Annotated in this window: 86 protein-coding genes, 1 tRNA gene and 1 pseudogene (1 of these 88 cut by a window edge); 71 read left to right on the top strand and 17 right to left on the bottom strand. The window is 58.5% G+C overall.

What is annotated here, in order from left to right; genetic code table 11:
* Positions 1–264, top strand: the final stretch of a protein-coding gene (locus ACFO3S_RS04535; protein ID WP_378092742.1) for an ABC transporter substrate-binding protein. 789 nt of this gene lie to the left of the window's left edge; 264 of the gene's 1053 nt are visible here — the last part of the coding sequence; its start codon lies off the left edge, out of view; it ends in the stop codon at positions 262–264.
* A 92-nt stretch (positions 265–356) separates the two neighbouring features.
* Here ACFO3S_RS04535 and ACFO3S_RS04530 read toward each other — a convergent pair whose 3' ends face one another.
* Positions 357–989 carry a transposase gene (locus tag ACFO3S_RS04530; RefSeq protein WP_378093162.1) on the bottom strand — a complete coding sequence of 211 codons (633 nt, stop codon included), beginning with the start codon at positions 987–989 and terminating at the stop codon, positions 357–359.
* A gap of 261 nt (positions 990–1250) precedes the next feature.
* On the opposite strand from ACFO3S_RS04530, the gene ACFO3S_RS04525 reads away from it, so the two are divergent.
* The 7 genes from ACFO3S_RS04525 (at position 1251) to ACFO3S_RS04495 (ending at position 11272) form a co-directional block, all read left to right on the top strand.
* On the top strand, positions 1251–1469 hold the full coding sequence (locus ACFO3S_RS04525) for a hypothetical protein (protein ID WP_378092740.1): 219 nt from the start codon (positions 1251–1253) through the stop codon (positions 1467–1469).
* Between the two features lie 995 nt (positions 1470–2464).
* Entirely contained in the window at positions 2465–4258 is a 1794-nt protein-coding gene (locus ACFO3S_RS04520; RefSeq protein ID WP_378092738.1) for a sensor histidine kinase, read from the top strand.
* Between the two features lie 3 nt (positions 4259–4261).
* Positions 4262–5887: a response regulator gene (locus ACFO3S_RS04515; RefSeq protein ID WP_378092736.1), complete on the top strand. Its 1626-nt coding sequence runs from the start codon at positions 4262–4264 to the stop codon at positions 5885–5887.
* 97 nt (positions 5888–5984) lie between these two features.
* The gene (locus ACFO3S_RS04510) at positions 5985–7325 is read left to right on the top strand and encodes an ABC transporter substrate-binding protein (protein ID WP_378092734.1); all 1341 of its coding nucleotides are present in this window, start codon (positions 5985–5987) and stop codon (positions 7323–7325) included.
* 140 nt (positions 7326–7465) lie between these two features.
* Complete coding sequence (locus tag ACFO3S_RS04505; RefSeq protein ID WP_378092732.1) at positions 7466–8359, top strand: carbohydrate ABC transporter permease; 894 nt, start codon at positions 7466–7468, stop codon at positions 8357–8359.
* 34 nt (positions 8360–8393) lie between these two features.
* Entirely contained in the window at positions 8394–9233 is an 840-nt protein-coding gene (locus ACFO3S_RS04500; RefSeq protein WP_378092730.1) for a carbohydrate ABC transporter permease, read from the top strand.
* Positions 9230–11272 carry a hypothetical protein gene (locus ACFO3S_RS04495; RefSeq protein ID WP_378092727.1) on the top strand — a complete coding sequence of 681 codons (2043 nt, stop codon included), beginning with the start codon at positions 9230–9232 and terminating at the stop codon, positions 11270–11272. The genes ACFO3S_RS04500 and ACFO3S_RS04495 overlap by 4 nt, the downstream gene beginning before the upstream one ends.
* Positions 11273–11479: 207 nt before the next feature.
* On the opposite strand, the gene ACFO3S_RS04490 is transcribed toward ACFO3S_RS04495, so the two are convergent.
* A complete protein-coding gene (locus ACFO3S_RS04490) occupies positions 11480–12625 on the bottom strand; it encodes a virulence factor (protein ID WP_378092725.1) in 1146 nt (381 codons plus the stop codon).
* A gap of 402 nt (positions 12626–13027) precedes the next feature.
* Between ACFO3S_RS04490 and ACFO3S_RS04485 the strand changes: the two genes are divergently transcribed.
* The 6 genes from ACFO3S_RS04485 (at position 13028) to ACFO3S_RS04460 (ending at position 19601) form a co-directional block, all read left to right on the top strand.
* Positions 13028–13987: a D-2-hydroxyacid dehydrogenase gene (locus ACFO3S_RS04485; RefSeq protein WP_378092723.1), complete on the top strand. Its 960-nt coding sequence runs from the start codon at positions 13028–13030 to the stop codon at positions 13985–13987.
* A 90-nt stretch (positions 13988–14077) separates the two neighbouring features.
* Entirely contained in the window at positions 14078–15049 is a 972-nt protein-coding gene (locus ACFO3S_RS04480) for an MBL fold metallo-hydrolase (RefSeq protein WP_378092721.1), read from the top strand.
* On the top strand, positions 15046–16677 hold the full coding sequence (locus tag ACFO3S_RS04475) for an ABC-F family ATP-binding cassette domain-containing protein (RefSeq protein ID WP_378092719.1): 1632 nt from the start codon (positions 15046–15048) through the stop codon (positions 16675–16677). The genes ACFO3S_RS04480 and ACFO3S_RS04475 overlap by 4 nt, the downstream gene beginning before the upstream one ends.
* 144 nt (positions 16678–16821) lie before the next feature.
* Positions 16822–17256, top strand: a complete 435-nt coding sequence (locus tag ACFO3S_RS04470) for an SRPBCC family protein (protein ID WP_378092717.1) — start codon at positions 16822–16824, stop codon at positions 17254–17256.
* A gap of 114 nt (positions 17257–17370) precedes the next feature.
* Positions 17371–18246: a cation diffusion facilitator family transporter gene (locus ACFO3S_RS04465; RefSeq protein ID WP_378092715.1), complete on the top strand. Its 876-nt coding sequence runs from the start codon at positions 17371–17373 to the stop codon at positions 18244–18246.
* Positions 18247–18614: 368 nt separating this feature from the next.
* Positions 18615–19601 carry a C40 family peptidase gene (locus tag ACFO3S_RS04460; RefSeq protein WP_378092712.1) on the top strand — a complete coding sequence of 329 codons (987 nt, stop codon included), beginning with the start codon at positions 18615–18617 and terminating at the stop codon, positions 19599–19601.
* A 197-nt stretch (positions 19602–19798) separates the two neighbouring features.
* On the opposite strand, the gene ACFO3S_RS04455 is transcribed toward ACFO3S_RS04460, so the two are convergent.
* Positions 19799–20914: an MGDG synthase family glycosyltransferase gene (locus tag ACFO3S_RS04455; RefSeq protein WP_378092710.1), complete on the bottom strand. Its 1116-nt coding sequence runs from the start codon at positions 20912–20914 to the stop codon at positions 19799–19801.
* 103 nt (positions 20915–21017) lie between these two features.
* Between ACFO3S_RS04455 and kapB the strand changes: the two genes are divergently transcribed.
* Positions 21018–21398: a kinase-associated lipoprotein KapB gene (gene kapB, locus ACFO3S_RS04450; protein WP_378092708.1), complete on the top strand. Its 381-nt coding sequence runs from the start codon at positions 21018–21020 to the stop codon at positions 21396–21398.
* A gap of 172 nt (positions 21399–21570) precedes the next feature.
* Positions 21571–23832 (top strand): hypothetical protein, encoded by a 2262-nt coding sequence (locus tag ACFO3S_RS04445; protein ID WP_378092706.1) that lies wholly within the window; start codon positions 21571–21573, stop codon positions 23830–23832.
* Between the two features lie 101 nt (positions 23833–23933).
* Here ACFO3S_RS04445 and ACFO3S_RS04440 read toward each other — a convergent pair whose 3' ends face one another.
* A complete protein-coding gene (locus ACFO3S_RS04440; protein WP_378092704.1) occupies positions 23934–25208 on the bottom strand; it encodes a stalk domain-containing protein in 1275 nt (424 codons plus the stop codon).
* 288 nt (positions 25209–25496) lie between these two features.
* Between ACFO3S_RS04440 and gltB the strand changes: the two genes are divergently transcribed.
* Both gltB and ACFO3S_RS04430 read left to right on the top strand, forming a co-directional pair.
* On the top strand, positions 25497–30101 hold the full coding sequence (gene gltB / locus ACFO3S_RS04435; protein ID WP_378092702.1) for a glutamate synthase large subunit: 4605 nt from the start codon (positions 25497–25499) through the stop codon (positions 30099–30101).
* 235 nt (positions 30102–30336) lie between these two features.
* Positions 30337–30492: a hypothetical protein gene (locus ACFO3S_RS04430; protein ID WP_378092700.1), complete on the top strand. Its 156-nt coding sequence runs from the start codon at positions 30337–30339 to the stop codon at positions 30490–30492.
* A gap of 82 nt (positions 30493–30574) precedes the next feature.
* On the opposite strand, the gene ACFO3S_RS04425 is transcribed toward ACFO3S_RS04430, so the two are convergent.
* On the bottom strand, positions 30575–30949 hold the full coding sequence (locus ACFO3S_RS04425) for a helix-turn-helix domain-containing protein (RefSeq protein ID WP_378092698.1): 375 nt from the start codon (positions 30947–30949) through the stop codon (positions 30575–30577).
* A 236-nt stretch (positions 30950–31185) separates the two neighbouring features.
* Here ACFO3S_RS04425 and ACFO3S_RS04420 point away from each other — a divergent pair, with 236 nt between their 5' ends.
* The 22 genes and pseudogenes from ACFO3S_RS04420 (at position 31186) to ACFO3S_RS04315 (ending at position 54102) form a co-directional block, all read left to right on the top strand.
* Entirely contained in the window at positions 31186–31647 is a 462-nt protein-coding gene (locus ACFO3S_RS04420) for a hypothetical protein (RefSeq protein WP_378092696.1), read from the top strand.
* Between the two features lie 21 nt (positions 31648–31668).
* Positions 31669–32742 (top strand): LCP family glycopolymer transferase, encoded by a 1074-nt coding sequence (locus tag ACFO3S_RS04415; RefSeq protein WP_378092694.1) that lies wholly within the window; start codon positions 31669–31671, stop codon positions 32740–32742.
* A 21-nt stretch (positions 32743–32763) separates the two neighbouring features.
* Positions 32764–32943, top strand: coding sequence for a hypothetical protein (locus tag ACFO3S_RS04410; protein WP_378092691.1), 180 nt, complete (start codon positions 32764–32766; stop codon positions 32941–32943).
* A gap of 82 nt (positions 32944–33025) precedes the next feature.
* Positions 33026–33952 carry an ABC transporter ATP-binding protein gene (locus tag ACFO3S_RS04405; protein ID WP_378092688.1) on the top strand — a complete coding sequence of 309 codons (927 nt, stop codon included), beginning with the start codon at positions 33026–33028 and terminating at the stop codon, positions 33950–33952.
* Complete coding sequence (locus ACFO3S_RS04400; RefSeq protein WP_378092686.1) at positions 33945–34730, top strand: ABC transporter permease; 786 nt, start codon at positions 33945–33947, stop codon at positions 34728–34730. Before ACFO3S_RS04405 ends, ACFO3S_RS04400 begins: the two co-directional genes overlap by 8 nt.
* Positions 34731–34859: 129 nt before the next feature.
* Positions 34860–35648 (top strand): tyrosine-protein phosphatase, encoded by a 789-nt coding sequence (locus ACFO3S_RS04395; protein WP_378092683.1) that lies wholly within the window; start codon positions 34860–34862, stop codon positions 35646–35648.
* Between the two features lie 259 nt (positions 35649–35907).
* Complete coding sequence (locus tag ACFO3S_RS04390) at positions 35908–36663, top strand: YveK family protein (protein WP_378092681.1); 756 nt, start codon at positions 35908–35910, stop codon at positions 36661–36663.
* The gene (locus tag ACFO3S_RS04385; protein ID WP_378092678.1) at positions 36644–37315 is read left to right on the top strand and encodes a CpsD/CapB family tyrosine-protein kinase; all 672 of its coding nucleotides are present in this window, start codon (positions 36644–36646) and stop codon (positions 37313–37315) included. Before ACFO3S_RS04390 ends, ACFO3S_RS04385 begins: the two co-directional genes overlap by 20 nt.
* A gap of 218 nt (positions 37316–37533) precedes the next feature.
* A complete protein-coding gene (galU, locus tag ACFO3S_RS04380) occupies positions 37534–38421 on the top strand; it encodes a UTP--glucose-1-phosphate uridylyltransferase GalU (protein WP_378092676.1) in 888 nt (295 codons plus the stop codon).
* Between the two features lie 7 nt (positions 38422–38428).
* Positions 38429–39118: a sugar transferase gene (locus tag ACFO3S_RS04375; protein WP_378092674.1), complete on the top strand. Its 690-nt coding sequence runs from the start codon at positions 38429–38431 to the stop codon at positions 39116–39118.
* A gap of 15 nt (positions 39119–39133) precedes the next feature.
* Complete coding sequence (locus tag ACFO3S_RS04370) at positions 39134–40267, top strand: glycosyltransferase family 4 protein (RefSeq protein ID WP_378092672.1); 1134 nt, start codon at positions 39134–39136, stop codon at positions 40265–40267.
* 12 nt (positions 40268–40279) lie between these two features.
* The gene (locus ACFO3S_RS04365; protein WP_378092670.1) at positions 40280–42256 is read left to right on the top strand and encodes a WecB/TagA/CpsF family glycosyltransferase; all 1977 of its coding nucleotides are present in this window, start codon (positions 40280–40282) and stop codon (positions 42254–42256) included.
* A 27-nt stretch (positions 42257–42283) separates the two neighbouring features.
* Entirely contained in the window at positions 42284–43546 is a 1263-nt protein-coding gene (locus ACFO3S_RS04360; RefSeq protein WP_378092668.1) for a hypothetical protein, read from the top strand.
* Entirely contained in the window at positions 43543–44583 is a 1041-nt protein-coding gene (locus ACFO3S_RS04355) for a sugar phosphate nucleotidyltransferase (protein WP_378092666.1), read from the top strand. Before ACFO3S_RS04360 ends, ACFO3S_RS04355 begins: the two co-directional genes overlap by 4 nt.
* Position 44584: 1 nt before the next feature.
* On the top strand, positions 44585–46012 hold the full coding sequence (locus tag ACFO3S_RS04350; RefSeq protein ID WP_378092664.1) for an oligosaccharide flippase family protein: 1428 nt from the start codon (positions 44585–44587) through the stop codon (positions 46010–46012).
* A gap of 32 nt (positions 46013–46044) precedes the next feature.
* Positions 46045–47025, top strand: coding sequence for an NAD-dependent epimerase/dehydratase family protein (locus ACFO3S_RS04345; RefSeq protein WP_378092662.1), 981 nt, complete (start codon positions 46045–46047; stop codon positions 47023–47025).
* Positions 47026–47108: 83 nt separating this feature from the next.
* A pseudogene (gene galE / locus ACFO3S_RS04340) lies at positions 47109–48113 on the top strand (UDP-glucose 4-epimerase GalE); the annotation flags it as partial.
* Between the two features lie 31 nt (positions 48114–48144).
* Positions 48145–49341, top strand: a complete 1197-nt coding sequence (locus ACFO3S_RS04335; protein ID WP_378092660.1) for a glycosyltransferase — start codon at positions 48145–48147, stop codon at positions 49339–49341.
* The gene (locus tag ACFO3S_RS04330; protein ID WP_378092658.1) at positions 49323–50414 is read left to right on the top strand and encodes a GNAT family N-acetyltransferase; all 1092 of its coding nucleotides are present in this window, start codon (positions 49323–49325) and stop codon (positions 50412–50414) included. Before ACFO3S_RS04335 ends, ACFO3S_RS04330 begins: the two co-directional genes overlap by 19 nt.
* The gene (locus ACFO3S_RS04325) at positions 50411–51607 is read left to right on the top strand and encodes a GNAT family N-acetyltransferase (RefSeq protein ID WP_378092656.1); all 1197 of its coding nucleotides are present in this window, start codon (positions 50411–50413) and stop codon (positions 51605–51607) included. The genes ACFO3S_RS04330 and ACFO3S_RS04325 overlap by 4 nt, the downstream gene beginning before the upstream one ends.
* Positions 51543–53219: a glucosamine inositolphosphorylceramide transferase family protein gene (locus tag ACFO3S_RS04320; RefSeq protein ID WP_378092654.1), complete on the top strand. Its 1677-nt coding sequence runs from the start codon at positions 51543–51545 to the stop codon at positions 53217–53219. Before ACFO3S_RS04325 ends, ACFO3S_RS04320 begins: the two co-directional genes overlap by 65 nt.
* Positions 53209–54102 (top strand): glycosyltransferase family 8 protein, encoded by an 894-nt coding sequence (locus tag ACFO3S_RS04315; protein ID WP_378092652.1) that lies wholly within the window; start codon positions 53209–53211, stop codon positions 54100–54102. The genes ACFO3S_RS04320 and ACFO3S_RS04315 overlap by 11 nt, the downstream gene beginning before the upstream one ends.
* Before the next feature lie 63 nt (positions 54103–54165).
* Here the strand turns inward: ACFO3S_RS04315 and ACFO3S_RS04310 are convergent, their stop codons facing one another.
* Both ACFO3S_RS04310 and ACFO3S_RS04305 read right to left on the bottom strand, forming a co-directional pair.
* Positions 54166–54603, bottom strand: a complete 438-nt coding sequence (locus tag ACFO3S_RS04310; RefSeq protein ID WP_378092650.1) for a bactofilin family protein — start codon at positions 54601–54603, stop codon at positions 54166–54168.
* A 3-nt stretch (positions 54604–54606) separates the two neighbouring features.
* Positions 54607–55578 carry a M23 family metallopeptidase gene (locus ACFO3S_RS04305; RefSeq protein ID WP_378092648.1) on the bottom strand — a complete coding sequence of 324 codons (972 nt, stop codon included), beginning with the start codon at positions 55576–55578 and terminating at the stop codon, positions 54607–54609.
* 109 nt (positions 55579–55687) lie between these two features.
* Here ACFO3S_RS04305 and cls point away from each other — a divergent pair, with 109 nt between their 5' ends.
* The gene (gene cls / locus ACFO3S_RS04300) at positions 55688–57127 is read left to right on the top strand and encodes a cardiolipin synthase (protein ID WP_378092646.1); all 1440 of its coding nucleotides are present in this window, start codon (positions 55688–55690) and stop codon (positions 57125–57127) included.
* Positions 57128–57132: 5 nt separating this feature from the next.
* Here cls and ligD read toward each other — a convergent pair whose 3' ends face one another.
* Genes ligD through ku form a run of 3 tightly spaced genes read right to left on the bottom strand, consistent with a single transcriptional unit; the run spans position 57133 to position 59876 of the window.
* Positions 57133–58023 (bottom strand): non-homologous end-joining DNA ligase, encoded by an 891-nt coding sequence (gene ligD / locus ACFO3S_RS04295; protein WP_378092643.1) that lies wholly within the window; start codon positions 58021–58023, stop codon positions 57133–57135.
* Between the two features lie 5 nt (positions 58024–58028).
* On the bottom strand, positions 58029–59012 hold the full coding sequence (locus ACFO3S_RS04290; protein ID WP_378092641.1) for an ATP-dependent DNA ligase: 984 nt from the start codon (positions 59010–59012) through the stop codon (positions 58029–58031).
* 3 nt (positions 59013–59015) lie between these two features.
* Complete coding sequence (ku, locus tag ACFO3S_RS04285; protein ID WP_378092639.1) at positions 59016–59876, bottom strand: non-homologous end joining protein Ku; 861 nt, start codon at positions 59874–59876, stop codon at positions 59016–59018.
* Between the two features lie 118 nt (positions 59877–59994).
* Here ku and ACFO3S_RS04280 point away from each other — a divergent pair, with 118 nt between their 5' ends.
* The 3 genes from ACFO3S_RS04280 (at position 59995) to ACFO3S_RS04270 (ending at position 61111) form a co-directional block, all read left to right on the top strand.
* On the top strand, positions 59995–60159 hold the full coding sequence (locus tag ACFO3S_RS04280) for a hypothetical protein (protein WP_378092637.1): 165 nt from the start codon (positions 59995–59997) through the stop codon (positions 60157–60159).
* Positions 60160–60162: 3 nt separating this feature from the next.
* Positions 60163–60351 (top strand): H-type small acid-soluble spore protein, encoded by a 189-nt coding sequence (locus ACFO3S_RS04275; protein WP_378092634.1) that lies wholly within the window; start codon positions 60163–60165, stop codon positions 60349–60351.
* Between the two features lie 196 nt (positions 60352–60547).
* Positions 60548–61111, top strand: coding sequence for an FAD-dependent oxidoreductase (locus ACFO3S_RS04270; RefSeq protein WP_378092632.1), 564 nt, complete (start codon positions 60548–60550; stop codon positions 61109–61111).
* Positions 61112–61269: 158 nt separating this feature from the next.
* Here the strand turns inward: ACFO3S_RS04270 and ACFO3S_RS04265 are convergent, their stop codons facing one another.
* Entirely contained in the window at positions 61270–62370 is a 1101-nt protein-coding gene (locus ACFO3S_RS04265) for a BTAD domain-containing putative transcriptional regulator (protein ID WP_378092630.1), read from the bottom strand.
* Between the two features lie 3 nt (positions 62371–62373).
* The gene (locus ACFO3S_RS04260; protein ID WP_378092627.1) at positions 62374–65505 is read right to left on the bottom strand and encodes an ATP-binding protein; all 3132 of its coding nucleotides are present in this window, start codon (positions 65503–65505) and stop codon (positions 62374–62376) included.
* A 1479-nt stretch (positions 65506–66984) separates the two neighbouring features.
* Between ACFO3S_RS04260 and ACFO3S_RS04255 the strand changes: the two genes are divergently transcribed.
* The gene (locus tag ACFO3S_RS04255) at positions 66985–71406 is read left to right on the top strand and encodes an S-layer homology domain-containing protein (protein ID WP_378092625.1); all 4422 of its coding nucleotides are present in this window, start codon (positions 66985–66987) and stop codon (positions 71404–71406) included.
* 233 nt (positions 71407–71639) lie between these two features.
* Here ACFO3S_RS04255 and ACFO3S_RS04250 read toward each other — a convergent pair whose 3' ends face one another.
* Positions 71640–72383, bottom strand: a complete 744-nt coding sequence (locus tag ACFO3S_RS04250) for a CAP domain-containing protein (protein WP_378092623.1) — start codon at positions 72381–72383, stop codon at positions 71640–71642.
* 283 nt (positions 72384–72666) lie between these two features.
* Between ACFO3S_RS04250 and thiL the strand changes: the two genes are divergently transcribed.
* From thiL to gluQRS, 7 genes are all read left to right on the top strand, one after another.
* On the top strand, positions 72667–73719 hold the full coding sequence (gene thiL, locus ACFO3S_RS04245; protein ID WP_378092621.1) for a thiamine-phosphate kinase: 1053 nt from the start codon (positions 72667–72669) through the stop codon (positions 73717–73719).
* Positions 73720–73722: 3 nt separating this feature from the next.
* Positions 73723–74241 (top strand): tRNA (adenosine(37)-N6)-threonylcarbamoyltransferase complex ATPase subunit type 1 TsaE, encoded by a 519-nt coding sequence (gene tsaE, locus ACFO3S_RS04240; RefSeq protein WP_378093160.1) that lies wholly within the window; start codon positions 73723–73725, stop codon positions 74239–74241.
* A complete protein-coding gene (gene tsaB, locus ACFO3S_RS04235; protein ID WP_378092619.1) occupies positions 74238–75035 on the top strand; it encodes a tRNA (adenosine(37)-N6)-threonylcarbamoyltransferase complex dimerization subunit type 1 TsaB in 798 nt (265 codons plus the stop codon). The genes tsaE and tsaB overlap by 4 nt, the downstream gene beginning before the upstream one ends.
* Positions 75036–75039: 4 nt before the next feature.
* Complete coding sequence (gene rimI, locus ACFO3S_RS04230; protein ID WP_378092617.1) at positions 75040–75534, top strand: ribosomal protein S18-alanine N-acetyltransferase; 495 nt, start codon at positions 75040–75042, stop codon at positions 75532–75534.
* The gene (gene tsaD / locus ACFO3S_RS04225; protein ID WP_378092615.1) at positions 75531–76580 is read left to right on the top strand and encodes a tRNA (adenosine(37)-N6)-threonylcarbamoyltransferase complex transferase subunit TsaD; all 1050 of its coding nucleotides are present in this window, start codon (positions 75531–75533) and stop codon (positions 76578–76580) included. The genes rimI and tsaD overlap by 4 nt, the downstream gene beginning before the upstream one ends.
* Positions 76581–77075: 495 nt before the next feature.
* A tRNA-Asp gene (locus tag ACFO3S_RS04220) sits at positions 77076–77152 on the top strand.
* A gap of 78 nt (positions 77153–77230) precedes the next feature.
* Positions 77231–78190: a tRNA glutamyl-Q(34) synthetase GluQRS gene (gene gluQRS, locus ACFO3S_RS04215; protein WP_378092613.1), complete on the top strand. Its 960-nt coding sequence runs from the start codon at positions 77231–77233 to the stop codon at positions 78188–78190.
* Between the two features lie 458 nt (positions 78191–78648).
* On the opposite strand, the gene ACFO3S_RS04210 is transcribed toward gluQRS, so the two are convergent.
* Positions 78649–80571 carry an ABC-F family ATP-binding cassette domain-containing protein gene (locus tag ACFO3S_RS04210; RefSeq protein ID WP_378092610.1) on the bottom strand — a complete coding sequence of 641 codons (1923 nt, stop codon included), beginning with the start codon at positions 80569–80571 and terminating at the stop codon, positions 78649–78651.
* Positions 80572–80726: 155 nt separating this feature from the next.
* Here ACFO3S_RS04210 and ACFO3S_RS04205 point away from each other — a divergent pair, with 155 nt between their 5' ends.
* The 16 genes from ACFO3S_RS04205 to ACFO3S_RS04130 all read left to right on the top strand — a co-directional run bounded on the left by ACFO3S_RS04205 (position 80727) and on the right by ACFO3S_RS04130 (position 97578).
* Positions 80727–81410, top strand: a complete 684-nt coding sequence (locus ACFO3S_RS04205) for a 5-formyltetrahydrofolate cyclo-ligase (protein WP_378092607.1) — start codon at positions 80727–80729, stop codon at positions 81408–81410.
* Complete coding sequence (moaC, locus tag ACFO3S_RS04200; RefSeq protein WP_378092605.1) at positions 81394–81879, top strand: cyclic pyranopterin monophosphate synthase MoaC; 486 nt, start codon at positions 81394–81396, stop codon at positions 81877–81879. Before ACFO3S_RS04205 ends, moaC begins: the two co-directional genes overlap by 17 nt.
* 40 nt (positions 81880–81919) lie before the next feature.
* Positions 81920–82414 carry a MogA/MoaB family molybdenum cofactor biosynthesis protein gene (locus ACFO3S_RS04195; protein WP_378092603.1) on the top strand — a complete coding sequence of 165 codons (495 nt, stop codon included), beginning with the start codon at positions 81920–81922 and terminating at the stop codon, positions 82412–82414.
* The gene (locus ACFO3S_RS04190) at positions 82411–83460 is read left to right on the top strand and encodes a molybdopterin-binding protein (RefSeq protein WP_378092601.1); all 1050 of its coding nucleotides are present in this window, start codon (positions 82411–82413) and stop codon (positions 83458–83460) included. Before ACFO3S_RS04195 ends, ACFO3S_RS04190 begins: the two co-directional genes overlap by 4 nt.
* Positions 83461–83501: 41 nt before the next feature.
* Positions 83502–83732 carry a twin-arginine translocase TatA/TatE family subunit gene (tatA, locus tag ACFO3S_RS04185; protein WP_378092599.1) on the top strand — a complete coding sequence of 77 codons (231 nt, stop codon included), beginning with the start codon at positions 83502–83504 and terminating at the stop codon, positions 83730–83732.
* A 97-nt stretch (positions 83733–83829) separates the two neighbouring features.
* A complete protein-coding gene (gene tatC, locus ACFO3S_RS04180) occupies positions 83830–84612 on the top strand; it encodes a twin-arginine translocase subunit TatC (protein WP_378092597.1) in 783 nt (260 codons plus the stop codon).
* A gap of 157 nt (positions 84613–84769) precedes the next feature.
* Positions 84770–86041 carry a methyl-accepting chemotaxis protein gene (locus tag ACFO3S_RS04175; RefSeq protein ID WP_378092595.1) on the top strand — a complete coding sequence of 424 codons (1272 nt, stop codon included), beginning with the start codon at positions 84770–84772 and terminating at the stop codon, positions 86039–86041.
* Between the two features lie 212 nt (positions 86042–86253).
* Complete coding sequence (gene groES / locus ACFO3S_RS04170; protein ID WP_378092593.1) at positions 86254–86538, top strand: co-chaperone GroES; 285 nt, start codon at positions 86254–86256, stop codon at positions 86536–86538.
* A gap of 29 nt (positions 86539–86567) precedes the next feature.
* Positions 86568–88196: a chaperonin GroEL gene (gene groL / locus ACFO3S_RS04165; protein ID WP_378092591.1), complete on the top strand. Its 1629-nt coding sequence runs from the start codon at positions 86568–86570 to the stop codon at positions 88194–88196.
* 462 nt (positions 88197–88658) lie between these two features.
* Positions 88659–90908, top strand: a complete 2250-nt coding sequence (locus tag ACFO3S_RS04160) for a helix-turn-helix domain-containing protein (RefSeq protein ID WP_378092589.1) — start codon at positions 88659–88661, stop codon at positions 90906–90908.
* A gap of 285 nt (positions 90909–91193) precedes the next feature.
* Positions 91194–92687 (top strand): glycoside hydrolase family 88 protein, encoded by a 1494-nt coding sequence (locus tag ACFO3S_RS04155; RefSeq protein WP_378092587.1) that lies wholly within the window; start codon positions 91194–91196, stop codon positions 92685–92687.
* Positions 92641–93621: an ABC transporter permease gene (locus ACFO3S_RS04150; RefSeq protein ID WP_378092585.1), complete on the top strand. Its 981-nt coding sequence runs from the start codon at positions 92641–92643 to the stop codon at positions 93619–93621. The genes ACFO3S_RS04155 and ACFO3S_RS04150 overlap by 47 nt, the downstream gene beginning before the upstream one ends.
* 12 nt (positions 93622–93633) lie before the next feature.
* Positions 93634–94509, top strand: coding sequence for a carbohydrate ABC transporter permease (locus tag ACFO3S_RS04145; RefSeq protein ID WP_378092583.1), 876 nt, complete (start codon positions 93634–93636; stop codon positions 94507–94509).
* A 50-nt stretch (positions 94510–94559) separates the two neighbouring features.
* Positions 94560–96113, top strand: coding sequence for an extracellular solute-binding protein (locus ACFO3S_RS04140; protein WP_378092581.1), 1554 nt, complete (start codon positions 94560–94562; stop codon positions 96111–96113).
* A complete protein-coding gene (locus ACFO3S_RS04135) occupies positions 96110–97207 on the top strand; it encodes an amidohydrolase family protein (protein ID WP_378092579.1) in 1098 nt (365 codons plus the stop codon). The genes ACFO3S_RS04140 and ACFO3S_RS04135 overlap by 4 nt, the downstream gene beginning before the upstream one ends.
* A complete protein-coding gene (locus ACFO3S_RS04130; protein WP_378092576.1) occupies positions 97204–97578 on the top strand; it encodes a Rieske (2Fe-2S) protein in 375 nt (124 codons plus the stop codon). Before ACFO3S_RS04135 ends, ACFO3S_RS04130 begins: the two co-directional genes overlap by 4 nt.
* 110 nt (positions 97579–97688) lie before the next feature.
* On the opposite strand, the gene ACFO3S_RS04125 is transcribed toward ACFO3S_RS04130, so the two are convergent.
* Together ACFO3S_RS04125 and ACFO3S_RS04120 are read right to left on the bottom strand one after the other, a co-directional pair.
* Complete coding sequence (locus tag ACFO3S_RS04125) at positions 97689–100274, bottom strand: LuxR C-terminal-related transcriptional regulator (protein ID WP_378092573.1); 2586 nt, start codon at positions 100272–100274, stop codon at positions 97689–97691.
* A gap of 303 nt (positions 100275–100577) precedes the next feature.
* A complete protein-coding gene (locus tag ACFO3S_RS04120; RefSeq protein ID WP_378092571.1) occupies positions 100578–101111 on the bottom strand; it encodes a hypothetical protein in 534 nt (177 codons plus the stop codon).
* A gap of 216 nt (positions 101112–101327) precedes the next feature.
* Here ACFO3S_RS04120 and ACFO3S_RS04115 point away from each other — a divergent pair, with 216 nt between their 5' ends.
* From ACFO3S_RS04115 to ACFO3S_RS04105, 3 genes are all read left to right on the top strand, one after another.
* Entirely contained in the window at positions 101328–101999 is a 672-nt protein-coding gene (locus ACFO3S_RS04115) for a response regulator (protein WP_378092569.1), read from the top strand.
* Between the two features lie 189 nt (positions 102000–102188).
* A complete protein-coding gene (locus ACFO3S_RS04110; RefSeq protein WP_378092567.1) occupies positions 102189–105608 on the top strand; it encodes a glycoside hydrolase family 44 protein in 3420 nt (1139 codons plus the stop codon).
* A gap of 23 nt (positions 105609–105631) precedes the next feature.
* Positions 105632–110980: an S-layer homology domain-containing protein gene (locus ACFO3S_RS04105; RefSeq protein ID WP_378092565.1), complete on the top strand. Its 5349-nt coding sequence runs from the start codon at positions 105632–105634 to the stop codon at positions 110978–110980.
* A gap of 181 nt (positions 110981–111161) precedes the next feature.
* Here ACFO3S_RS04105 and ACFO3S_RS04100 read toward each other — a convergent pair whose 3' ends face one another.
* Entirely contained in the window at positions 111162–115253 is a 4092-nt protein-coding gene (locus tag ACFO3S_RS04100) for an S-layer homology domain-containing protein (protein WP_378092562.1), read from the bottom strand.
* Positions 115254–115343: the final 90 nt, after the last annotated feature.

Raw genomic sequence — 115343 nt, 5'->3', positions numbered from 1 at the left:
ATCGAGGCGATCGAAGAGTTCGGCTTGCGGCCGGGAGAAGATATCGTTATTCTCTCAGTGGACGGCACCCGAAAGGCCCTGGAGATGCTGGCAGCAGGCAAAATCAACGTCGTCGTCGAATGCAATCCGCTGCTGGGGCCGAATCTGATGCAAGCCGTAAAAGAGCTGATGGCCGGACGCACGCTTCCCAAGAGAATCGTGACGCCGGAAAGCGTGTTCACTCAGGCGATCGCGGAGAAGGCAGCGGCGGGCCGGAAATATTGAGCGAAATATGGAGGAGAAGATCCGTCTGCGCACGGTGGATCATGATGAATCATTTTAAGAGCAGCTCCTGTTTATTGGCAAGGGACTGCTCTTTATGCTGCACGGCTCTTCCGCTCTCGAAGCATCCCGTACTCGTTTAGCGTGTAAATCGTCGTGCAGGAGGCAAGGATCAAGCTGGAGAGCGCCTCGACGAAGTGGTGCGAGTAGTTGCTGCGGAAGCGGTATTCGTAATAGTAGTATCGCAGGTTCGTTCGATGCACGCGCCGGCCGTAATACTTGCGAATGAAGGCGCGAGCCTTGCGAAACATCATCAGCATGGCCTTCCGCACGATCGGCTGCTGGGCCGAGCGCTTCTCTCGGCTCCAGAAATCGAGCAGGGGCGTAGGCTCGGATTTGTGCATGGCGAGGCGAATCTTGCGAAGCAACCTTTCGGCCGTACGCTGCTGGATCCGGAGCGTCTGAGCGAGCTTGCGGGCGGAGCAGCGATGGCCCGAAGCGACCCAGTAGAGCGCGACCATCCAGTAGCGCAGAGGCAGCTTCGTGCGATGCATCAACGTATTGGACGTAATGGAGGTTTGGGTCTTGCAGTTGGCGCATTCGTACACGTTCCGCGTTTTGATCAAGCAGTACCGCATCTCTCCGCACTTGGTGCAAATAAAGCCCCGCGGCCAACGAAGGGAAAACAAGTAATCGCGACAGGACTGCTCATCGGGAAAAAGAGCCATGAACTTGCGAATGGACGCCACAAAATCCCCTCCATCTCCACCCAGGATTACGAACAGTTGTTCTGTTTCCATAATACCAAACATTTGTTCCTGTTTCAACCTATTTCTGCACAAATTTTGGGATTTCCGTTATTGGGATTTCCGCGATTTTTTTCGATCATTCCTGATTTTCCCGTTCCCGTAGGAGTGTCGGTGTATCTCAAATTCGGCTTACCTGAGTGAATGGCGGATGGGGGAGGAAAGGGACGGAGGAGAAGGGGAGTGAGAATGGAAATGGGAATGGGAATGGGGATGGAACTGGAGCTGGAGATGGAGATGGAGCTGGAGATGGAGGGAGAAAGGTGGCGGGGAGCGAGGGGAGATATTCGGGATAGGGTCATTCGTTTTTCCCAGCCCAAGGAGTGGTCGGCGTATCTCGAATTCGGCATACCTGAGCCAATGACAGATAGGGGAAGAGGGCGGCATCGGATAGCGCAATGAGTCGGCGCACGAGCAGACCAAACGCGCTGGAAGCTGCCCCAAACGGCTTTTCCAATGCGGCTGTACTTTACTGAGACTTCGGTTTCAACGAGCAACGTTGCCTTTCTAGAGGCCCAGTCGCCCCGATCGATCTGGAGTGTCAAATAGAGGCTAAAGCTGATAAAAACGGGTATCACGGAATACTGAGATCGAAAAAAATGAATATCGATTTTGCGGGGATTCGAAACGGAACTGCTTATAATGAGGAAAAGCGAAACAAGGATGTTCAATTGCAAGCTGAACGAATATACGGCGGGGAGCTAAACAAGAGAATCTGCTGATAGCTCAGGCAAGGCAAAAATGAGATAGATACGGAGAAGGGACCGGGACATTGGTTAATAGGATAATCTGCACATCGCTCAGGGAGCGAGCAAGAGAGAGAGGCAGGGTGTCGGGAAGGCGGTGGAACCGGAGAGATCTGCTGATAGCTCAGGTAAGGTAAAAATGAGATAGATACGGAGAAGGGACTGGGACATTGGATAATAGGATGATCTGCACATCGCTCAGGGAGCGAGCAAGATAGATAGATAGATAGATAGGGTGTCGGGAAGGCGGTGGAACCGGAGAGATCTGCTGATAGCTCAGGTAAGGTAAAAATGAGATAGATACGGAGAAGGGACCGGGATATTGCATAATAGGATCTGCGACGAAAAGCTGATCGTATATCACCACTGAATCATCGGAGATCCCGGGCCGGGCAGCCGATGATGTGCTTCGACCGCACGCAGGTCGGCGAAGGCGAGTCGAGCCGATCGTTATGACGAATCGGTGGTAATCGGCGTCGAAGCGACCCCGAACATTTTGGATGTTCCGACCCGATAAAAAAGCATTCCCTCTTCCGCCGATTGCGTGATAAAGTGGGAGTGAACGCCGCCGCAAGCGCTGTCAAGCCGCAGATCAGGCCCCCTTCGGGCTAAGCCGGGAGGGGGTTCTTCTTTATACGGAAGGGGAGCCCAATGTTCTACTCGCTCAGAACCCGGTTATCCGCCACGTCTATCCTCGTATTTATCGTTCCTTTCATTACGATGGTCGCCGTTTTCGCGCAAGTGTCCAATATGGTGATCGGCACGTCCATCGAGGAGTCGACCTCCCAGACGATGGACCAGTACGCTTCGTTCGTCAATACGCTGACGACGCAGGTCGAGGATGTCGCCAACCAGGTGCTCAGCAACGAAGTGACGCAGATGTGGATAACGGCGCAGCTCGACAAGAGCCTCCCCCAGGAGAAGCGGATAACGGCCGACGCCGAGCTTCGCAAATTTCTCTCCTCCATCGCATTGAACCATTCCTCCATTTCCTCGATTACCCTTTTTAACGAGAACGGAACGGCCGTCGGCATTCGCGACAAAGCCTTTAACGACGATCCGTCCTTCCTGGACGGCGATTGGTATACGACTTTCAAGCGGGAAGGCGTCCGCTGGGTCCCCGCCCATCTCGATCCGTACCAGCCCAATTATTTGGAGAAAGTCAGCATGAACAGCCTGCTCTACAATCTCGTGCAGCTCAGCTCGTTCCGCAATATCGGGGCGCTAAAGCTGAACGTGGAAACGACCAAAATTCAGACGCCGCTGGACAAAATCAAATTCGGCGAAACGGGTCGCGTCTACCTGGTCGACATGGACGGGCGTCCGGTGCTGGAGCAGCGCATCGACGAAGGGATGTCGGGCTTTTTGCAGGAAATGGCGGCCATCGCCAAAGACAAGCATTCCGGAGGGAAGCTGACGGTAAGGCAGAACGGAGAAACCCACCGGGTGCTTTACCGCAAAATCAAAAGCGCCAACTGGGCGCTCGTCGGAGAGGTCAAGGAATCGGAGCTGTTCGAGAAAATGAAGCGGGTGCAGCAGACGATGCTGGCCGTTGGGGCGGTGCTGCTGCTCTTGACGATCGTCGCCGCGTTCTGGCTGTCGTCAGGCATCGCCCGGCCGCTGACCCGTCTGGCGAGCTCAATGCGGCTCGTGGAACGGGGCGACTTCGGACGGGTGGAGGACGAGGCGCTCGCGCGCATGCCGATTCCGCGCAACGAGGTCGGGTACGTCGTAAAGGTGTTTCGCAACATGGTCCAGCGGCTGAGGTTTCTGATCGAGACGGAGTTCCAGGCCGACATGCGGCGCAAGGACGCGGAGTACAAAGCGCTGCTCATGCAGATCAATCCCCACTTCCTTTATAACACGCTGGAGGCGATCGGCAGCTTGTCCGTGCAGAAGCGGAGCGAGGAGGTCGTCGACGTGACGGAATGGCTGGGGCAGATGCTGCGGTATTCGCTGCGGGCGGACAGCGACGTCGTGAGTCTGAAGGACGAGATGCAGTACATCCGGGATTACGTGTCGATTATGAAGGTGCGATTCGGAGACCGCATCCGCGTCGATATCAAGCATTCTCCGGAGCTTGGGAATGCGCCGATCGTCAAGTTTATTTTGCAGCCGCTCGTCAAGAACGCGATCAAGTTCAGCCAGGAAAACCCCGACGGCGCCATGGTCAAAGTCGAGACGAGAAGGGCCGGGAACGCGATCGAGATCGAAGTGTCCGACAACGGGACGGGCATGTCGGAGGAACTGATCGCGGAGCTGCGCGAGGAGATGGCCCGCGGGCGGATGACGGACGTGCTGAGCGCGCGCGGAAGGCGAATCGGGCTGCGCAACGTGCTGGCGAGATGTTATCTGCATTACGGCGACGGATTCGCCGCGCGAATCGAATCCTCGTCCCGATCGGGCACGCGGATCGTGCTGAGACTGCCGGCGAAGGAGGAATAAAGGATGTATCGCGTATTGCTGGTCGACGACGAACTGGAGATTCGCACCGGGCTGAAGCTGAAGATCGATTGGCCGGCGCTCGGCTATGCCGTAGAAGGAGAGGCGCAGGACGGGCGCGAGGCGCTGGCGCTCCTGGAGGCGGGGCGCTACGATCTGATTCTGACCGACATTCGCATGCCCGTCATGAGCGGCCTGGAGCTGCTGAAGCAGTGCGCGGAAAACTATCCGCAGACCAAAGCGGTCGTATTGTCGGGGTACGACGATTTCCATTTCGTCAAGGCGGCGCTCCAGTGCGGAGCGAAGGACTATTTGCTTAAGCCCGTCGTGAGAAGCGAGCTGACGTCGCTGCTCGTCAGGCTTCGCGAGGAGATGGAGGACGAGCGGGCGGCGCTCGCTTCCGAGGACTCGGTCCGGCTCGCGCTGTCCGAAAGCCGTTCGGTTTTGCGGGAGCAGCTGCTGCTGGAGTGGATCGGCAACGACGACGAGAGTCGCGTTCCCGCGCTGAAGAACGAAACGAAACGACTTGCGATGGACGGCTGGCTGAACGACGGGACTGTCCTGCAGATCGTCAGCGCGGAGTATCGTCTCCCGGAAGGGAGGCTGGGCGGACGGGTCGAAGGGAGCGGCTTGTTCCGCCTCGCCTTCCGCATGCTCTGCCGCGAGACGCTGGAGGCGTTCGAATGGTCCGATTCGGCGTTCGCGTTCTGTCACCGCGGCTATTCTCAGATGGCGCATGCGATCGTCTCCTCCCCGGACGAGGAGGAGGCGGGCCGTCGCATGGAGGCGCTGGGCAGGCTGCTGCAGGTCAACGTGAACCGTTATCTGAAGGTCGAAGCCGTCATCGGAGTGGGCGAGGCTTTTCGGGGAACGGCCGGACTGCGCCAAGGGTTTCTGTCGGCGCTGCTGGCCTGGAGCGAAAGCCGTCCCGGAGCCGTCTCCCAGATCGTAACCGCCGGAGCGGGGCGCGAGGATCGCGGAGACTGGCTCCCCGAAGCGGAGAAAAGGCTCGTCTCGGCGCTGGACAACGCCGATGCCGAAGCGTTCGCGAGCACGGTAGAAGTGGTGATCGCGGCGGGCGGCCATCCGATGCGGGACGTCGTGTTCTTCGTTCTGCGCGTCGTTCTGCTCGCCGATCAGGTTGCCCGCCGCCACCGCCTCGTTATTCCGGAGGCCAAGGAATGGCTGCTTCCGGACGCGGCTTGGCGCCACGGAACCGGCGCGGAGGCGATCTCCTATCTGAACGGGATCGCCGCCCGCGTCATCGAAGGCATTCGCGCCTCGCGCACGACCGGCGGCGCGTCGGCGGTCGAAGCCGTGCGCGATTATATCGATCGCTCGTACATGAACGAGATCGGCCTGACGCAGCTTGCCGACCGCTTTCACCTTAACCCGACTTACTTGTCGGAGCTGTTCAAGAAAACGACCGGCTCGACGTTCAGCGATTATGTGACACAGGTGCGGCTCGGCAAGGCGGCCGAGCTGCTCGCCGATCCGCAGATGCGTCTGGCCGACATCGCGGAGCTGGTCGGGTTCGCCAACGCGAGTTACCTGAGCAGCGTGTTCAAGAAGCATTACGGCGTCAGCCCGAACGAATACCGCCAGCATATCGCTATCCCTGCGGACCGATGATTTTATACGCCGACATCCGAAGCGGACGAATTCCGCCGCCGCCCTGCCGGATGCTAGCCTGTAGATGCAGCACAAATAACCGAAGGGTGAGGGTCCAATGAGAAAAAGTACGCTCCTGCTTCTATCCGTCATGCTGGCATTCGGGCTGGCCGCCTGTTCCTCGAATTCGGGTTCTTCGGGTTCCCCGAGCGCTCCCGCGGATTCGGACGCAGCGTCGAACGCTCCGGGAGACGAGAAGGTCGCGCTCACGTTCTGGAGGCACGACTACGCCCCGGAAGCGGCCGCGTTCGACAAGCTGATCGCTTCGTTCGAGGAGGCGCACCCGAACATCAAAATCGACTTCCAGATGATCCCGAACGACCAGTACGAGACGAAGATCCGCACGGCACTCGCCGGCGGCAACCCGCCCGACATCATGGCGCTGGACGCGCCGACGCTGGCTTCCTACGCCAATTCGGGGGCGATTATCCCGCTCGAGGATTATTTCGCCAAAGACGGCAATAAGGACGACCTGCTGAAGCCGGTCATCGAAGGCCTGACCTTCGATGGAAAAATGTACGCGGCGCCCAACAACGAAGGCACGATCGTCATGTTCTACAACAAGAAAATGTTCGAGGAGAAGGGCATTCCGCTTCCTTCCAAGAACGTCGACGAGGCGTGGACTTGGGACCAGGTGCTGGACGCCGCCCGCAAGCTGAACGACCCGGCCAGGGGAGTCTACGGCTGGAACCCGACGCCATGGGGCTTCGTCGGTCACGAGGGCGCGCCTTATTCGGAGATGGCGTTCCTCTGGCAGGCCGGCGCAGAGATTCTGAGTCCGGACGGCACGACGGCGAAGGGGTATCTGGATTCTCCCGAGGCGAAGAGGGCGATGGAATTCTGGAAGGCGCTGTTCAACACGGAGAAGGTATCGCCGAAGGAGCTGCCGCAGGACGCCTTCTGGAGCGGCAAGGTCGCGATCCACGTCGACGGTCCGTTCGCTTTCTCCTATCAGGAACAAAATTTTCCGGACTTCAAGCTGGGCGAGGATTACGACGTGGCTCCTCTGTGGAAGGACCAGCGCATGATCGGCACGACAGGAAGCTGGGGCATGGCGATCACGTCCAAGTCCGAGCATCCGGACGAGGCCTGGAAGTTTGTAAATTGGGTGACCGGAGTCGAGGGGGCGAAGGTATGGTATCAGGAAACGAAAAACTTGCCCGCCCGCCAATCGACGTTCGACGCGTTCGCCGAGCTGAACGAATACCCGATGAATATTTATGCTGAGCAGCTGTCCAAGTATGGGCATCCCCGTCCGGTTACGCCGGCCTATCCGGCGATCAGCGAGGCGATCCGCCTGCTGTTCGAGGACGTTGGTCTCGGCAACGGCGACGTCGACGAAGCGCTGGCCCGCGCCGTCAAGAAGGTCGAGGACGGCCTGGCGATGCATAGGCAGTAACCGGACGCGGTCCGGGGAGCCGGCGCCGCCCCGAAAATTCATATCGGCTAAAGGCAGGGGGAGTAGGGTCTCCAACATCCTTACTCCCCTTTGCCGTTCCGCCGAACGGTGGTCATCGCATCATGAAGGAGGGATCGAAGATGAGAAAGTCGGGATTCGCCGCGTACGACAAGCAAGAGTCTCGCGCGGCTCTGCTCTTTATCGTGCCGGCGTTCGTTCTGCTGGCCGTGTTTATTTTCTATCCGATGTTCCGGGCGCTGCTTATCAGCTTCCAGAACTTTAACCTGATTTCGGCGCAATCTTCATTCGCGGGCTGGTCCAACTACGTCAAGCTTTTCTCGGACGGAGACTTCGGCGCAAGCCTGCGGCATTCTTTTTATTTCACCCTGGTCGTGCTGCCGGTGCAGACGGCCGTCTCGCTGGGGCTCGCTCTGCTTGTGCAGCGCAAATCCCGGGGAATCGGCTTGTTCCGCACCGTCTATTTTCTGCCCGTCGTCGTCTCCTTCGCGATCGCGTCCACAATATTCCGTCTGATCTATAACAAGGATTACGGAATGCTGAACGTTATCCTGAAGGGACTCGGCTTGCCTGCGCTGGACTTTCTGTCCAATCCGGACATCTCGATGCTCGGCGTTATCGTCCTGTGCATCTGGAGGGCGATGGGCTTCGTCATGGTCATTTTCCTGGCGGGGCTGAACAACATTCCCGAATCGCTGTACGAGGCGGCGCACGTGGACGGAGCCGGAGCGGCGCAAAGATTTTTCCGCATCACCCTGCCGCTGCTGCAACGAACGATGGCGTTCGTGGTTATCATTACGACGATGGACGCGCTGAAGATTTTCATTCCGATTTATATTACGACAAGCGGCGGGCCGGCCGGCTCGACGAGCACCGTCGTTCATTTCATCTACGAGACGGCGTTTAAACAGATGAATATGGGCTACGCCGCAGCGGCCGCTTTCCTGTTCTTCTTTCTCGTGCTGCTGATCTCTGTCGCGCAGCTCAGACTGTTCCGAACGGACGTCGAATATTAACGCCGGCATCCGGCAAAGCAGGGAGGTTATCCGAATGAAGAGGACCGTACTCGTCTCCGCGAGACTGGCCGTGCTGATTGCGATCGCGGTCGTCGCTCTGTTCCCCATCTACTGGATGGTGATGAGCTCGTTCCGCACGCACGAAGAGATTTTCAAATATGCGACGTTAAGTCCCGAGCTGTTCCTGCCCGTCGAGTGGACGCTGCAGAACTACAGGGACATTTTCCTGGATCCGAGCAAGCCCTTTGGCAGATACATGCTGAATACGCTGCTGGTGGCCGGCGTCGTGACGACGCTGGGGTTGGCCGTGAACGCGATGTCCGCCTTCGCCTTCGCGAAGCTGAGTTTCCCGTTCAAGAAGCTGCTGTTGACGATTTTCTTGTCGTCGCTCGTCATACCGTACGAAGTCATCATGGTCCCGCAATATTTGCTGATGCGCGATCTGAATTGGATCAACTCGTACGCGGCTCTGATCGTCCCGCAGATCGTATGGGTGTTCGGCATCTTCATGCTGATCCAGTTTTTCTCCGACATTCCTCGGGACATTCTGGAAGCCGCGCGGATAGACGGAGCGGGCTGGACGCGAATTTTCGCCAAAATTGTGCTGCCGACGGCCGTTCCGGCGCTCATTACGCTGGGCTTGATGACGTTCCTGAACCAGTGGGACTCCTTTCTCTGGCCGCTGGTCGTCATTAACGAGGACAAGAAGCAGGTTATTCAGGTGGCGATCTCCTCGTTCCAGTCTCTGCGCAACATCTCGTGGGGGAAAATTTTGGCGGCGACGACGATCAGCTCGGTGCCGATTCTCGTCGTGTTCCTGTTTCTGCAAAAATATTACGTGCAGGGCATTACGATGTCCGGAGTAAAGGGGTGAGCTTGATGCTTCCGATCGGATTAAGCGAGAAAATCGGGCTTCGCTGGCATATGGACGGGCAGTGGAGAGAGATCTCTCCGAGAGTCGCCCGTTACGAGGGGAGCGGAGCGGTCTGGGCGGCGGACGCCGGCGGAGCCGAGATCGAGGTGACGCTGGCGTGGGAACGAGACGGCGAGCCGGACGCTCGAAGGGTGGCCGCCGTCGAAGTGACGATCGCTCCGCCGTCAGGCAGGGAAGGCGTCTTGTCGTTCTCCGGCGCTCAGGTGATCTTCGTTAACGAGTCGGGGATGGCGTGCGTCTGGAAGCCTCACCTGGCGCCGCTGGAAGGAATGATCGTCGGGGACAAGGCGTTTCGTTCCCCGGCGATCGTGTTCGAGGACGAGCGGAGGATGACCGCGCTCGTGCCCGATCTGACCGACATCGCGGCCGGAAGGAAGGTTCCCCGCGTGATGGATTATACGCTGGAGGATCGCTGCCTGATGTACGGGCTGTGCGAATATGAAGAGACGGGACATGTGTATCACGAGCTGACGCCTCGAAGGATCGAGCATGCCGGCAAGCTCTCCTTCCGCTTCTATCTGGTCGAGTGGGCAAAAACGGCCGGGCAGCGGCAACGGGATTTTCGCGGGGTCGAGCGGTTTCTGTGGGAGCGGTTCGGGAGCGAAAATATGCCGGTGGCGGGCAGCGGGGAGCTGCCGCGGTCGCTGGAGCGCTATGCGGATTACGCCTACGGCTGGGCGCTGGACCGATGGCGGGAAGTCGCCTGGCAGCAGTTCCGCATGCCGGACGGCACGGAGGTCGGCGGCGTCGTCTTCATCGTCTGCGCGCGCCAGAAGCCGGGAAAGGGCCGCGAAGAGGAGTGGCGCGAGCCGAAGAGTCTGTGGAACCAGGCCTGGTTCTGCGGCCTGCGCTCCGCGTACGGCTATGCGCTCCGCGGCCGGGAGACCGGTCGGGCGGATTGGGTGGAGAAGGCCGAGCTGGCGCTGAACTTCGCGCTATCGGCGCCGCAGACGAACGGGCTTTTCCCGGGGTACTACCAGGCGGGCGAGGACGGGCGCTGGGAGACGGGGCGCTGGTATATGTCCGGTCCTCGCCGTCCCGCCGGACACGAGGCCCATGTCCACCTGCTGGACGCCTCCTGGACGTGCTGGTGGCTGTTGAAGTGGCACCGCGACGTTCGCGAGGACGAGCGGATTCTGACGTTCGTCCTCCGATATGCGGAGAGGCTCCTGGAGCTGCAAGGAGAAGACGGCGCATTCCCGGCCTGGGTCAAAGCGGACGGATCCGGCGTGTCTCCATACTTGACCGAGAGTCCGGAGACATCGGCGCACGTCATGCTGCTCGGCTTGCTGCACCGGCTTCGGCCGGACGGCCGATACTTGACGGCGGCTCTCCGCGCGGCCGGCTTCGTAGCGAGGCGGATCGTGCCGGAAGGGCGCTGGGAGGACTTCGAGACGTACTGGTCGTGCTCCAAGCAGTGGGAGGGCAAGCAGTACGGAGAGAGGGACGTCCGCAGCGGCTTGTACAATCAATGCAGCTTCGGCATCTACTGGACGGCCGAGGCGTTCAAGGAAGCGTACGAGCTGACCGGGGACGAGGAATGGCTGGACCTGGGCGAGCAGACGCTTGCCGAGGCGTCGTTGTATCAGCAAATCTGGCAGGCGCCGTTCTTCCCGGTGCCGACGGTCGGCGGATTTGGCGTGATGACGAGCGATGACGAATGGAACGACGCGCGGCAGAGCTTGTTCGCTTTAACCTATCTGAACTATTACCGGCTGACCGGCAAGACGAGCTATCTGGCTCGCGCCGAGTGGGCGATGCGGGCTTCGTTCTATATGATGTACTGTCCCGAGAACGCCAAGGCGAAGGAAATCTACGAACGCGTTCACCCGCATTTCGACGAGCGGGATTACGGGTTTCATATGGAGAATTTCAATCATCACGACGGGACGCCGGTCGACGGGCTCGGGGAGTTTACGATCTTCGACTGGGGCTGCGGAGCCGCTGCGACTTCTCTGGCGGAGTTCAGGCGGAGATAAAAAAAGGGGGCTTGCGGCAACCGGGCCGCAAGCCTCAAGTGTTATATATTTCAAAGGGGGGTCATGTATTTATCTTAACCGCGAAACATGAACGGAGCATGAAAATAACATTACGTTCATGTTACAAAATATTGCGGTACCGTAAACGAGCGCGAACGCCGCCGGGCACAGCCGGGTTCGCCGGCCGGTGCTTTCTCTCCCGGCAAGTTACTCGCCGCTGCGCTCTTGCTCGCGCATTCGCGTCATCTGCTGCCAGACGGAGCCGGCGGCTTCTTCGCCCCGTTCGATGCGAGCCACCGCCATCTCGGCTTGCAGGCGCACCTCGAATTCCGACTCGGCGGCCGTCGCTCGCCGAAGCGCCTCCAGCGCCGTCTCGTCGCCGGCCTCGTACAGAAATCTTGCCGCCCGCCAGCGAACGAGCTTGTTAGAGTCCTCCAGCGCTTCGATCATCGGCGCGATCGCCACCGGGTCGCCGATATCGGACAGCGTGTCGCCCGCCGTCCGGCGAACGGAGCCTGAGGAGTCCTTTAGCGCTTCGAACAGAAGCGGGAACGCCTCCGGCGTGCGCAGGTCGCCGAGATAGACGACCGCCAGCCGCCGCACCGACATCTGGCTGTCCCGAAGGGCGCGAGCGACGACCGGCAGATCTTCGGGCGTCGGCTTCAGCCGCTCCAGCGCCGCGTAGCGCTCGCGCCAGTCCTGCGACTCGAGCGCCTTCATCACTTCCTCGCCGTTGAGCGGTGCGGGCGGCTTCGGCGGGGGCGCTTCCGGTCCGGCCGCCCGGGCTTGCTCGATCAAGTCGCGCAGCCGCGCATCGGGGTACGCCGCGTCCAGCTCCCGGCTCACCTCCTCCAGCACTTCCTGCGGCTCGCCGTAACGAACGCCCAGATCCTCGAGCATGCGCTCGCGGATCATCGTCGCGCCGGCCGCCTCCGTCACCGCGGCAGCAAACCGCTCCGGCATCGCGGCCCGGAACTCCTGGCCTCCGCTGCGCACCCGGAGCTGAATCGGGATGCCGCGGTACAGCTGTACGCGGACATGGGCTTCGCCGAAGCCGGCCGCGTCGGCTGCTCCCGACAGCGAACCGTCGGCCGCGACGCCGAAAGCGGCCTTCACGCCGTCCAGAATCGCCGCCCAATCCGCATTCGCCCCCTTGCGGTCGACCGCCAGAAAATCCGCCGTCTGAAACACGCTCTTCACCCCTGGAATGTCCAGCAGCTTGGCGATCAGAGGCGGCGGGGCCGTTTTGGAATCGCGGTTATAATTCAATTGAACGCCGGGATCGAGCCGAACATCCACGTTAAGCTTCATCGTATTCGGACTCGGGGTCGGCTCGATGGACAACAGTTTCATGGAATACCCCTCGCTTTCCTTAAGTCTATCTCCACAATACCTCAAACGCGCGCAAAATGCCAAAAGCGGCGGCGGCCCCGGATCGCTACAGCTGTCCGGTCGTCCCATGCACAGCCAAGCTGGCCGAAGCGACGAAATACCGTAAAGATGGGCTTGCCGATACTTGCCGATCCATTGTTTGCCGCGGGTTAACCTCTTCTTCATGCAGCCGTTCTTCATGTAGCCGTTCTTCGTGCAGCTGCTCTTCGCGCAGTTGTCCTTCGCGCGGCTGCCCATTGCAGCCGTTAAAAACTCGCTGTTCTTCAATCATGATATAATAGGCGCAACGAAGCGAGGGCGCTAGTCCGAGGCGGGCGGAACGCCGCGAGTAGCGCCCTGCCGCACGATGAAGGGGGTATAAGCATGAAGATCGTCGTATTGGACGGGTATTTGCTTAATCCGGGGGATTTAAGCTGGTCGGAGCTGCAATGTCGGGGAGAGGTCGTCGTTTATGACCGAACGCCGCCCGAACGGATCGCGGAAAGAGCCGAAGGCGCCGAGATCGTGCTGACGAACAAGACGCCGCTGGGAGAGAGCGAGATCGAACGGCTGCCGAAGCTGAAGTATATCGGCGTCATCGCCACCGGATACGACAACGTTGACGTTCGTGCCGCGAGCAGCCGGGGGATTGTCGTAACGAACGTTCCTGCTTACAGCTCGGCTTCCGTCGCGCAGCTCGTGTTCGCGCTGCTGCTGGAGCTGTGCCATCGGACGGGCCTGCACAGCGAGGCCGTCCATGGAGGCGAGTGGTCGAGATCGGCCGACTTCAGCTTCTGGCGGACGCCGCTTGTCGAATTGGAAGGGCGGACGATGGGCGTCGTCGGATTGGGAGATATCGGCCGGCGGGTGGCGAAGCTGGCTTCGGCGTTCGGTATGAGCGTGTTGGCGGCTTCACGGACGAGAAAGGAGCTGCCGCCCGAGCTGGCGGGCGTCGAGCAGGTCGGATTGGAGGAGGCGTTCGCCCGCGCGGACATCCTCAGCCTGCACTGCCCGTTAACCGAAGCGACCAGGGGCATGATCAATCGGAAGAGCCTGAGCGCGATGAAAAGCTCGGCGTTCCTCATTAATACGGGAAGGGGCGGCCTCGTTGCCGAGGAAGAGCTGGCCGAAGCTCTGCGCGCCGGAACGATAGCGGGAGCGGCGCTCGACGTCCTGTCCCAGGAGCCGCCGCCGGCCGATCATCCGCTGCTTGGCGCGCCCAATTGCATCATTACGCCGCATATCGGCTGGGCCACGCGCGAAGCGAGGTCGGCTCTCATGCGCGGCATCGTGCGCAACGTCGACCGTTATTTGGCCGGCGAGCCTGAGAATATTGTGAAATAGGTCGAACCGATTTCATTTTTTCCCTCCGCCCTTGGTACATTGCGGCGATTCCTGCTATAGTATACATGAGCATATCATCGGAGGGATTACATGCTTAGAAGACGCTTCGGCAACTTGGATTCCGTCGGTGCGGGCAAAGCATCGCTGGATCAATTCGACCGTTGGCGTGAGAATCGGATTCGTAAACTGCGCGACAAGAAGGGATACGAGAGGTGCGTCCCCAGCGTGGAGCCGGACCTGAGGTTTCTACAGCATAATCGGCGCGAGCCGTCGGTGACCTGGATCGGCCACTCGACCTTCCTGATTCAGATGGCGGGATTGAATATTGTGACCGATCCCGTATGGGCACGCAGAATGGCGTTCCAGAAGAGGCTGGCTCCGCCCGGCATCGAATTGCCGGACATGCCTTCCGTAGACGTCGTGCTGATCTCTCACGCTCACTACGATCATCTGCACGTTTCCTCGCTCAGAAGGCTGAGAGGGCCGAAAAAAATGATCGTGCCGGCCGGCCTGCGCAGGAAACTTCTGATGAAAGGTTTTTTGCAAGCCCAGGAGCTGCATTGGTGGGAGGATACAGCCTTCCACGGAGTGAAGTTCACGTTCGTTCCCGCCCAGCATTGGACCCGCCGCAATCCCTGGGATATGAATACGTCCCATTGGGGAGGATGGGTGCTGGAGATCGATCACGGCCCGACGATCTATTTCGCCGGGGACAGCGGGTATTTCCGCGGCTTCAGCGAGATCGGACGGAAGTTCGACATCGATATCGCGCTGCTGCCGATCGGAGCTTACGATCCCGAATGGTTCATGTCTTCGCAGCACGTGAGCCCGGAAGAAGCGCTGCAGGCGTTCCTGGATCTGAAGGCGAAGTACTTCGTGCCGATGCATTACGGCGCGTTCAAGCTCTCGGACGACACGCCGGAGGAGGCGCTGCGGCGTTTGGAGGAAGAGCGGGCCAGGCGCGAGATTCCGCGGGAGCGGCTGCTGCTGCTGCATCACGGCGAGACGCTGCGATTCGAAAGCATAAATCCAGAACAAGAAAAGGATGGATCAGACTCATGATTACCGTATCCGGCGTTAGCCTGCGTTTCGGCAAGCGCCCCCTGTTCGAAGACGTCAATATCAAATTCACCCCGGGCAACTGCTACGGCCTGATCGGAGCGAACGGAGCGGGCAAGTCCACGTTCCTCAAGATTCTGTCCGGAGAAGTCGAGCCTTCCTCGGGCGAGGTGCATATCACCCCGGGCGAGCGTCTGGCCGTTCTCAAGCAAAACCACTTCGAGTACGACGAGTTCAACGTGCTGGAAACGGTGATCATGGGCCATGAGCGCCTGTATAAGGTCATGAAAGAGAAAGACGCTATTTATATGAAGGAAGACTTCTCCGACGAGGACGGAATGCGGGCGGGGGAGCTCGAGGCCGAGTTCGCGGAGATGAACGGCTGGGAGGCGGAGAGCGAAGCGGCCGGCATGCTGAACGGTCTCGGCATCACGACCGATCTGCACGACAAGAAGATGGCGGAGCTGAGCGGCAACGAGAAGGTGCGCGTCCTGCTGGCGCAGGCGCTGTTCGGGAGCCCGAACATTCTGCTGCTTGACGAACCTACCAACCACTTGGATCTGGAGTCGATCAATTGGCTGGAAGATTTCCTTTCCCGATACGAGGGCACCGTTATCGTCGTATCCCACGACCGGCATTTTCTGAACCAGGTATGTACGCACATCGCGGACATCGACTTCGGCAAAATCCAGCTGTACGTCGGCAACTACGACTTCTGGTACGAATCCAGCCAATTGGCGCTGAAGCTCGTTCGCGACCAGAACAAGAAGAAGGAAGACAAGATCAAGGAGCTGCAGGAATTTATCCAGCGCTTCTCGGCGAACAAGTCCAAGGCGAAGCAGGCGACGAGCCGCCGCAAGCTGCTGGACAAGATCTCGCTCGAGGACATCCGTCCGTCGAACCGGAAGTATCCGTTCATCAACTTCAAGCCGGAGCGCGAGGTCGGCAAGCAGGTCGTGACGGTCGAGAACCTGACCGCTTCCCTCGAAGGCGAGAAGGTGCTGAACAACGTCAACATCGTCGTCAACAAAGGCGACAAAATCGCGCTCGTCGGCCCTTACGGCCACGCGAAGACGCTGCTGTTCCAAATTCTCGTCGGAGAGAAGGAGCCGGACGAAGGCACGGTGACCTGGGGCGTTACGGCGGCGAAGGCTTATTTTCCGAAGGAGAACTCGGAGTATTTCGACGGCGTGGACCTGAACCTGGTCGATTGGCTGCGCCAGTACACGAAGGACCCCGACGAATCGTTTATTCGCGGCTTCCTCGGCCGGATGCTGTTCTCGGGCGACGAAGCGCTTAAGAAGGCATCGGTGCTGTCCGGGGGCGAGAAGGTTCGCTGCATGCTGTCCCGGATGATGCTGACGAACGGCAACGTGCTGCTGCTCGACGAGCCGACGAACCACTTGGACCTCGAATCCATCACGGCGCTCAACAACGGGCTGATCGACTTCGACGGGCCGATCATTTTCACCTCTCACGACCATCAGTTCGTGCAGACGATCGCCAACCGGATCATCGAGATTACGCCGAACGGCGTCATCGACCGCCTGATGACTTTCGATGAATACTTGGAGCATCCGGAAGTCCAGGAGCTTCGCGCCAAGCTGATTCCGGAGGAAGACAGAAAATAATCCGAAGACGCTTGCCGGTTAGCCGGCAGGCGTTTTTTCTACGCCCAGCATGGAAATAACGCAATCCAAGAGAAACGCTGTACGTCGTAATCGCTTATCCTGTTCCTGTTACATTCGATATCGTTTAATAAGGGAGGTACGCCAATGGCGAGCATCGAGCACTTGCAGAAGATCAAAGCGTCTGCGCATCAAGTTTATGAAGCCTTGACGACCGGAGAAGGACTCTCGGAAGTGTGGACGAAGGAGCTTAAGGTGGAGGCGGCCGTCGGCGCCATCCAAGAATTTCATTTTGGCGCTAACGATTGCGCCAGGATGAAAGTCGTCAATCTGGTCCCAGGCCGAAGGATCGAGTGGGAGTGCGTGGACGCCAACGCTGAACCGGAGTGGATCGGGACGACGATCACGTTCGAATTAAGAGAGTCCGGCGGAGGGACCGTCATCGACTTCAGCCATGCGAAGTGGAAGGAAGCAACGGAATGTTATCGTTATTGCAACTACAATTGGGCCATGTTTTTGCTCAGCTTGAAGCAGTATTGCGAAACCGGAAAAGGCACGCCCTATCAGGAAAGAACTTTGTAAAACGGCCGATTCTCTCGCGGTTGTTCTCTAGACGCGGGGAGGTTTCAACCCGCGAGACAAGGGGAACACTGTTGCGATGAAAGGAAAAGATTGTCCGATGCAGGAGGGGCGGAGGTGGACGTATACGGCGACATTCGCAAAGGCGAGACAGGGGCGTGGGTCAGCATTGCGGCCTATCTCGTGCTGTCGGCCTTGAAGCTGGCGGCGGGCTGGCTGTTCCGCTCCGAGGCGCTGACGGCCGACGGATTCAACAACGTGACCGACATCGTCGCATCCATCGCCGTGCTGATCGGCCTTCGCATCTCCCGGCGGCCTCCGGACGCCAACCACCCGTACGGCCATCTGAGGGCGGAGACGATCGCGGCTCTGATCGCCTCGTTCATTATGGCGACGGTCGGTCTGCAGGTCGGTCAGGCAGCGGTCCTCAAGCTGTGGCGCGGTCAATTCGAGGTGCCCGATTGGAACGCGGGCTGGGTGGCGCTGGCTGCGGCGGCGGTGATGCTGGGGGTGTACGGGTATAACGCCCGGCTGGCGAAGCGCATTCGCAGCCAGGCGCTGATGGCGGCGGCCAAGGACAATCTCTCGGACGCGCTCGTCAGCGTCGGAGCCGCTGCAGGCATATTCGGGGCGGCGCTCGGGATCGCCTGGCTGGACGCCGTCGCCGCAATCGCCGTGGCGCTGTTGATTATGCGGACGGCCTGGGCGATTTTCTGGTCGGCGACGCACGACTTGACCGACGGCTTCGATGCCAAGCAGCTAAGAACGCTAAGAGGCGTCGTCGAGCGGACGGAAGGCGTTCGCGGCATTAAGGATATCCGGGCCCGCATTCACGGCAGCACCGTTCTCGTCGACGTCATCGTGACGGTCGACCCGACGCTGTCGGTCGTCGACAGTCATCGGATCAGCGATACGGTCGAGCAGCGGTTACGGCGCAAGCACGACATCCTGAACGTCCACGTGCACGTAGAGCCGGAGGAGAGCCCGGATTGACCGGGGGTTTCTCGCGAATTGCCGGGATAATTTCCCGGTTTTCTCCGGGACTATCGGATCGGTCCTTCCTTTTTATTCCTCCTTAAGCCGCATTTTTAAGCGGAGAAGCCGCCCTCGGGCGGCTTTGTTTCGTTTTGTGACAGGTTGGAGGCCTAAATATATTGGTAATTTTATGAAATCGGGCCGAACGGTTTCCATGGCCCAAGCGCATTTGCGGTCCTCAGGCCCATGGCGGTCTGAATCGGTCTGCCCATTCGAGGTCCCATTTGCTGGGCGTATGGGCCGATGGAAGGCTTTGGGCGCACCTCTATAATGAAGCGAGTAGGGGCCAATTCGCCCCTAACGCCGATTCTCGAGGAGGACTGCATGTGAAATTCAAGCGAACGTTGATGAGTCTCTTGGCGGCGATGACGGTGTGGGGAGCTTATCCCTATTCCGAGGCAGGCGCGGCGACAGTCACGACGGGCACGATCCAGTACGGGGTTAACTTCCGGCCGACGCCGAGCACCTCTTCGTCTGTCATCCGCATGATTGGCAAAGGCGAGGAAGTGGTCGTGCTTAACCGGCACAACAGCGCGTGGTACAGGGTGCAAGACGTATTCGGCACGATCGGATACATATCCACGGACAGCAAATATTTGAAAATGAACGCGCCCGTTCAGGCGCCCTCCGCCGCGAACGCGAGCATTGTATCGAGCGTCTCCCTCCGTACCGGACCTTCGACCGGAGCTTCCCGTATCCGGTATTTATCGAAAGGAGAGCAGGTGACGGTAAAGGGACAGCATAACGCCTATTGGTACGAGGTGACGGATTCGAGAGGGCAGACCGGCTATGTGAGCACGAACGCGAAATATATTCAGGTGACGGGACCGGTCGGCGGACCTTCGCAGCCGGTTCCGCCTTCGAACGGCGCCGGCCAGCAGATCGAATCGGTAATCGCGGCCGGGATGAAATATTTGGGCACGCCTTACGAATTCGGCTCCAGCCGGAGCAACACGAGCACGTTCGACTGCTCGGACCTCGTGCGCCAGATGTTCAAGGATGCGCTGGGCATCGTTCTTCCGGCCGACTCGCGCGGACAAGGGGATTACGTGCGGGACAAGAGCTCGGTGACGACGAACTGGCGCCATCTCAAGCGCGGCGATTTGATGTTCTTTATGGACTACAAAGGGACAAGCTCGTCGCGCTATTCGGGGAAAAGTCCGTTCTCTACCCGGATCAGCCATGTGGCGATCTATCTGGGAGACGGTAAAGTTCTGCACACGTACTCGAAGGAGTCCGGCGGCGTCCGGACGGACAGCATCGCCGGCAAGCACTGGGAGCACCGCTTCCTCTTCGGCGGCAGCGCTCTGTAAATCAGGTCGCCAAAGGGCTGTCTCAACGGATAAGAAAGGGGAGAGGCTTCGTTAGGCTCTCCTAGTAACATGAAAAACGTTCGGTCAGGATGGCTTATCCTGACCGAACGTTTTTTATTGTGCGCCCGGTTTCTCGCCTAAGGCACGATTATTAGGGGGGACAGCCCCTTAGCGATGCTGCGGGAGCTCCGTCTTCGTCATTTCATTAAAGCAAGCACGGCTTCCGAACATTTGGCGGGGTTGTACTCGGCGTTGCGAAGCGCAAGCAGGGCGTCGCGGTGCTGGTCCGCCGCATACGGCTCCTGGATGAGCCGGAACCAGCGGTCGATCGTCTCGTGGCTGGTCATCAGTTCGCCGAAGCCGTGGGTGACGAAGTACTCCGCGTTCTCCTCCTCCTGGCCGGGAATCGGCTCGTAGAACAGCATCGGAATGCCTTTGGACATTCCTTCCGTGCAGGTCATGCCGCCCGGCTTCGTCACCAGCAGATCGGAGATGTCCATCAGCTTGCTGATTTCCTTCGTGAAGCCGAGCACGTGCACGTTCGGATTCTGAAACCTCGGGTCGGACAGCAGCTTCTCCCGGGCTTTTTCGTTATTGCCGAGACATAGAATGATCTGAATCCGGTCTGCGTAGGTCGTCATGTACTCCACGAGCTCTTCTCCGTACAGAAGCCCCCATCCGCCCCCCATAATGAGCACTGTCGGCATGTCTTTTAGTTGGAACTGGGACAGAATCTCGGCTCTGTCGTGCGGATGCCAGAAATTCGGATGGACGGGGATGCCCGTCACCTCGATGGACTTGGCGGGGATGCCGCGGGCGATCAGCTTGTTGCGAACGGCGGGCGTGCTGACCAGATACGTATTGACCTCCGGATTGGTCCAGGTGGCGTGCGCGTCGTAATCGGTAATCAGCGTATACAAAGGGACGTCCAGTCCCAATCGCTTGAGCCGGCTGACGACGGCGTTGGGAATCGGATGCGTGCAGACGATGGAATCCGGCTTAAGCTGCCGGACGACGTCCGAGACTTGATTGTAGAAAATACGGTGCAGCGCAAATTGCGTGACCCGGTTCAACGATTTATGGTAACCGCTTCGGTACATTTTTCCGACCAGCTTCGGCTGTTTGCTTACGGTTTTACGGTAGGCGGACACGATGAGCGGGCCGATGACGGGGTTGAGGAAGGTGCCCAGTTCGATCACCCTCGTCTGAATATTGGGCGAGAGTTGGCGCAACCCCATGGCAAGCGCATACGCGGCCTGCGTATGTCCGGTACCGAAACCTTCGGAAAGCAGCAGAACTCTCTTTTTACGCATCAGCAATAATCCTCCACTTTTCCTACTACCATATTACGCTGAAGCGGGACGAGGAACAAGTGGTACAATAAGAAGAAACCTGTCGAATAGGAGGATGGCGACAATGAACGAGGCGGAAGCCGGAAGCGAAATCGTGAAAATCAGCTATAAAACGGGGGTCTACATCGGAGAAGCGATCGACCGGGACGACCGGAGGGCGCTCGTCAAGGTGCTGGCCGTGCTTCAACATCCGACCCAAGGCGATCTGCACAGCTCCTACGATCCCGACGCCGCGATTTTTCACGAGCGCAGGGCGCTGGCCTACACCGAGAAGGTGTGGGTGCCCTGGCCGACCGTCGATCGCTATGCGGGAGCGATTCCCGACTACCGCGAATCTCTGCGCACGGCTCTGGACAGGGAGCAGGAGCGCATCGACCGGATGAGGAGATGGGCCGAGCTGTGCCTACGCAATCTGGATACGCTGCGCAAGGATTACGGGATGTAATCCGGAAGCCGCTCCAGAGCCGTTCGAGCCAGCCGTCTTCTAGGCTTCAGGGCCTAAAGACGGCTTTTTTTCGTTAAAAATTTCGTTTCCATCTTCAGGAATGCGTTCGGAAAGCCGTTATAAAAGGAGAATGTTCAATTACGAATGAAGCTTATGGAGGATTCGCTTACAAATGAAAATGTGGAGCCAAACAGCGAAACAGCAAGCCAAGCCGTCACGTCCCCAGGTCATTTATAATCGTATTCTCGCTATGCTGCTTACCCTCGCTCTGATCGGCGGTTCATTCGGAGGTACGGCCGCCGCGGCGGACGACGTCGTCAACTCCGTCTATATTACGACCACCGCCCAGGAGCCGGGCCAGCTCTACGTGGATGACAACTCGATTATTCTGACCGCGTACGCCAGCATGTCCCTGTCGGGAGAGAAGAACGTTACGGAAGACGCGACCTGGTCCTCCACCTCCTCTCAGATCAAGGTTTCCAAGGGCGTCGTCACCGCGACAGGAGTCGTGTCGTCGGCGACGATCACGGTGAGATATAAGGAAAGAACGGATACGTTCCTGGTCACCTCGGAGCATTATTTCGACGACTTCAAGATAAAGCTGAATTCGGCCGACGCTCCGGAGAAGCTGGAGGTCGATATCGGGCAGGATCTTCAGTTAACGGCATCCGGAAACCGGGGCAGCGGAACGGTCGAGGACGTGACCTCTTCGGGGCAATGGTCGACTTCCGACGCCAATGTCGCTACGGTGGATAAAGGCAAGGTGAAGCTGCTGAACGCCGGCGACGTCAAGATCACGGTCAAGAGCAGGGGCAAGACGGACTCGATCGATCTGAAGGTCAAGTCTCCTTATAAGGAGATCAAGTTCAAGACCGACAACAACGAGACGCTGCAAGGTCCTGTCGAGATGTTCATCGGAGGTCCCGAGCAGGCTCTGACTGCCGTCGCCACGCTGAACTCCGGAACGGAGCAGACGATTACGGACGACGCGACGTGGACGAGCAGCAACGCCGCCGTCGTCAAGGTGGACGAGGACGGCAAGCTGACCGCCGTGGGCAAAGGGACCGCGGTCATCACGGCCAAGCATAACGGCGCTACCGGAAGCGTGACGGTCATCGTGAAGACCCAGTACGAAGCGCTGAAGATTTCTCCGGAGACCGCGATCCATGTCACGCTGTACGGCTCCAAGGTGGAGCTTACGGCGACAGCCAACAGCGGCAGGCTCGTGAACGGTCCGGAGGACGTTACGCATCTCGCCGAGTGGAAGATCTCCGACAGCGATCAGGCGGTCGCCATCCTCCGCAGAGAAGGCGGCAAAATATACGTGCAGCCTAACGGCGCGGGCTCTGCGACCGTTAACGTGTCCTATCTGGGCTTGTCGCGATCGGTCTCTGTCACGGTATTCCCGACGATCGAGTCGGTCGAGGCCGCCAAGACGGAGCTGGACGCGTACGTGGAGGATACGGGCTCGCTTCCGGGTCTGACGGGGACGACGATCGCGGGCGATACGAGAGACGTTGCTCCGCTTGCCCAGTGGACTTCCAGCAACCCGGCCGTCGTATCGATCGAGGACGGCAAATGGAAGGCCGAGGACGCCGGCACGGCCGTACTGACCGCGCGAATTGAGAGCGTCGAAGGAAAATACATCGAAGCTTCGGTTACCGTTACGGTTCATCACAAAATATTGGCTCTGATTCCCGAGCAGAATACGATGAGCGTCGTCATCGGCAGAGAATCCGCGCTTCCGAAGGTTCAACTGATCTACGAGAACGGCGAAGAGGAAGATATCACGGACAAAATCTCCTGGAAGTCGTCGACGGCCAATCTGCTCGTCAAGCCGACTTCGATGAAGGGGCTGCTGCCCGCCAACGCGACGCTGACCGGAACTTATCTGAACAAGACGGTTAAAGTGAAAGTAACGGTGGAAGAGGAGTTCACCTCCTTCGCGATTGCGCCGACCAAGGTCAGCGTTACGCTGAATCGCTCGCAGTCGATCAAGGTGACCGGAACGACGAAGAGCGGCAAGAAGGTGTCGCTGGGCTCGAGAATTTCCTGGAAAGCGTCGAGCGACGACCATGTGACGATCAAGGGCGCATCCGTTAAGGGCCTGGCCGAAGGAAGCGGCCAACTGACCGCGACCGTACAGGGCAAAGCTCTTGAAATTCCTTATGTCGTTACGGCCAAGCTGACGAAGCTGACGGCTTCCGATACTTCCTTCAAGACGACCGCAGGGAAGCAGCACAGCGTCCAGCTGACCGCGCTGTACGAGAACGGCAAATCCGAGAACGTAACGAGCAAGGCGGTATGGACGACCAACAAAGCTTCCATCGCGACCGTGACCGACGGCAGAATCACCGTCATGGGCAAAGGAACGGCCACGATCAAAGGGGCCTTCGGCGGCAAGACGGTGACGATTCGAGTCACGGTCAAATAACCGAAAGAAAAAAGGTTGAACGAAGGCGCGCAAGCGCTCGTTCAACCTTTTTCTTATTTATGGGAATGCTAACGCCGAAGGCCGGAAGTTCGGAAGCTCCATCAGGAATTAATGAAAACGGTCATGATCGGTTTGCGGAACACGACCTGGTAGTCCAGGCTTTCGCTGACGACGGCGAGAGGGACGTAGGTTTTGACGAGCTTGCCCTCTTGCTGAAAATAGGCCGGCTCGCGGAGAGGACGAGCGACGCCGTCGACGAGCACCGTATCGGAGCCGATGGTGACGACGACCTCCCTGCCGTTCTTCGTGAACGCGGCCGTTCTGTCCGCCTGATTCCACTTCAGGTCGGCGCCGACCGCGTTCGCGACATCCCTCAGCGCCAGGAAGGTCGTTCCGCGGAGGAGAACGGGCGGGCTGGGCGGCTCCTCGCCGTTAATGACGACCGACAGCTGAACGCCTTCGGCTCTCGGAGCCGGCGTGCGGTAGCCGTCGCTCCAGATCTTCTCCGAGAAAGCCCGGGCGATCGCTTCGTAACCGGCCTGCTTGGGGTGAATATCGAATTGATCCCATACGTTGAAGTACGTATAGGCGCTTTCGTTGCCCGCGAATTGGCCGGAAACCGGGGCGATCTTCAGCGGAATCCCCCGTTCGTTCATCGTTTCGGCGAATAAGTCCAAAGCTTGAGAAAGCACTTTAACTTTGTCCAGCAGCAAGGGATACAGCTCGTGCCCCTTGAACAGCGGCAAGTATTGGTCGGCGAGGACGACTTGGGCGCGAGGGGCCAGCTCGTGCAGCAGAGTCATCATTTTATCCAAATCTTTTGTATAATCATTCATTCTAATCTCGAAGCCGTCCTGTATAATTTGTCGTGCAGATGCTGTAGACTGGCCATCCACCGCTGTCTGGATCAGCGGGCTGAAGTCGTTGCCTCCGATCGTCAGCACGACGAGATCGGCTTGAGCGAGATCGGCTGCCAGCTCTGGCGTCCTCTTGGCGACTTCGCCGGCCAGCCCGGCGACTCTAGGATCGAAGGAAGAGAAGTCCTGCAGTTCGGACGCCTGCAGCGGCCGCCCTTCCGCCGCGCCTTGGAGCAGATTCGTCAGCCCGGGGGTTGTCAAGCCCATAACGGCGTAGTTGGCCAGCGTCGAGCCGGTCCGGAACAGCGCTTGCTCGAGAATACGGTCCGCATAGCCGTAGGGAGCCGTCGTCCCGTTGATTAGATCTTCCCGCGGCTCGTAACCGACAGTGACGGAATCGCCTAGCGCGACGATCCGGTAGGAGTCGGGAGCGGCGGCCGAAGCCGGAGAGAGCGCGGCTGTCAGCAAAGCGGCGGCCGCGATCGCCGCAGTGAATGTACGACGCAATGACAAGATCATGGTGGGAATTACCTCCTTCACGGGAATCCGTGTGGATAGACGCAGCTCTAGCCGCGCTTATCGACTTCATAAAAATATTAAATTGTCATTCTTTTCGCGGGGGTGGTAAAATAATTTATCCATTCTCAACGATACGGGAATTAGAATCGACTTTCCGCCGCAACGACCCACGACTTTCAGACCCCGCTATGCCCGCAGCTCCTTCCATCATTAATATTAGGTGAATCGGGATGGGATTTGAAGCCGTTTTGCATATTTTCTACACTGTCCACAGAAAGGTTGATATACATGGTAGAGATGCGTAAAGGTCTTCCCGTCAAACAGGGAATGTACGATCCGCAGTTCGAGAAGGACGCATGCGGGATGGGGTTCGTCGCCCATATCAAGGGCAAGAAATCGCATGAGATCGTAGAGCAGGCGTTGACGCTGCTGTTCAATATGGAGCATCGCGGCGGACAGGGCAGCGAGCCGAGCACGGGAGACGGAGCGGGCATTCTGCTGCAAATCCCCCACGGCTTCTTCAAGGCGGAGTCGGAGAAGCTCGGCTTCAGCTTGCCGGAAGCAGGCCAATACGCGGTGGCGATGACGTTCCTGCCGATGGAAGAGGACGTTCGCCGCAACCACGAGGAGATTCTGGAGAAAATCGTGGCGGAGGAAGGCCAGACGATGATCGGATGGCGTACCGTCCCGACGAACGACGAGCCGCTCGGCGAATCCTCGAAAAAGGTAAAGCCGTTCGTTCGCCAGGCGTTCATCGCACGCTCGGCTGCGTTGACAGACGATCTGGCGTTCGAGCGCAAGCTGTACGTGATTCGCAAGCGCGCGGAGCTGGCGATTCGCTATGCCGGCATCGAGGGGGCGGACATGTTCTATTTTCCGAGCTTCTCGAGCAAGAAGATCGTATACAAGGGGATGCTCACGACGGAGCAGGTCGGCCTGTTCTATCCCGAGCTGCACGATCCGCGCCTGGAGACGGCGATGGCGCTCGTGCATTCTCGCTTCAGCACGAATACGTTCCCGAGCTGGGAGCGCGCCCACCCGTTCCATTATTTGATCCACAACGGAGAAATCAACACGCTGCGCGGCAACATCAACTGGATGCATGCCCGTCAGACGCTGTTTCAGTCGGAGCTGTTCGGAGACGAGCTGGAGAAGATCAAGCCGATCATCGCCCCGGACGGATCGGATACGGCGATGTTCGACAATACGTTCGAGTTCATGTACCTGGCGGGACGCTCGATGGCTCACGCGGCGATGATGATGGTGCCGGAGCCTTGGCAGAACGACGAGTATATGGACGAAGAGAAGAGAGCCTTCTACGAATATCACGCTTGCCTGATGGAGCCTTGGGACGGTCCGGCTGCCATTGGCTTTACGGACGGCGTGCAGATCGGAGCCGTTCTCGACCGGAACGGCCTGCGTCCGGCGCGGTACTGCGTGACGAAGGACGATCTGATCGTGCTCGCCTCGGAGGCCGGCGTAATCGAGATTCCTCAGGAGGACATCGTGCTGAAGGACCGGCTGCGTCCGGGCCGGATTCTGCTCGTCGATACGAAGGAAGGGCGCATTATCTCCGACGAGGAAGTGAAGCGTTCGATCGTTACGGAGCATCCGTATCGCCAATGGCTGAACGATCATCTCGTCGATCTCGACGATCTGCCGGAGGCGCCGGAGCTGCCGGAGCCGGATCACGAGACGGTTCAGCTGCGTCAGCAAGCGTTCGGCTACTCGTTCGAGGACGTCCGCAAGGTGATGGAGCCGATGGCGCTGACGGGCGTAGAGCCGCTCGCTTCCATGGGCTACGATTCCCCGCTGGCGGTCCTGTCGGAGAAGCCTCAACGGCTGTTCAATTATTTCAAGCAATTGTTCGCGCAGGTGACGAATCCGCCGATCGACGCGATTCGAGAGGAGATCGTCACCTCCACTTATACGACGGTCGGACCGGAGCGCAATCTGCTTCTCCCGGAGCCCGAGAGCTGCCGGCACATCCGGCTGTATACGCCGATTCTCTCGAACGAGGAGTTCGCGAAGCTGCGGCACGTGCACCGTCCGGGCTTCAAGTCGATTACGCTGCCGATTTTCTTCTCCCCGCAGGAGGGCGAGCAGGGGCTGCGCAGCGCGCTGAGGCTGCTGTGCGACGCCGCCGACCGGGTCATCTCTAAAGGGCATAACATTTTGATTCTGTCCGATAAGGGCATTGACGCCGACAACGCGGCGATTCCGTCGCTGCTGGCCGTGTCGGCGCTGCACCACCATCTGATTCGCCAGGGCACGCGAACGAAGGTGAGTATTCTGCTGGAGTCCGGGGAGCCGCGCGAGGTTCATCACTTTGCCCTGCTGATCGGCTACGGCGTAAGCGCGGTGAATCCGTACCTGGCCTTCGAGACGCTCGACGACTTGATCCGTCAAGGCATGATCCGCACCGTTTCGCACGAGAAAGCGGTCAAGAACTTCATTAAGGCGGCGACCAAAGGCGTCGTGAAAGTGTTGTCCAAGATGGGCATCTCCACGATCCAGTCCTATCGCGGGGCGCAGATTTTCGAAGCGGTCGGCCTGAATTCGGAAGTGATCGAGCAGTACTTCACGGGAACGGCCTCGCGAATCGAAGGCATCGGCCTCGACGTCATCACGCGGGAGACGCTGACGGCCCATAACCGCGCGTTCTCGACCCAGCAGGGCGCCGAGCGGGAGCTCGATTCCGGCGGCGACTATCAATGGCGCAAGGGCGGAGAGGATCATCTGTTTAATCCGCAGACGATCCATACGCTGCAGATGGCGACCCGCACCGGCAATTACGAGACGTACAAGAAATATTCCGCGCTTGTCCAGGGCGAATACGAGCAGGTCCGTACGCTGCGCTCCCTGCTCCAGTTCAAGCTGGATCAGCCGCCGGTGCCGATCGAAGAGGTCGAGCCGGTCGAATCGATCTTCAAGCGGTTCAAGACCGGAGCGATGTCGTTCGGATCGATCAGCAAGGAAGCGCATGAGTCTCTTGCCATCGCGATGAACCGGATCGGCGGCAAGTCGAATTCCGGCGAAGGCGGAGAGGATCCGGCGCGGTACGTGCCGGACGAGAACGGCGATTCCCGCCGCAGCGCGATCAAGCAAGTGGCTTCCGGCCGCTTCGGCGTCACAAGCTACTATCTCTCCAATGCGGAAGAGATTCAGATCAAGATGGCGCAGGGGGCGAAGCCGGGCGAAGGCGGACAGCTGATGGGCCGGAAGGTGTATCCGTGGGTCGCGGAAGTGCGCGGCACAACTCCGGGCGTCGGCCTTATCTCGCCGCCGCCTCACCACGACATCTACTCGATCGAGGATCTGGCGGAGCTGATCCACGATCTCAAGAATGCAAATCCGCGGGCGCGCATCAACGTCAAGCTCGTGTCCGAGGTCGGCGTCGGCACGATCGCGGCAGGCGTGGCCAAAGGCCGGGCGGACGTCATTCTCGTCTCCGGCTACGACGGAGGAACGGGCGCTTCGCCGATCGGCTCCATCCGCCATGCGGGCCTTCCGTGGGAGCTGGGCCTCGCAGAGACGCATCAGACGCTTATTCTGAACAATCTGCGCGACCGCGTCATCGTCGAGACCGACGGCAAAATGATGACGGGACGCGACATCGCGATCGCTACGCTGCTTGGCGCCGAGGAGTTCGGGTTCTCGACCGCGCCGCTCGTCGTGCTCGGCTGCGTCATGATGCGGGTTTGTCAGCTCGATACTTGTCCGGTCGGCGTTGCGACGCAAAATCCGGAGCTGCGCAAGAAGTTCATGGGGGATCCCGAGCATGCGGTCAACTTCATGAAATTCGTGGCGCAGGAATTCCGCGAGATTATGGCGCAGCTCGGCTTCCGTACCGTCGAGGAGATGGTCGGACGGGTGGATCGGCTGGATACGAGGCTGGCGGTGAAGCATTACAAGACGCAGGGCATCGATCTGGCGCCGCTTCTGTACATGCCGGAGCTGCCGGTAGGCTCCTTCCGCCATCACGCCAAGGAGCAGAACCATCTGCTGGAGGAGTCGCTGGATAAGCAAGCTCTTCTCGCGGCGGCGGCTCCGGCGATCGAACGGGGCGAGCGCGTGACGGGCACGTTCCCGATCAAGAACACGAATCGCGTCGTCGGCACGATCGTCGGCTCGGAAGTGACGAACCGGTACGGGAAAAATGGGCTGCCGGAGGATACGATCCGGTTCCACTTCGTCGGGACGGCGGGGCAGAGCTTCGGAGCGTTCATCCCGCAAGGGATGACCCTGACGCTCGAGGGCGACTCCAACGACTACGTCGGCAAGGGGCTGTCCGGCGGCAAGATCGCCATCTATCCGTCGCCTAACGCGACGTTTAAGGCGGAGGACAACGTCATTATCGGCAATACCGCGTTCTACGGCGCGACGAGCGGCGAAGCTTACATCCGCGGCGTGGCGGGCGAACGCTTCGCGGTGCGCAACAGCGGCGTTAACGTTGTCGTGGAGGGAGTGGGCGACCATGGCTGCGAATATATGACCGGAGGACGCGTGGTCGTCCTCGGCAAGACCGGACGCAACTTCGCGGCCGGGATGTCGGGCGGCATCGCTTACGTGGTCGACTGGGACGGCCAGTTCGCGAAGCGCTGCAACTTCGAGATGGTCGGATTGGAAGGGCTCGAAGACGAGGAGGAAATCGCCGAGGTCCGTTCCATGATCGCCAAGCACGTGCAGTATACGAGCAGCGAGCTCGGCCGCTGGGTGCTCGAGGACTGGACGGGACATGTCGGCAAATTCGTCAAAGTGATTCCTAAAGATTACAAGCGGATGATGGAGCAGATCGCGAAGGTTAAAGCGCAAGGCTTAAGCGGAGAGCAAGCGATGCTGGCCGCCTTCGAGGCCAACATGCGCGACCTCTCTCGCGTAGGGGGCAACTGATCTCGTTGTCATAGCACCGTTATAGAATCGGCGAACGCCGGAGGAAGCCATTGCGCAGCCTCCGGCGTTCGTCTGCCGTTCTTCGGATATTCGCGAGGGAAGGGTCGGATTCGACAAAACCTCTAACTAAAATGAATAGGACAGCCATCATCGGTCGACACCCTCCGCAGGTCCTATATTTTATACTAGATTTAGTTTTGCAATCCGGGATCGAAGAGAGGGTATGGGAGCGGAGATGGAGAAAGGATTACCGATGGAACACAGCGCAAGCAAGCGGCCATTGGAAGTTGACATCCGCAAGATTCTGGAGCAATTGGGCATACATAAGGAGAAATGGCCGGAGGAGTTCGCGGCGGCAGGCCGCCAATCAGGTTCAAACTTCCCTACATAAGAAGCGCATCCAAAAAAACCTCGCAGAAGCGGTGAAGGCACCGGTTACGTCGAGGTTTTTTATATTTTAAATTCGGCTGCCTTCATGCTTCATTCATATTGCGTTCCGCGCGAACGAAGGCAATGAACCGGCGGGCTTCTTCCGCGGTCAGCTTGCGTCCGTCGATCGTCAAAGCGAAATGATCCAAAATCTGTTCGTCCGACAGTTCAAGCTCGTCGGCGAATTGACGCACTTCGGGATCCAGAGTCGTCTGGGGGTGCGGAGTTCTTCCCACCAAGTAGTCGATGGAGACCTGGAACAGATCCGCGATTTTTCCCAGCGTCTCGGTGTCGGGCTCCCTGCGGCTTTTCTCGTAGTGGGACAGCGCCGCGCGCGATATGCCCAGGGAAGCGGCCAGTTCTTCTTGAGTTAAACCGCGTTGGTCTCGCAGAAAGGCGAGACGACTGCCGATATTCATCAGATCCCTCCCAAGATGGTGTTTGATCTCATCATAATATGGAAGACAGGCATTTGCATTAAATGAAACAAAATGTCGCAACGATGCTTTCTATTTTAGTACTTACCCGATCGAAATGCAAATAAACGTCGTCTATTAGCAGGTTCTCATGTCCCCTTGACTTGATACGAATTGTATCGTAAAGTAGTCACATCGAGCTTGTTACAATGTGTATCAGTCGGGAGTCGGGTCCAGCGATGAGCGAACAGAGGGTCGTTAACCGGCGCGCGCACTTGCGTTTCAGACCGCAGTCGCCCGTCTACGTAGAACTGATGCTGTGGCGAATCCGGGACAGCGAGCGGAGAAGCCGCGCACAGCGTGTGCTTCTCCGGGATATCGGGCTTGGCGGCTGCAGCTTCGCTACTCATCTGCGGCTGCCGATTCGCGACGACGTGGAGTGGAGGATCGAGATGCAGCTGGCCGGCTATACGGCCTGCCCCAGAATCGTTCTTCTTCATGGAGGAGCGGAAGACGACGGACGGCATTACTACGGAGGGCAGTGGAGAATGAATGGGGCGGAGCTGCTGGCATTCCAGTACCGGTTCGAAGAGTATGTTCGGCTGATGCTGCTGGAGAGTCCGCACATTCATACGCTGTACAAGAAAGTGTCGGATCGCCGCGACGACGGAGAGTTCAAGCGGCTGGACGCCATGTTCTGATGAGGAAAGGGGAAGGCCGGATTGAATCGGGCACGTGTGTTCAGAATGGCCGCGTACGCTGCGGCGGCCTTGCTATTGACGGCTTTAGCGGCCGGAGGGTACGTCTGGGTCACCGCCCAGAGGACGTTAAACGCCATGTACGAGCCGCTTCCTTCCGCAGCGTGGGAGGATCCGGTGTTCGAAACGGAAATGGAGACGGAGGCGCGGCCGCTGGACATGAAGGCGGAGCCGACGGTCGAAGCGACAGCGAGAGAGGGAGAGGGAGAGACCGAGGGGAAGCCCGCCGTTCCGGCGCAGAAGGGAGCGCGGACGGTCGGCGAGGCGAACGTGGAGAGGTTGAGAAATCCGAGCATCGCCGATCAGGAGCCGTTCACTATGCTGCTGCTGGGAGTGGACGAGAGGCCGTGGGACCGGGGGAGAAGCGACACGATGATTCTGCTTGCCGTGCAGCCCCGCAGCGGACAAGCGCTGGCCCTGTCCATTCCGCGCGATACGAGGGTGAGGATGCCGAACTCGGGCAAGTACGACAAGATCAACCATGCCTATGCTTTCGGCGGCGTAGCCTTGTCCGTCAAAGCTGTGGAGCAGGCGTTCGGAGTGCCGATCTCCTATTATATGAAAACGAATATGGAAGGGCTTGTCGGAATCGTCGATTCGTTGGGAGGGGTGGATGTCCGCAATGAGCGGGCCTTCGAATACGAGGGCTATTCGTTTCCCGCAGGCGAACGGCATCTGAACGGTGAGGAGGCGCTGGCCTACAGCCGGATGCGGAAGGAAGATCCCCAGGGGGATTTTGGCCGAACGCAGAGACAGCGGCAGATTCTGTCCGGCGCGATAGATCGGCTGGCCGGCGCGGGAGCGGTAACGAAGCTGCCGACGCTGCTGTCGCACTTGTCCAAGTACGTGCGAACGGATCTGACCCCTGCAGAGATGCTGGAGCTGGTCACCGAATACCGGTCGTCGATCAGAAGCGTGGAAACGATGTATTTGCAAGGCAAAGGAAAAATAATCGACGGGATTTACTACTATACGATCACGGCCGAGGAGCGGCAAAGAATTCAATCGGAAATGCTGCAATGTCTGAACGGGATATAAGATCGATGGAGGGATTAATCCATGAAAGAATCATCCGTATTCTATTGCGTGAAGTGCGATCAGCTCAAGTCGATCGAGCAGGCCGGCATGCTGTTTCGTACCGGCTACTACCGCGGACTGTACCCGCTCGGCTGCTGCATCCAGTGCAAGGTCGCCGCCCGTTCGACTGCAGCCGTTGCCCGCCTGGACGTCATGGACTAAATTTTACATAAAGTTTTCGGATTTCCGCAGGAATGTTGGTATAATGAAGCTGGAACAAATCTACCATGTCGGAGGTTAGCGCATGACACAGGCTCCTGTCGTCCGGCTGCAGAACGTGACGAAAGTCATCGGCAGTCGAACGATTATCGACCGGGTGTCCTTCGAAGTTCATCCGGGCGAAGTTTTCGGCTTCCTGGGTCCCAACGGATCAGGCAAAACGACGACGATCCGCATGATCGTCGGTCTGATGGGATTAACCTCGGGAGACATTCACATTGCGGATCACAGCATTAAGACGGAATATCCGAAAGCGATCGTGCATGTCGGCGCCATCGTGGAGAATCCGGAGATGTACAAGTTTCTCACGGGATATCAGAATCTGCTTCACTATGCCCGAATGAATCCTTCCGTTACGAAGGAGAGAATCCAAGAGGTTGTCGAGCTCGTCGGACTGCAAGGGCGCATTCACGATAAGGTCAAGAGATATTCTCTGGGCATGCGGCAGCGACTGGGCGTCGCTCAGGCGGTGATGCACCGGCCTAAGCTTCTTGTCCTGGACGAGCCGACCAACGGCCTGGACCCCGCAGGGATTCGGGAGCTTCGCGACTATTTGCGCAAGCTGGCCAGGGAAGAAGGAACGGCGGTGCTCGTCTCCTCGCACCTTCTGTCCGAGATGGAGCTGATGTGCGACCGGGTCGCCATTCTCCAGAAGGGACAAATTTTGGACATCCGCTCGATCAGAGGGAATGCGGCCGAAGGAGAGAAGATCGCGCTCGACGAGGTGCTGTTCGACGTCGATCGTCCCGAGGCGGCGCTTGACGCATTGGAGGGCCAAGGGGCAGGGCGGATCGAGGACGGCCTGCTGACGCTATCGACCGATCGCAACGGGATCGCGGCCGTGAACCGCAGACTGGTGGAGGCGGGAATCAACGTCTACGGAATCCGCGTGAAGACGAAGTCGTTGGAAGACCAATTCCTCGAAGTGACGGGAAGTGAAACCATTGGCTAACTTTATGAACCTGATCCTGAACGAGAATATGAAGATCTATCGCCGAATTCGCACGTGGATCATGCTCGGCTTTATCGTGCTTCTCCCGCCTCTTGTATCCCTGGCGATCTATCTGGCCGGAGGAGAGGAGATGTCCGGCTGGAACATGATGATGACGGAGTCGTACATTCTCTTCTCGCTCATCACGATCTTCACGGTTGTCGTGGCGGCCGACAGCGTCGCCGGCGAGTTCACATGGGGAACGATCAAGCTGCTGCTGATTCGTCCCTGGAGCCGGTCGTCGATCCTGCTGTCGAAGTATTTGTCGACGCTGCTGTTCGCCCTGTTCTTCACCGCGGCGGCGTTCCTCATGACGATGCTGTCCAACGCGCTGATCTTCGGAATGGGCGACGCCACCCTGTCGTCGTCCGGCTTGTCCAATTGGGAGTACATCCTCCGATTTTATTTGTTCCAGTTTATTACACTCATCATGATCGTGACGTTCGGCTTCACGATGTCCTCGGCTTTTCGCAGCGGGGGGCTGGCGATCGGCTTGTCCATCTCCTTCCTCTTTGCGGGCAATCTGATTACCGGATTGTTCGCGCTGGCGAATAAGGCTTGGGTGAAATACGTTCTGTTCATGCATCTGGATTTGACCCCGTATATCGACGGAGGCTCGGGGCCGATTCCGAGTCATCCGACGACACTGGGCTTCTCGTTAGCGGTTCTGGCGGCGTATTTCGTCATCTTTAACGCCGTTTCCTGGACCGTATTCCGAAAGCGCGACATAGCGGCATAGCGGCATAGCGGCATAGCAGAGCGGCCTTTGCGAGAAAACCATCCTTAGCGGATGGTTTTTTTGTCGGTTGACAATGATACAAAATGTATCTAAAGTGAAGATGGGCATTCAGAAGGGAGAGGGAGAGAGATGATCGACACTCACTGTCATATTCTTCCGATGTGCGATGACGGTCCCGAAGATTGGGAGCGATCGATGGAGATGGCGGCCGAAGCGGTAAAGCAGGGAATCACCGACATCCTGGCGACTCCTCACCACGGCAAGTCCAGTTACTTGAATTGGCCCGGCAAAATCGATCGGCTTGCCGCTCAGCTGAACGACAGACTTGCGGCTGGCGGAATCGCGCTGACGGTCTGGCCGGGACAGGAGTATCACCTCGGGGCGGGCCGGGGCGGGAATCCGGGAGCGATCCGTCCGCTGGGCGGCAGCCGCTACGTTCTGATCGAGCTCCCGTCCAGAGAGACGCCCAGGGCATGGCGTTCGGCCCTTCGCGCCATTCGGCAGTCCGGATACGTTCCGATCGTGGCCCATCCCGAACGGCATCTGCCTTTCCAGCGCCATCCCGACAGGCTGGGAGAATGGCGTGACGAAGGGGCCTGCTTCCAACTTACCGCTCCGTCTCTGCTCGGCGATTACGGACAAGCGGTTCAGCATGCGGCTCGTCGGATGGCGCGATACGGATGGTATCATCTGGTGGCTTCCGACGCCCACGATACGGGCCGGCGTTCGTTCAAGCTCCGGGAAGCTTGCCGCGCCCTCGCCGACCTCTGCGGCTCCGATGTCCGGGATTTGCTTCTCGCCAACTCTGCAAAGCTGCTGGCTGGCGGGACGATGAGCAGCGGCGAGCAAGCGAAGTTCCAAGCTCGGCCCCTCTTCCGCTTCCTGTCCCGACGCCGGACGGAGACGAGGGAGGAGTGAGGTTCGCGGACCGGTGTCCGCGAGCGCAGCGTCCGCTTCTTCCCCGCAACCTCTCAAGTCCTTTCCCCGACGAAACAAGCCCTCCGATGTCTCTTCGAATATGGCGATACATGTAGAAAAGAATAGAAAAAATCCGGCTTCCAAACAGGAAAAAGATTCAAAGTTTCGCTTGACATGATACTAATTGTATCATAAATTAGAAACACAGATACAAATAGTAACATTCGGTGAATTCCTTATCCGACTTGGGAGGCTGCACATGGAACTGACGATTAAAGACTATTTCAAGATTCTGCTCAAACGCTGGTGGTTAATGGCGATCGTCGTAACCTCCTCCTGCCTGGCTGTCGCCGCTTACGACTATTATTATCCCAATCCCATATACGAGGCCGAGACCAAGCTGATCGTAACGAGCACGTCCCAGAGTACGGCGGCCTTCCGGCCGGATATGAACGAGATCAATACGAATATTATGCTGATCGAGACGTACAAGGAGATTATCGCAACGCCTGCGATCATGGAGGCGGTGGCGCTGCAATATCCCGACATTCGAATGGACGCCGGCGAGCTGATCTCGAAGGTCAGGGTGGAGTCCTCCTCCGGTTCGCAGGTGATGAGCATATCGATCCGGGACCCGTCCTTGGATCAGGCGGTTATGATCGTGAACGCGATCGCCCAAGTGTTCAGGCAGGAGATCCCCAAGATCATGAACGTCGACAACATCACCATTCTTAGGGAAGCCAAGCCGGGAGATCACAGCGTTCCCGTCTCTTACGGAATCGTGATGAAGACGCTTATCGCGTTTGCGCTGTCGCTGTTTTTCTCCGCCGCTCTCGTGTTCCTGCTCGATTATCTGGACGACACGGTGAAGAGCGAGGAAGAGATCGAGTCGCTTCTGGGCTTGCCTGCGCTGGCCAGCGTATCGAGAATCAAGTTCACAAGGTTCAAGAGAAGCAAGGAGACGTTAAAAAAGAAACCGGTGGGGGAGAGCGTTCATGTCGGGATCCCAAGATAGGATCAGGCTATTAACGAGCAGCGGGGCGAATCTGACGATCGCCGAGTCGTACCGTACGCTGAGGACAAACCTCGGCTTCGCGGCCGGCGGGGCCGAGATCGGAACGCTTCTCGTCACGTCCACCGTGCCAAGCGAAGGGAAGTCCACGACCGTCAGCAATCTCGCCGTTTCCTATGCCGAGACGAACAAGAAGGTGCTGCTCGTCGACGCCGATCTGCGACGACCCTCCCTGCATCATCTGTTCGCCGTTCCGCCAAGATTCGGCCTTTCCTATCTGTTGACCGATCAGTGCAAGCTGGAAGAAGCGATTACCGACACGTTTATTCCGAACCTGTCGATCATTCCTTCCGGGCCGAGCCTGTCGAATCCTTACGATTGCCTGGGATCGTCCCGCATGGACGACATTCTGGGCCAGTTAAAGGAAAGATACGACATCATTCTGATCGACTCCTCTCCTGTTCTGGCCGTATCGGACGCGCAGCTTTTGTCCAAAAAATGCGACGGCGTCCTGTTCGTGATCCGCTACGGCCAAGTCAAGCGAACGCTGGTGCAGAAGGCCATCGCTCAGCTGAGGCATGCGGACGCCCATCTGCTTGGCGTCGTGTTAAACGACAAAAAAAGATCGAGGCAGGATCGGGCCTATTCCTATTAGACCGGTGTTCTCCTGCCGAGGTGATGTCTACTCTACCTCTATCAAAGTAGGCACTCGTTCATGCTGTGGGTGGTTCGCCACCTTAGACGTGCATCGTCAAGGGCATGAAGTGAGGGCGGGTTGGATGCCCGACAATAAAGAGCAGAGCTATGTCTTCGTAATCGACAAGGTTAGGAAGACATAGCTTTACTATTTATTGAGCATAGGAGGAGAACCGGATGCAGAAAGTCAGAAAAGCGATAATTCCCGCCGCAGGGCTGGGGACGCGGTTTCTGCCTGCGACGAAAGCCATGCCGAAGGAAATGCTGCCGATCGTCGACAAGCCGACCATCCAATACATTGTCGAAGAAGCGGTAGAGTCGGGGATCCAGGATATTATCATCGTGACCGGGAAGAACAAGCGAGCGATCGAGGATCATTTCGATAACGCGTTCGAGCTCGAGAAGGCGCTGCTGGAGAGGCAGAAGCTGAAGCTTCTCGAGGAAGTGCAGAAGTCTACCAATATTGTGGACATTCATTATATTCGCCAGAAGGAGCCGAAAGGGCTCGGACACGCCGTATGGTGCGCCCGCAAGTTTATCGGCGACGAACCGTTCGCCGTATTGCTCGGAGACGATATCGTTAAGGCGCAGAAGCCGTGCCTGCTTCAACTGATCGAACAGTACGAGCAGATCGGCTCCTCGGTGATCGGAATTCAGCCGGTCGACTGGAGCGAGGTCGGCCGTTACGGCATTATCGTGCCGGGGACGACGAACGGCCAGCTGTACGAGGCGATCGGCCTGGTTGAGAAGCCGGAACAGGAGCGCGCGCCCTCGAATCTGGCGATTATGGGCAGATATGTGCTGACGCCCGGATTGTTCGACTTTCTGGAGCACGCTTCGACCGGGGCCGGGGGAGAAATTCAGTTAACCGACGCGATACAGAAGCTGGCGCAGATCGAGAGCGTGTACGGCTATCGCTTCGAAGGCTCGCGGTTCGATGTCGGGGAGAAGCTGGGCTATATTTTAACGACTCTCCATTTCGCTCTGAATAACGGCGAACTGCAGCTGCCGCTCGTCAAAGCGTTGGAAACGATGCTGGCCGATTACCGTTCCTCGGTCAGTTAGGAGATAGATGAGCATGCCGGATCTCAACGTATCCCTGGAAAATCGAATCGTGCCTGCCGCCGCTTCCCCCGCCTTCGGACGGGAGGCCAGCTTGGCGTTCAAGATCGGGAAGAGACTGACGGATTTGATCTGCATAACGGCGGCCAGCCTTCCGCTCGCTTTGGTGTGCGCCCTTGTCGCCCTGTTCATTAAAATGGAGGATCCCGGAGGGAAAGTGATCTTCTCGCAGATTCGGATCGGCAAGAACGGGAAGCCGTTCAGATTGTACAAGTTCAGATCGATGCAAGCCAACGCGGAGGAAATGCTGGAAGCCTTGCTGGACCAAAACGAGATTGTCGGCGCGATGTTCAAAATCAAAGAGGATCCGAGGGTGACCAAAGTCGGCAGAGTCATTAGAAGGCTTAGCTTGGACGAGCTGCCCCAGCTGTGGAACGTGCTGAAGGGGGAGATGAGTCTGGTCGGACCGAGACCGCCGCTGCCGCGGGAGGTCCGGCTCTATACGCCCTATGAATTGCAGCGCTTGCTGGTCACGCCGGGCTGCACGGGATTGTGGCAGGTGAGCGGAAGAAGCAGCACGAGCTTCCAGGACATGGTCGAGATCGATCTGAAGTATATCGCGGAAAGAAGTCTGCTGAACGATTTTATGATTATTCTGAAGACGTTAAAGGTTTTTTTCGGCTCCAAGCACGCATTCTGACAAAAGGGTGGACCTATGAAAGCCATCGCCAAACCGCTCGTTCTGCTCGTGACGAACGTCCCTGTCCCTTACCGCTACCGGCTCTATAGAGCGCTGAGCGAGAACGAGACATTCGAAGGCTGGACCGTGTTCGAGTCCTTGTCCCACGGAGAGGTCTGGGCCAGCGGCATCGAGGACGGCGTCAACTACGACGTGCTCGGAGGGCGATCCGTCAAGACCGAGACGGGCAGAATGCCCGTTCACTTCCGGCTGCTTCGCTACTTGCTCCGCAAGTCTCCCGACGGGGTCATTCTGTCCGACTTCTCCCCGTTGACGGCGCTGCAGACGTTTGCCTACATGGCGCTTGCGCGCAAGCGGGTCAAGCTCGTCTCCATGACGGACGAGAACGGAGACTTCTTCGGCAAGCTGTCGGTCAGATGGGCCCGGCTTTGGATACGCAAAGCCGTTCTCCGCCGCTCTTCGGCCTGCATCTGCTGCAGCGAGAGTTCAAGCCGGCATATCGAAGCGATCTCCAAGGCGATTCGCGGCAAAACCTACATCTCGTACTTGACCCCGGAAGCGGACTACTATGCGCCGTCCGCGATCCGAAGCCCGTTCGGCGGCGCGATCGAGCTGCTCACCGCCTGCCGGCTGGTCGAGCTGAAGCGGGTGGACCGGATCATTCGCGCCGCCGCCCATCTTAAAGCCAGAAGGGCAGATCTCGATTGGAAGCTTACGATTGTAGGAGACGGACCGGAGAGGGGGCGGCTGGAACGGTTGACGGCCGAGCTGGGGCTGGAGAGGCACGTTGCCTTTACGGGAAGGCTGCTGGGAGACGCGCTTAGGCGGGCATACGGCCGTTCGAACGTCTTTATGCTGACCAGCAGCAAGGAGCCTTGGGGCGTCGTCGTTCACGAAGCGATGCTGCAGGGGGCGGTCCCGATCGTAACCCGATCGGTGGGCGCGTCCGAGCTGGCGGCCCGAGCCGGAGGGGTCGTCGTCGACGACCGGGTGGACGAGCAGACGCTGATCGACGATCTGGCCGATGCGATGGAGACGTTGATCGAGAACCGGGACGAGCTGGCCGCAAGCCAGCGGCGGTGCCGCGAGTTTGCCGGCAGCATCGCGATCGACCGCGAAGTAAACGCCTATTTGAAAGCCGTTCAATAAGGGTGGAGACCGATGAAGCCGATCAAGATCGCTCATGTTCACAACTTTTATCAGCTGCCCGGCGGGGAAGATCAAGTCGTGAAGCAGGAAGCCGCCATGTTAAGATCGCTGGGCCATGAGGTGGTCGAGTACCGGAAGCATAACGACGAGATCCGCCGCATGCCGGCCCGGAGCCGGTGGGTCACCGCGCTTCGCACGCCCTGGTCGCCGAGAAGCTATCGGGAGTTCAAGCGGTTTCTGGCGCAGCACAAGCCGGATCTCGTGCACTTCCACAACACCTTTCCGCTCATCTCTCCGTCGGCCTGCTATGCCGCGAAAAAGATGGGCATTCCCGTCGTGCAGACGCTTCACAACTATAGACTGCTGTGTCCCGGGGGAGCGTTCTTCAGACAGGGAGAGATATGCGAGAAATGCGTCGAACGAAGCTTGGGCTATTCGCTCGTTCACCGCTGCTACAGGGACTCGCTTGTTCAGACGGCCGCCGTCGCCCTGATGCTCCAAGTCAATCGGATGCTTCGAACCTGGGATAGAAAGGTGGATCGATATATCGTGCTGACCGAATTCGCCAAACGGAAGTTCGTCGACAGCGGCCTTCCCGAGCATAAAATCGTCGTGAAGCCCAACTTCGTGCAGTCGGAAACCGACGAAGCGCCCAAGAAGGCGTTTTTTTTGTACGTCGGGAGACTGTCCCGAGAGAAAGGAGTCGACCGGCTGATCGAGAGCTGGAAAGCGCTCGATCCGTCCAACCGGCTGATCGTCATCGGAGACGGGCCGGACGGGCCCTCGCTGAGGAGCCGCGCGGAGCACTGTCCCCACATTCTGTTTCTGGGCAGCCGGGATTCGGACGTCGTCATGCAGTACATGCGGGAGGCGCGGTTTCTGATCGTTCCTTCGGTCTGTTACGAAGGCTTCCCGATGACCGTCGTCGAGGCGTACTCCGTCGGAACTCCGGTGATCGGCAACGCCGTCGGCTCGCTGGAGGAGATCGTGGAGGACGGAGTAACCGGCTATCACTATCAGGCCGAAGACGAAGCGGGCTTGGCCGAAGCGATTCGCAAGGCCGGCGCGGACGAGGAATACGAGCGGCTGCGGGCCAACGTCCGGCTCGTCTATCGGAAGAAGTACAGCAAGCGGCTGAACGAAGACCGCCTTATGAGAATCTACGAAGAGCTCGTCCGTCCGGAAGGAGCGATCGCGGACTGGCCGCCGGATTTCAGCCGTCTCAGAAGCGGACACGTTCTGGAAACGAAAGTCACCGCTCTAAGCCTCCGGCAGACGGCCGACGAGATCGAGAAGTGGGCTGTCGAGAAAATTTCGAAATACGTATGCGTATGCACGACGCACTCGCTGGTCACGGCGACGGAGAGGAGCGAATTCAGAACGGCGTTGAATCGGGCCGGCATCTGCACGCCGGACGGCATGCCGCTCGTATGGGCGTTAAGAGCGCTGGGCTTTCGGAACCAGGAGCGGGTGGACGGCACCTCGCTGATGAAGGAGCTGTGCGGAAGAGCGAGCCGGAACGGCTACGGCGTCTATCTGTACGGCTGTACTCCGGCGACGCTGGCGTCGCTTGAAGAAGCGCTTCAGAAGGAGTTTCCCGGGCTGAGAATCGTCGGGACGGCGTCCCCTCCCTTCCGGGAGCTGAGCGAAGAAGAAGAGTTGGGCTTCATCGCGGACATCAATGCCTGCCGCCCCGATTTCGTCTTCGTGGCGCTCGGCTGTCCGAAGCAGGAGCTGTGGATGCACCGGCACCGCCACCGCGTCCATGGCGTCATGCTGGGGGTGGGGGCGGCATTCGACTATATCGCGGGCAATCTGAAGAGACCGCCGCGGCTCGTCCAGAACGCCGGACTGGAATGGCTGTTCCGCCTAATGATGGAGCCGCGCCGCCTTTGGAGAAGATACGCGCATAACAACAGCAAGTTTATTTACAAGTACTTGCTGTCGTTCCGTCGGAATCGCATCCGGACGCGCAAGACCGAAGCTTGACAGAACCTCCCGGAAAGGATCGAGGGAATGGTCAACCTCCTGTTCCTGCTTAAGCCGCTAGCCGATATGCTGTGGAGCGTCAAGACGTTTAATCTGCTGCTGATCGCCTGCGTCTTCGTCTTCTCGTTGGCCCATCTATTCCGTCTCCGGCCGCTGAAGATCAATCTGGCGCTGCTGCTGCTCAGCCTGCTGTTCCTGCGGTCGCTGGCAGCGGACATGAATGAGATTACGGTGGGCGTTTTTTTGAAGGTCGTCTCGGCGTTTCTTCTTTTTTTCCTGGCGCAGATGGCGTCCGACGGCCAGAAGACGATCGGGATGATCGCGGCCTCCTTCCTGCCGCCGGTGCTCTACATTTTGTACCAGGCCGTTACGGGGAGCGGCTACCAGTATTGGGGGTCGGTGTATACCTTCGTAGGCCCGTATTATTACAAAACCGATCTGGCGATCTGCGTAATCCTGTCGGTCATTTTTTTCAGGAAGTACTTATTCTTTAACCGCTTCAGGTCCGGCAAGGCGGCTGCGGCCGTCTATATGTTCGTCATTGCGCCTCAATTGATCCTTATGGCGAATTCCAGGATGCTGCTGATCGTCTACGCCGTCATCCTGATCGGCACGATCGTAGAGTATTTTCGGTATAAGGAACGAACCTTCAGCAGCTGGAAGAGAAACGCGATCGTCGTCTATTCGCTGCTGCTGATCGTCGCCGGCTACGCGCTGTACGTGAATTTCTACCTGCCGAAGGGCGCCCTCGTCATCGAGGTGCAGTCGGGCGAAATTTTCTCGGCGAGCAATACGCAAGGGAGAAGCGAAATTTGGAGCTCGATCGCCGCGAACTACTTCAAGGGAGATCTGCTGAATCTGGCGTTCGGCTATTCGATCAACAAGGACCACGAGTTCGACACGGTTCTGCACGCCGATGCGCATAACGCCTGGCTCAAGGTGATGGTTTCCTGCGGGCTTGTCGGCCTGTTCGTCTATATGGCGGCGATCGGGATGGCGATCGGCAGGCTGAGGGGACTGCTGCGGGACAGACTCCGGCAGAAGAGCGACTATTTCGTGCTGATGACGGCGCTTCTGGTTTTGCTCTCCTATCTGTTCTCGGGAATCTCCCAGTCCAACATCATCTTTACGCAGTCCTCCTGGTACGCCTTTTATTTCATGGGGCTGATTTTTAATCCGAAGCTGTTCCCGCTGTCTGCGCCTCAAGCTGCTTCGCCGGCGCTGCCGGCAGCTGCATCCGGGTTCGTGGAACCCCCTTTTGCGAATAGAAAGCAGGTGAATCGAGCATGAAGATCATTCTGTTGTCGGGCGGATCGGGCAAGCGGCTGTGGCCGTTGTCCAACGCTACCCGTTCGAAGCAATTTCTGCGGATATTGCGGGATCCCTGGAACAACCCGGAATCGATGCTGCAGCGAATATGGAGGCAGCTGGGCGGCTTGGGGCTCAAGGAGCACTGCCTGGCGGCGACGAGCGCCAGCCAGGCGGAGCTGATTCAGGAGCAGCTCGGCTCGCGCGTGCCGATCGTGGTCGAGCCGGAGCGAAGGGACACCTTCGCGGCGATCGCCTTGTCGTCGGCCTATCTGTATTCGATGCTCGGCGCCGGTCTTGACGAGACGGTCGTCGTGCTGCCGGTCGACGCGTTCGTCGAGCCGGATTTCTACGAGAAGGTGCTGGAACTGGACGAGGTGCTGGAGAAGGCCCCGGTGAATCTGGGACTTGTCGGAGTGGCTCCTACCTCTCCCTCCGAGAAGTACGGCTATATTGTGCCCGAACGGCCCCGGGGGCAGGAAGCCTACTACAGAGTGAGAAGCTTCCACGAGAAGCCGTCGGCGGAGACGGCCTCTCTTCTCATTCGGCGACACAACGCCCATTGGAACTGCGGCGTCTTCGCCTTCAAGCTCCGGTACGCCGTCTCCATTCTGCGGCGCAGACAGCTTCCCGTCGAGTACGCCGCTCTGGCGCGGCAGTACGCCTCCCTTAAGAAGATCAGCTTCGATTACGAGGTGGTCGAGCAGGAGCCGAACGTTGCCATGGTGCCCTATCGCGGAAGCTGGAAGGATCTCGGGACGTGGAACAGCTTAACGGAGGAATTGTCCGAGCCCTTGATCGGGAGAGGGACGATTAGCGAGGATTCGGTCAACACGCATCTGATTAACGAGCTGGCGATTCCCGTTCACGTCCTGGGCATGCCGAATGCGGTTATCGTCGTCAGTCCGGACGGCATTCTGGTGGCCGACAAAGCGGCCAGCCCTCGATTGAAGGAGCTTCCGCTTGACGGCGGAGGGACGGGCGAAAGAGTTCCCTCCATAGGAAGCGCGGTGGTATAAGATGGCGCAGACGAGCTTCCGAAACAAAGTCATCCATGAAGGCACCTACTATATTCTAAGACGCGGAGTCGGATTCGCCATCAGCTTCGGCGGCATGCTGCTGCTGATGAACGCCATCGGGGTGGAGAACTACGGGCTGTTCGTGTCGATTACCGGCATCATCACGTTCATGGGCGAGCTGTGCAAGCTGGGCATTAACCAATACCTGATCCGCAGCGAGTCCGAGTCCGAGCCGCGCCAATACGACATGGCGTTCACCTTCGTGCTTCTGTCCTCGATCGCAGCCGTCGTCGTCGGCATCGCCGTCTCCTTTCTGCTGGAGGCGTGGCTGGACAACGATCGCATCCAGCTTCCTTTTCTGGCGACGCTGGCCGGCATGCTGAGCGGCGCGTACCTGCTGCCCGCCATGGCCAATCTTGAAAGAAGGCTGGAGTACCGTAAAGTCGCGATTTACGAGCTTATGAACCAGATCGTCTATTATGCCTCGGCGTTGACGTTGGTCTATGCCGGCTTCGGAATCTGGGGCCTCGTCATCGGCAACCTGCTTCAGGGCGCCATGGCGGTGGCGATCAGCAGCTACTTCTCCCGCTACCGGCCGAGGCTGTACTGGTCCTGGGACATGCTGAGGATGATGCTCAAGTACGGCATCGGCAATACGCTGTCCCGGCGCATCTGGGAAGTGCGCACGCTGATCAACCCGCTGTTCGTCGCCAAGTTTATCGGCCTGGAAGCGGTCTCCGCCGTCTCCGTCTCCATCAGAATCGTCGAGGCGCTCAATTTCATCAACGGGGCGATCCAGACGATCTCCTTCTCGCTGCTGGCCCGAATTCAGCACGAGCGGCAGAGGGTGGAGAACGCGCTGAACGAAGCGATGCTGCTGCAGATTATATCGATCGTGCCGCTTCTGATGGGGTTCGGGGTCCTGGCGAACTGGGTGATCCCGTATTTCTTCGAAGGCGATCTGGATACGGTGCTGCATATTTATCCCTTCGTGGCGATCGAGTACAGCATGATCGCGATATTCAGCATGCCGATCAACATGCTGTATGTCCGCGGAGCCAACTGGGTAGTGTCCAAATTCAATCTCGCCTACGTAGGCCTGTTCACGATAACGGCTCTCGTCGCGCTGCCGGTATTCGGCATCTACGGCTACGCCGCCGGGGAGATCGTCGCGCTGCTCGCCTACTTCATGATTCATGCCGAGATTCGCAGAAGCTATACGCTGCAGTACGGACTGCCGCTCATCTGCATGGCCACCTGCATTCCGGTCGTCTTCCTGCCTGTGCTGCCGTTGAAATGGGTGCTTCTGGTGCTGATTCCTTCGGCCGTAATTATGTTCAGTCTGTATCGGAAAATCGACGCGATGTCCTATCTGCGCCGGGTGCTGAAAACGAAGCAGATGGGCGTCAGTTCCAGCGGTAAATCCTAATTCCTATTTCAAATCGTATGGAGGGTTCTCGAATGAGCAAAAAAGTGCTGGTCACCGGAGCGGGAGGCTTTATCGGCAATCATCTGGTCAATCTGTTGAAGGACAAAGGGTACTACGTGCGCGGCGCGGACTTGAAAAAGCCGGAGTATTCCGAGTCCCGGGCGGACGAGTTTCTGCTGGCGGATCTCCGTTCCTGGGATCGCTGTCTGGAGGCCACGTCGGGAATGGAGCAGGTATACGCCCTGGCGGCCGATATGGGCGGCATGGGATACATTACGACCCATCACGCGGAAATCCTCTACAACAACGCGCTGATCAACTTTCATACGCTGGAGGCGGCCAGACAGAACGGCGTCGGGCGATATCTGTACACCTCTTCCGCATGCATTTACCCGGAGCATCTGCAGACCGTCGCCGACGTGAAGCCGCTGAAGGAGGAAGACGCTTATCCGGCTATGCCCCAGGACGCTTACGGCTGGGAGAAGCTCGTGAGCGAGAGGCTGTGCGAGCATTATCGCGAGGACTACGGGATAGAGACGCGCATCGCCAGGTTCCACAATATTTTCGGACCTTTGGGGACGTGGGACGGGGGCAGGGAGAAGGCGCCGGCCGCCATCTGCAGGAAGGTGGCCCTGGCCAAGCTTAGAGGAGAAGCGTTCATCCCGGTATGGGGCGACGGGGAGCAGACGCGCTCCTTCTGCTACGTGGACGACTGCGTCGACGCCATCTATTCGCTGATGCAGTCGGATTATCCTCATCCGCTGAATATCGGGCAGGACCGTCTGATCTCGATCAACGAGCTGGTCGGCATCGTCGCCGGCATCGCGGGACATGAAGTCGATATTCGCCATATCGAAGGTCCGCAAGGCGTCCGGGGGAGAAACTCCGACAATACCCGTCTGTACGACGTTCTCCAATGGCAGCCTCGCATTTCGCTGGAGGAAGGCCTGAAGAGAACGTACGAATGGATTGAACGGGAAGTCCACAAGAAGTATTCGCAAGTGCCGGTCTGATCGTCCGCCTGGAACGGTGAGCGGTCGGAAGGGGCGCGATCGCGGCGAGTCGAAAGCGGATGTCAATCGGAAGGAGAGGCGATATGGCGATACTGGTTACTGGAGGAGCCGGCTACATCGGCTCCCATCTATGCGTGGAGCTGCTGGGAGCGGGGTATGACGTTGTCGTGGCCGACAGCTTCGCAAACAGCAGCCCCGAATCCCTCCGCAGAGCCGAGGAGATCGCGAACGGCAGCATCTCGGTCTGCCGCTGCGATCTTCTGGATTCGGCGGGACTGGGCGAGCTGTTCGAGCATCATCGCGTGGAGGCGGTCGTACATCTGGCCGGGCTTAAGGCGGTCGGCGAATCGGTCGCCGAGCCGATGATGTACTACCGAAACAATGTGGCAGGCACGCTGTCTCTTCTGGAGACGATGAAGCGCTTCGAGGTCAAGAGGCTCGTGTTCAGCTCTTCCGCGACCGTATACGGCCCGTCGTCTCCTCCTCCGGTCGCGGAGGACTGCTCGTTAAGCGCGGCCAATCCTTACGGACGGACGAAGCTCGTCACAGAGAACCTCCTGCGCGATCTTCAGGCGTCCGATCCGCAATGGAGCATCGCGCTGCTGCGGTATTTCAATCCGATAGGCGCTCACCCGAGCGGGCGGATCGGCGAAGATCCCGGCGGGGCGCCGAACAATCTGATGCCGTACGTGACGCAGGTGGCGGTCGGTCAACGGGAGCGGCTCAGCATCTTCGGCAACGACTATCCGACGCCGGACGGAACGGGAATCCGGGATTACATCCATGTCGTCGATCTGGCCGTCGGCCATCTGCACGCGCTGCGGAAGGTTTGCGCCTCCCGGGGAATCGAAGCCTACAATCTGGGAACCGGCTGCGGGATCAGCGTGCTTCAGCTCGTCAGAGCCTTCGAAAGCGTATCCGGACGCCGCGTTCCGTATCGGTTCGTCGGACGCAGACCCGGCGACGTCGCGGCCAGCTACGCCGATCCGTCGAAGGCCGCGCGCGAGCTGGGATGGAAGGCAACGCGCGGAATCGAGGAGATGTGCCTGGACGCTTGGCGCTGGCAGCTCTTCAATCCGGAAGGGTATGCCGCGACGGGAGAAAGGGGGGCTCAGCCCGGTGAAAGTCGCGTTCCTCATTCAGTCCTTGCAGCTAGCGGGATCGGAGAAGGTAGCCTTCGAGCTGATCAAGCATTATCGCGATAAGGGGGTGGAATGCGCCCTGTTCACGCTCTTCCAATCGCCCGATCCGGAAGGGCGGGCGCATCTGCTGGAACGGCTGGAGCAGCTTGACGTCCGGGTCGTCGAGCTGAACAAGCGAACCGGGCTGCTCAACGCGTTCCTCAATTTGCTGAAGCTGAACCGAGCCGTCTCGGAATTCGGACCGGATATCATTCATGCGCACGGGTGCACGCCGAATATGTACGCCGGCTTGCGCAATCTGATCTTTCGCAGCGTGTACACGATGACTACGATACATAACGGGGGCGACGACTGGCCGAGCTTCAAGGACAGACTGTTCGAGAGGTTAAGCCTGTACGGCGTCAATCGCATCGTCAGCGTCGCGGAGCATGTCTCGAGCGCCTATCAGAAGAAATTCGGCTCGGCCAAGGGCAAGATTACCGTCATTGAGAACGGTGTTAATACGGACAAGTTCGCCCCGGTCGGCCCGAAGGAGAAGCTGGCTATCCGTCTGTCGCTGGGCATTCCGAAGGACACTCCCGTACTGCTTCAAGTGGCGAGGCTGGACCCGGTCAAAAATCAGCGTTTTCTCGTCGAGACGGCGTCGGCTCTGAAGCGGCGGGGGATTCCCTTTCGGCTGCTGTTCGCCGGCCATCTGGTGGACAAGGCGTACGCCGATCAAGTGGCGGACGACATTCGCCGATGGGGACTGCAGGATGAGGTTCAGCTGCTCGGCAGCAGGGAGGATGTCGCCCGTCTGCTGCAAATTTCGGACGTTTTTCTGTTCCCGTCTCGGTACGAGGCTTCTCCTCTCGCGCTGCTCGAGGCGATCTTCACGGGCATTCCGACGATCAGCTCGGACATCCCGGCGACCCGCAAGCTGAAGCCGCTGAGTCCCGACAATTATATCGTGGAGGAAAGCGCGGAGAGGTGGGCGGAGCAAATTATCGACGTGCTGGACGCCGGCCGGCAGAAGGAAACGCCGCCTGTCCGTTCTCTTATTCACGAATTTTCGTTCGACCGCGTGGCCGAACGCTATTTGTCCTTATGTCCGGGAGCGGTTCCGGCCGGATCGCTGGCGCACGGGCAACGCTCGGAAGACGGAGGAGAAATGCCATGTATGAGGCCAGGCTGATTACGCGTCGGGAGTCGTTTATGGCATTGGAGGAAGACTGGGAGTCGCTGGTGCGGCACATCGAGGATGCGGAAATTTTCGACTTCTGGGATTGGAACCGGATTTACGTCAAGCATTTCCTTGAGGACGACGGGCTGTTCGTCGTTGCGCTGTACGACGGAGCCCGGTGCGTCGCCATCGCTCCGATGCGCATCTATTGCAAAAGATTCAGGAAATTTCCTCTGCTGAAGGTCAGGGCGATGCAGCCGATCGACTCCGGCTACAAGGACTACTGCCGATTCTATCTTCATCGGGACTACCGCTATTCGGAGTTAATCGAAAGATTGATCGACGTGATCGTGGAGCATCGGGCGGAGTGGGATTATATCGAGCTGGTGAACTTTAATTCGCGCCATCGAACGACGCGTCTCGTCCAGCAGGCGTTCCGCTCCCGTCTCGACACGACGGTCGAACGGTACGAGGAGACGCCGTTCGTCGATTACCGGTCCTTCTCGAAGGCAACGGTGAACAAGCAAAGATTAAGCGCCATCGATCGCAAAGAAAGGAAGCTCCTTCGCGAGAACCAGGTTAACGTCCAGGTCGGGCAGCCGTTCGATCAGAGGAAGTGGGAAGCCATGGTCGAGCTTCACCGGCGCAGATGGGGGGAGTCGAGCGTATTCAGCGATTCCCGGTCGATCGCCTTCTGGAACGAGCTTCTGTACGCCCTGGATCGGCGAAAGCAGCTGGAGTTCTCGTTTCTCGAGGTCGAAGGACAACTGGCGGCCGCCCATATGGGCTTTCAGACCGACAAAAAAATCTACTACTACACGCCGGCCTTCGATCCGGCGTATGCCGACAAGGGAGTCGGCCTGGTTCTGCTGAAGAGAATGTTGGGGCACTACCGGGAGCAGCGCAAGGAGGAGTTCGACTTCCTCCGCGGAAGCGAAAGCTACAAGTTTTATTGGACGGACCGGTCGGGCATGAACCACAATATTTACGTGCTGAACGACGGCTTCAAGAAATGGCTGCTGAAGGGCTACGTCGCGATCAAAACCGGTCCGAGAAGGATGAAGGAAGGAGGGGGAAGCGAATGAACGCCAGAGTCGTCTCTACCCGAGCCGGGCTCCGGCAGCTGGAGGAGGACTGGAACGCGCTGACGGACAGCATGGAGACGTGCGATCCGTACGATACCTTCGACTGGGTGGAGGAAAGCCTGAACAGCGTGCATCCGCCCGATATCCGGCTGTTCGTCATCGTCGTCTACGAGGAGACCAAGTGCGTGGCCATCGCTCCGCTCTATGTCGCATCGGAAACCAAAGGGTTCGTGAAAATCCGGGTGCTGCGATCGTTAAACGAGAATCAGGCGCCTTACTGCAGCTTCTGCCTTCACCGGGAATACAGCGAGATCGTCCTGCTGAGGGCGATTATGGCGGCGTTGGAGGAGCGGCGAGGCGAATGGGATCTGCTCCATCTGGCCGATCTGAACACGAAGAGCAACATGACGTTTCTGGCCGAGAAGCTGTGGGGAGAGAGCTACAGAACCTATGCCCACAAAGCGACGATGACGCCGTATTTGAAATTCAAAAATTACCCCGGAAAAGTCAACAAGCACCAGATAAAGGAAATCGAGAGAAAAGAGAGAAAGCTGTGCAAGGAGCACGAAGTGAAAATCCGGATCGACCAGCCATACAGTCAAGCGGTCTGGGACAGACTGATCGAGCTGAACGTGGAGAAGTGGGACCGGACGAGCAAATTTATAAGTCCCGGGAACAGAAGGCTTTACGAGCGGTTCGCGTCCGGCTGGAACCGGGGGAGACTGAGCTTCTCCTATATCGAGATCGACGGAAGAATCGAAGCAATCAGCCTCTGCATCGTCTTCAACAATAACGTCTACGGAAAATTCATGAACTACGCGCCGGAGTTTGCGCGCAGAAGCGTCGGCCTCATTCTGACCCATCGACTGATCCGCCACATGCACGAGCAGGGAATGGAGGAGTGCGACTTCGAGGACGGCACTCAGGCGTATAAATTTTATTGGACCGATACGGTCCGGAACAACTATCATTTGCAGGTCGTGAACAACAACGGAAAGAGGGGATGGCTCGTCTTTCTCATCTCTATGAGAATCGTGGCGAGAACGTTCGGCCTCCTCGAATCTTATCATCGGACGAAGTCGTTCCTTCGTTCGCTGACCCGAGCGCGGAAAAGAGGGAAGACCAAAGATGCTGAGGCTAGGGGTATTGCTTGGCAGCAGGACGTGGAGATGGTGGGAAACCGAGTGCGTTAAAAGCCTGCTCGATACGAACGGCGTCGCGATCTCGGTTATCGTCATCCACGAAGAGGAGGACGGTGCTGGCGCCGGCCCGTTCCTGTACCGGGAGCTCAAGCGTCTGGCGGACCGCTCCGCCAGAACGTTGAAGCGGCAGCCTCTCCGATCGGTTCTGGGGAACGTTCCGGTCGTGGAGTGGGACGCGAACCGCTGCAGCCGGACGGAGGAGCTGTCGGCCTATCGCCTGGACGTGGTGGTGAGCTTCCGGCAGCAGCCGCCCGATCCCGAGCTGGTCGGGGTTCCCCGGCACGGAGTTTGGGAATTCGCATACGGGGAGGAGCGAGTCCGCTCCGTATTCGACGATTCGTACCGCTGTCTGCTCTACCGCAGGCCGACCGTCACCGTATCGCTGATCAGACGGCAAGCGGGTAGGTATGCCGTTCTCAAGGAGGGAACGACGCGTGCGAAGCGGCAGTCGTACTTCCGCAACATCGACGCGGCGAACGACCTCGGTCTGCGCTGGCCTTCCGTCGTCTGCCGAGACGTGATGAACGGGAATGCCCCTTATCTGGAACGCTGGCGGGAGCCTGCCGGGAACGAGGCGGCCCCCGCCTTCGGAGGCACCGCCGCCGAAGCGCTGAAGCTCGGCTTGTCGATGGGGGGCTGCAAGCTTCGGAACTTCGTCCGTCACTGGTTCGTCGCCGAGCGCTGGAACGTCGGCATTGCGGATCGGCCGATCCACTCCTTCCTGGAGAAGCCGAATCTGTCCCGGACGGAATGGCTGCCGAAACGCAGCCGCTACGCGGCCGATCCGTTCGGGATCCGAATGAACGGCGCCGTGCGCATCCTGTACGAGGAGTTCGACTATTCGACGGGCAAAGGGGTGCTGCGGACGGCGGACTACGCCGAGGGGTTCCGGGCGGACGGGGGAACGACGGATCTGGAGCTTCCGGTTCATCTGTCCTATCCGTATCTGTTTACCCACGAGGACCGAATCTACTGCATTCCGGAATCGAATGAGGCTTCCAGGGCGACGCTTTACCGGGCGGACGAATACCCCCGCAGATGGGCGAAGGTTCGGGATATTCTGGAGAACTTTCGGGCCGTCGATTCTACGGTAATCCGGCACGAAGGGCGCTGGTGGCTGTTTTGCACCGATGGGGAGAAGGGCCCCGACTCCCATCTGCATATCTGGTACGCTTCCGAGCCGGAGGGAGAATGGAAGGCGCATCCTCTGAATCCGGTCAAGACCGACATTCGTTCCTCGCGTCCCGCCGGAACGCCTTTTTATTGGAAGGGCCGGCTGTACAGGCCGGCCCAGGACTGCTCCGAAACCTATGGGGGAGCGGTGACGCTCAACCGGATCGTCGCCTTGACGACCGAGGACTTCGAGGAAGCGGTCGAAGCCCGGCTGACCCCCGATCCGAACGGGCCGTACCCGGCCGGATGGCATACGCTGTCTTCCGTCGGGGAACGCACGCTGATCGATTCCAAGACGGAAGCCTTCCATTGGCAGGCGTTCGTCTCAAGGGTCAAGGCGAAGCTTCGCGCCGGTCGAGAGAGGGAACGGGCCTCGGGCGCCGCGCTGCCCGGGAGAGTCGAAGAGAAAGAGGGCTGTTATGCCGAATAAACCGATCATCCACATCGTGGCGGCTACGGACGATTCCTACGTGCAGCATCTCGGGGTCGCCATGAAATCGCTCCTGATCCATCTCTCGCATGCCTGGGCGCGCTTCTATGTGCTGCATAATCCGCTGTCGGCCAGCAACCGGGAGAAGCTTGTACGCACCCTGGACGGAGAACGGGCGGAGCTTCTGTTCCTGCCTGTGGAGTCCGGCGCGTTCTCGGGGCTGCCGACCAATCATCATATTAACGAGACGAGCTACGCCAAGATCGTCATTCCCGAGCTGCTGAAGCCCTACGACCTGGACAAGGCGATCTACATCGATTGCGACGTTGTCGTTCGAGGGGATCTGCTTCCGCTATGGAATCTGGATCTGCAAGGCCGATCGCTGGCTGCCGTTCGCGACATCGGGGGCGACTTCCGCAAGGCAGAGCTCGGCATTCCAGCTTCTTCCGGTTATTTTAATGCCGGGGTACTCGTGTTCGACATGCGCAGATGGACGGAGAAGCGGCTGACCGGCCGAGTGATGAGCATGATGGAGCGTCATCCCGATAAGCTCGTGTTCCACGATCAGGATGCCCTGAACGCCGTCCTCCATGACGACTGGCTGGAGCTGCCGGTCTGCTGGAATTTCCAGACGAACCGTCTTCAAGGCCCGGAGCCGGCGAATCTGTGCGTCATCCATTACACGGGAGCGTCCAAGCCGTGGCATTCCGGCTGCCAGCACCCCTACGGCGGCGAGTACTTCAAGTATTTGGCCCAGACCTCCTGGGCTTCCTTCCGGCCGAAGCGGAACTGGCGCCGGATGCTCAGAAACGCCGTCAAGTCGGCGCTGCCGCCCCCCTTGCTCCGCTGGTTAAGCCGGCGGAAAGGAGCGGCGCTCCATTAAAGCTGCTTCGCCGTCATTCCCGGACGACAAGTCCGGACCGCACGCAAGCGAAGCAGGCGGAGTTCATCCCGCCTGCTTCGCTTTTTTCTCGGCGGCCGCCGCGCCGGAGGCGCTGGCGGGAACCGGGCTTTCCGGGACGGCGATCGCCGGTTTCTTGTCCCCCTTCTCCATCCTGCTGCTGCCGTTCAGAATGCCGCCTTCCTGCACAAGCAGAATCGCCGCCTGCGAACTGCCGTGAAGCTGGCCGGTCGCGGTAATGACCAGCTTGCCGAACGTATGTACATCCCCGTACACTTTGCCGGCAATGGTCACGTCCCGCGCGACGAGGTTCGACTTGGCGATACCGCCTTTCCCGATGACGATGCTCCCCTTGCTTTCGATGTCCCCCTGATACGCGCCTTCGATTCTCACGTCCGTCTCGGCTTTCATCATGCCGTTAAACTCCGTTCCGGCGCCGATTAACGTATCCGTCAAGGCGCCTCGCTTGCCTCCTCCGAACATCGCTCAATCCTCCTCGACTTGTCGTAAATACGGGAGCGGGTTCACCGGCTTGTCGCTGGAGACGATCGAGAAGTGCAGATGCGGTCCCGTGCTTCGCCCGCTGTTGCCCATCTCCCCGATTCGACTGCCGCGCTCGACCTGCTGCCCGATCTTTACCCCGATTTTGCTTAAGTGCAAGTAATGCGACTCTAAACCCTTCCGATGGGCAATGATGATATAGTTGCCGCGTGTGCGATTGAAGCCGGCCTCGGCGACCGTGCCGTCTCCGGCGGCGAAGATCGGATCGCCGACATCGCCGGTAATGTCGACTCCGGCATGGAAGGCGAGCTTGCGAGTGAACGGATCGCTGCGGTAGCCGAAGCCCGACGTCATGCGCCGGGATACCGTCGGCCAAGCCGACGGCAGCACGTCCAGCTCGGCCTGCTTCTGCTCGGCTTTGCGCAGATTGGCCTCCATCGACTCCGCCAGCTCGCCCAGCATCTGAGACAGCTCCGCAATCTCTTCGATCGTCAGCTCGGCCGACTCGGCGGACAGCTTGTCGGCTGCGGCGACGGCATAGGAGGAAGCCGCGACCTCGGAGGAAGGGCCGACAGACGGGATCGTCTGGCCGTCCCCGTACCGGCCGATGAATTGCCGAAGCCTGGCCTCCAGCACCGCCAATTCGTTCATCCGCTTCTGCAGCCGCTCGGTCCTCTCGCCGAGCTGATCCAGCTCCTGCTTCAGCGAGCGAATTTCTCCGTTCTTCGCCGCCAGCGCGGTTCCGCTGCGGGCGGCATTGGCGTTAAGCATCGCCTTCAGCTCGTGAATCTGCTGCAGCGCGTCCAGCTCCCTCGCCGCAAACGTTCCGGCGACGGTCAGCGCGGCCGCTACCGGAATGAGCGCCATCGTTCGTCCGGACACCCGCAATTGCTTCACCCGATGATCGGCGTCCCGGATCAGGATCAACGACCATTTCGTTTTCCGTCTGTGTGCCATCGGCTCTCCTTTCGGAATCGGGAATTGTCGGGTCATCCCTGTTCTACTGCTATTTATTCTTGAAAGCTTCCTTTCATACCTGAAAATCATTAAGAGACGCGAGGATACGATGAAAATGATGGGGTACGGGTTTTGCCTTCTTCTGCTGATTTTTATATTCCAGGCGGCGACGATTCTGCTGCTGGAATTCCGAAGGCCGGCCCACGCGACGGCGTGGCTGTTCATCCTGTTTCTGTTCCCGTTTGTCGGCTTCCTGCTTTATTACTTCCTGGCGACGGAGTACCGCAGAAGCCGCAGAGCCCGCCGCAGAGGCAAGCTGGATCAGCGCCGCCGGGCGAAGCTGCTGGAGATGACGAGGACGGTGACGGATCCGGCCGGGCTGCCGCCGACGGGAATCTCCGGACGCCCTCGCTTGTTCCGCACGCTGATCAAGCGAGGGGAGCTGCCCGTCTCCGGCCGCAACCGAACGGCCGTCTTCAACAACGGGCCGGACACCTACAAGGCGATGCTCGCGGCGATTCGGACGGCGAGGTCGCATGTTCATATTTCGTCCTACATCGTCCGCGACGACGGCATCGGCCGGCAGCTGCAGCAGGAGCTGCTGCGCCGGGCCGCCGAAGGCGTCGAGGTCAAGCTGCTGTACGACGGCGTCGGCAGCATCAAGCTGAAGGAGTCCTACATCCGGATGCTGAGGGAGGGAGGCGTGGACTGTGCCTGCTTCTTCCCGCTCCGGCCCTCCTTTCTTAAGAAAAGAATCAACTACCGCAACCATCGGAAAATTACGGTCGTCGACGGCAAGGTCGGGTTTATCGGCGGGATGAACTTCGGAGACGAATATATCGGCAAGCATCCGAGGCTCGGCTATTGGCGGGATACCCACCTGATGCTGGAGGGGGATTCCGTCTACTGGCTTCAGGAGGTTTTTTTGAAAGACTGGGAGATCGCGACGGGCAAGAAGCCGGACGCTCCCTCCTACTTTCCGGAGCACGACGTGCCGGACGCCGAGGCGGTCCAGATCGTGCCGGCCGGCCCCAACCGCAGAGGAGACGCGATTCACGACTCCGTGTTCGCGATGGTGAACGCCGCCGAGGAGCGCGTCTGGATCACGACGCCGTATTTCATCCCGAGCCCGAGCGTCGCCATGGCGCTGCGCGACGCCGCAGTCGGCGGCACGGACGTCCGTCTGCTCATCCCTTACGTTCCGGATACTTGGCTTGTTCATCTGGCGACGTTGTCCTATGCGGAGGAGATGATGAGGTCCGGCGTCCGCGTGTGGCAGTACAAGAAGGGCTTTATTCACGCCAAAACGCTGGTCGTAGACCGGTTTGCCGCGGTCATCGGCTCGGCGAACATGGACTTGCGCAGCTTCTACAGCAACTTCGAGATCAACGCGCATCTGTTCGACCCGGCCGCCATCGCCAAGGTGGAGCAAAATTTCCTGCAGGATTTGCGGGACAGCGAGGAGATCAATCTGCAGAGGTTTCTGAAGCGGCCGCGCGCGCAGAAGGCGAAGGAAGCGATGGCGCGTATATTGTCGCCGCTGCTGTAACGGTCTTATGGCTTGCCGAACAGGTGGGCAAGCACCGGACCGAGCGATTGCCGGGGAGCGGCGGCAAGCGGATCGCCGAGTTGGCGAAGGCGCTGCGGCACATTGAGCAGATGGAAGTCGCTCGGCTTGACGTTCCTTCGCACCTCTTCCCGGGTCAGCGGCGTCGAGACCGTCGCCAGCGGGCGCGCCCTCGGAGAATAGGCGGCAGGAAGCGTCTTGCCGGCATAGTGCTGCAAATAGTCGAGGTAGATCAGATCGCCGCGGTCCTTCTTCAGCCGTTCCACCGTGAACAGATTGGGGTTGCGGGCGACAAGATATTCGGACAGAAACTTGCCGAACCGGCGCAGCGCATCGAAGTCCGGACCGCGCTCGATCGGCATGACGATCTGCACGCCGGTCGCTCCGGACGTCTTGGCTACGGCGCTGAGTCCGAGCGAATCGAGCGCCTGCAGAACAAGCTCCGTCGCCTCCATCAGACGGGGCTCCTCCTCCAGCGACGGGTCGATGTCGAGCATCCACGCATTCGGCGGCGCCTTGTCGAGCTCGTCGGAGGAGACGTGGAATTCGAGGCTGTATAAGCTTCCCATCCACAGGAGCGTCCGCACCGAGTCGAGCACGACGTAGTTAATGGCGCCGTCCCGGGCGGTACGTACATAATCCGGTATCGGCTCGGGGCAGTTTTTCTGATAAAAGGAAACGCCGTGTATGCCTTCCGGATAGCGGATCGTCGTCAATAGCCGGCCCTCGGTGTACGGCAGCAGGAACGGGGCCAACTCGGCGAGCAGCTGCACGTATTTCAGCTTCGTAATGCCGGCTTCCGGCCAGATCGCTTTGTCGGGATGGGAGATGGCGAGCTCGTGTTCCCCAAGCCGCACGACCGTTCGCGTTTTGACCATAATCGTTACCTCTTTCCTGTCGGTTCCATCTGCGGGTCCGCCCCGGTCTGTTCGGCGACGCATTCGGCCAGATAACGCTCCGGCAGCAGCGCCTGGATGCTCGGATGCCTCATCGTGCCTCCCCGGGTCCAGTTCAGAAATTGCACTTTCGCAGCCAGGCGAGGCGCGAGCCATACGGCGTCCTGATGCCTGTCCGGCCGGTTCGCGAACGGCATCTCGTCCACGGCCAGCGGCGCGACCTGCTCGGTCAGCCTTCTCCAGTCCGTCCTCGACAGCTTGCCCGTTCCGGCATGACCGATATAATGGAGCTTTCCGTTCCCGTCGAACAAGCCGAGCAGCAGCGCATTGACGGTCGGCCCGTTATAAGTGACGCCGCCGATGGCGGCGTACAGATCGCGCGTCAGCTTCAGCTTGCGCCAGCGGCCGTCCTTCTGGCCGATCGCGTAGGCGCTGTTCAGATTTTTGCAGACGACGCCTTCCATGCTTCGGGCTCGCATCAGCTCCAGAAGCGCGGAGGCGTCGACGAAGTTGCGGCACAGCTGGACGCGCTCGCTCTCCAGGACGATGTCCTCCAGCAGCCTTTGCCTTCGCGACAAGGGAAGATCGGTGACCCAGCGGCCTTCGGCGTACAGCACGTCGAAAATCATATAGGTGACGGGCACCCGGCTCACAGCCGCGGCGATGCTCGCCTGCGTGCGCGGGCTGTCTCTTCTCATGACCTCCTGAAAGGAGGGCCGCGCTTCGTCGAAGGCGATCAATTCCCCGTCGAGAATGAACGAGGAGGACGAACAGAACGCGGTCGGATCGGCGAATTCGGGATATTGCAGCGTGCGGTCGTGAAGCCTCCGGTTGATCAGGCGAGCGGAGCGTCCGTCGCAGTAGCTGAGCATGCGCACGCCGTCCCATTTGATCTGGGCCACCCATTCGCCGCCTTGAGGGAGCTCGCTGGCCGCCAGCGGCTCGAAGGGAATGACGGGCTGCAGCTCCATGGATCAGGGAACCGCCCCTTCTTTTTTGCGGCCTCGGGTGCTGCGAGTTTTGGGCTTGCCCCGGTCTCCCCCCGTTCCGGAGTCGTCTCCCGGCTTGACGGCTTCGAGACTGGCCTGCAGCGCGGCCATCAGGTCGATGACGTTCGTTCTTTCCACTTCCGGGGCGGTGACGACGTCGGTCCCTTTCCCGGCGATCTTGCGCTGGATCGCTTCCTGCAGGGCCATTCGATAATCGTCAGTATACTTCGTAGGCTCGAACGGAGTCGACAGCTGCTCGATAAGCATTTTGGCCATCGTCAGCTCCTTCTCGTTCACGTTCGCCTGTTCCGGCAAGTTGGGGACGAGCTGAAGCGAACGAATCTCGTCCGGATAATGCATCGTTTCCATGCAGATGCAGTTGTCCACAGGCCGAATGGCGGCAAGGCTGCTCTTGCTGCGGATCGCAATTTTGGCGATGCCGATCTTGCCGGATTGGCGCATCGCTTCCAGCAGCAGGTTGTAAGCGCCCGATCCAGCCTGGTCCGGCGACAGGTAGTACGCTTTCTGATAATACAGCGGATCGATCTCGGTCAAGTCGACGAAGTCGAGAATCTGAATCGTCTTCGTATTGTCCGGCTTGATGGCGTCCAGCTCCTCCGGCTCGAACAGGACGAACCGGCCCTTCTCCTGCTCGTAGCCTCGGGCGATCTCGTCCCAGACGACCTCCTTCTCGCAGTGCGGACAGGTGCGGACGTTGGAGATCGGCGTCCCGCATTCCTTGTGGATCATCCGCAGATGGATGTCCTTGTCCTCGGTGGCGGTGAACATTTTGACGGGCACGTGGACCAGACCGAAGCTGATCGCGCCTTTCCAGACCGTATGCATGATGAGGCAGGCTCCTTTGCTGTCGGGTTTCCTATAAGTTGTCCATTCCGCATGGAAAACAACCGGGCAGGGAATATTGGAAAGGACTGAATTTCAATGCCGAGGGGAGATGCTGCTGATGAGCTCCGAACAGACGGAGAAAGCGCCGGAGGACGCGATCCACGAAGGCCGGGACGAGTACGATATGGATGTCGACCGGATGGTGAATGAAGGATTGGGCGGCGGGCAGGTGACCGTCCATAACGGATGGGTGCCCGACATTGAGGAAACTTTGGAGGATTAGTGCATGGACGCGAGAAGAGCAAAGGAAATTTACGAGTCGGCCGATCGGGTCAAAGTTCGGCTGGACACCGGCGAGTCGGTCTGGATCGAGGATGTGGACGTCGAGGGAGGCGTCGCGACAGTGCAGGTCGGGCAAAGCCCGACGGACGTGCAGACGGTCGGCGTAGAGCGGCTGGAGGAAGTATCCCGCTAGCGGCAGCGGGTGCGGGCCGCTCGCCCGCCGCTTTTGCGCGCGCGAAGCCGACGGGGCCGGGCTGCGAGAAGTGAGAACGGCGGTTGGCGAGGCGCCGGCGGCGGGGTCGTCGCGGATTGGGCTTACTTTTTGAAAGCGATTCATTCGCGTGTTACAATAAGTGAGAGATCCCAATTCTTCCTAAGGAGTGAGTCCGATGTACGACGTGGCCATTATCGGCGGAGGGCCGGCGGGCGCCAGCGCCGCGATTTTTACTGCGAAGGCCGGCAAGAAAACGCTGGTGATCGACAGCGATCAGAGCGTAACGAAACGCGCGTGGGTAGAAAATCATTACGGAGCCGAGGGACTTGCCGGTCCCGAGCTTGTTGCGCTAGGCAAGAAGCAGGCGGCCAAGTTCGGAGCGGAATTCGTAACGGCCAAGGCGACGAAGCTGACCTCGGGCGAGGGCTCCGTTACGATCGAAGCGGACGGGCAGTCGTACGAGGCCGCTCACGTCATTATCGCCACCGGCATGTTCGCGGACGTGGCCGAGGCGAGCGGCGTGACCACCAAGCCGGGAACCGAGCCGCGCATCAAGACGATCGTCGACTGCGCGCCCGACGGCAGAACGAACCTGTCCAACGTGTGGGCCGCCGGTACGATCGCCGGCGTAAGCATGCATACGATCATCACGGCGGGCGACGGCGCCAAAGTGGCGATCAACGTCGTCAGCGAGCTGAACGGCGAACGTTATGTCGATCATGACGTTCTGAAAGCTTAAGGGCATTATCAACGGCAAGGCCGGGCGTCTTCCCCGAGCGGGAAGCCCCGGGCCTTTTTGCGCGCTTTGGCTGACTAAGGCCGCGATCGTTCGTCGAATTGTCCGTATCTTTCTTCATGCGGTCGTCTTCGCCTTCCGTTCGCGCCCGTCGTCTCGGTTCATTGCAGCAGCTCCCTGATTTTCGCATCCGGCTCCATCCCCAGCTCGGCGCGCAGCATGGCTTCCAACTGCCGATACTGTCTGAGCGCGTCGTTTTTTCGGCCCAGCTCAAGATAAATGCGGATGATCTCTCCATGGACATCCTCGCGTATGGCGTCCAGCTTCAAAATCTCGCCATATTCGCTTAAAGCCTGAAAGAATTGGCCGCGCTGGCGGTTGTGGCGAGCCAGCAGCTCCAACAAATCGATATATTGCCGCTCAAGGCTGCGGGCGTAATCGCCGGCCCACTCGTAAGCTTTGCCGCGCAGCAGAGGCCCGGCATACAGCGCTTCAGCTCGCTTAAGCAGCGGCATACTCTGTTCCGGATCGCGTCTGATCTCCTGAAGCATTCGCTCAAACTCGTACAGATCGCAGTAGAGCTCGTCCGTATTGATCCGGATCTCGTTGCCGGTCACCGCGATTTCGCATCTGTGCTCGCTGCCGTTGATCGCCTTCCGAACGTAATACAGCGTGGAATTGAGGTTCTTCCACGCTTTATCGGGCGCAAGTCCGTTCCACAGCGTGTCGATGATTTCCTCTCGATACGCGACCCGCTTGCAAAGCAGGAAAGCGAACAGCTCCTCCGTTTTCGGACTTCGCAGCTTAACGGTCTCTCTGGCTCCCCCGTCGACCGAGAAGCTTACGTTCATTCCGTTAAAAAGAAGCACCTCGAGCAGAGGCTTTACCGCCTCGCTTGTCCGCTTCTTCGCTTTAACCCTCTTCAGCGTGACCTCCAGCCGCTCTGCGGTGACGGGCTTCATAATGTAATCCAGGGCGTTCAGCTCGAAGGCGCGGACCGCATACGCGTCATACCCGGTGACAAAAACGATTTTCATCGCCTCTTGAGCATCCGTCAGCAGCTTCGATAACTGCATTCCGTTGACATCGGGCATGGAAATGTCCAAGAAAGCCACGTCTATCGGGTGTTTTCTGGCATATTCGGACGCTTCCAGCGAGCTCAGAAACAGGACGGCTTCGCTTGGCTCGTCGCGCTCGGACAGGATGCGCATTAAACGCATCGCCGCGAGCTCTTCGTCGTCTACAACCATAATTCGTAACATCCGTCAGCTCCCTTTCGCCATCGCATTTTCGCCGGGAAGATCGATCTCGATTCGGGTGCCTTCGCCTTCCCGGCTTTCAATCCGCATATCTGTCCCGTACAGAAGCCGCAAGCGCTGGGCGATGTTCCACAGTCCGATGCCTTGCGCTGCGGAATCCGGGTTCAGCACGCGGCGCAGCTTCTGCGGACTCATTCCGGAGCCGTTGTCTTCAATCCGCAAAGAGATTCCGCTGCCTGCGCTCCCCTTAACGAGCAGACTTACGACGCCCCCCCTGGAGTTGGACATGACGCCGTGCCGGATTGCATTTTCCACCAGCGGCTGAACGATTAGAGGAGGAATCAGCAGGTTCGGATCGGCATCCACCTCGTATTCCACGTGCAGCCGGCCGCCGAAGCGGGCCTGCTCGATTCCGACGTAAGCTCGAACCAATGCCAGCTCGTCGCTCAGCGTCGTCATCGCGTTCAGATGCTTAAAATCAAAGCTGCTGCGCAAATAACGCGACAATTGCAGCGTAACCTCCTCCGCCTGCCGGGGATTGATCATGCACAGCTCGGCGATCGCCGATAGTGCATTGTACAAGAAATGAGGCTTGATTTGAGAACGCAAAAAGGCGATTTCCGCATCCCGGGCCAGCTTGACCGACGACTTCAGCTTCGAGAGGCTTCTGACCCTCGCCATCAGCTCTTCGGACTCGAAGGGCTTGGCGACGAAATCGTTCGCCCCCAGCTCCATCGCCAGCCGAATGTCCTCGCTCCGGCTTCGCGCTGTCAGCATGAGAACGGGAAGCTCGAACGGGGAGAACCGCTCGCGGATGCTCCGCAGCACCTCGAAGCCCGACAGGTCCGGCATCGCGATGTCCAGGACGACGAGGTGAAATTCCTGACGAGAGAAGACGGCCTGCAGCGCCGATTCGCCGCGATTGACGGCGACGGCCGTTTGCTTTTCCAGCTTAAACAGATTGATCATGCTTTGCAGATTCAGAGCATTGTCGTCCACGATCAGAATGGCTTCCTTGTGTTCTCCCTCGATACGCAGAGGATACTTCTGACGAGCGGGATCGCCGCCGGAAAAAGGGGACTTGTCCGCCGCTTGCGATTCCGCTCTCGATTTGGCGGATTTGCCGGGGGCGACGGGCAAAGTGAAGATGAAGGTGGTCCCTTGTCCGGGAGTCGAATGGACGCCGATGCGGCCTTCGTGCAGTTCGACGAGTCTTTTTGTAATGCTTAAGCCCAGTCCGGTTCCGGCGTACTGGGGCGCATCCTCATGATCGCCTTGCTCGTAATCCAGGAAAATCCGTTCCTGCATATGCGGTTCGATGCCGATCCCGGTATCGCTGACGCGGACCTCGATCCAATCTCCCGCAGCGGAAGCGCTGACCTCCACCGTTCCTTGATCGCAAAATTTTATCGCATTGCCGAGCAGGTTATGTAAAATTTGCGTGAGCCGGATGCCGTCCGCATGAACGAGGGGCAGGTCGTCCGGCACGCGATTGACGAGCGCCGTGCTTCTCCCCTCGAGCAGGAACAAATGGATTCGCATGACCGACTCGACGTAGGCTCTTAGAATGAGAGGGCTCTTATGCAGCTTCAAATCCCCGTACTTCAGCTTGGAGTAGTCGAGAAGCTCATTGACGAGATGGGTCAGCCGTCTGCCGCTGCCGACTACAAGCGACAGATTTTGCGCTTGCTCGCCGTTGACCGGCCCGCTCACCCCTTTCAGCAGCGTTTCGGAGATGTTGACGATTGCGTTGAGCGGGGTTCTCAGCTCGTGCGAAGTGTTCGACAGAAAATCGTCTTTGATTTTATCCAGCCGCAGCAGCTGATCCTTCATTTCATTAATCGTATGGTACGCCTCGAAAAAACGCAGAACGATAAGAAGCAGCATGACCAGGTTAAAGGCGATTATGCTGAACTGGCCGAATTGCATCGATGTGCTGAAGCTTAAGGCGAACAAAATCGTATCGATGGAGTACAGGTTGATCGGCAAAACCGCCATGCACAGCAGGAAGGACTTCCACCGGCCGCCGTCCTCCTCATTTCGCACATACAGGTAAGAGGCTCTTGCGAAAAGCCAGGTCAGCAGCAGCTGGTACAAAGCGACAATGTAATATTGAATGGGGGTATAGGCGCTGATGGGAAGAAACACGATGAGCATCGCGAAAGTTCCCAGCACGAGCGATATGGCCAGCATTGGCCTGAACGAGATGATGCTTCTCTGCAGTTGATAAAAAGACAAGGAAATCGCCATGCAGGTGAGCACCGAGGCGACGTCTTTGATTTTGTACAGCGTCACGAACGAGATGTCCGGGATCAGCAACATCAACGAACGTTCGCCCATCAGACTGTGATAGACGCCGGCCGACGCGCAGAGAAGAGCCAGCGTCAGCAGGGAGTAATCCTTCCTGTTGTACACAGCCGCTGCAATGAAGCAGATAACGTAGATGAGCGCCAAAGTACCGAGAATCGCCAGAATGACGAACTCCTGCACGATTATTTTCCGCTGTTGAGCGTTCAGCGCTTCGTCCTTGCCGAACAGGAGGGGGACGACAAAGCCGGAATTAACGTAATCGTAGTTGGCGGCTTGCACGACGATTTCGATATCGCCGCCGTCGTTGTAGAAGCTGTTAAGTGTGGGCCGATTGCCCGGCTCGTAAGCGCTGTCGCCGCCATCTGGCCACCCGTCCGCCAGAAGCTCCTCACCGTTCACATAAATCCGGCTCGAAAATCGGATATTCGATTTCTTCAGGGCGTAAATTCCGGGAGCGGGGATGTCGGTCAGCACCATTCGGTAAGTTGCTTCGCCATAGATGGGAAGCTTCACGCCGTTCACGACTTGCCCGTTCCAGGCAGAGGGAACCGCTATATAGTCGGCGCTCCCGGTCAATGCTGCTCCCTGCTTCCGAAAGTCTTCGGGGGACAGCAGCTGATTCCAGTAAAACTCCCATTCTCCGTACAGCTTGACAGCGGGATTCTGCTCGGGGTTCCAATGCTGCAAGCTCATTGTTCCGCCGCGAACCTGCAGGGAATTTCGCGAGCCGCCGCCGTTTCCCGTCAGCCAGAGAACAAAGAGCGAGGCGAGCAGAAGAGTGAGCGCGCCGATCACGATCGCCCTTCTCAGCGGCGTTTTTCCAGGCACGGTCTCTCCTCCTTTTCTCCTGCAATTCTATCAGTATACTTGCGAGGAATAAACAACAAATAAACAATAAAACGAAAAGAAGCGCGATCGCTTGTGATCGTTTGTTGACTACTCGTTGACTGGTTGTTTATTGGCTGTTTATCCATGGTTTGTATAATGGATTCGAATTTTGCCGAAAGCGGCCGAATAAAGCCGAACAGCATAAGCTCATAAGTTCAAGGACAAGGAGAGAGTTGACTTTAAAAGCCGAAAAGCAGCGGGACGTTGGACGAGAAAGCTGCGCAGCTTGACTGTATTCAGCATGTTCTGGTTTGTGATGGGTTCAACTATAGGAGGAAACATACTTTAATAGCGGGAGATGGGGAAATGATAGTAAAACGCAATAAGCCGGGAAGAAGGGCATTCTATGGAGTTTTTATCTTGGCTCTGCTTGTATCCAACTTCGTTTACTACAATCCAATTGCGCAGGCTGAATCGGCGGATCCCGACCAGAATTCCTTCAGTATAAGTTCGCCCAATCCGGCGAGAGGCGAATCGGTCACGTTGACGGCCGTCGGCCACAACCCGTCGGCAGTCGACCCTCAGGATGGAGACACGCGATTCATTCCGATGTTCTGGGAAGCGATCGGTATGAACGGTGTGTGGGGGGAGTTTGCATTAAGCAATGGAAGCTATACGTCCATTTTTACGCCTCCGACTTCCGGATTATATTCCATCAACGTTTGTTTTGAGCTGCAGCGTTATAGTGTAGATGCCGGAGAATGGGAACGAGAAGATGAATCCTGCAAGAATGCGAATATGAATGTCTCGGCTTCGCCTTATCCAGCCGTCGAAGCGCAGAATGCTTTCAGTCTGAGCCCAGTCAACGACCCGAATATTGTGATGCTGGATACGACCGTAACCGTGACAGCGACAGGGCATCGGCAGGATGTTCCGAGCGGAGAAGGAGACGGGGCTGAGCGGTACATCCCCAAAACCTGGGGCCTGCCTGATTTTCCGTTAGGTTCATTTAGCGACGATGGAAATGGAAACTACAAGGCCACATATACGCCCTGGTCAATGGGCAGCTTTGAATTTATCGTTACGTTTGCGCTGGAGAGATGGGATGCTGTGAACAGCGTCTGGAAGGAGACCGGCATTCAGGATCAAAAGAAGCAGACGATCCAGGTGACCCGGCTTCCGAATGAAGCCCAACCCGACAACAATCAGCTATCGGTTAACGTTAGCGGTATTGTTAGAGTGGGCGATACAATAACAGTACGTATGCAAGGACATCATCAGAATTCTACCAATGTCATTGAGGGGGATACTAGATATATTCCCTACTTCATCCAGGACAAGGGGAATATCGCCAATGTAGGCCCGATAGTCAGGACAGGGAATGATTACAGTGCGAATTTTACGCCTTTAGCAGCGGGGACGCATACAATAGAAGTTACCTTCAGGAAAGAGCGTTTTGATGGAACGGAATGGCAGAATATGAACCAAGACGATCTCAAAACGAAAATCGTGTCCGTATCCGGCCAGGCCGCGACAGCGAGCAGAGGCGCAAATACCGTTACGATAAACCCCAGTACGATATTCGTGGGCGGTCAAGTCACGTTCACCGCAACGGGCAGCCGGCAATCGGAGCCTGGCGTGTCGCACGAGGATGAAAAATTCATTCCTCTTAAATGGAGACTATGGAACCAACAGACCGGCGAGAAGATCTTTGAGTACAGAGATTTTACCCATCCAGATAACTTTACCGAAGTCATCGATCAACTGGAGGCAGGACGATATGAAGTCGAGGTAAACTATTACATGTACAAGTATGATTTTGAATCCGGAGAATGGGGTCAGCGTCAGGAGGACGATACCAAACGCGCGCCGTTTAATGTGGTCTATCCGGCCAATCCTGATAACAATAAGGTCAACGCAACCCCGAGCAGTGTCATTTCCGGCGGGACTTTCACGTTGACGGCCGAAGGCGACCGACAATCGGAAATCGGCGATTTTATCGGAAACGAGCGGTTCGTTCCGGCAAGCTGGAGTTCGACAGACGGCGAGTCGGGTACGTTTGCTAAAAGCGGAGCAGAGTACACGTCTTTCTACACACCATCGGAGGCAGGCGATCTTACCTTAACGGTTACTTTCATCAAACAAACGTGGAACGGATCGGCCTGGACGAATACCGCCACGGAGGATCAGAAAACAGTTCAGGTGAATGCGGAAATTGCGACAACGAACGCCGCCAACAACCGTGTCAGCGCCGATCCGGAAAGCATCGTGTCAGGCGGGACGGCGACGGTGACGGTCAGCGGCGACCGTCAATCGGAGAACGGCGTGTTCACAGGAGACGAGCGATTCGTTCCGGCAGGTTGGACCTCGACGGACGGGCAGTCAGACAATCTGACTCCGACCGATGGGAGCTTCCAATACTCGTCATCGACGAGGGGGACCCATACCTTAACGACGACATTCCAGAAGCAGCAATGGAACTCGGCCGCGGGAGAATGGGAGGACGTCGTCGGCGTAATCGATACGAAGACGGCGATGGTGAAAGTCATTGCGACGGCGAGCGATTCCGGCAATACGGTCGGCGTCAGTCCGGATCGCGTAACTTCCGGAGAAGCCGTTACCGTGAGGGCCGAAGGAGACCGTCAATCGGAGGACGGCTTGACGGAAGGAGACGAGAGATACATTCCGGCAGGCTGGAGTTCGACAGACGGCAGGTCGGGTACGTTTATTCGTAACGGAACGGAATATACGTCCGAATACAAGCCGACGGCGGCAGGTGCCCAGACGGTGACCGTTACGTTCCAGAAACAAAGATGGGATGAGGCGAGCGGTTCATGGGTCAATGTGAGCGGCGACACGGATACGAAGACAACGACCGTGGAGGCGGAAGCGGCGACGGCAGACGCCGCCAACAACAGCGTCAGCGCCGATTCGGAAAGCGTTACGTCAGGCGGAATGGTGACGGTGAGGGTCAGCGGCGACCGGCAGACGGCGGCGGGCTTGTTGGAAGGGGACGAACGGTTCGTTCCGGCAGGCTGGGCGTCGACAGACAACCAATCGGGCTCGCTAAGCCCAAGCGACAGCACCTTTGATTATAAGCCGTCTGAGGCAGGTGCCCAGACGGTGACCGTTACGTTTCAGAAACAAAGATGGGATGCGGCGAGCGGCTCATGGGTCAACGTGAGCGGCGACACGGATACGAAGACAACGACCGTGGAAGCGAAAGCTGCGACAGCGAACGCCGCCAACAACCGTGTCGGCGCCGATCCGGAAAGCATCGTGTCAGGCGGGACGGCGACGGTGACGGTCAGCGGCGACCGTCAATCGGAGAACGGCGTGTTCACAGGAGACGAGCGATTCGTTCCGGCAGGTTGGACCTCGACGGCCGGGCAGTCAGACAATCTGACTCCGACCGATGGGAGCTTCCAATACTCGTCATCGACGAGGGGAACCCATACCCTAACGACGACATTCCAGAAGCAGCAATGGAACTCGGCCGCGGGAGAATGGGAGGACGTCGTCGGCGTAATCGATACGAAGACGGCGACGGTGAAAGTCATTGCGACGGCGAGCGATTCCGGCAATACGGTCGGCGTCAGTCCGGATCGCGTAACTTCCGGAGAAGCCGTTACCGTGAGGGCCGAAGGAGACCGTCAATCGGAGGACGGCTTGACGGAAGGAGACGAGAGATACATTCCGGCAGGCTGGAGTTCGACAGACGGCAGGTCGGGTACGTTTATTCGTAACGGAACGGAATATACGTCCGAATACAAGCCGACGGCGGCAGGTGCCCAGACGGTGACCGTTACGTTCCAGAAACAAAGATGGGATGAGGCGAGCGGTTCATGGGTCAATGTGAGCGGCGACACGGATACGAAGACAACGACCGTGGAGGCGGAAGCGGCGACGGCAGACGCCGCCAACAACAGCGTCAGCGCCGATTCGGAAAGCGTTACGTCAGGCGGAATGGTGACGGTGACGGTCAGCGGCGACCGGCAGACGGCGGCGGGCTTGTTGGAAGGGGACGAACGGTTCGTTCCGGCAGGCTGGGCGTCGACAGACAACCAATCGGGCTCGCTAAGCCCAAGCGACAGCACCTTTGATTATAAGCCGTCTGAGGCAGGTGCCCAGACGGTGACCGTTACGTTTCAGAAACAAAGATGGGATGCGGCGAGCGGCTCATGGGTCAACGTGAGCGGCGACACGGATACGAAGACAACGACCGTGGAAGCGAAAGCTGCGACAGCGAACGCCGCCAACAACCGTGTCAGCGCCGATCCGGCAAGCATTACGTCAGGCGGGACTGTCAGATTACTCGCCGCCGGAGATCGTCAATCGGCAGACGGTTTGTTCGAGGGCGACGAACGCTTTGTGCCGGCAAGTTGGGAATCGACGGACGGAAAGTCGGGCTCGTTCACCGAAAGCGGATTGGACTATTTGTCCGAATATGCGCCATCGACAACCGGCAATCACACCGTCACGGTTACTTTCCAGAAGCAAATATGGAACGGTACCTCTTGGCTGGACGATAGGACGGTCACTCAAACGGTCGATGTAAAAGTAAACGCGCCCAGCGCGCCGAGCAATCCGTCGTCTCCTGCCCCCGAAACTCCGAGCGCTAACGGATCCGGAGCGCAAACGACTGACGTGATTGTGCTGGTCAACGGCAAAGTGGAAAACGCGGGCACGGCGACTACTGCAAAGCAGAACGGAAGAACGGTCACGATTGTTGCCGTCGACCCAAGCAAACTGGAGGCGAAGCTCGCGGCGGAAGGGCAGCACGCCGTAGTCACGATCCCGATTCGTCCGGATTCGAACGTCGTTGTTGGCGAACTCAATGGCGAATTGATCAAGCATATGGAGCAGAAGCAAGCGGTACTGGAAATCAGGACGGACAAAGCCTCCTATAAGGTTCCTGCCGAGCAGATCCGTATGGATGCCGTTGCCGCGCAAATCGGCAAGGATGCGGCTCTGCAGGAAATTAAAGTGCAAATCGAGATCTCCGAGCCGACAGAGGAAACCGTCAAAGCGGCGGAAAACTCGGCGGTTCAAGGACAATTTACGATCGTAGCCCCGACGTTTAATTTTAAGGTTCGAGCCACCTACGGAAATTCTACGATCGAGGTGTCCAAATTCAATGTCTATGTAGAACGCACGATCGCCATTCCGGATAAGGTAGACCCGAACAAGATTACGACGGGCGTCGTCATCGAGCCGGACGGTTCGGCGCGTCACGTGCCGACACAGGTGACCAGGAGCGGCGCGAGCTATTTTGCCAAAATCAACAGCTTGACGAACAGTACGTACGCCGTCGTCTGGAATCCGATTGAATTCAGCGATGTGGCGAAGCACTGGGCGAAGTCCGCGGTTAACGATATGGGCTCCCGAATGGTTATCGACGGAACGGGAGGCGGCAAGTTCACTCCGAACCGGGACATTACCCGCGCCGAGTTTGCAGCTATTCTGGTGCGCGGACTGGGACTCAAGCCGGAAAGCGGCGCGACGGCCTTCTCCGATGTGAAAGCTGCGGACTGGTATAGCGGCGTCATTAACACGGCTTATGCGTATCAACTGATCGATGGCTTCCAGGATGGGACCTTCCGTCCGCAAGACAAAATCACGCGCGAGCAGGCGATGCTGATTCTGTCCAAAGCGATGGTGCTGACTGGACTGGCGGATACGTTATCCGTTCCATCGGCCGATGCGGCGCTGAAAACTTACGGAGATGCGTATATGGTTGCGAAATGGGCGCAGGAAGGCGTCGCGGGCAGTATTCGAGCGGGCATCGTAACGGGCAGAAGCGCGGATACGCTTGCTCCAAAGGCGAATATGACAAGAGCGGAAGTCGCGGCGATCGTCCAGCGGCTGCTGCAGAAGGCGGAGTTAATTGAAGTGAAGTAAGCAGGAAATACGATAGAGAAGGTCGGGAAAAGCGAGGGGTACTCGGGTCATCTGGGAAGATGACTATCGTTTGAACATGCAGGCAGAGATAAAAAGGAGCACGTACAGTCATCTTGTACATGCTCCTTTTTTTGCGGATGATTCGGTCCGACGAGTCGGTCGCCCCATCCTCGCCGACTTCGCCGCCAGTCCGGGCGGATGTGGCCCGGACAAGGCGACGGCCGGGGTCGCAATTACGAAATAAATTCCTGAACCCAGACGCCGTTATAGTAAGCGACGCCGATCGTCGTGAAGTTGGCGCTCAGGATGTTCGCGCGGTGGCCCGGGCTGTTCATCCAGGCGTTCATAACCTCCTGCGGAGTGCGCTGGCCTTTGGCGATATTTTCTCCCGCATAACGATAATTGATTCCGTATTTCTTCATCATATCGAACGGCGAGCCGTACGTCGGCGAATTGTGGTCGAAGTAGCCGTTGTGATACATGTCCTTCGCTTTGTCCAGAGCCATCTTCGTCAGCGTGGCGTTCGTGGCCGCCAGCGGCTTCAGGCCCGCTTTGGCGCGTTCCTGGTTAACCAGCGTAATAACCTGCGTCGCGAAGGCGGAATCGGCCGCCTCGGCGCCGGCATTGCCCGTATTGCCGCTGCCCGTATTTCCGGAGCTTCCGTTAGAGCCCGCTCCGGGCGCCGAAGGCAGAGCGGGCCGGGACGGCTTGCTCGGCTTGGCGACCTGGCCGTTATCCGCGCCGCCGCTCGAGGACGGCGGGTTGTAGACGGGGGTCTGTCGCTGCCCAATTTGCTGCAGCAGCGAATGGAGATCTATGCCGAACCGGCTGGCGATTTGCGTCAACTGGTCTGGAGTAACGATCTGGCCAGCGGGGGCCGCGGAGACCGCTCCAGCTCCCGCGGGAACGGAGATGGCAAGCGCCAACGTACCGAGCATCAAAGTTTTCTTCAAACCGATCGCTTTGAACTTCTTCATGGAACTCTATTTCCTCCCTTGGCTTGGAATAGTTCAAAGTCTATCAGCTGGCTTCGGCGAAAACATGCCATAAAAGTTTCCAGTCCGCGTGCGAAGAGCCGATTTTCTCAGATGTGCCAAGGCGTTGGAATCTTAAATAATATTATTCTTATGATTCTCATAAAAAGCCGGACGCTCGCCCGGAAAGCTGGTCGCACTTGCCCGAGACCGCTCGGGCCGGTCTTTGCATGTTCGGGCGCACCCCGATATAATTAGGACAACAATGAAGAAATGGGGTAGAGCCGTGCCGCCATTGGACGAATTCGGCCGCATCCGCTTCTGGACGGAGGGTCGCCAGTCGGTCGACTTCCTTGCGCGGGCCGGCGTCTCGCTGGGCATCGGAGACGACGCGGCGGTGTTGAAGGACGCCGGTCCCGGATGGGAATGGCTCGTCGCCGCAGATACGATGGTCGAGCAGGTTCACTTCCTCGACGAGACGATGGGGGAAGCCGACGTCGGGTATAAGGCGCTGGCGTCCAACGTGAGCGACATCGCCGCGATGGGAGGGGAGCCGAAGTGCGCGCTCGTGTCCGTCTGCGTCCCTCCCGCCTGGAATGAGGAGCGGATGAGGAGGCTGTACGACGGGCTGTACGAGTGCGCCGAGCGTTACGGGGTGGCCGTGATCGGCGGAGATACGACCTCCGCGCCCCGGGATCTCGTCGTATCCGTCACGGTCATCGGCACAGCGCAGGCCGGAAAAGCGATTCGCCGCTCCGGCGCCCGGCCGGGACAAGCGGTGTTTCTGACCGGGCCGACGGGGCTGTCGGCCGCCGGGCTGCACGCCTTGCGCAGGATCGCCGCCGCGGAAGGAGCGGAGCGCGACCGCTTGCTGCGCGCTCTCCCGCCAAGGCTGGCGCAAGCCCACCGGAGGCCCGTTCCGTCGGTGAAGGCCGGGCGAATCTTGGCGGAAACGGGATGGGGAACGTCCTTAAACGACGTCAGCGACGGCGTAGCCAGCGAAGCCTGGGAGATTGCCGAGGCGTCGGGGGTCAAGCTGGTGCTGAAGGAGAAGCTGCTTCCCCTGTCCGGGGAACTGTCCGCGTATGCCGGAGACAACGGTATGAGCGCAGCCGAACTGGCGTTATTCGGGGGAGAGGATTACGTGCTGCTCGGCACCGCGGACAAGAGCTGCGTGCGGGAGCTGCGAGAGCGGCTGGGGGCGGAGGGCATTCCTTTGTTCGCGATCGGCGAGGTCGAGGAAGGCGGGCCGGGCGTCTGGCTGGAGTCGGCGGATACGGGGAAGCGCAAGCCGCTGCCCAAGCGGGGCTACAATCATTTTCGCGAAGGGATTATGTGAATGATGCACTCGAATCAAGCGGAAGACTTGTCGCTCCGATACGAGCTGGAGGCCGCCGACGAGCGGGCTACGGCCGCATTCGCGGAGGCGCTGGCGGAGCTGGCGTTCCCGGGGGCCGTGCTTGCGGTGGACGGAGACTTGGGCGCGGGGAAAACGCATTTCGCCAAAGCATACGCTGCGGCGCTGGGCGTTCAAGAGATCGTGAACAGTCCGACCTTCACGATAATCAAGGAATACCAGGGGACGAAGCTTCCCTTCTATCATATGGACGTCTATCGGCTGTCGCTGGAGGAAGCCGACGAGTTGGGCCTGGACGAATATTTCCACGGGGACGGCGTATCGCTTGTGGAATGGGCGTCCATCATCGAGCCGATCCTGCCGCCCGATCGGCTGCATCTCTATCTGGAGACGACCGGTCCCGAGTCCAGGAAAATCGTTTGTCGCCCGGCGGGACGGGAGTATGAAGCCTGGTGCGTCCGGCTGGGGCTCCGTCAGGCGGAAGGGGGAGAACGTACAACATGAAAATAGACGAACAGCTGATCGGCGACAGCGGGTCCGTGACGGTGCTCGCATTCGATACGTCGACCGCCGCCTTCTCCGCCGCGATCGTCCGGGACGGCCAGCGCGTCGATTCCGTCGTGTCGTTCGCGGAGCGCAACCACTCTGTGCGGATAGTGTCGGAGATCAAGGAGCTGCTGGATCGCAACGGATTAAAGGGCCAATCGCTCGATGCGATCGTGGTCGGGCAAGGTCCCGGCTCCTATACGGGGGTCCGGATTGCGGTTACGGCGGCGAAGACTCTGGCCTGGGCGTGGGGAAAACCGCTGCTCGGCGTCTCCACCCTCGAAGCGCTGGCCCTCGGGGCATGGCGCAGGCTTCGCGAGGAGAATGAGGATCTGGCCGACGATCGGGACATCTGGCTCGTGCCGATTCTGGATGCGAGAAGGGGACAAGTATATACTTCCCGTTATGCGGCCGATCACTCCGGCGGCTGGAGGACGGTCGACTCCGACGCCATTCGGCTGATCGCCGATTGGGCGGCTTGCATCGAGGAGGAAGGAACGCAGGACCCTCAGGTGGCGGCAATCTGGTTTGTCGGGGACGTGGCGCTTCATCGGGAAGCGATCGAGGCGGCGGAGCAGTCGGGCACGAGACTGCGGAGATTCGAGTGGAACATGGACGCGACTGCGCTCGGACTGCTCGGAGAGCTGCGGTATCGCTTAGGAGAGCGGCAGAACGTGCATTCGTTCGTCCCGAACTATACGCAGCTGGCCGAAGCCGAAGCGAAGCTGCTGGCGGCGTCGCGGGGAGAGTGAAGAGATGGAATTTCGTTTGATGAATCTGGACGACATTCCCGCCATTGTAGAGATCGAGCAGGAAGCGTTTACGGCACCGTGGACCGCGGAGGCGTTCCGCAACGAGCTGACGAACAATCTGTTCGCCAAGTATATGGTGCTGGAGCTGGATGGAGACATTGCCGGCTACGGCGGCATGTGGCTAATTATCGATGAGGCGCATGTGACGAATATTGCGATTCGAAGCCTGTATCAGGGACAGGGCTACGGGAAGGCGCTGCTGACGGAACTGATGGAGACGGCCCGCTATCTCGGCGCCCGGCGAATGACGCTGGAGGTGCGGGTGTCCAACGATAAAGCTCGTTCCCTCTACCGCAAGATGGGCTTCGTTGCGTCCGGCGTGCGCCCGAATTATTATTCGGACAATATGGAGGATGCGCTCATCATGTGGGCGGATCTGATTCCCGACGACCGCGGAAAGTCGGAAACGGCGGGAACGCTGGAAGGAGGAGAGGGATGAGCGGACAACCGAACGAAGAGGCGCTCCAGGGCGACCGTCTGCTGCTGGCGATCGAGACGAGCTGCGACGAAACTTCCGTAGCCGTCGTGCGGAACGGTCGCGAGGTGCTGTCGAATATCGTCTCCAGCCAGATCGACACGCATCGGCGATTCGGCGGGGTCGTGCCGGAGATCGCCTCTCGCAAGCACGTCGAGACGGTGACGGTCATCGTGGAGGAAGCGGTGCGGGAGGCGGGCATCGGCCTGTCGGACGTCGGCGCGGTGGCCGTTACGCAGGGGCCCGGCTTGATCGGCGCGCTGCTCGTCGGCGTCGTCGCGGCGAAAAGTCTGGCGCTCGCGCTTGACGTGCCGCTCATCGGCACGCATCACATTGCCGGACATATCTACGCCAATCGTCTCGTCGGCGACATCTTGTATCCGTCCGTCGCGCTGGTCGTGTCCGGAGGGCATACGGAGATCGTTCTCCTCGAAGCGGAAGGAAAGTTCCGCGTCGTCGGGCGGACAAGGGACGACGCAGTCGGAGAAGCCTACGATAAAGTGGCGAGGGCGCTGCAGTTCCCTTATCCGGGAGGCCCTCACGTCGACAAGCTCGCTCGGGAGGCGAAAGAAGAGGTCGCGCTTCCCCGCTCGTGGCTGGAGCCGGACTCGTACGACTTCAGCTTCAGCGGCTTGAAGTCCGCTGTGCTCGCGGAGATCAACCGTTCGAGAATGAAGGGAGAAACCCCGGATTTCTCGGCGCTTGCCAGAGGGTTTCAACAGTCGGTCATCGATGTCGTTACCGGCAAAGCGATTCGCGCCGCCCGGCAGTTCGGCGCGCGTCAATTAATGCTCTGCGGCGGCGTTGCGGCGAATCGCGGTTTGCGGGAGAGGCTGACGGAGCTGTGCGAGGAGACGGGCATGCCTTTGCTCGTTCCGCCGAACAAGCTGTGCACGGACAACGCCGCGATGATCGCCGCCGCCGCCGACCTGAAATGGCGGCGAGGGCAGTTCTCGACGCTGGATATGAAAGCCGAAGCCGTCCTGTCCTTGGAGGACTGGTCGGTCTAACTCGTCATCTTCGGCAATCGCCCCTCCTCGACGGAGGACGGCGGTTGGCCGGGATGGCGTTTTTTGGTTGCCCGGACCGTAAGATGAGCAAGAGCGGTCAAAAACGCGAGCAGAAGAGCATGTACAATAAATGCTGGAAAGGGAGAGAACGAGGGGATGTCGCATTCGGACGAAGCCATCGACGTGGTGGCCGTGGCGGAATGGTGCGGTTTATGGATGCGTACTGCCGGATCGTCCCGCGAACCTGAATGTTGAAGACGACGCGGATCGGCGATGTAGGGCGCGGGGTTCGGCCGGGCGGGGCGGTCTCTTCGTCGGCGCGCGTTCGTGCCGGTCCGCTCCTGCCAAATGTTTGGCGGCCGTACGCCGCCGGATCCCGATCGGCGCCGCATCGTCGCAGAGGGAAAATCTCATCTATCCGCAGCGAAAAGCTTGCCAGAATGCGCGAGTTCATGGTATGATCTTACTCGTGTCTAAGACATCTTCGTTACGTGTGGAGCCGTGGTGTAGAGGCCTAACATGCCTGCCTGTCACGCAGGAGATCGCGGGTTCGAATCCCGTCGGCTCCGCCAGTTTTTCAATGGATATTCAACAAGCATTTGAGCAGAGCGCACTCTGCTCTTTTTTGCATCTATCAGGAGCGTGAGAGGATGGCCCGTCGCGGAAGATTCGCGCCTACGCCTTCCGGGCTGCTGCACATCGGCAACGCGTTGGCCGCGTTGGCCGCTTGGCTGCAGATGAGGCAGGCCGGCGGGGAGATCGTGCTGCGCATGGAGGATATCGATAAAGCCCGTTCCCGGCCCGCTTTCGCCGAGCAAATCTTGGACGACTTGCGGTGGCTGGGGCTCGACTGGGACGAAGGGCCCCGCGAGGGAGGCCCGCATGCGCCCTATGTTCAAAGCCAGCGCGAGTCCCATTACGAGGAGGCGCTGGAGAGGCTTCGGCAAGCGGACCGTCTGTATCCGTGCTACTGCAGCCGAAGCGATCTGGCCTCGCTTGCCAGCGCCCCTCACGGCCTGGCGAGCGAGGGCGCCGCGTACCCGGGCTTGTGCCGTTCGCTGACCGCAGAGGAGCGCGCCGCCAAAGCCGCGGTTAAGTCGTCTTCGCTGCGGTTCCAGATGCCGGCAGGCCGAATCGTCTTTCGCGACGGCTGGCGCGGTTCCTGCTCGTTCGACGGCGAGGCTCTTGGCGATTTTATCGTCAAGCGCGCGGACGGCATGTTCAGCTACCAGTTGGCGGTGACGGTGGACGACGCCGCGATGGGCATTACCGATGTGCTGCGAGGGGGCGATCTGCTCGATTCCACGCCGAGACAGCTGGCGCTGTACGAAGCGCTCGGGCTGCCGGCTCCGGACTTTGTCCACATTCCGCTGCTGGCCGACGAAGCCGGCAGCCGTCTGTCCAAACGGGACAAGTCGCTGACGCTGGCTGCGCTGAAGGAGAGCGGAGCGGCCCCCGAGCGCGTACTGGGCCTGCTTGCCGCTCTGGCCGGATGGCTCGACCGGCCGGAGGCCGTCGCCGCTTCGGAATTGATCCCGCTGTTTAAGCCGGTTCCCGGCGATCGTCTTGTTTTCGGCGAAGCGTCGCGCCGTTGGCTTTTGAAGCTGTAGACCGTGGAGCTGTCCCAATTTCTTGGGGCAGCTCTTATTTGTTTTATCGTTGTGGACAAACTTATCCACAGCCCATGTGCACAATGTGGGTAAATTCGTCCAGGCTATGGGGGACAAGGGGTTGCAAACGGCTGAAAAAAGGACGAGTTTTTCACATCTTTTCTGTGGATAATGTGGATAACGGGGATACATCGGTGGACAACGTGGACAAATCCTGCGAGTCCGGGCCAAAAGCTTGCGCGCCAACCGATTAAAAGTTATCAGAATATTAACAAACGTTAAAAAGGTGTCAGCGGGCTGTGTATAACGTTGTGAATAACAGCATGGTTAGGCCAAAGAAGAAAAGAGGAACCCCGAAGTCCGCGATGCGGATGACGGGGTCCCCTTTTTCGGGAGGGCGCTTTCTCCGAGTTCCCCCGGCCGGTCGATTCAAGACCGTAATGCCGCCCCCCTCTCCTTTAAGATTCTTCCATCAGAGCTTCCCAAATCCGATAAGCTTCTTCCAGCTCCGCTCGCTTTTTCTCCGTTTCTTCCTGCTTCTCCCGAAGCCGCACATAATCGGTTGCCATTTCCGGGGAAGCCATCTGCTCCTCAAGCTCGCCAATCTCGGTTTCCAGTCTGGAAATGTCGGCTTCGATCTGTTCCCGCTTGCGGGCGCGGGCTCTGTCCTCGCGCTTGGCCTGCTTCTCGGCCTCGTAGCTGGTCGCGGCCGGCTCGGACGCCGCCGATGCGGCGCTGTCGCGATTTGTCATCGCCCATTCTTCCATTTGCTGTTTTTTGGCGACCATTTCGTCATAATTTCCCAGGAAATGCTCCGCTCCGTCCGGGGACAGCTCCACGACCCGGTCGGCGATTCGATTCAGGAAATAGCGGTCGTGGGAGACGAACACGAGCGTGCCGTCGTATTCCTCCAATGCGGCTTCCAGCACTTCCCGGCTCATCAGATCAAGATGGTTGGTCGGCTCGTCGAGCAGCAGGACGTTCGCCTTGAGCAGCATCAGCTTGGACAGCGCCACGCGAGCCTTCTCTCCGCCGCTCAGCGCGCTGATCCTCTTGCGGACGTCCTCGCCGCTGAACAGGAAATTGCCGAGGACGGTGCGGATCTCCGCCTCCGGAAGATGCGGATAGGCGCTCCATACTTCCTCCAGCACAGTGTTGGCCGCATTCAGCTCCCGCTGCTCCTGATCGTAATAGCCGAGCGAGATGCCGACGCCCCATTCGATCGCGCCGTCCCGCAGCGGCAGCTGGCTCGTCAGCGCGCGGAGCAGAGTGGTTTTGCCGACGCCGTTGGGACCGAGCAGAGCGACGCGCTCCCCTCGCTTGACCTCGAACGAGACGTTGCGGAACAGCGGCGCCATCTCCGGCTTTGGGGCGGCCGCGCAGCGGATGACCCGAAGCACTTCCTTGCCGCTGCGGCGCTCGGTCGTGAACGAGAAGCTCGCTTGCCTGAGCGAGCTGGGCTTCTCCAGCCGCTCGATCCGCTCGAGCGCGTTGCGCCGGCTCTGAGCGCGCCGGGTCGTCGAAGCGCGGACGATGTTGCGCTGGATGAAATCCTCCATGCGGGAAATTTCTTTGCGCTGCTGCTCGTACAGCTTCAGCTGCTGGGCGAACGCCGCCGCCTTCAGATCCATAAACCGGCTGTAGTTGCCCGTATATCTCGTCGCCTGGCGGCGCTCGACCTCGACGATCGACGTCACGGTCGCGTCGAGGAAGTAGCGGTCGTGAGAGACGATGACCATCGCGCCCGCATAGGATCGCAAATACTGCTCCAGCCAGGTCAGCGTCTGAATATCCAGATGGTTGGTCGGCTCGTCGAGCAGCAGCAGCTCGGGCTGGACGAGCAGAAGCCTCGCCAGCGCCAGCCGGGTTCTCTGACCGCCGCTCAGCGCGGCAACCTCGGTGTCCGGCGGGAAGTCCCCGAAGCCCATCCCGTGCAGAATGCTGCGAATTCGGTTGTTCATCTCGAATCCGCCGTTCTCGCGAAACCGTTCGCTGACGTCCGCATATTGGGCGAGCAGAGCTTCGTACCGCTCCGGGTATTCCAGCTCGCGAGGATCGGCGATGCGAGCTTCCAGCTCCTGCAGAACTTTCTCCTGATCCAGCAAGGGGCCGAACGCGGACGTCATCTCCTCCTGAATCGTGCGGTGGCCTTGAAGCCCGCCGTTTTGCGCCAAATAGCCGATCTTAAGCTCTCTCGGCTTGGATACCGAGCCCGAATCCGGAACGATGTCTCCCGCCAGCACGCGCAGAAAGGTGGACTTGCCCGCTCCGTTAACGCCGACCAGGCCGATGCGATCGCGTTCGTTAATCTGCAGGGAGACGCCTTCCAGCACGGGAGTCACACCGTAATGTTTCGTAATGCCAGATGCATGAAGAAGCAAGAGGAATCCCTCCGACAAGTTCTTTTCAGTCTTTCCTTCCAAGTGTACCGTAAAGTCGCGGGAAAAGTCCAAGCGTTATCCTTTGGCGTAAATAGGCATTCAATGATAAAATGAAAATAGGTTTTCAGGGATACTCGAAGGCAGGCGTGACGTTCATGGAGAACAGGGAAGCGGGGGCGCTCAAGGCCGAATGGCGCGCGCGAATGGCGAAGATCAGGGACCGGCTGTCCGCGGCCGAGCGGGAAGCGCTGTCCGGCAAGCTGTGCGCCGTGACGGAGAGCGAGGGCTTGAGCCGGCTAAGGCGCGAGCTTGGCCGGCCGCTTACGCTGTGCGCCTACGCGCCGTATCGCTCCGAAGCGTCGCCTATGCCGCTGGTCGCCGCTTGTCTGGACAGAGGGGACACCGTAGTCGCGACCCGCATGAGAACGGACGGCGACGGGCTGGAGCTGCGGCGGATCGGCGCTCTGTCCGACTGGATGGCGGGAAGATGGGGCGTGCCGGAGCCGGACCCCCGCCGCACCGCCCTTCTGGCAGAGACCTCTCCTCTGGACGTCGTGCTCGTTCCCGGGCTGGCCTACAACAAGGCCGGGGGAAGGCTCGGATACGGCGGGGGTTTTTACGATCGCTTGTACATGGAGAGGCGGCGTCTCGCGCCGGAAGCGAGGACGCTGTGGCTGGGATTCGCCTTCTCCGGGCAGGTCGTCGCGGAGGTCCTGCCGGCGGAGGAGCACGATCTGAAGCTGGACGGGCTCGCGACGGACGAAGGCGTTCTTTGGTTCGCCGAAGACGGCAGCGCTGCCGCTTGGAAAAGGGGGATTCGGGATGGAGCGGACGAATGAGCCGTTGACGCATTTTAACGAGCAGGGCAGAGCCAGGATGGTGGACGTTACGGACAAGGCTGTCACCGCCAGAGTCGCCGTGGCGGAGGGACAGGTCAAGATGGCGCCCGAGACGCTGCGCAGAATTCGGGAACGCTCCGTCGCCAAGGGGGACGTGCTGGCCGTGGCGCAGATCGCGGGCATTCAGGCGGCCAAACGGACGGCGGACTGGATTCCGATGTGCCATCCGCTGCCGCTGACCGGCGTCGATATCCGATTTGCGGACGATGGCGCGGATACGCTGACGATTACGGCGGAAGTGAAGACAACCGGCAGGACGGGAGTGGAGATGGAGGCGTTGACCGCCGTTTCCGCAGCCGCCTTGACCGTTTACGATATGTGCAAGGCGCTTCAGAAGGACATGGTCATCGGCTCCGTGTCGCTGCTCAGCAAGTCGGGCGGCAAGAGCGGCGACTACGTTCGTCTATAGATAAAAAAGATTCGTACTTATGGGGCGGAGGGAAGAAGCCATGCGGTGGAAGGTAGGCTTGCTGACGGCTAGCGACAAAGGAGCGAGAGGGGAGCGCGAGGATACTAGCGCTCAGGTAATCCGCGAATTGATCGAGGAGGAGCTGGTCGGAGATATCGTCGACTACCGGATTGTCCCCGACGAGCAGGATGAGATTCGCGCTGCGCTGATCGAGATGGCCGATTACTTTCAGGCGGATTTGATTTTGACGACGGGCGGCACGGGGCTGGCTTATCGCGACGTGACGCCGGAAGCTACCATTCGGGTAGCCGAGCGGCTCGTGCCGGGCATCCCGGAAGCGATGCGCTCGTCGGTATCCCAGCGCATGCGTCACGGCTTCCTGTTCCGCGGCGTGTGCGCCATTCGCGGCCGCACGCTGATCTTGAATTTGCCCGGCGATCCGAAGGGAGTTCACGATCATCTGATGGCTGTGATGGATCTGCTTCCCGAGGCGCTCGACCAGGTCAAGGGCATGCGGGAGGAGCGACAAGGATGAACGACCCAGAGCAAGGACGGAGCGCCGGCGTCACCCGGATCGGCTCGTCGAGGCTGACGGAAGTGAAGGTCGAGAATGCCGTCGGCATGGTGCTGGCCCACGACTTGACGCAGATTTTGCCGGGAGAGTTCAAGGGCAGGCTGTTTCGCAAAGGCCATGTCGTCACCGAGGAGGACTTGCCGCGGTTGAAAGATATCGGCAAGGAAAATCTGTATATCATCGATCTGGCGGACACGGATTTGCACGAAGACGACGCCGCCCTGCGGATGGCGAGAGCTTTAAGCGGGAGCCATGTCGCGTGCGGCGAGCCGGGAGAGGGCAAAGTGACCCTGAAGTCGACCGTTCACGGGCTGGTCTCGATCTCCCGCGAAGCGGTAGACGCCATCAATCGCCTGGGAGATATCGCGCTTGCAACCGTCGTCGACCGCCGCGTCGTTCGTCCGGGCGACGCGCTGGCGGCGACGCGCGCGATTCCGCTCATCGTTCCGGCGGGCAAAGTTGAAGAAGTCGAGCGCATCGCCCAGTCCTTCCGGGACGCGTGGGGGGACGCGCCGGTCAGCGTTCGGCCCTTCCGCCGGATGAAGGCCGGCCTTCTGACGACGGGCAGCGAAGTGTATTCGGGGCGCATTCGGGACAGATTCGGTCCCGCCGTATCGGCCAAGCTTGCCGAATTCGGCTCCGAGGTCGCAGAGCAGAGGTTTGCGCCGGACGACCGTCATACAATTGTCAATGAAATTCACTATTTAAGGAAACAAGGGTATGATATGATACTGGTGACTGGCGGCATGTCGGTAGATCCCGACGACCGCACGCCGGCAGCGATCGCCGAGGCCGGCGCGGACATCGTCAGCTACGGAACGCCGATGCTCCCGGGCTCGATGCTGCTGTTCGGTTACTTGCAGGGCGTGCCGATCTTCGGATTGCCGGGCTGCGTCATGCACGATCCTTATACGTCATTCGATGTTTTGCTATCCAGAGTATTGGCTGGAGATACGATAGTGAGAGAGGATATCGTCGAGATGGGATACGGCGGCCTTCATCGCTGATGAGTATTCCGTACGCCGCATATCAAGAGGAGGTTAACGACATGTCAGGCATTGGTGCTTCGGGCATTATTCTGCTTGTTCTGATTGCGCTGCTGTTATTCGGACCGAACAAGCTGCCCGAGCTGGGCAGAGCCTTCGGCCGCACGCTGCGCGAATTCAAGAAGGGCGCTAACGATTTGATGGACGATCCCAAGGATCGGGGTACGCAGCGCGTGGACGTCTCACCGGAAGAGACGGACAAGCCTAAGGCGGAGCGCCGCCTTCCCGAATAATCGGGACTTGGGGAACGAACATCGATAAGGGGCTGTCCCTCGCGCCGAAGAGCGACTGGCGAAGGGGCAGCCTTGTTGCTGCATGGAGGCGAGAAGAATGAAAGACACAGCCGCTTCGAAGCGGGATTCGGAATGGATGCCGCTGACGGAGCATTTGGGCGAGCTGCGGAGAAGACTGATCTACTGCTTGATCGTATTCGTGGTCGGATTGGCGGGGGGGCTTTTCGGCTCCGAGCCGCTATTCGATTATTTGGTGGCAGCCGCGCCGATCGACCATCTCGATCTTCACGCGTTCTCCCCGTGGGACGCGATTGGCCTCTATATGAAGTTCGCGATCCTGATCTCCTTCATCGCGACGATTCCGTTTACGATGTACCAGCTCTGGGCGTTCGTGCGCCCGGCTTTGGGCCCCAGGGAGCAGAGGGCGACGCTGCAATTCGTTCCCGGCGCGCTCGTCATGTTCCTGATCGGGTTGTCTTTTTCCTATTTCGTCGTTTTTCCGATGGCTTTTCTGTTCACGGGGCAGGTGACCAACAGTCTCGGCCTGGAGCAGACCTACGGGGTGACGCAATATTTCTCGTTTTTGTTTAATATTTTGCTTCCGATCTCTTTGCTGTTCGAGCTCCCGCTCCTCATTTTGTTTCTGACCCGCATCGGCATTCTCAACCCGGCGCTGCTGAGGAGAATGCGCAAGCTGGCCTGGTTTATTCTCATTTTTATCGGCGTGCTGGTGACTCCGCCCGACGTCGTGTCGGATTTGCTCGTCGCCGTCCCTCTAATTTTGCTCTATGAGCTGAGCGTCATGCTGTCCTCGATGGCTTACGGAAAGCGGCTGAAGAGGCAGAAGCAAAGAGAGCTGGAACTGGAGCTGAACGAGTAGGAAAATAGGACTGCCGCCCTGAGTCTCCCGAATTGCAACTTTTTACCTCATTAAGAAGGATAAAGTATCATTTTTCGATATTCCAAATGGAAGAATTATGATACACTTGATTCGAGTAAGGGCTTACATGAGGGTTATAATCTCGGGAGGGACAGGAATGCGGGATATGACTTTAGGACGGAAGTTAGCGCTAGGCTATTTGGGAATGGTGGTGCTGCTGGCGGCTGCCTTCGTGCTGCTGCTTACAGGGACGAATCTGGCCGACCAATCCGGCACGTTCATCGTGGTGATCGTCCTATTCGCGCTGCTGCTTGTCGGAGGCGCCCTCGGGCTGAAGTGGCTGTCCGGCAATCTGACGGCGGCGATCGGGAACGTGACGGCTACGCTGAGGAACATTGCCTCCTCCGGAGGAGATTTGACGAGACGCATACATATTCAATCGACGGACGAGATGGGCGATCTGGCTAATGCGGCCAATCAAATGCTGGACGGGCTTCAGAAAATGATGAAGGAGCTCAAGGACAGCACCGCGGAGCTGGCCGCTTCGGCCATCCTGCTCAAGCAGGGCACCGAAGAGAACGCCCGCGTCAGCGGAGAGGTGTCCAGAGCGGTGGAAAGAGTGGCCGCAGGCTCCGAGACGCAAGTCGCGCAATCGCAAGAGATCTCCGCGACGATGCAGGAGACGCTCGATGCGCTCAGCCAGGTGGCGGGAACGACGACAAGCGTCTCGGACTCCGCGCAGACGACCGTCAGCCGCGCAGCCGCCGGATCGGAGCTGCTGCAGTCGACTTCGGCCGAGATCGATCAGGTCGGCCGAGCGTTCCGCTCCCTGCAGGAAGTCGTTCGGGGGCTTAATCAGAAGTCCGAGCAAGTCCGAGAGGTCATCAGCTACATCTCGGAAGTGGCCAACCAGACGAATCTGCTGGCGCTTAACGCGGCGATCGAAGCCGCGCGCGCCGGAGAGCACGGCCGGGGCTTCGCCGTCGTCGCCGGCGAAATCCGCAAGCTTGCCGACCAGACTCAGCAGTCTGCCGTTCAGATCGGCGACACGATCGGGACGATGTCGGGGGACATCGGACAAGTCGCGACGATGTTCGAACAGAGCGCCGGGCAAGTATTTGCAGCGGTGGAAGGCATGCAGAACGCGGAGGAAACGTTCCGCGACATCGTGGCCAAGGTCGGTCAGCTGAGCTCCAACATCGTGGAGGTGGCGGCTTCCGTCGAGCAGATGTCCGCCGGGGCGGCAAGCGTCGTCCAGTCGACCCAGGACATCTCCCGGATTACCGAAGAGACGGCGTCGTTCACCGAGCAGGTGTCGGCGATGACGGAGCAGCAGCTGTCCTCGACGGAGGAGATGGCGAGAACCGCCGACAACTTAAGCTCGATGGCCTCCCGCCTGAAAGGCTTGGTCGGCAATTTCAAAGCGTAGATTCCGTTATCCGGAACGATAGAAATCGGTCTTTCCAAGCGAGTCCGCCCAGTTGCGGACTCGTATTTTTTTTGTACAGGTTTAACGGAAAAGGACTTGAAAAGCGGCTTTAAATTCCGTATCATAGAAAATGGTTATTAGCACTTGAGACAATTGAGTGCTAACAAAATGGCTTCAAGTCCATAAACAAAATTTAGAAGGAGGCTATTTACATGATTAAACCTCTAGGGGACCGCGTTCTCGTGGAACCGAACGCCAAGGAAGAAAAAACGGTAAGCGGCATCGTGCTGCCGGATACGGCAAAAGAGAAGCCGCAAGAAGGAACGGTCGTTGCGGTAGGCATCGGATCGTTGACCAAGGATGGCGAGCGGGTCGCGCTGGAAGTGAAAGCGGGAGATCGTGTATTGTTCTCTAAATATGCCGGCACGGAGATCAAATACGAAGGCAAAGAGTATTTGATCATGAAAGAAAGCGACATCCACGCGATCGTCGGCTAATACTTAGAACACTCGAGGAGGTTAATGAAATGGCTAAAGAAATTCGTTTCAGTGAAGACGCTCGTCGCGCGATGCTTCGCGGCGTGGATACATTGGCGAACGTGGTTAAGGTTACGCTGGGCCCGAAAGGCCGCAACGTCGTGCTGGAGAAGAAATTCGGCTCTCCGTTGATCACGAACGACGGCGTGACGATCGCCAAAGAAATCGAATTGGAAGACGCATTCGAGAACATGGGCGCTCAGCTCGTGAAGGAAGTCGCCACGAAGACGAACGATATTGCCGGCGACGGAACGACGACGGCTACCGTTCTTGCGCAAGCGATGATTCGCGAAGGCTTGAAGAACGTAACGGCCGGCGCTAACCCGATGGTCATCCGCAAAGGCATCGACAAAGCGGTTAAAGCCGCTGTCGAAAGACTGAAGGAAATTTCCAAGCCTGTCGAAGGCCGCAGCAACATTTCTCAAGTCGCCGCGATCTCCGCTGCCGATGAAGAAGTCGGCGAATTGATCGCCGACGCGATGGAGAAAGTCGGCAAGGACGGCGTCATTACGGTTGAGGAGTCCAAAGGCTTTAACACCGATCTTGAAGTGGTAGAGGGCATGCAGTTCGATCGCGGCTACATCACTCCGTACATGATCACGGATACGGACAAGATGGAAGCTGTTCTCGAGAATCCGCTCATCCTGATCACCGACAAAAAAATCTCCAACATTCAAGAAGTGCTGCCGATTCTGGAGAAAGTCGTTCAGTCCGGCAAGCAGCTGCTGATCATCGCAGAAGACATCGAAGGCGAAGCGCTGTCCACGCTCGTCGTGAACCGCCTGCGCGGCACGTTCACTTGCGTTGGCGTTAAAGCTCCGGGCTTCGGCGATCGCCGCAAAGCGATGCTGCAAGACATCGCCGCTCTGACGGGCGGTCAAGTGATCACGGAAGAGCTCGGCCTCGAGCTGAAGTCCACTTCCCTGCAGCAGCTGGGTACGGCGCGTCAAGTGCGCGTGAATAAAGAAAACACGATCATCGTCGACGGCGCGGGCGACAAAGCCGACATCGATGCTCGCGTGAACCAAATCAAAGCGCAAATCGAAGAAACGACTTCCGACTTCGACCGCGAGAAGCTGCAAGAGCGTCTGGCTAAGCTGGCCGGCGGCGTTGCGGTAATCAAGGTCGGCGCGGCTACCGAGACCGAGCTGAAAGAGCGCAAGCTGCGCATCGAAGACGCTCTGAATGCGACTCGTGCGGCTGTCGAAGAAGGCATCGTATCCGGCGGCGGCACTGCGCTCGTTAACGTATACGAAGCTGTGGCAGGCGTGAACGCCGAAGGCGACGAGAAGACGGGCGTCAACATCATCCTGCGCGCTCTGGAAGAGCCAATCCGCACGATCGCCGCTAACGCGGGCCAAGAAGGCTCCGTCATCGTCGAGCGTCTGAAGAAGGAAGCGGTAGGCACGGGCTACAACGCAGCTACCGGCGATTGGGTGAACATGTTCGAAGCCGGCATCATCGATCCGGTGAAGGTGACGCGCTCTGCTCTGCAGAACGCGGCATCCGTAGCGAGCGTCTTCCTGACGACCGAAGCGGTCATCGCCGACAAGCCGGAGAAAGACAAAGCGCCAGCCGCCGGCATGCCGGACATGGGCGGAATGGGCGGCATGATGTAATATAGGCTGAAAAGCCTGTAGCATCAAGGGTTCTTCCTTGGAGGAACGCCGTTTAACCACAATTTGACCACACCGGATTGGCTAGTTAGCAAAACACCTTAGAGTCTGCTGGACTTCGCAGACTCTAAGGTGTTTTGTAATTCTAGGGGGACAACAAATGGATTTTACTTTTGGAAAGCATGAAGGTCAAGCAGTTGCGAGGGTTCTGTTCAAGCCCGATCGATTTGCAACATAACGATTAAAATTAAAGCGTTTTCCACCGAGATACATTGACATGGAGAATCACTCCTTTAGATAAAATATGATGCTGATTTGTTAAACTCCTCTGCCCCTTTTTGATTTTTACTTCCTGCGGGCGCATGGATGTTACAGCGGTCTAACTCCCCTCAAACACTACAAAAATAGTTGAAGATCATAATAGGAAGGAAAATCGGATTGCGGAAGCAAAGGGGGGACCGCGAGATGAAAAAAAAGGGGTATTATCAGCAATTGCTTGTATCCTACTTGCCGATCGTTTTCTGCGTGTTTACTATTCTCGTACTGGTGACGCTGGCGGGCTCGGCATACTTGTCCCAGGAATCGCTAAAGAAGGAAAGCCTGGTGATGGCAAAGTTTGTGAACTCCGCTATCGACAGAGAGGTCCGCTTGAGCGAGCAAGTCATGTTTAACGAACTGCTCGATAAATCGCAGTTTGCTCAACTGGCGCAGTTAAGCCCGGCGCGCGCTTCTTATTATAAGACCTACGAGCTCTCCGTCATGCTGAGAAAGGTCGCTTTAAAGCATCCGATGATTCATTCGATGTACGTCTATCGATTCTCGGATCGATCCGTGCAATCCATGAACGCGACAACAACGCTCGATCAGTACGGCGATCGCGATTTTATTGAGAAGGCTGTCCGATTAACCGAGGCGGACAGAACCGCTTGGAACGGCGTAAGGGATTACAGGGAATTCGATGCCCAGCCGCCGGTTCGGGTCGTGACCTTGGCGCGCTCCATTCCGATCTCTAGAGAGGCGGGCGGGCTTCTCGTCATGAATGTCGGCGTGAACGCCCTGACGGAGCTGGTCGCTCGGCTGACCGATCCGGACAGCACCTATGTGGAAGTGACGGATGCGGAAGGCCGCGAGATTCTCAGATCGGGCCCCAAGCGAGTCAAAGCGACCGCTGTCGATACTTCAAGCTTCACGGGGTATACGATTCGGCTCGGCTACTCCGAAGGCATTCTGAACGGCATTCTGAACACGGCGGCCATTCTGTATGCGGCAGCAGGCTTTATTGTCGTGTGCCTCGGGTTGCTCTGGACGGTATATACCACCCGAAGGAACTATAAGCCGGTTCACGCGATCGTGTCCAAAGTAGACCGGCTTGTGACGAGCGTTAAGCTGCCCTTCGAGAAGAAACCGCATCATGACGAGTTCGGATTTTTGGAACAGGTGCTGGAAAGAATGATCGAACAATCGACGACATTCGAACAGCAGCATATGGAGCATACGTTAATCAAAAGGAGAATCCTGTTTGCCGAGCTGAGGGAAGGAGGATTTTCGGGGACGGCGGAGGAGGCCCGGCAGCAATTGGCGCTGCACGATTGGGATCCGAACCTCGAAGGCTTCCTATTAGCGGTCGTGGAAATGGATGACTATCCGGCTTTCAGCGCGAAGTTCGGCGAGCGCGAGCTGTCCGCGCTGAAGTTCGCCATGTACAACGCGTTGGTCGAGATGGATCATGCAGCGATGCGGCCGCAGCCCTGGGCGGATTGGGTCTCGGCGGATCAGGTCGCCATGATGTATCCGGTTCGAAGGGACGATCCAGCGCAGCAGGAGACAATCGTGGCGGCTCTGAGGCAGGCGCTGATCTGGATCGACCACCATCTGAACATCAAGATCAGCATCGGCCTCGGCAGTCCGGTGTGGGATACGAAGCAAATTTCCGTATCTTACGGGGAGGCCCGGCAGTTGCTGAAATATAAGCTGAGCTTGGGGAAAAACCGGCTGATCGGGAATTGGGATCTCGAAGGAACGGTCCGATCCGGTCATCTGGGGATGATCGTTTCTTCGCGCGACCTTGCCGTCCAGTATCGACTGGCCGTTCCCGATTGGCGGGAGCGGCTCGACGATTGGCTAGACCAGGCGAAGAAACAGCTCGCTCCCAAAGAAGATATCGACATGCTGCTTCAGGGGCTCGTCTACCATATTCGCAGGGAAGTGTCCCAGATGTCGGACGAGATGCAGGTAGTATGGAACGCGGAATTCGATCCGGAGCTGGAACGGGCGATGAAGGAGCAGGCTTCGGCGGAGGAGATGGGCGGCGGCATTCGCGAGATTTTAGTGGCCGCAGGCATTCGCATGGAGGCGATTCGCAAGAGGAACGGACACGCCGAAGCGATGAGCAAGATCAGGGAATATATCGATCGGCATTACGCCGACCCGAACTTGTCGCTCTCGTCCCTTAGCTCCGAGTTTGACATGAACAGCAAGACGTTAAGCAGACTGTTTAAGGAGCAATTTGGCGAGAACTTCGTGGATTATTTAATGAAAAGCAGAATTAACCAGGCGAAGCGGATGCTTTTGGAAACAGAGACGCCTATTCAACAAATTTCCCAGGAGGTCGGCTATCTGAACGCTTTGTCCTTCACCCGGGCATTTAAGAAGATGGAGGGAATTACGCCGTTCGAGCTTCGGAAGGCTGGGGGATTGGAAAGAAAAGCAACGTGAGAATAAGGCATGCTTTGAGAAAAGGGTAGGGTAAGCGGTCACCGATGAGTCCGGGTTCTGCGAAACGGCACGGAAAGTGCGTCTTCGCGGATCCCCGGGCTTTTTTTGGTGATTCAGCAAGTATAAGATTCGTTATCCCGATCTAAATCGCCTCCGATATCAACGTGATCCCGCCGATCCCTAGGACGGCGAGAATATTGCAGGGCAGGGCGAATCTTGGAGGTTGGTTGGAGCCGGAGGGCCGGGTATAGTATGGGCTGGAAGACGATAAAGGAGGAAGCGAGATTGGACTGCGGAATACGGCTAAGCTGCGAGCTTGTCAATAAGTCGGCACACGGTGCGCGGCAGATGCTGCCGGAAGGCAAACGTCTTCCCGCCGGATGGACAGCGGTGCCGATCGGGGCGCGCGGGCAGGAACTGATTCTGACATGGGAACGAACGCGCAGTTTTCCTCGGTTGCGGCTTTCCGCCGACTGCCTGCGTTTTAGAATAACCGTTGCCGTAGAGATGCGCGAGATGCAGCGCATCGAGGTGTTCCTTGCAAGATCGGGAAGCACAATCGGATGGATCGACGTTCGCTGCGCCTATGTGTTTCAGCCATTTGAGCTGGAGATGTCCTTGGAGATGCTGGACGGCATTTATGAGGAAGGCATCGGTCTACGATCCGCAGGGACGGACGATCCGCTTTGGATATTTGACGAATTGGACGGGGAAGAGGAGCGCCAGTCGTTCACTCCTCATCTATGGATGGGCAAGGACGGACGCCGAATCGAGGGCTTCCTGCGGAATATGCAGTCGCTGGCCGCTCTGCAGCCCTTCGGCTGGCTCGAGGGCTGCGTGCTTGACGGCATGTACGATCTGCGCCTGCTGCTGGGAGAGCATTCGATGGAGCAGGCGATCGACCGTCATCTGCGTCAATTTGTCGACGATAGCGGAAGACTTCGATACGAGGACCTGTACGGCCGGCCTTCCGACGGAAGCTTCTCCGGAATCGAGAGCACTTTGCCTGTAGGCGTCATGGCCAAGCTGCATCCGGACTGTCCGTTAGTTCAGGAAGCGGCAGGCTTCTGGCTTGTGCGGAGTCCTGATGCGAACGGATCCGTCACCGACGGAAACACGATTACTGCCGAGGGGGCATACACCGTCGCCTACCCGATGGCTGCGGCAGCTGTCGGATTGCGTCGGGAGAAGCTGGCGAAGATGGCGATCGTGCAGCTGTTGAATAGGCGGGACGCCTTGACGGACGGGCCAGACTTGTACCTGAGAAGCTACGGGGACGGACGCCCGCGCACGTTCCGCAATTGGGCCCGCGGTTATGCCTGGTATATGCTCGGACTCACCCGAACTTGGCTGGAGCTGCATCGCTCGCCGTACGCCGGACTGCCTGGAATGAAGGAGATGGCGGAGGAAATTCGCCGCATCGCGGAGGCGGCCTTGACCCGGAGAGAGCCGGACGGGCTATGGCCGTGCTTTCTTGGAGAACCGGAGACCGGCGCAGAAACCTCGGGTTCCGCCGGCATTGCAGCGGCGCTGGCGTTGGGAGCGAGAAGCGGTCTTCTCGATTCCCGAGCGCTCATGGCGGCGGAAGAAAGCTTGCGCCGGCTCGAAACGCATCTGACGCCGGACGGTTTCCTCTCGGGGGTATCCCAGCATAATGCGGGAGGCGAGGAGCTGCAGCGAGGCGGATATCGCGTCATCTCGCAGATGGGAATGGGGCTGATGGCGCAGCTGTATGCTGCCGTTAATGCGCAAGGCTCCAAAGAAGAAAGGAAAGGTTGATGACGAACGAACCGGTCGACTGCGCCGAACGTTCGAGCTGCTGCGCAAGGATAAATGGATTTATCTGATGGCATTGCCGGGCCTCGTTTATTTCCTTGTTTTCGACTACGGGCCCATGTACGGAATTGTAATTGCGTTTAAGGATTACAACATCTATCAAGGAATTGCGGCCAGCGATTGGGTCGGATTCGATCATTTCACGAAGCTGTTCGAGATGTCCGGATTCCGGCGGGCGCTAAGAAATACGATAATCATCAGCTTCTACCAGCTGATCTTTGTGTTCCCTGCTCCGATCCTATTGGCGCTGCTTCTTAACGAAGTGAGAAACAAGACGTACAAAAAATTCGTGCAAACGAGCGTCTACCTGCCGCACTTCGTATCCTGGGTCGTGATCGGCGGCATTATCTACGCGATTTTATCGCCCACCACCGGCATCGTGAAAGAAATAGCCGGCTGGTTCGGGCACGAGGGAACGATCTTTAACGTCATGGGCAGCCGGGAAACCTTTCGCAGCTTGCTGATCGGATCGAACATCTGGAAGGAAGCGGGCTTCGGCACCGTCTTATATCTGGCCACCATCGCGACGATTGATCCGCATCTGTATGAGGCGGCAAAGGTGGACGGCGCTAAGAAATGGCGGCAAATCTGGCACATTACGCTTCCGGGCCTTCGGACTACGATCGTCATTTTGCTGATTTTTAATGTCGGAAGCTTCTTGAACGCGGGTCTGGAGCAGGTGTTCGCGCTTTATAGCCCGCTAGTGTATGAGGTCGGCGAAATTCTGGATACGTATCTGTACAAGCTGGCATTTAATGAAGCGAAATACGACCTCTCCACCGCCACCGGCTTGTTTAAATCCGTCGTGGGGCTGATCCTGGTGCTGGTTACGAACTCTATCGCCAAAAAGATCGACAGGGAGAGCGGGCTCATCTAGATAAGGAAGGGGATGAAGGCAATCAGACTTGAAAATCTCGGCCAGTGGTCCTTAAATGCTTTCCTGCTAATCATTGCGATCGTGACGCTTTATCCGTTCTGGCACGTTCTGATGTATTCGTTCAGCGATCCGAAGCTGGCTATGGGAGGAGGGCTGTTCCTTCTTCCGCGGGGATTTTCGTTCGACTCCTATGTCAGACTGTTTCAAAATTCGGGAGTCGGGCAAGCCTATTCCAATTCGCTGTTCCGGCTATTCGTCGGCACGCTGGTCAATGTCGTCTTTACGGCGACGCTGGCGTATCCGCTATCGCTTCGGCGTTTCCTCTGGCGGACGCCGCTCACGCTTATGATCTTCTTCACGATGCTGTTCAGCGGCGGCATGATTCCGACTTATTTGCTGGTGAACAGCCTCGGTCTCGTCGATACGTTATGGGCGCTTATCGTTCCTTCGGCGATCAGCGCATGGAATTTCTTCATTATGAAAAATTATTTTCAGAGCGTCCCGCCCGAGCTCGAGGAGTCGGCAAGCATGGACGGCGCTTCGCCGATGCGCGTGTTGTTCTCGATTATTCTTCCGGTGTCGATGCCGGTCATCGCGGCGATCTCCCTATTTTACGGCGTGTTCCATTGGAACTCGTATTTCGATGCGGTGCTTTATCTCCATTCTCAAGATAAGGAGGTGTTGCCTGTATTTCTGCGAACGATGCTGAATTATAGCGCGATGGAATCGTCAAAAGGGCTGGATGACAGCGCGGTGATGGCGAACGTGTCCGAGGAAACGCTGAAGATGACGGCGATCGTAGCATCGATTCTGCCTATGCTGGTCATCTACCCGTTTCTGCAGAAATATTTCGTCAAGGGCGTTATGATCGGCTCTGTGAAAGGTTGAAGCATAGGCAAACTTTCGTCCCCGAAAAACCCCATATGAGGAGGATTACTATGAATAGGAAAGCGTCTTTAAAAGGGTTGAACTTCATCTTTCTTCTGATTCTGTTGTTTGTAACGGCATGCAGCAGCTCCGGCTCAGGCCCTACGGCAAGCCCGGGGGGATCCGCGTCGCAGCCTCCGGCCTCTGCGGGAGCTCCCGCCCAGGAACCAGCCGACTCTCCGACGGTTACGATTCTGATGAAAAGGGATACGGATTTCCCTGAAGATAACCCGGTCATTCAGGAAATTCGCAAAAGAACGGGCGTCAACGTGCAAGTGGAATCCGTCGTCACCGCCGACTACGGCAACCGTCTGAATACGCTGATCGTCAGCGGGAACTCGCCCGACATATTCGAGGTTTCCAAAACGAGCCTGAAGGAAATGGCGGGGAACGGCGTGATCATGCCGCTGGATGACGTGCTCAAATCCAACGGATCAAATCTGTTGGAAAATAAGGGCGAGTACATGAAGGGGCCGGCGGCGGTGGACGGGAAAATCTACGGCATTCCCTACGGCTGGTTTCCGGGCAACGCGCTTGCGATTCGCAAGGATTGGCTCGATAACCTCGGACTGGAAATGCCGGCGACGCTGGAGGAATACGAGAAGGTGCTGCGCGCCTTCGTGAATGACGATCCGGACGGGAACGGGCTGAACGACACGATCGGTCTCGGCTTGACCTTCGGCGCGAACCAAACCTGGACGCATCTCTTTACGGCCTTCGGCGTTCCGTTCACGCGACAAGCGCTGGTCGACGGCAAAGTCGTTCCCTGGATGCTGGCTCCCGGTTACCTCGATGCGATCAAGTACATTAATAAGCTGTATAAAGAAGGGCTGATCGATCCGGAGTTCGCGACGGTGCCGGCGCTGCAATCTTACGAGAAGATATGGAACGGGAAAGTCGGAGCGTACAATTTCAATGCGGACGGAATCACCCAGAACTGGCTTACCCGATATGTTGAAGATCCGAAGCCTGAATTTGCCTACGCCGTCATCAAGGGGCCGAACGGACAAGGCGGCTATCTGAAACCGGTGCTGGAGGACAGCGCCCCATATACGGTGATTTCCGGCAAAGCGAAGCATCCGGAAGCGGCCATGAAGGTGCTGGATTTCCTGGTTAGCGAAGAGGGCTACGCGTTAACCTGGGCCGGGCTTGAAGGCGTGCATCACAAATATAACGACAAAGGCGAATTCGAATGGATTTCTCCTTATGACGATGCCGAACAGCTGCGGAACGAAGGAGGCTATATCTACTCGCGTATTATGTACCGAATCGGCGGCCTTCGCGATCGGCTGTTCAACGAGGTCACGCTCGAGGCGCGCAAGATGGCTATGGAAAATACGATAGACGATGTCTACCTCTATGAATTGCCGAAGATCCAGGAGGAAGTCGGAACGATATTGGACGATATGGAGGTCGAATTCCGGATGGTTGCCATTACCTCGAACGGCGATCTCGATGCGATGTACGAGGACTTCAAGAAGAAGTATTTGGCGGAGGGCGGCAATCAATGGATCGAGCAGGCTACGGAAATCTATCGGGCCCAGGAGAAGGCGGAGAATCCATGAAATCGTCCATCATCGATTGCGATATTCACCTTCCTTCGGTTAAGAGCGAAGTGATGGCCTATCTCCCTCGCCACTACTGCGAACAGATCGAGACCTTCGGGTGGCGGCTCCCGACGCAAGGCTCGATGTATTTGAACGGCGCGAAAGGGGGGATCATGCAGGAGCAGAGGTTTCCTCAAGACGGCGAGACATCAAGCATTCTGTCCTATTTTCAAAAGGAACATTTGGATAAATACAACGTAGACTACGCTATTCTAACCGGAATAGGCGATTACGCGATTACGGCAACGCCGGATCCGGACTATTCCGCCGCCTTGTGCAGGGCCTACAACGATTATGCCATCGACAGCTTTATATCGGCAGACCCCCGGATCAAGGGCTCGATTATGATTCCGAAGTCGGACCCTCTGCTAGCGGCCAAGGAGATTGACCGAATCGGCGCTTGCCCCGGGATCGTCCAGGTCATTGCATCCAATGGGGCCGAGAAGCCTTACGGCAACCGGTTTTACTACCCGATCTACGAAGCGTGCGTTCGCAACCACTTGCCGTTCGCCGTTCATGTCAGCATGGAGGGGATCGGAATCAATCCCCCTCCTACCGGAGTCGGCCGCGTAAGTCATTACGCGGAATATCGGCTGGCGCGCACGCAAATTATGATGGCGCATCTGGCAAGCATGATCTTCGAAGGCGTCTTCGAACGCTTCCCTGCCCTTCAGTTCGTGATTATCGAAGCGGGAATGCTGTGGATGGCCCCTTATCTATGGCGGATGGATCAAGAATGGAAGGCGCTGCGCAGTCAGACGCCTTGGGTGAAGGAGCCGCCGAGCGAATATTTCCGCAAGCACGTCAAGTTCACTTCGCAGCCGATTGAGCTGCCGCCGGATGAGTTCATGCCCTTGTTTCCTTCGCTTCTGCAAGCGATCCATGCAGAGCAGAGCTTGATGTTTGCCAGCGATTATCCGCATTGGGACTTCGATTCGCCGGTCCGGGCATTTCCAAAGCTGGACAACAGCTTGCGGGAACGGATCTTTTATCAAAATGCCGCGGCGCTCTACGGGTTGCCGCCGCGAGGAGAGACGGAGGAGGTCGTATGACCAAGTATTTCGTTGGCAAAGCCTCGGATCTCCCGCCGGGCTCCAAACAAATGATCGAAGCGGGCGGCAGGAGCGTCGGCGTATACAATATTAACGGGACGTACCACGCCATTCGCAATCTATGTCCTCATCAGGGAGCGCCGCTATGCTCCGGCCATACAACGGCTTTGGTGACATCGTCGGGACCCGGCAATTTCAGCTACGAACGTGAAGGAGAGATTGTTCGCTGTCCGTGGCACCAATGGGAGTTCGACATTAAGACTGGACGAATGGTGGTCGATCCGAGGATGAGAACGATGACCTACGACGTATCGGTTGAAAAGTATGACGTATCGGTGGATCAGGAAGATCACGTGTTTGTTCATATCTAAAGCTTGCCAGGCCGGCATCAGGTCTGCGTGAACGGCTCCCCTCCAAGTACGGTTGTTTTCTTAAACCTGTCCGCTTGGAGGGGACTTTGCCGAACAGGAGAGCTCTCTCGTCAATGGCTCTGCTGTGCCGAGACCAACTGCGAGACCTCTTTCCGATTCGCAACGCCCAGCTTGCGATACACGTGTCTGCAATGTCTCTTGGCGGTTTCGGGACTGATGGCCAGCACCTCCGCGATCGTTCGATTGGAGGCCCCTTCGGCAAGCAATTGAAGGACGCGCTGCTCCTGCCTCGTGAGAGCGGACGCGAGGGGAGCGCTGGCGGTCTGCGTCTTCTCCGCGTAGGGCATGCTCTTAAGCAGCTTGGCGGCAAACTTCGCAAGCGCGGGATTGCCCCGCTGTCGCGAGAGTCTGCGATATTCGGCAAGAAGCTCGCCGAGAGCAGCGCCCTCATCCAGAATCAGTTGAACGTATCCGTGCGCATACGCTTCCGCCAAAGCCCCGTCCAGCTTCTCCAACGCCCGCTGAACGTTTCCTTGCTTGCGGTAGATCTGCGCCAGCATGAGGCGGACCTCGATCAGATCCTTCGGGTGATTCGTCAGCAAAGCGATGTGCAGCAGCTGTTCTCCCAACGCCAACGCTTCGGAGGTTTTCCCGTCCCATACGTAGGCTCGCAGCAAGACAAGCGCTTCGAATATTCGGTCGTGCGGGACGGCGGGGAACAGGCGGATGGGGGCTGTCCGCAGCCAATTTCTTACGTGCCGGATATCCTGCTCGCGGATTCTCAGCCTGACTTCTCCGGCATCGACAACCGTCAGAGACTCCCTAAGACCGCGCCGCAGCAGCTGGTGCCGGGCTTCCCGCAGCGCGGCCCAAGCCGCTTCCTTCTCTCCCCTGCTGTACTTCAATTGCGACCACGCCAAGTAGGCGGGAACGAACAGGCCCGGGTTGTCCAGGTCGAGGCCCAGCTGAAGTCCGGACTGCAAATAAGCTTCCGCCTGCTTCAGCCGCCCTTCTTCGTAGCCGCATTCTCCCATGCAAATCAGCATGACGGCGTAAGCCGTATCCTGCCGCCCCCAACGCGGCATGCCAAACTCGCAGGTGGCGCGCGCGGATTTCAGCACGCCGTAATGCCCGTATTTTCCTCGCAGCAGCGAGGCGGTGTAAGGATGGAAGTAAAGCGAGTGGCGATGAAGCTTCCCCGGGCCTTCTAACTCTTCGGCTGCTTGCGCCATATAGTGCAGACCAAGCTCCGTCTCTCTTCGGGAGAAATGAATCATGGAGCGAAGGGCGGCGACGTAGCCGCTGAGCTTTTCTCCGGTCGGCGAGAATGCCGCTTTCGGATTTTCCCCCAGAGTTCCGCTCAGCAGATCGACGATACGTTCGGCGGCGTTAATTCGGCGCGCGTGGATCAGCGTGTCGGCATACATGACCGCGAGTCCGGGGTGCCGGAGCAGTTCCGCTTCCGCGAACTGCTCGAGAAGCGGCTGCAGATTGTGGTCCCTCAACAGATCGGAAGCGTGCTGAAGCAGCATGCGGGCCGCCCGCTCCCGGTGTCCTCCCTCGAGCGCATGCTCGACCGCATAGGCAAGCTGCCCCCTCTCCTCCTCGTACAGGGCGCATGTCAGCTTCAGCGTTTCATAGACGTCCTCGGAAGCTTCACGCAACGTTCGCTGCAAGAAATGGGCGAACATCGGGTGGAAGACGAATTCGCCCGGCCGGTGCCGATCCGGGTACAGATACCATCCGTCCTTAGACAATGCCGCCAGCGTCGGGCGGCTGTCTAGCGCGTCCGTCAACAGCCGGGCGAGCGGCTCGCTTTGCTGAGCGGCGACGGATAGCCGCGTCAAGGCGGGCAGCAGGGAGGAGGGGTCGTCGTGCCGCATCAGATGGCGGAAATAGGTTGTCGTATACTGGGCCGCCCGGTTATGGGCATTCGGCTCGCCTCGCGCATAGTCGCGGTTTCGGATCAGAGGGAGATAAGCGTTCACGCCGACGAACCAGCCTTGCGTGCGGCTTATCAAATCCGCGACCTCCGCTTCCGTCAACCGGACAGAGGCGTGCCGCGACACGTAGTCGAGAAGTTCATGTTCCGTCAGCGCCAGATCCTCGGCGGACAGGAGGCCTCCTCCGTCGGCTTCGGACCAGGCTGTCCCGATGTCGATGTCCCGCCTGCCGGACAGAACAACGTGCAGTTGAGGCGGACTGTACCGAAGGAACAGCGAGAGGAACCGAACAATCTCCGGATTGCGGATCGATTCCGCGCCGTCTATAAGGAGCAGATGATCTCTCTCGAGCCGATCCAGCTCGGCAATCCAGTCTGCCGCAACGGACTCCGGCTCGAGCGCAACGCCTGCGGCGGGCTCCTCCCGAATTCGGTCGGTCCATCGCGCTCGCTTGGCCTCGGACGGAAAGGGGAGCGCATGAAGCAGGTACAGAAGAAAACGGCGCAAATCGTCGTCGCCGGGATCGAGTCGAAGCCATGCGACCGGCTGCCGGAGCCTGCTTGTCCAGCATTGCAGGAGAGCGGTCTTGCCGTATCCGGCCGGGGCCGCGATCAGAGTCAATTTCCGCTGCCAGGCCGCGTTCAATTCGGAATGCAGACGTTCCCTGAACAGCGGTTGGGCGATCGGGGCCGGCGGATGTAGCTTGGCGCGGAGCAGCCGGAGGCTTCCGTCGAAAAATGCGGATGCGGTCATCGTCATTCCCTCATTCCCGGCAGAGTTCGATGCTGTGGAGTCGCTCTTTTTGCTAATCATCAATATATCAGTAATTACATCATTTGGGAACGGATTTTCCGCCGGGAGCGACGGGAAGGCGCATTCGATCAGGGATCGGACGGATTCTGGTCTCGAGACGAGCTCGGGCCGCGGAGGAGCGTTTTAACGGACAGAAGCGGGATAGAGGTACGGGGGCCGGACGGCACGGCAAAGGGGCTGTCTCTCAGGTCATTTCTGGCCTTATGAGACAGCCCCTTGACGTCCTTCTCGTCGAGGAGGCTCTTAATAAGCTTTGCGAGCCCGCTCCTGCAGAACATAGATCGCGAATGCGACGTAACAGAGTCCCCAAGCGACCGAACCGAGGTCGGAGACGACGGGAAGGAAATAGATTCCCGGGTAAAGGATGAACAGAATGAGACACCAGATCGGGTAGACCCGGGCGCGTATCGCCGTGATGGCGAAAGCGACCTGACCGATCAGCGCCAGAGCGGAATTGACGGGAAGCAGCGCGGAGATGTAGTCGTGATCCTCCGGCAATAGGCCCAGCATGTTGTTCCAGACGAGCGCTGCGGTCAACGCGGCGGAGACGCAAAGGATCAAAGTCGCGAGCAGTCCAATCAAGCCGCTTCTCGGCGCCTGATAGAGATAGATTCCGACAATGCCGACTCCCATCAGCACGCAAGCGACGAAGCCGCTGATCAGCTCGGGCATGCTGTTGTGACCCCAAATATAGGCGGACGGCGCCATGCAGATTCGGGCGATTCCTCCAAGCAATGCAACGACAGCCAAGCCTTTAATCGCCTGTTTCACTTCCATGAGAAGGTTCCTCCTTCATTAAATGAGATTGCCGCAGGACCCCCGACGGCAAAGTTCTTCACTTATCGTAGGTCCTAATGTCTCATGCGACTAGTTACGACTTGTCATCATCTTCGTCATCCCTGTCACGATCGCTTTCGTACCTCTATACGACGGGAGCTTCGTTTGCTACACTTTAACCAAAAGGTTGAACTGGAACGCAAAGGGTGGGGTAACTTGATTTCCATCATCATCGTGGATGACCAGAGGCTGCTTCGGGAAGGTCTTCAGACCATTCTTCAGTCCGAAGACGGATTCGAGATCGTGGCGATGTGCGCCAACGGAAAGGAAGCCTTGCAAGCGGTAAAGGAGCATAAGCCGAACGTCGTCCTTATGGATATTAAGATGTCCGGAATAGACGGCATCGACGCGATGAAGCGAATCAAGAAGGAGCATCCCGATACCGTTGTGCTGATGCTGACGACGTTCGCGGAGGATCGTTTTATCGTCGACGCCATGGCGGGAGGCGCCGACGGATTTCTGCTCAAGGATATGTCTTCCAGAATCATCGTTCAGACGATACGCGACGCGATGAACGGCGAAGTGATTTTGCCTGCGCCGATCGCGTCGAAGCTGGCCGCCAAGCTCTCTGTTTTATCCGACGGCAAGGCCGATGCGTTCGACGAGAACAAGCTGAGGGAAAGCGGCTATTCCTTCACGGTTCGTGAGCGGAAGATCATCGAGCTGATGATCGAGGGCTATACGAACCGGCAAATCTCTTCTTCGCTGTTCATGGGGGAAGGAACCGTCCGGAACTATATCAGCATCATTTACAATAAAATCGGCACGAACGACAGACAGGCCGCGATTTCGATTCTGAAAGATTTGCTTCTGGAAGACGCCTATTAACCCCGGCTTCGATCTATAACGTTTCATTTTCGCCGCTTCAGGTCCGCCCGGACTGAAGCGGCTTTTTTGCATGCCTGTCGATAGGCTGCATGTCCGCTGCATGACAATAACTGTGACAGTCTGTAACTATCGGGAGGCGATCAGGTTTCTTAGAATGGGAGTGTTACAAACTGGAAGGGAGCAGTGTGCATGGAAGCGAGAGTAAAAATGAAGGGCTTTTCGAAGATGGCGGTGTGGCTGACCTCGGCGCTTTTGCTCGTACAGCTTGCGGTTCCCGGCCCGCGAACGTTCGGTTCCGAGGCCGCCAAGCTCATCGTGTTCGACGACCGGTTGGAAGCGTCGTTCCATAACAACAGCTGGGCGGGCGTCAGCTTGGACGAGGAGGAGACGGTCTACGAGGGCAGCCGTTCGATCCGGTTCGAAGCGGGCGAAGGACAAGCCGTTTACCTGTACAAGGAACGCATCATGAACGCGAGCGAATACGAAGATTTCAGCTTTTGGCTGCGCGGAAGCGGCCAGGGAGGCCAGTCGTTCAAGCTGGTGTTCACGCTAGGCGGACAGGCTCTTGCGGAGTGGAACTCCGGCGATTTATTGCCTGGCGGCATCCCGACCGACGAATGGGTGAAGGTGACCGTTCCGCTTGGAGGCGGCAATCCGGGGTGGATGGACGGCATTCTCGTCTGGGGGGCGGGCCAGCAGGGACCACTGTTTATCGACGGCCTCGCCTTCAGCGGCAAAGCCGGGGGAGAAGCGCCCGGCGAAGAGCCTGGAGAACAACCGGGCGAGGAACCTGGAGGCGAGGAACCTGGGGGCGAGGAGCCTGGCAGCGAAGAGCCGGGCGGTCAAGAGCCGGGCGAGCCAGGGGATCCGATCGAGCCGGTGGCGGGTTTCTATTTATATGACGACAAGCTGGCAGATACGGTAACAAACAATAGCTGGGGACAGGTCAGCCTGACGGAAAGCTCGGTGAAACGTACGGGCACAAGCTCGATCCGGTTTACTCCGGACGGGGACGGAGCGCTGTACTTGTCCAGCACTCAGCTGCTGACGGTGAACGATTACGACAAGCTGAGATTGTGGGTGCACGGAGGCTCCGAAGGCGGACAGCAAGCGGAGCTGGCGCTGACGGCGGGAGGCGTGCCAGCCTTCGAGCAGCCGCTGGAATATTGGCTGCCGGAGGGCGTTCCCGCAGGAGAATGGGCCCTAATCGAGATGGACCTTGCCGATCTGGGGCTGGAGCACCGACTGTTCGACGGCATTCGTTTGACCGGTATGCTGCCGGGCAAGCAGGAGCCCCTCTATCTGGACGATATCTCGGTAACCTCCAGACAAGAAGCCCAAGCGGCCGTGCTCGAGCTTAGAATCGACCAGCCGCGCCTGGTGATGCTGCCGGGAGAGCGCCGCCAGGTACAGGCGGAGACGTTCCTGCAATCCGGGGACACTGCGATTGTAACCGGCGACACGGAATGGGAGGTTGACCGGCCGGAGCTTCTGTCCGTCGAGGACGGAGAGCTTGTGGCGCTGCAGCCGGGCATTGCGAAGATTACGGCAACCCACAACCGTTTTACGACAGAGGGGTTCGTGCAAATTACGAACGTGCGGGCGGAGACGGTGTACGAGGATGCTCTGACGGCGGGCTATCGCAACTACAGCTGGCATGAGAAGGACTTCGCCAACGAGGAGCAGGCAAGAAGCGGAGCCCGATCGATTAAGTTCGAGCCGGACGGCTGGGACGGCGTATGGATTTCCGGAGAGTCGAAAAGGCATGTGGAGGATTATTACGGCATCCGCTTCTGGCTTCATGGCGGCAGCGCCGGCGGACAGGAGCTTCTGTTCCATGTCTACGACGGCAATCAGTCGCTCGGGGCGATTCCCCTGAACGAGCTGCTCCCGAATGGATCGCTTCCGGCCGGACAATGGACCGAAGTGACGGTCGGCATGGCCGATTTGGGTCTGGACCTCGGATTTTTTGACGGCTTGATTTTGCAGGCCGGGACAGAGGACGATCAGGGAGCGGTCTATATCGACGACATCGCGCTGCTGGCCAACCCGAATGCGGGTCAGCTGCCGGAGCCGGAGCTTCCGCTCGTCACCGTGTCCGTCGACCAGACCTCGGAGCGAAAGCCGATCAGCAACGACATTTACGGCATCAACTACGACGAGGGCAATCCGACGACTTCAGACCTGCCATTCCCGGTCGAACGCTGGGGAGGCAATCAGACGACTCGCTACAACTGGCAATTAAACGCGGCGAATCGCGCGAACGATTGGTTCTTCATCAACTATCCGTATGACGGTCCGGATTGGGAGCCGTCGCACGGCTCATTGTCGGATCGGTTCATCGATCGGGTTCTCGGACGAGGGAACCAGGTGCTGATGACGATTCCGACGATCGGCTGGACGCCGAAGGACCGCACAGTCAGCTACGGATTCTCGCAGCAAAAATACGGCAGCCAGACGGAGTCGGCTTGGGAGCTCCGGGATGCCGGCAACGGCGTGCATGTCGGCGGCGAACTGGTAACGAACAACGATCCGTCGGACACCTCGGTTCGAGTAGGCACGGAATTCGCTGCGGACTGGGTTCGCCATATGGCTGAGAGATCGAACGGCCAAGTCCGTCTGTATGCGCTGGATAACGAGCCGGATCTGTGGCATGTGACGCACCGGGACGTTCATCCGGAAGCGCCGACGTATGACGAGCTGTGGAACAAGACGGTGGAGTACGGCACGGCGATTAAGCAAGCCGATCCTGACGCGAAGCTGTTGGGGCCCGTTTCTTGGGGATGGTGCGGCTACTTCTATTCCTCGGCCGATCTCTGTGCAGACGGTCCGGATCGCCAGGCTCACGGCGGAACGCCATTCCTGGAATGGTACCTGCAGCAGGTAAGGGACCATGAGCAGGAGACGGGGCTGCAGCTGATCGATTACTTGACGATCCATTACTACTCGCAGGAGCAAGGGGTTCCGTCGGAAAACGAGAGCCCGCAGGTGGCGAAGCGCCGCTTCCAGGCGCTGAAGTCGCTGTACGACGACCAGTTCGTCGATCAATCCTGGATCCGGGAGCCGATCCGGCTCATTCCGCGGATGAAGGATATCATCGAGCGCAATCGGCCGGGCCTGAAGCTGGCGATTACGGAGTACAACTTCGGCAACGGCGTCGGCGTAACGGCAGGACTGGCGCAGGCGGAAGCGCTCGCGATCTTCGGCAGAGAAGGCGTCGACCTGGCGACCCGCTTCGGCAATTTCCAGGCGGGAACGCCGATCGAGGACGCATTTAAGCTGTACCTGAACTATGACGGCCAAGGCTCAAGCATCGAGGGAAGCAGCGTTCGCACCGATTCTTCCCGGGCCGATGCGGTAGGCGCGTATACGATTGAAGGCAATGACGGCAAGACCTATGTGCTTCTGTTTAATAAGGACACGTTAAGCCGGGATATTCAGCTGGAGCTGGGGACAGGCTTTGACGCTGCGGAGGTCTATGCCTTCGACGCGGTCCGCCGGCTCGCCAAGACCGGCGATCTTGAGGCAAGCGCGAGCGGAACGGCAACGCTGAAGCTTCCGAAGCGCTCTGCGACGCTTCTTGTCGTGCAGTCGCCGAACTCATTCTGATCCATTCTGAAGGAGGAAAGACTATGGAGTTTAAGCAACGGCATAAGAGCAGCCTGTTTCGTTTGATCGCTCTCGCGATGGCTGTCTGCATGCTGAGCTCCGCATTTCTGGAGAGAGCCGCTTCGGCGGCTTCTTCTCCCGCCGATATTCGCGGGGGCTGGTCGGAGCGAGTCGTGCTGGAGTGGATGGACAAAGGCTGGTTAACCGGGTATCCGGACGGAACGGTCAGACCGAAGCTCGAAGTGACGAGAGCCGAATTTTTCTCGCTTGCCAACAAATCTCTCGGGTTTGTCGATGAAGCGGCGATCTCGTTCAGCGACGCAAAGCAGGGAAATTGGAAAACGAAGCAGGCCGCGATCGCGGTGCAGGCCGGATATGCCGAAGTCTATCCGGACGGGACGATACAGCCCGATCGCAAAATTACTCGCGAAGAGGTATCGGTTATGGTTGCGAAGGCGTTCGGCCTGAAGCTTAACCCCGGCGAAACGTCCGCATTCATCGATGCGGCATCGATCTCGAACGCCGGCAAGGGCGCAGTCGGCGCTTTGGTGGCGGCCGGAATCTTGAAGGGCTACCCGGACGGATCGTTCAGGCCGAAGAAGGTGATTACGCGGGAGGAAGCGGTCGTCATTCTGGACGGCGCGCTCAAGAAGCTGGAGCGGGGAAGCGACAAGGATCGAACGTTCTCCGCTGCCGGGACTTACGGTCCGGCAAGCGGTACGGAGAAAGTTGCAGGCAACGCGGTCGTCACGGCAAGCGGAGCGATCTTGCGAAATATGGAGATTCAGGGCGATCTTCTGCTCTCCGCCAGCATCGGCGAGGGCGAAGCCGTTCTGGACAACGTGAAGGTGAAGGGAACCGTTACCGTGAACGGCGGAGGTCCCAACTCGATTCACTTGAAGGACTCCGAGCTTGAGATCCTCCTGGTGGACAAGAAAAACGGCAACGTCCGCATCGTTGCGGCGGGAAGTACGCTCGTGAAGCGGGTGGACCTTCGTTCCGGCGCCAGGCTGGAGTCCGATGCCGACGAAGGCAAAGGCTACGAAGCCGTTCATCTGACGAAAGAAATGCCTGCCGGATCGAAGGCGATTCTGAAGGGCGAATTTGCGGAGACGAACGTAGCTTCGTCGAACGTCGAGATCGAGCTGGTCGAAGGGACGATCGGGAAGATGAGCGTCCTGCCCGGCGCTTCCGGGAATACGCTGAAGCTGGAAGACGATGCCCGAATTGGCGAGCTGACTCTGGAAGAGGAAACGACGGTGCAAGGACAAGGCGCGATCGACCGCGCGATTGTCGGCGATCGTGCGAAGGAGTCGAAGTTCGAGCGCGTACCCGGCAAGCTGGAAGGAGGCGGCGTTCCGGCTCCGTCGCCCGGAACCGGCGGCGGAGGAAACCAGGACACGACGCCTCCGGCCGCTCCAGTCGTGGATGGCGTTCGAGATCAAGGCATCTACTCGGGCCCGGTGACTCCGAATTGGAACGATGCTCCCGGCACGACCAGCACGGCGACCTTGACCAAGGACGGCTCCAATAAGATCAGCTATGCGAGGAATACCGAGATCGCCGAAGACGGCAGCTACATTCTGAGCGTTACGGCGAGGAAAGATTCCAACGGCGCGAGGGCTGTAACGACGATCCGGTTTACGATCGATTCCGCCATCGCAGTTCCGGCGCTGATAGAAGGCGTGGAAGAGGGCGGCACGTATGCGTCGGCGATTATTACGTGGAACGATGCGCCCGGTCATACAAGCACGGCGACTCTGGCCAAGGACGGAGCCGAAGCTGCCTCGTTCACGTACGGAACCGAGATTTCCGAGGACGGCGAGTACGCCCTCGAGGTGACGACCCGCAAGGACTCGAACGGTCGGACGGTTCGGCAGCAGATCGCTTTCACGATCGACTCCGTCCCCCCGGCAGCGAGAAGCATATCGGCGACAGGCAATCTGAGAAATACGCCGGCAGGAAACGCTTATTATAACATCAGACTGCAGTGGCCGAGTCAGGTCGGCACGACAAGCAGCGCGATGCTGGTGAAAGACGGAGCGACCGCCGTTCCTTACGTGATGGACAGCCTAATCGACCAGAATGGAGATTACGAGCTTACCGTTACATGGACGAAGCTGTCAAACGGATTGACGGCATCGACCACGAGGGAGTTCAAAGTGGACGTCGGCCCGGTTGGCCCGATCCTGTCGGGCTTCACGAACAACGGGATCTATTTCGAGCCGGTTACGATGTCCTGGGAACCGTACGAAGGAACGTCGATTGACTGGAATAGGCTGACGAATGCAGAGACGGGGGAAAGGTTCGACGACATCGCGAGCCCAACGACTGTTGAGCACGACGGAACCTACGAATTTACCGCAGGCATGAGGAACAGCAGCAACGAAATCAAAACATATGCCTATAAATTCGTCATCACCGGAATCAGAGGCGTAACTGCAGAGGGAGTCTATGGAAGCGCGATGCCGGATTGGGTGGAGCCGATCGGCTTCGACAACGGCTACAGCGAAGCGACGCTAAGCAAAGACGGCGGTCCTGCCGCGCCGTACACCAAGGGAACGGAGATCGTCGAGGATGGCGAGTATGTGTTGGCCGTAACCTGGCATACGTCGGACGATCATTCGGCATCGCAATCGGTTCGTTTCAACATCCATTCCGAGCAGCCTGAGGCCGTAACGGTTACGGGCGTAGAAAATGGAGGCACTTATGTATCCGTCACTCCGACATGGCAGGATGAGCCAGGGATGACAAGCACGGCGACTCTGGCCAAGGACGGAGGCGAAGCCGAAGCGTTCGCAAGCGGGGCCGAGATTTCCGAGGACGGCGAATACGTTCTCGAGGTGACGACTCGCAAGGACTCGAACGGACTGGCGGTTCGCCAGCGGATCGCGTTCACGATCGATTCCGCTCCTCCGGCTGAAGCGACAATTACGATCGATGGAAGTACCCGTGAGCTCGGCGGGGAATCGGTGTACTATTCCGCATCGCTGACCTGGACGGAGCCGACAGGCACGACCAGCACGGCTACCCTGCGGAAGGATGGCGCAGAGCCTGTCCAATACACGACGGGCACTCTCATCGATCAGGACGGGGACTATGAATTAATCGTGACGACAACGAAGCAGTCCAACGGTTTGACTTCAACGGCCGTGAAGGAGTTTAAAGTGAACGTCGGTCCGGCCCGTCCTGTCCTGTCGGGTTTCTCTGATAACGCGATCTTATTCGGCCCGATTGAAATGTCCTGGACGCCCCATGAAGGAACACAGATCGAAGGGGTCCGTCTGGTGCACAAGAACAAGGGAATAAACTACCTTAACCTTCGGAGCCCAATGACCCTTGAGGAAATAGGCGAGTTCGTGTTCTATGTGAACGTGAGGGAAGGCGAAGAGACACTCGAGTACGAATATAAATTCATGATTGCCGAGATCCGTGGCGTAGAAGAAGGGGAAGTCAGCGCAAGCGTGACGCCCGCTTGGTATGAGCCGCAATATTTCGGCGAAGTCGAAGCGGTGACGCTGACGAAAGATGGAGGTGCTCCAAGGCCGCACTTAAAGGGAGAAACGATTGACGAGCCTGGCGAATACGTCCTGACCGTCACCTGGCGCATTGACGGAGGCAATTCGACATCGCAATCGGTTCGCTTCACGATCGTTGAAGCCCCTCCGGCGCCTGATCTGTCGGGCTTCTCGGATAACGCGATCCTATTTGGCCCGGCTGAGATTGCATGGACGCCCCGTGAGGGAACGCAGATCGACCATACCACTCTGCGGAACAGGACAGTGAATTCGTTTAGGATTAACCCTACGAGCCCTATACTCCTGGATGAAGCGGCTGAATACGAGTTTAGCGTGATAGTGAGCCAAGACGGAGTGACGGGAAGGTACGACTATTCATTCATTCTTGCCGAGATCCGCGGTGTAGAAGAAGGGGGCGTATACGCAAGCGCAACGCCGGATTGGTTCGAGCCGCAATATTTTGGCGAAGCTGAAGCAGCGCTGGCGAAGGACGGCGGTTCGCCGCTTCCGTACGCTAAGGGAGAAATCATTAACGAGCCGGGCGAATACGTCCTGACGGTCACCTGGCGCACCGACGCAGGCAATTCTGAGTCGAAGTCGATTCGCTTCGCGATCGATTCCAGGCCTCCTGCGCCTCAACTGACGGGCTTCTCAGATATCCTATTTAAACCGGCAGAGATAGCATGGGCGCCCCGTGAGGGAACGCAGATCGAGTGGTCCGATCTGTGGCACAGGAACATTAATTCACATTACTCCTACCCTTCCAGCCCAACGACCATTGATGTCGCAGGAGAATATGTGCTCAGTTTTCGAGTGAGTGATGGCCAGGAAAGCACACGGTACGACTATCAATTCATCGTTGCCGAGATTCGCGGCATAGAAGAAGGAGGCGTATACACAACAGCGTCTGCCAGGTGGTACGAGCCGCAATATTTTGGCGAAGTTGAAGCAGTGCTGACGAAAGACGGCGGTTCTCCAAGACCGTATTTAAGAGGGGCAACGATTAACGAGGTTGGCGAATACGTTCTGACCGTCACCTGGCGCACCGACTCCGGCCATTCTGAATCGATGTCGATTCGATTCACAATCGTTCCTGTGCCTCCTGCTCCGCACTTGTCGGGCGTCTCGGATCACGCGATCTTATTTGCCCCGGCTGAGATTTCATGGGCGCCCAGCGAGGGAACACAGATCGCGAGCACCATCCTGTATCACAGGAACCGGAACTTTGTTATATCAAACCTATCCAACCCAACGACGATTCATGAAGCTGGCGAGTACGAGCTAACGGTTATAGTCAACCAAGACGGGGTAACAGGTGAGCACAAGTTCCCATTCATGCTTGTCGAGATTCGCGGCATTGAGGAAGGGGGCGTATACGCAAGCGCGACGCCTGAGTGGTATGAGCCGCAATATTTTGGCGAAGTCGAAGCAGCGCTGGCGAAGGACGGCGGCTCGCCGATACCGTACGCTAAGGGAGAAGCCATTAACGAGCCGGGCGAATACGTCCTGACGGTCACCTGGCGCACCGACGCAGGCAATTCTGAGTCGAAGTCGATCCGCTTCACGATCGTGGGGGAAGCTCCGGAAGCGCCGACGATTGACTTGAACGGAGAGCCCAACGGCAGCAACTACTATAGCGTCACGCCGAGTTGGACGGATGCGGAAGGCACGACAAGTACAGCGACTCTAACGAGAACCTGGGACGAAGAACCTCCTGTCACGTCCCCGTACGAGCGGGGAACACGAATTGAAGAGGAAGGCGATTACGTTCTGACCGTGACGACGACCCGGATATCGAACGGTCTAACGGCTGCGACGACGGTTCGCTTTACAGTAACCGATCAAGTGCCTTAAACGGGCAACTCCCGCATAAGCGGCTCAAGAAGCAACGAGAAAGCGGCTGCCCGCTCGTCAGGATTGACGGACGGGCAGCCGCTTTCTCGCGTCATGCAAGTCTGGTCTTCGTTATCAAGTCTAGAAGCCGCTAGCGGCTAAGCTTTTTCCATCTCGGTTCGTCGACGGTCTAGGGAATGGTTCAGTCGATAAACTCGACATGCTTGAGGAATCGCCTTAACATCACGACCGCCTGCGCTCTGGTCGTAGCCTCGGAAGGTGCGATCGCGTCGCCTGCAGTCCCGCGAATAATCCCTGCGGCTACGGATTGAGCGACTGCCGATTTGGCCCACGCGGATATATCGGCGCTGTCCTCAAACTTGTCCAGAACGATCGGAGCATATTCGGCGTCCGCTTCGGGGTAACCCAGGAACGTGAACGCATTGTTGAACATAACGGCCATCTGTTCTCTTGTCATCGGGGCGCCGGGCGCGAATTCATCCTTCGATATTCCGCTTACCAGCCCGGCCTCGACCCCCGCTTTAATGATCGGCGCGAACCAGTCTTCCTCGGAAACGTCTTCGAAGTCGGCGCTCCCCGTTCGTTCGATTTTCAATCCTAAAGCTCGAACCAGCAAGGCCGTAAATTCGGCTCTTGTGATCGGTCTGCCCGGCGCGAACTCCGTACCGGATACTCCGCTTGCAATCCGCTTGGAAGCCAGCAGCTCCACGTCGGCTTTCGCCCAGTGACCGTTAAGATCGGCAAATGACCTCAGGCCTGACGCCATGACGGCATAGATGCCGTTGTGCGGCGCTTTGATCGATATTTCCAGCCTGCCGTCCGCTCTTGTTGCGGTCACAGCCGGAACGAACGATAACGCCCGGGTTGCGGGGTCATACCGAACGGCGGTGAAGCGTCCTCCCGATATGCCCTCGTTCGGCACGATTGTCCGAATCGTGTACGTGCTGCCCAAATTGTAAACCTCCGCTGTTTGTCCGCCGGTCGAATCCGTCACTTTAGCATCTACCGCATCGCTGATCAGCTGAAGTCCGGCGTTGTTCGCGGCCTGCTGCAGCCGTCCCTTCTCTTGACCGGCTGCCTTGGCGATGACGACATTCACATGCGTCGTTTGCGGCTGCGGATTCAGCGCGTTCGCTTGGAGCTGGTAGCTGGAGCTGTTCAGCCTGATCTGAAAGACGGCGTTTGGATACTCGTCCTTCACTTTGGCGAGGGAGCCCCAGGGAAACTGCACCTGAACGGCCCTCCCGGAGTCGTCGATCACGACGGCGACGAACGATCGCTGCGCATCCCCAAGCAAATCCAGCACTTGTTCGACGAGTTCATCGGTCAATACGACATGCTCGATGCTTGTGCCGTCTTCGAGCGTGTCCTTGACGATAGATGAAGCATCAATCAGAACGGAGACGCCGCCGCTGGAATCGAGGGTCACTTGAGGTCCGGCGGGAGGTATTGGCCGTTCAGGCGCAGGTTCAGGGGCCGTCCCTCCACCAGAGCTGCCTGAAGGGCTGCGGATATTCGAAATCGCAATGTGGGCCACGGCTTCATTGCCCGCTTCGTCTTCGGCGTAAACCGAGTACGTTCCATTAGCGGTTGCCTGGAAGCTGTCTCCGATAAGCCATTGCCCGCCAGCTGCAAAGTAATCGGCCGTTCGCAGTCCGTGCGACCACTTCGTGACTGTAATATCGCTTCCCGTGCCGTCCGTCGCCGCCGTTACCGTCACCGGCCCGTTGGTCATGACCGTGCTCGCAGGCTGCTGCGATAACGTAATTTCCGGTCTTACGGAATCGATGATGATCCCGGTTATCGTCGCTGCCGGCAAATCGAGCGGAACGGAAACGGTCGTGGCAGCGGCATGGATTGCGGCGCCATCCGTCAATTGAATGCGCGTGCCGATGGCAATGTCGTTCGTATGGACAAGTCCTTCCTCCACGACATACGTAAAGATCAGCTTGTTCCGTTCGCCCGCAGGTTGCCCGGTGTAGGCGGCGTAGACCGTTACGGCGTCCGCTCCTTCTCCGATGACGACAGGAATTGTCGGGACGTTCACGACCTCGACGTCTCCTTCGTAGCTCACCGTAAAGGTCAGCGCATCGCCGATGCCGTAATACCCGGCGGGGGGAACGTCAAGGCCGGTCACCCCGGGAGCGGGAACGTCGATCGTCAGCACGTACGCGCCATCGGGCTTGCCGTTAACGCCCGTCGTTCTGATCCAGATCGCATGGCTTCCGGCCGTTACAGCGACTTGCGCCGAGGCCGACTCCGCATCGCCGATCGTCACTCTCGTATCTGAAACGGCGGGATTGGCGGTAATCGTGACGGTATCGATGTACCGGTCGGCCGACAGACGGTAAGAGCCTTGAGCAGAAGTGAATACAGCAGAGTTCCAGTTCAAAACGGCGTCTGTCGACGTGGCGCCTAAAGCTTGAAGCTTCACAGCTTCAAAATGGCGGTTGAACATCGGATACGTCGCTCCGTTCATGATGGCCCATGTTCCGGCGAAATCCCAGCCGCCATATGTAGCAGCGAGCTGCATGTCGGCAGTCGTCTTGCCTTCGCCGCCAGCTGAGATGGCAAGCCCGCCAATCTCGGCATCCCAATAGGAGCCGTTTACCGAGCCGCCGTCGTTTTCGCCGATCAGCCCTCCCGTATGATCCGCACTGCTTACAAGCCCTGCGGCATAGGTGTACGACACGTTTGCCGCTCCGTTGTTCAATCCGACTAATCCGCCGACATGTTCGTCACCGGCAACGCTGCCCTTCACGTAGGCGTTCGAGACGATGCCCGATTTGCTGCCGACGAGTCCGCCAACCCGGCTGCCTCCCGATACATTCGCGTCCTCCAGGCCAATATTGCGGATAGTACCCGAAGACGCCGCGAATAACCCGGCGTCGTCAGCGGCGCCGGTGACGGTCAAACCGCGGATGACGCGCCTGTTGCCCTCAAAAGTCCCCGTAAACGGCTGGTCGCCGTCTCCGATCGGGTTCCAGCTTACTCCTGTCAGATCGAGATCGTTCATCAGCTCGTAGTTGTCGTCTAACGCATAAGGAGCGTTTCCGATCGCCGCCAGCTGAGAAGCGGTTGTAATGCGGTGAGGGAAATCTGCTCCGTTTTCACGAATAATATGAAGCGTATAGACCGCTTCAAAAGGATGGGTTGCGGCTCCGGGCACGGCGACATCGGTAGAAGCCGTAATTTCGACTATGTTGATGCCCGGCACCAGTTCAATGACCCTCGAGTCGCCAACCTCGTTGCCAATCGATACGCTAACGCGGCTGCTGCTCGAATATACCGACACGGTTACGCTGTCCGCTTCGCTTGTTACCCGGCTTGAATACGTCGATGTATGAGCGGCAAAAGCCGGCTCGTAGGCAATTTCGCCATCGTCGATGGTCAATTCGTCCAGCTCAATTTGATTAAGCGTTGTGCGGTGCATCGGGAATGTCATGCCTTCCAGAATGACCCACCCGCCTTGCGCGAAGAAGGTGGGATCGAAACTGCCGGCGCTTTTCATTTGCGCTGTTGTTAACGGCGTCCCGCTCAAGGATGATTCGGTCAAACTGGAATTGAAATACGATAAAACTGTGTTCAAGTCTCCTTCCACAATGGCGACCAACCCTCCGACTTTGCCGGGGTCAAGGCTGGTTACTACGGCTGAAGCGTAAGAATTGAGAATCTGGCTGGGCCCTGATGGCCCTGATGAAGGCGAGACAGCGTGCCCGACCAGGCCGCCGACATAGTCCGCGCCTCTGACGGTTCCGGTGACATAGGAATTTGCGACGGTTGAACCATCAAGATAGCCGACCAGGCCGCCGACCTGACTGCTTGCTCCGTTGCCTGTAACGTCTACGTTAATCAGACCTACATTGCGGATTGTTCCATCTCGTACACTGCCGAACAATCCAACCGAAGCTAGCGTTTCGGCAATCCTCAAATGGGAAATCGTGTGCCCATTGCCGTTAAATGTGCCCGTAAATGGCGAGAAGGCGCCTATCGGAACCCAGCCGTCTCCGCCGTTGTATCCGGCTCCTCCGGGGCTCAAGTACTCAAGCAAATCGATATCGGCGCCAAGCGCATAATGAGCAGTCAGGTCGTTGCGCATCGCAGCTAATCCCTCGGCGTCGAAGATCATAATCGGGCAGTCGGCAGTCGTGCCGGGCGTTACGCCATCGCATGCGGATGCAAGCGCCCGCTTTTCCGGACCCCACGGCGCTGCTGTCCAGAGTAAGATCGCAACCATCAGCATAACCAACTGCTTACGATTAGGCAGCTTCATTTCAGTCCCCCCAATTAAACATAGAAAACTAGTTTAATATAACCATAATATGGGTCGAAAGACTACCCTCTTTTTGGAGGGATAGACCCT

It is taken from the genome of Cohnella hongkongensis, assembly GCF_042654645.1.
Taxonomy (GTDB): Bacteria; Bacillota; Bacilli; order Paenibacillales; family Paenibacillaceae; genus Cohnella; species Cohnella hongkongensis.
Note: the sequence above shows the minus strand (reverse complement) of the source record. Positions and strands in the feature narration are given on the sequence as shown.

What these genes read in the sequence shown, in the direction of transcription:
- ACFO3S_RS04530 (WP_378093162.1), bottom strand. Translation starts at nt 989, where the DNA reads ATGGCTCTTTTTCCCGATGAGCAGTCCTGTCGCGATTACTTGTTTTCC.
- ACFO3S_RS04520 (WP_378092738.1), top strand. Translation starts at nt 2,465, where the DNA reads ATGTTCTACTCGCTCAGAACCCGGTTATCCGCCACGTCTATCCTCGTA.
- ACFO3S_RS04515 (WP_378092736.1), top strand. Translation starts at nt 4,262, where the DNA reads ATGTATCGCGTATTGCTGGTCGACGACGAACTGGAGATTCGCACCGGG.
- ACFO3S_RS04510 (WP_378092734.1), top strand. Translation starts at nt 5,985, where the DNA reads ATGAGAAAAAGTACGCTCCTGCTTCTATCCGTCATGCTGGCATTCGGG.
- ACFO3S_RS04505 (WP_378092732.1), top strand. Translation starts at nt 7,466, where the DNA reads ATGAGAAAGTCGGGATTCGCCGCGTACGACAAGCAAGAGTCTCGCGCG.
- ACFO3S_RS04500 (WP_378092730.1), top strand. Translation starts at nt 8,394, where the DNA reads ATGAAGAGGACCGTACTCGTCTCCGCGAGACTGGCCGTGCTGATTGCG.
- ACFO3S_RS04490 (WP_378092725.1), bottom strand. Translation starts at nt 12,625, where the DNA reads ATGAAACTGTTGTCCATCGAGCCGACCCCGAGTCCGAATACGATGAAG.
- ACFO3S_RS04485 (WP_378092723.1), top strand. Translation starts at nt 13,028, where the DNA reads ATGAAGATCGTCGTATTGGACGGGTATTTGCTTAATCCGGGGGATTTA.
- ACFO3S_RS04480 (WP_378092721.1), top strand. Translation starts at nt 14,078, where the DNA reads ATGCTTAGAAGACGCTTCGGCAACTTGGATTCCGTCGGTGCGGGCAAA.
- ACFO3S_RS04475 (WP_378092719.1), top strand. Translation starts at nt 15,046, where the DNA reads ATGATTACCGTATCCGGCGTTAGCCTGCGTTTCGGCAAGCGCCCCCTG.
- ACFO3S_RS04470 (WP_378092717.1), top strand. Translation starts at nt 16,822, where the DNA reads ATGGCGAGCATCGAGCACTTGCAGAAGATCAAAGCGTCTGCGCATCAA.
- ACFO3S_RS04455 (WP_378092710.1), bottom strand. Translation starts at nt 20,914, where the DNA reads ATGCGTAAAAAGAGAGTTCTGCTGCTTTCCGAAGGTTTCGGTACCGGA.
- kapB (WP_378092708.1), top strand. Translation starts at nt 21,018, where the DNA reads ATGAACGAGGCGGAAGCCGGAAGCGAAATCGTGAAAATCAGCTATAAA.
- ACFO3S_RS04445 (WP_378092706.1), top strand. Translation starts at nt 21,571, where the DNA reads ATGAAAATGTGGAGCCAAACAGCGAAACAGCAAGCCAAGCCGTCACGT.
- ACFO3S_RS04440 (WP_378092704.1), bottom strand. Translation starts at nt 25,208, where the DNA reads ATGATCTTGTCATTGCGTCGTACATTCACTGCGGCGATCGCGGCCGCC.
- gltB (WP_378092702.1), top strand. Translation starts at nt 25,497, where the DNA reads ATGGTAGAGATGCGTAAAGGTCTTCCCGTCAAACAGGGAATGTACGAT.
- ACFO3S_RS04430 (WP_378092700.1), top strand. Translation starts at nt 30,337, where the DNA reads ATGGAGAAAGGATTACCGATGGAACACAGCGCAAGCAAGCGGCCATTG.
- ACFO3S_RS04425 (WP_378092698.1), bottom strand. Translation starts at nt 30,949, where the DNA reads ATGAATATCGGCAGTCGTCTCGCCTTTCTGCGAGACCAACGCGGTTTA.
- ACFO3S_RS04420 (WP_378092696.1), top strand. Translation starts at nt 31,186, where the DNA reads ATGAGCGAACAGAGGGTCGTTAACCGGCGCGCGCACTTGCGTTTCAGA.
- ACFO3S_RS04410 (WP_378092691.1), top strand. Translation starts at nt 32,764, where the DNA reads ATGAAAGAATCATCCGTATTCTATTGCGTGAAGTGCGATCAGCTCAAG.
- ACFO3S_RS04405 (WP_378092688.1), top strand. Translation starts at nt 33,026, where the DNA reads ATGACACAGGCTCCTGTCGTCCGGCTGCAGAACGTGACGAAAGTCATC.
- ACFO3S_RS04395 (WP_378092683.1), top strand. Translation starts at nt 34,860, where the DNA reads ATGATCGACACTCACTGTCATATTCTTCCGATGTGCGATGACGGTCCC.
- ACFO3S_RS04390 (WP_378092681.1), top strand. Translation starts at nt 35,908, where the DNA reads ATGGAACTGACGATTAAAGACTATTTCAAGATTCTGCTCAAACGCTGG.
- ACFO3S_RS04385 (WP_378092678.1), top strand. Translation starts at nt 36,644, where the DNA reads ATGTCGGGATCCCAAGATAGGATCAGGCTATTAACGAGCAGCGGGGCG.
- galU (WP_378092676.1), top strand. Translation starts at nt 37,534, where the DNA reads ATGCAGAAAGTCAGAAAAGCGATAATTCCCGCCGCAGGGCTGGGGACG.
- ACFO3S_RS04375 (WP_378092674.1), top strand. Translation starts at nt 38,429, where the DNA reads ATGAGCATGCCGGATCTCAACGTATCCCTGGAAAATCGAATCGTGCCT.
- ACFO3S_RS04370 (WP_378092672.1), top strand. Translation starts at nt 39,134, where the DNA reads ATGAAAGCCATCGCCAAACCGCTCGTTCTGCTCGTGACGAACGTCCCT.
- ACFO3S_RS04365 (WP_378092670.1), top strand. Translation starts at nt 40,280, where the DNA reads ATGAAGCCGATCAAGATCGCTCATGTTCACAACTTTTATCAGCTGCCC.
- ACFO3S_RS04360 (WP_378092668.1), top strand. Translation starts at nt 42,284, where the DNA reads ATGGTCAACCTCCTGTTCCTGCTTAAGCCGCTAGCCGATATGCTGTGG.
- ACFO3S_RS04355 (WP_378092666.1), top strand. Translation starts at nt 43,543, where the DNA reads ATGAAGATCATTCTGTTGTCGGGCGGATCGGGCAAGCGGCTGTGGCCG.
- ACFO3S_RS04350 (WP_378092664.1), top strand. Translation starts at nt 44,585, where the DNA reads ATGGCGCAGACGAGCTTCCGAAACAAAGTCATCCATGAAGGCACCTAC.
- ACFO3S_RS04345 (WP_378092662.1), top strand. Translation starts at nt 46,045, where the DNA reads ATGAGCAAAAAAGTGCTGGTCACCGGAGCGGGAGGCTTTATCGGCAAT.
- ACFO3S_RS04330 (WP_378092658.1), top strand. Translation starts at nt 49,323, where the DNA reads ATGTATGAGGCCAGGCTGATTACGCGTCGGGAGTCGTTTATGGCATTG.
- ACFO3S_RS04325 (WP_378092656.1), top strand. Translation starts at nt 50,411, where the DNA reads ATGAACGCCAGAGTCGTCTCTACCCGAGCCGGGCTCCGGCAGCTGGAG.
- ACFO3S_RS04320 (WP_378092654.1), top strand. Translation starts at nt 51,543, where the DNA reads ATGCTGAGGCTAGGGGTATTGCTTGGCAGCAGGACGTGGAGATGGTGG.
- ACFO3S_RS04315 (WP_378092652.1), top strand. Translation starts at nt 53,209, where the DNA reads ATGCCGAATAAACCGATCATCCACATCGTGGCGGCTACGGACGATTCC.
- ACFO3S_RS04310 (WP_378092650.1), bottom strand. Translation starts at nt 54,603, where the DNA reads ATGTTCGGAGGAGGCAAGCGAGGCGCCTTGACGGATACGTTAATCGGC.
- ACFO3S_RS04305 (WP_378092648.1), bottom strand. Translation starts at nt 55,578, where the DNA reads ATGGCACACAGACGGAAAACGAAATGGTCGTTGATCCTGATCCGGGAC.
- cls (WP_378092646.1), top strand. Translation starts at nt 55,688, where the DNA reads ATGAAAATGATGGGGTACGGGTTTTGCCTTCTTCTGCTGATTTTTATA.
- ligD (WP_378092643.1), bottom strand. Translation starts at nt 58,023, where the DNA reads ATGGTCAAAACGCGAACGGTCGTGCGGCTTGGGGAACACGAGCTCGCC.
- ACFO3S_RS04290 (WP_378092641.1), bottom strand. Translation starts at nt 59,012, where the DNA reads ATGGAGCTGCAGCCCGTCATTCCCTTCGAGCCGCTGGCGGCCAGCGAG.
- ku (WP_378092639.1), bottom strand. Translation starts at nt 59,876, where the DNA reads ATGCATACGGTCTGGAAAGGCGCGATCAGCTTCGGTCTGGTCCACGTG.
- ACFO3S_RS04280 (WP_378092637.1), top strand. Translation starts at nt 59,995, where the DNA reads ATGAGCTCCGAACAGACGGAGAAAGCGCCGGAGGACGCGATCCACGAA.
- ACFO3S_RS04275 (WP_378092634.1), top strand. Translation starts at nt 60,163, where the DNA reads ATGGACGCGAGAAGAGCAAAGGAAATTTACGAGTCGGCCGATCGGGTC.
- ACFO3S_RS04270 (WP_378092632.1), top strand. Translation starts at nt 60,548, where the DNA reads ATGTACGACGTGGCCATTATCGGCGGAGGGCCGGCGGGCGCCAGCGCC.
- ACFO3S_RS04265 (WP_378092630.1), bottom strand. Translation starts at nt 62,370, where the DNA reads ATGTTACGAATTATGGTTGTAGACGACGAAGAGCTCGCGGCGATGCGT.
- ACFO3S_RS04255 (WP_378092625.1), top strand. Translation starts at nt 66,985, where the DNA reads ATGAACCAAGACGATCTCAAAACGAAAATCGTGTCCGTATCCGGCCAG.
- ACFO3S_RS04250 (WP_378092623.1), bottom strand. Translation starts at nt 72,383, where the DNA reads ATGAAGAAGTTCAAAGCGATCGGTTTGAAGAAAACTTTGATGCTCGGT.
- tsaE (WP_378093160.1), top strand. Translation starts at nt 73,723, where the DNA reads ATGCACTCGAATCAAGCGGAAGACTTGTCGCTCCGATACGAGCTGGAG.
- tsaB (WP_378092619.1), top strand. Translation starts at nt 74,238, where the DNA reads ATGAAAATAGACGAACAGCTGATCGGCGACAGCGGGTCCGTGACGGTG.
- rimI (WP_378092617.1), top strand. Translation starts at nt 75,040, where the DNA reads ATGGAATTTCGTTTGATGAATCTGGACGACATTCCCGCCATTGTAGAG.
- tsaD (WP_378092615.1), top strand. Translation starts at nt 75,531, where the DNA reads ATGAGCGGACAACCGAACGAAGAGGCGCTCCAGGGCGACCGTCTGCTG.
- gluQRS (WP_378092613.1), top strand. Translation starts at nt 77,231, where the DNA reads ATGGCCCGTCGCGGAAGATTCGCGCCTACGCCTTCCGGGCTGCTGCAC.
- ACFO3S_RS04205 (WP_378092607.1), top strand. Translation starts at nt 80,727, where the DNA reads ATGGAGAACAGGGAAGCGGGGGCGCTCAAGGCCGAATGGCGCGCGCGA.
- moaC (WP_378092605.1), top strand. Translation starts at nt 81,394, where the DNA reads ATGGAGCGGACGAATGAGCCGTTGACGCATTTTAACGAGCAGGGCAGA.
- ACFO3S_RS04195 (WP_378092603.1), top strand. Translation starts at nt 81,920, where the DNA reads ATGCGGTGGAAGGTAGGCTTGCTGACGGCTAGCGACAAAGGAGCGAGA.
- ACFO3S_RS04190 (WP_378092601.1), top strand. Translation starts at nt 82,411, where the DNA reads ATGAACGACCCAGAGCAAGGACGGAGCGCCGGCGTCACCCGGATCGGC.
- tatA (WP_378092599.1), top strand. Translation starts at nt 83,502, where the DNA reads ATGTCAGGCATTGGTGCTTCGGGCATTATTCTGCTTGTTCTGATTGCG.
- tatC (WP_378092597.1), top strand. Translation starts at nt 83,830, where the DNA reads ATGAAAGACACAGCCGCTTCGAAGCGGGATTCGGAATGGATGCCGCTG.
- ACFO3S_RS04175 (WP_378092595.1), top strand. Translation starts at nt 84,770, where the DNA reads ATGCGGGATATGACTTTAGGACGGAAGTTAGCGCTAGGCTATTTGGGA.
- groES (WP_378092593.1), top strand. Translation starts at nt 86,254, where the DNA reads ATGATTAAACCTCTAGGGGACCGCGTTCTCGTGGAACCGAACGCCAAG.
- groL (WP_378092591.1), top strand. Translation starts at nt 86,568, where the DNA reads ATGGCTAAAGAAATTCGTTTCAGTGAAGACGCTCGTCGCGCGATGCTT.
- ACFO3S_RS04160 (WP_378092589.1), top strand. Translation starts at nt 88,659, where the DNA reads ATGAAAAAAAAGGGGTATTATCAGCAATTGCTTGTATCCTACTTGCCG.
- ACFO3S_RS04150 (WP_378092585.1), top strand. Translation starts at nt 92,641, where the DNA reads ATGCTGCCGTTAATGCGCAAGGCTCCAAAGAAGAAAGGAAAGGTTGAT.
- ACFO3S_RS04145 (WP_378092583.1), top strand. Translation starts at nt 93,634, where the DNA reads ATGAAGGCAATCAGACTTGAAAATCTCGGCCAGTGGTCCTTAAATGCT.
- ACFO3S_RS04140 (WP_378092581.1), top strand. Translation starts at nt 94,560, where the DNA reads ATGAATAGGAAAGCGTCTTTAAAAGGGTTGAACTTCATCTTTCTTCTG.
- ACFO3S_RS04135 (WP_378092579.1), top strand. Translation starts at nt 96,110, where the DNA reads ATGAAATCGTCCATCATCGATTGCGATATTCACCTTCCTTCGGTTAAG.
- ACFO3S_RS04130 (WP_378092576.1), top strand. Translation starts at nt 97,204, where the DNA reads ATGACCAAGTATTTCGTTGGCAAAGCCTCGGATCTCCCGCCGGGCTCC.
- ACFO3S_RS04125 (WP_378092573.1), bottom strand. Translation starts at nt 100,274, where the DNA reads ATGACCGCATCCGCATTTTTCGACGGAAGCCTCCGGCTGCTCCGCGCC.
- ACFO3S_RS04120 (WP_378092571.1), bottom strand. Translation starts at nt 101,111, where the DNA reads ATGGAAGTGAAACAGGCGATTAAAGGCTTGGCTGTCGTTGCATTGCTT.
- ACFO3S_RS04110 (WP_378092567.1), top strand. Translation starts at nt 102,189, where the DNA reads ATGGAAGCGAGAGTAAAAATGAAGGGCTTTTCGAAGATGGCGGTGTGG.
- ACFO3S_RS04105 (WP_378092565.1), top strand. Translation starts at nt 105,632, where the DNA reads ATGGAGTTTAAGCAACGGCATAAGAGCAGCCTGTTTCGTTTGATCGCT.
- ACFO3S_RS04100 (WP_378092562.1), bottom strand. Translation starts at nt 115,253, where the DNA reads ATGAAGCTGCCTAATCGTAAGCAGTTGGTTATGCTGATGGTTGCGATC.